This window comes from Pseudoalteromonas simplex (assembly GCF_015278155.1).
GTDB classification, from domain to species: Bacteria; Pseudomonadota; Gammaproteobacteria; order Enterobacterales; family Alteromonadaceae; genus Pseudoalteromonas; species Pseudoalteromonas simplex.
Map to the genome: position 1 here is coordinate 346,029 of NZ_JADILN010000001.1, position 115,343 is coordinate 461,371.

86 protein-coding genes and 1 pseudogene (2 of these 87 cut by a window edge) are annotated in these 115,343 nt (G+C 40.9%); 53 read left to right on the forward strand and 34 right to left on the reverse strand.

Going from position 1 to position 115,343, the window contains the following annotated elements; all coding sequences use genetic code 11:
• A protein-coding gene (locus IRQ78_RS01565; RefSeq protein ID WP_194441166.1) for an FAD-binding and (Fe-S)-binding domain-containing protein crosses the window boundary here: on the forward strand, positions 1 to 1,566 show its 3' portion. 1,308 nt of this gene lie to the left of the window's left edge; only the last 1,566 of its 2,874 coding nucleotides appear in the window; the start codon falls outside the window, past its left edge; the stop codon is at positions 1,564 to 1,566.
• 50 nt (positions 1,567 to 1,616) lie between these two features.
• On the opposite strand, the gene IRQ78_RS01570 is transcribed toward IRQ78_RS01565, so the two are convergent.
• A complete protein-coding gene (locus tag IRQ78_RS01570) occupies positions 1,617 to 2,804 on the reverse strand; it encodes an acyltransferase family protein (protein WP_194441167.1) in 1,188 nt (395 codons plus the stop codon).
• A gap of 195 nt (positions 2,805 to 2,999) precedes the next feature.
• On the opposite strand from IRQ78_RS01570, the gene IRQ78_RS01575 reads away from it, so the two are divergent.
• Positions 3,000 to 4,625: a sensor domain-containing diguanylate cyclase gene (locus tag IRQ78_RS01575; RefSeq protein WP_235373207.1), complete on the forward strand. Its 1,626-nt coding sequence runs from the start codon at positions 3,000 to 3,002 to the stop codon at positions 4,623 to 4,625.
• A gap of 52 nt (positions 4,626 to 4,677) precedes the next feature.
• On the forward strand, positions 4,678 to 5,379 hold the full coding sequence (locus IRQ78_RS01580) for a M15 family metallopeptidase (protein WP_138600131.1): 702 nt from the start codon (positions 4,678 to 4,680) through the stop codon (positions 5,377 to 5,379).
• Positions 5,380 to 5,635: 256 nt separating this feature from the next.
• On the opposite strand, the gene IRQ78_RS01585 is transcribed toward IRQ78_RS01580, so the two are convergent.
• On the reverse strand, positions 5,636 to 6,130 hold the full coding sequence (locus tag IRQ78_RS01585; protein ID WP_194441168.1) for a hypothetical protein: 495 nt from the start codon (positions 6,128 to 6,130) through the stop codon (positions 5,636 to 5,638).
• Positions 6,131 to 6,257: 127 nt separating this feature from the next.
• Between IRQ78_RS01585 and IRQ78_RS01590 the strand changes: the two genes are divergently transcribed.
• A complete protein-coding gene (locus IRQ78_RS01590) occupies positions 6,258 to 10,262 on the forward strand; it encodes a rhombosortase-dependent M36 family metallopeptidase (protein WP_194441169.1) in 4,005 nt (1,334 codons plus the stop codon).
• Positions 10,263 to 10,586: 324 nt separating this feature from the next.
• Here the strand turns inward: IRQ78_RS01590 and IRQ78_RS01595 are convergent, their stop codons facing one another.
• A complete protein-coding gene (locus IRQ78_RS01595) occupies positions 10,587 to 12,752 on the reverse strand; it encodes a M3 family metallopeptidase (RefSeq protein WP_194441170.1) in 2,166 nt (721 codons plus the stop codon).
• Positions 12,753 to 13,184: 432 nt separating this feature from the next.
• Between IRQ78_RS01595 and IRQ78_RS01600 the strand changes: the two genes are divergently transcribed.
• The 15 genes and pseudogenes from IRQ78_RS01600 to IRQ78_RS01665 all read left to right on the forward strand — a co-directional run bounded on the left by IRQ78_RS01600 (position 13,185) and on the right by IRQ78_RS01665 (position 27,219).
• Entirely contained in the window at positions 13,185 to 14,516 is a 1,332-nt protein-coding gene (locus IRQ78_RS01600) for a dihydroorotase (RefSeq protein WP_194441171.1), read from the forward strand.
• An 11-nt stretch (positions 14,517 to 14,527) separates the two neighbouring features.
• Positions 14,528 to 15,412, forward strand: coding sequence for a GTP cyclohydrolase FolE2 (gene folE2 / locus IRQ78_RS01605; RefSeq protein ID WP_194441172.1), 885 nt, complete (start codon positions 14,528 to 14,530; stop codon positions 15,410 to 15,412).
• Positions 15,413 to 15,558: 146 nt separating this feature from the next.
• On the forward strand, positions 15,559 to 17,718 hold the full coding sequence (locus IRQ78_RS01610) for a S46 family peptidase (protein ID WP_194441173.1): 2,160 nt from the start codon (positions 15,559 to 15,561) through the stop codon (positions 17,716 to 17,718).
• A 186-nt stretch (positions 17,719 to 17,904) separates the two neighbouring features.
• A complete protein-coding gene (locus IRQ78_RS01615; RefSeq protein ID WP_194441174.1) occupies positions 17,905 to 18,546 on the forward strand; it encodes a thermostable hemolysin in 642 nt (213 codons plus the stop codon).
• Positions 18,543 to 20,000: pseudogene (locus tag IRQ78_RS20545) on the forward strand (AMP-binding protein); the annotation flags it as partial. The gene IRQ78_RS01615 and the pseudogene IRQ78_RS20545, both read left to right, overlap by 4 nt.
• Before the next feature lie 12 nt (positions 20,001 to 20,012).
• Positions 20,013 to 20,702 carry a TenA family transcriptional regulator gene (locus tag IRQ78_RS20550; protein WP_199528887.1) on the forward strand — a complete coding sequence of 230 codons (690 nt, stop codon included), beginning with the start codon at positions 20,013 to 20,015 and terminating at the stop codon, positions 20,700 to 20,702.
• A complete protein-coding gene (locus tag IRQ78_RS01625) occupies positions 20,699 to 21,475 on the forward strand; it encodes an SDR family oxidoreductase (protein WP_054563176.1) in 777 nt (258 codons plus the stop codon). Before IRQ78_RS20550 ends, IRQ78_RS01625 begins: the two co-directional genes overlap by 4 nt.
• 20 nt (positions 21,476 to 21,495) lie before the next feature.
• On the forward strand, positions 21,496 to 22,143 hold the full coding sequence (locus IRQ78_RS01630; RefSeq protein ID WP_194441176.1) for a tetratricopeptide repeat protein: 648 nt from the start codon (positions 21,496 to 21,498) through the stop codon (positions 22,141 to 22,143).
• A gap of 3 nt (positions 22,144 to 22,146) precedes the next feature.
• A complete protein-coding gene (locus IRQ78_RS01635; RefSeq protein ID WP_138600140.1) occupies positions 22,147 to 22,806 on the forward strand; it encodes a response regulator transcription factor in 660 nt (219 codons plus the stop codon).
• Entirely contained in the window at positions 22,806 to 24,116 is a 1,311-nt protein-coding gene (locus IRQ78_RS01640) for an ATP-binding protein (protein WP_194441177.1), read from the forward strand. The genes IRQ78_RS01635 and IRQ78_RS01640 overlap by 1 nt, the downstream gene beginning before the upstream one ends.
• Before the next feature lie 19 nt (positions 24,117 to 24,135).
• A complete protein-coding gene (locus tag IRQ78_RS01645) occupies positions 24,136 to 24,456 on the forward strand; it encodes a cupredoxin domain-containing protein (protein ID WP_171041562.1) in 321 nt (106 codons plus the stop codon).
• Positions 24,440 to 25,189 carry an iron transporter gene (locus tag IRQ78_RS01650; protein WP_228482471.1) on the forward strand — a complete coding sequence of 250 codons (750 nt, stop codon included), beginning with the start codon at positions 24,440 to 24,442 and terminating at the stop codon, positions 25,187 to 25,189. Before IRQ78_RS01645 ends, IRQ78_RS01650 begins: the two co-directional genes overlap by 17 nt.
• Positions 25,177 to 25,881: a hypothetical protein gene (locus IRQ78_RS01655; RefSeq protein WP_138600143.1), complete on the forward strand. Its 705-nt coding sequence runs from the start codon at positions 25,177 to 25,179 to the stop codon at positions 25,879 to 25,881. The genes IRQ78_RS01650 and IRQ78_RS01655 overlap by 13 nt, the downstream gene beginning before the upstream one ends.
• Before the next feature lie 252 nt (positions 25,882 to 26,133).
• Entirely contained in the window at positions 26,134 to 26,343 is a 210-nt protein-coding gene (locus IRQ78_RS01660; protein ID WP_119852743.1) for a cold-shock protein, read from the forward strand.
• Between the two features lie 168 nt (positions 26,344 to 26,511).
• Entirely contained in the window at positions 26,512 to 27,219 is a 708-nt protein-coding gene (locus tag IRQ78_RS01665) for a substrate-binding periplasmic protein (RefSeq protein WP_082389280.1), read from the forward strand.
• A gap of 121 nt (positions 27,220 to 27,340) precedes the next feature.
• Here the strand turns inward: IRQ78_RS01665 and IRQ78_RS01670 are convergent, their stop codons facing one another.
• From IRQ78_RS01670 to udk, 3 genes are all read right to left on the reverse strand, one after another.
• Complete coding sequence (locus IRQ78_RS01670) at positions 27,341 to 28,069, reverse strand: substrate-binding periplasmic protein (protein WP_082389269.1); 729 nt, start codon at positions 28,067 to 28,069, stop codon at positions 27,341 to 27,343.
• Between the two features lie 157 nt (positions 28,070 to 28,226).
• Positions 28,227 to 29,450, reverse strand: a complete 1,224-nt coding sequence (locus IRQ78_RS01675; RefSeq protein ID WP_054553401.1) for a NupC/NupG family nucleoside CNT transporter — start codon at positions 29,448 to 29,450, stop codon at positions 28,227 to 28,229.
• An 18-nt stretch (positions 29,451 to 29,468) separates the two neighbouring features.
• On the reverse strand, positions 29,469 to 30,098 hold the full coding sequence (gene udk / locus IRQ78_RS01680) for a uridine kinase (RefSeq protein WP_138618998.1): 630 nt from the start codon (positions 30,096 to 30,098) through the stop codon (positions 29,469 to 29,471).
• 191 nt (positions 30,099 to 30,289) lie between these two features.
• On the opposite strand from udk, the gene IRQ78_RS01685 reads away from it, so the two are divergent.
• From IRQ78_RS01685 to IRQ78_RS01700, 4 genes are all read left to right on the forward strand, one after another.
• On the forward strand, positions 30,290 to 31,519 hold the full coding sequence (locus IRQ78_RS01685; protein WP_194441178.1) for a phosphopentomutase: 1,230 nt from the start codon (positions 30,290 to 30,292) through the stop codon (positions 31,517 to 31,519).
• On the forward strand, positions 31,519 to 32,220 hold the full coding sequence (gene deoD, locus IRQ78_RS01690) for a purine-nucleoside phosphorylase (protein ID WP_036972525.1): 702 nt from the start codon (positions 31,519 to 31,521) through the stop codon (positions 32,218 to 32,220). Before IRQ78_RS01685 ends, deoD begins: the two co-directional genes overlap by 1 nt.
• Positions 32,221 to 32,409: 189 nt before the next feature.
• Positions 32,410 to 33,150, forward strand: coding sequence for a ferredoxin--NADP reductase (locus IRQ78_RS01695; RefSeq protein ID WP_054553403.1), 741 nt, complete (start codon positions 32,410 to 32,412; stop codon positions 33,148 to 33,150).
• Positions 33,151 to 33,221: 71 nt separating this feature from the next.
• Positions 33,222 to 33,929 (forward strand): nuclear transport factor 2 family protein, encoded by a 708-nt coding sequence (locus IRQ78_RS01700; protein WP_054553404.1) that lies wholly within the window; start codon positions 33,222 to 33,224, stop codon positions 33,927 to 33,929.
• Between the two features lie 177 nt (positions 33,930 to 34,106).
• On the opposite strand, the gene IRQ78_RS01705 is transcribed toward IRQ78_RS01700, so the two are convergent.
• From IRQ78_RS01705 to IRQ78_RS01715, 3 genes are all read right to left on the reverse strand, one after another.
• On the reverse strand, positions 34,107 to 35,318 hold the full coding sequence (locus IRQ78_RS01705) for a type II toxin-antitoxin system HipA family toxin (protein ID WP_194441401.1): 1,212 nt from the start codon (positions 35,316 to 35,318) through the stop codon (positions 34,107 to 34,109).
• Entirely contained in the window at positions 35,308 to 35,607 is a 300-nt protein-coding gene (locus tag IRQ78_RS01710; RefSeq protein WP_054553620.1) for a helix-turn-helix transcriptional regulator, read from the reverse strand. Before IRQ78_RS01710 ends, IRQ78_RS01705 begins: the two co-directional genes overlap by 11 nt.
• Positions 35,608 to 36,071: 464 nt before the next feature.
• Entirely contained in the window at positions 36,072 to 36,962 is an 891-nt protein-coding gene (locus IRQ78_RS01715) for a tetratricopeptide repeat protein (RefSeq protein WP_054553406.1), read from the reverse strand.
• 270 nt (positions 36,963 to 37,232) lie between these two features.
• Here IRQ78_RS01715 and IRQ78_RS01720 point away from each other — a divergent pair, with 270 nt between their 5' ends.
• Both IRQ78_RS01720 and katG read left to right on the forward strand, forming a co-directional pair.
• Entirely contained in the window at positions 37,233 to 38,606 is a 1,374-nt protein-coding gene (locus IRQ78_RS01720; protein ID WP_138600148.1) for a GAF domain-containing sensor histidine kinase, read from the forward strand.
• Between the two features lie 573 nt (positions 38,607 to 39,179).
• Positions 39,180 to 41,357 carry a catalase/peroxidase HPI gene (katG, locus tag IRQ78_RS01725; protein WP_138600149.1) on the forward strand — a complete coding sequence of 726 codons (2,178 nt, stop codon included), beginning with the start codon at positions 39,180 to 39,182 and terminating at the stop codon, positions 41,355 to 41,357.
• Positions 41,358 to 41,592: 235 nt separating this feature from the next.
• Here the strand turns inward: katG and IRQ78_RS01730 are convergent, their stop codons facing one another.
• Positions 41,593 to 43,518 (reverse strand): hypothetical protein, encoded by a 1,926-nt coding sequence (locus IRQ78_RS01730; protein WP_138600150.1) that lies wholly within the window; start codon positions 43,516 to 43,518, stop codon positions 41,593 to 41,595.
• A gap of 135 nt (positions 43,519 to 43,653) precedes the next feature.
• Positions 43,654 to 45,252, reverse strand: coding sequence for an ABC-F family ATPase (locus IRQ78_RS01735; protein ID WP_138600151.1), 1,599 nt, complete (start codon positions 45,250 to 45,252; stop codon positions 43,654 to 43,656).
• Positions 45,253 to 45,855: 603 nt separating this feature from the next.
• Between IRQ78_RS01735 and IRQ78_RS01740 the strand changes: the two genes are divergently transcribed.
• Positions 45,856 to 47,481 carry a methyl-accepting chemotaxis protein gene (locus IRQ78_RS01740; protein ID WP_054553411.1) on the forward strand — a complete coding sequence of 542 codons (1,626 nt, stop codon included), beginning with the start codon at positions 45,856 to 45,858 and terminating at the stop codon, positions 47,479 to 47,481.
• 55 nt (positions 47,482 to 47,536) lie between these two features.
• Here IRQ78_RS01740 and IRQ78_RS01745 read toward each other — a convergent pair whose 3' ends face one another.
• From IRQ78_RS01745 to IRQ78_RS01760, 4 genes are all read right to left on the reverse strand, one after another.
• Positions 47,537 to 47,944 carry a type 2 periplasmic-binding domain-containing protein gene (locus IRQ78_RS01745; protein WP_054553412.1) on the reverse strand — a complete coding sequence of 136 codons (408 nt, stop codon included), beginning with the start codon at positions 47,942 to 47,944 and terminating at the stop codon, positions 47,537 to 47,539.
• A 12-nt stretch (positions 47,945 to 47,956) separates the two neighbouring features.
• Entirely contained in the window at positions 47,957 to 49,102 is a 1,146-nt protein-coding gene (locus IRQ78_RS01750) for a porin (protein ID WP_054553413.1), read from the reverse strand.
• Between the two features lie 310 nt (positions 49,103 to 49,412).
• Complete coding sequence (locus tag IRQ78_RS01755) at positions 49,413 to 50,414, reverse strand: alpha/beta fold hydrolase (protein ID WP_138600152.1); 1,002 nt, start codon at positions 50,412 to 50,414, stop codon at positions 49,413 to 49,415.
• Positions 50,415 to 50,761: 347 nt separating this feature from the next.
• Positions 50,762 to 51,532, reverse strand: coding sequence for an EAL domain-containing protein (locus tag IRQ78_RS01760; RefSeq protein WP_166338277.1), 771 nt, complete (start codon positions 51,530 to 51,532; stop codon positions 50,762 to 50,764).
• 861 nt (positions 51,533 to 52,393) lie between these two features.
• Between IRQ78_RS01760 and IRQ78_RS01765 the strand changes: the two genes are divergently transcribed.
• The 4 genes from IRQ78_RS01765 (at position 52,394) to IRQ78_RS01780 (ending at position 54,640) form a co-directional block, all read left to right on the forward strand.
• On the forward strand, positions 52,394 to 53,413 hold the full coding sequence (locus IRQ78_RS01765; RefSeq protein WP_054553416.1) for a hypothetical protein: 1,020 nt from the start codon (positions 52,394 to 52,396) through the stop codon (positions 53,411 to 53,413).
• Positions 53,414 to 53,472: 59 nt separating this feature from the next.
• Positions 53,473 to 53,763, forward strand: a complete 291-nt coding sequence (locus IRQ78_RS01770; RefSeq protein WP_138618980.1) for a hypothetical protein — start codon at positions 53,473 to 53,475, stop codon at positions 53,761 to 53,763.
• A gap of 165 nt (positions 53,764 to 53,928) precedes the next feature.
• Positions 53,929 to 54,276 (forward strand): hypothetical protein, encoded by a 348-nt coding sequence (locus IRQ78_RS01775; RefSeq protein WP_194441179.1) that lies wholly within the window; start codon positions 53,929 to 53,931, stop codon positions 54,274 to 54,276.
• 19 nt (positions 54,277 to 54,295) lie between these two features.
• Positions 54,296 to 54,640: a hypothetical protein gene (locus IRQ78_RS01780; RefSeq protein WP_166338281.1), complete on the forward strand. Its 345-nt coding sequence runs from the start codon at positions 54,296 to 54,298 to the stop codon at positions 54,638 to 54,640.
• Positions 54,641 to 55,137: 497 nt separating this feature from the next.
• Here the strand turns inward: IRQ78_RS01780 and IRQ78_RS01785 are convergent, their stop codons facing one another.
• Positions 55,138 to 55,638, reverse strand: coding sequence for a lactoylglutathione lyase family protein (locus tag IRQ78_RS01785; RefSeq protein WP_054553420.1), 501 nt, complete (start codon positions 55,636 to 55,638; stop codon positions 55,138 to 55,140).
• A 95-nt stretch (positions 55,639 to 55,733) separates the two neighbouring features.
• Between IRQ78_RS01785 and IRQ78_RS01790 the strand changes: the two genes are divergently transcribed.
• The 4 genes from IRQ78_RS01790 (at position 55,734) to IRQ78_RS01805 (ending at position 63,651) form a co-directional block, all read left to right on the forward strand.
• Positions 55,734 to 56,600, forward strand: coding sequence for a LysR family transcriptional regulator (locus IRQ78_RS01790; protein WP_194441180.1), 867 nt, complete (start codon positions 55,734 to 55,736; stop codon positions 56,598 to 56,600).
• A gap of 198 nt (positions 56,601 to 56,798) precedes the next feature.
• On the forward strand, positions 56,799 to 57,392 hold the full coding sequence (locus tag IRQ78_RS01795) for a class I SAM-dependent methyltransferase (RefSeq protein ID WP_194441181.1): 594 nt from the start codon (positions 56,799 to 56,801) through the stop codon (positions 57,390 to 57,392).
• 242 nt (positions 57,393 to 57,634) lie between these two features.
• On the forward strand, positions 57,635 to 58,714 hold the full coding sequence (locus IRQ78_RS01800; protein ID WP_194441182.1) for an HNH endonuclease: 1,080 nt from the start codon (positions 57,635 to 57,637) through the stop codon (positions 58,712 to 58,714).
• Positions 58,715 to 58,752: 38 nt separating this feature from the next.
• Positions 58,753 to 63,651, forward strand: coding sequence for a hypothetical protein (locus IRQ78_RS01805; protein ID WP_194441183.1), 4,899 nt, complete (start codon positions 58,753 to 58,755; stop codon positions 63,649 to 63,651).
• 230 nt (positions 63,652 to 63,881) lie between these two features.
• Here the strand turns inward: IRQ78_RS01805 and IRQ78_RS01810 are convergent, their stop codons facing one another.
• On the reverse strand, positions 63,882 to 64,907 hold the full coding sequence (locus tag IRQ78_RS01810) for a nuclease-related domain-containing protein (protein WP_194441184.1): 1,026 nt from the start codon (positions 64,905 to 64,907) through the stop codon (positions 63,882 to 63,884).
• A gap of 232 nt (positions 64,908 to 65,139) precedes the next feature.
• Between IRQ78_RS01810 and IRQ78_RS01815 the strand changes: the two genes are divergently transcribed.
• Entirely contained in the window at positions 65,140 to 65,865 is a 726-nt protein-coding gene (locus IRQ78_RS01815; RefSeq protein ID WP_194441186.1) for a hypothetical protein, read from the forward strand.
• Positions 65,866 to 66,029: 164 nt separating this feature from the next.
• Here IRQ78_RS01815 and IRQ78_RS01820 read toward each other — a convergent pair whose 3' ends face one another.
• On the reverse strand, positions 66,030 to 66,884 hold the full coding sequence (locus IRQ78_RS01820) for a LysR family transcriptional regulator (protein WP_194441187.1): 855 nt from the start codon (positions 66,882 to 66,884) through the stop codon (positions 66,030 to 66,032).
• Positions 66,885 to 66,965: 81 nt separating this feature from the next.
• Here IRQ78_RS01820 and IRQ78_RS01825 point away from each other — a divergent pair, with 81 nt between their 5' ends.
• From IRQ78_RS01825 to IRQ78_RS01835, 3 genes are all read left to right on the forward strand, one after another.
• Positions 66,966 to 67,187: a DUF2798 domain-containing protein gene (locus IRQ78_RS01825; RefSeq protein ID WP_054563225.1), complete on the forward strand. Its 222-nt coding sequence runs from the start codon at positions 66,966 to 66,968 to the stop codon at positions 67,185 to 67,187.
• Positions 67,184 to 67,465 carry a putative quinol monooxygenase gene (locus IRQ78_RS01830; RefSeq protein ID WP_194441188.1) on the forward strand — a complete coding sequence of 94 codons (282 nt, stop codon included), beginning with the start codon at positions 67,184 to 67,186 and terminating at the stop codon, positions 67,463 to 67,465. Before IRQ78_RS01825 ends, IRQ78_RS01830 begins: the two co-directional genes overlap by 4 nt.
• Positions 67,466 to 68,320: 855 nt before the next feature.
• Complete coding sequence (locus tag IRQ78_RS01835) at positions 68,321 to 69,016, forward strand: hypothetical protein (protein ID WP_138618960.1); 696 nt, start codon at positions 68,321 to 68,323, stop codon at positions 69,014 to 69,016.
• 238 nt (positions 69,017 to 69,254) lie between these two features.
• Here IRQ78_RS01835 and IRQ78_RS01840 read toward each other — a convergent pair whose 3' ends face one another.
• On the reverse strand, positions 69,255 to 71,654 hold the full coding sequence (locus IRQ78_RS01840) for a hypothetical protein (RefSeq protein ID WP_194441419.1): 2,400 nt from the start codon (positions 71,652 to 71,654) through the stop codon (positions 69,255 to 69,257).
• A gap of 109 nt (positions 71,655 to 71,763) precedes the next feature.
• Complete coding sequence (gene dgt, locus IRQ78_RS01845) at positions 71,764 to 73,221, reverse strand: dGTPase (protein WP_194441189.1); 1,458 nt, start codon at positions 73,219 to 73,221, stop codon at positions 71,764 to 71,766.
• A gap of 219 nt (positions 73,222 to 73,440) precedes the next feature.
• Here dgt and IRQ78_RS01850 point away from each other — a divergent pair, with 219 nt between their 5' ends.
• The 4 genes from IRQ78_RS01850 to IRQ78_RS01865 are packed head-to-tail and all read left to right on the forward strand — an operon-like array spanning position 73,441 to position 80,158.
• Entirely contained in the window at positions 73,441 to 74,853 is a 1,413-nt protein-coding gene (locus IRQ78_RS01850) for a glycerophosphodiester phosphodiesterase (protein ID WP_228482473.1), read from the forward strand.
• 10 nt (positions 74,854 to 74,863) lie between these two features.
• Positions 74,864 to 77,179, forward strand: a complete 2,316-nt coding sequence (locus tag IRQ78_RS01855) for a carboxypeptidase-like regulatory domain-containing protein (protein WP_138599373.1) — start codon at positions 74,864 to 74,866, stop codon at positions 77,177 to 77,179.
• A gap of 16 nt (positions 77,180 to 77,195) precedes the next feature.
• A complete protein-coding gene (locus IRQ78_RS01860) occupies positions 77,196 to 78,953 on the forward strand; it encodes a hypothetical protein (RefSeq protein ID WP_194441190.1) in 1,758 nt (585 codons plus the stop codon).
• An 11-nt stretch (positions 78,954 to 78,964) separates the two neighbouring features.
• Entirely contained in the window at positions 78,965 to 80,158 is a 1,194-nt protein-coding gene (locus tag IRQ78_RS01865) for an alkaline phosphatase family protein (RefSeq protein ID WP_194441191.1), read from the forward strand.
• Positions 80,159 to 80,435: 277 nt separating this feature from the next.
• Here IRQ78_RS01865 and IRQ78_RS01870 read toward each other — a convergent pair whose 3' ends face one another.
• The gene (locus IRQ78_RS01870; protein ID WP_194441192.1) at positions 80,436 to 80,972 is read right to left on the reverse strand and encodes a hypothetical protein; all 537 of its coding nucleotides are present in this window, start codon (positions 80,970 to 80,972) and stop codon (positions 80,436 to 80,438) included.
• 195 nt (positions 80,973 to 81,167) lie between these two features.
• On the opposite strand from IRQ78_RS01870, the gene IRQ78_RS01875 reads away from it, so the two are divergent.
• Positions 81,168 to 82,124, forward strand: coding sequence for an ATP-grasp domain-containing protein (locus IRQ78_RS01875; protein ID WP_194441193.1), 957 nt, complete (start codon positions 81,168 to 81,170; stop codon positions 82,122 to 82,124).
• Here IRQ78_RS01875 and IRQ78_RS01880 read toward each other — a convergent pair.
• The 4 genes from IRQ78_RS01880 to IRQ78_RS01895 are packed head-to-tail and all read right to left on the reverse strand — an operon-like array spanning position 82,121 to position 86,021.
• Complete coding sequence (locus IRQ78_RS01880; RefSeq protein WP_138599368.1) at positions 82,121 to 83,443, reverse strand: ATP-binding protein; 1,323 nt, start codon at positions 83,441 to 83,443, stop codon at positions 82,121 to 82,123. The two genes, IRQ78_RS01875 and IRQ78_RS01880, sit on opposite strands and share 4 nt — an antisense overlap.
• Positions 83,443 to 84,126, reverse strand: a complete 684-nt coding sequence (locus IRQ78_RS01885) for a response regulator transcription factor (protein ID WP_138599367.1) — start codon at positions 84,124 to 84,126, stop codon at positions 83,443 to 83,445. Before IRQ78_RS01885 ends, IRQ78_RS01880 begins: the two co-directional genes overlap by 1 nt.
• The gene (locus IRQ78_RS01890) at positions 84,126 to 84,659 is read right to left on the reverse strand and encodes a hypothetical protein (protein ID WP_054553439.1); all 534 of its coding nucleotides are present in this window, start codon (positions 84,657 to 84,659) and stop codon (positions 84,126 to 84,128) included. Before IRQ78_RS01890 ends, IRQ78_RS01885 begins: the two co-directional genes overlap by 1 nt.
• Before the next feature lie 57 nt (positions 84,660 to 84,716).
• Positions 84,717 to 86,021 carry a DUF5666 domain-containing protein gene (locus IRQ78_RS01895; RefSeq protein WP_138619794.1) on the reverse strand — a complete coding sequence of 435 codons (1,305 nt, stop codon included), beginning with the start codon at positions 86,019 to 86,021 and terminating at the stop codon, positions 84,717 to 84,719.
• 209 nt (positions 86,022 to 86,230) lie between these two features.
• Here IRQ78_RS01895 and IRQ78_RS01900 point away from each other — a divergent pair, with 209 nt between their 5' ends.
• The gene (locus tag IRQ78_RS01900) at positions 86,231 to 87,379 is read left to right on the forward strand and encodes a benzoate/H(+) symporter BenE family transporter (protein WP_138599365.1); all 1,149 of its coding nucleotides are present in this window, start codon (positions 86,231 to 86,233) and stop codon (positions 87,377 to 87,379) included.
• 59 nt (positions 87,380 to 87,438) lie between these two features.
• On the opposite strand, the gene hemH is transcribed toward IRQ78_RS01900, so the two are convergent.
• On the reverse strand, positions 87,439 to 88,461 hold the full coding sequence (hemH, locus tag IRQ78_RS01905; protein ID WP_194441194.1) for a ferrochelatase: 1,023 nt from the start codon (positions 88,459 to 88,461) through the stop codon (positions 87,439 to 87,441).
• A gap of 78 nt (positions 88,462 to 88,539) precedes the next feature.
• Positions 88,540 to 89,847 (reverse strand): HD domain-containing phosphohydrolase, encoded by a 1,308-nt coding sequence (locus IRQ78_RS01910; protein WP_194441195.1) that lies wholly within the window; start codon positions 89,845 to 89,847, stop codon positions 88,540 to 88,542.
• 95 nt (positions 89,848 to 89,942) lie between these two features.
• Here IRQ78_RS01910 and IRQ78_RS01915 point away from each other — a divergent pair, with 95 nt between their 5' ends.
• From IRQ78_RS01915 to IRQ78_RS01925, 3 genes are all read left to right on the forward strand, one after another.
• Positions 89,943 to 90,890: a sensor histidine kinase gene (locus tag IRQ78_RS01915; protein ID WP_194441196.1), complete on the forward strand. Its 948-nt coding sequence runs from the start codon at positions 89,943 to 89,945 to the stop codon at positions 90,888 to 90,890.
• Between the two features lie 80 nt (positions 90,891 to 90,970).
• Positions 90,971 to 91,621, forward strand: coding sequence for a UPF0149 family protein (locus IRQ78_RS01920; RefSeq protein WP_054553445.1), 651 nt, complete (start codon positions 90,971 to 90,973; stop codon positions 91,619 to 91,621).
• A 313-nt stretch (positions 91,622 to 91,934) separates the two neighbouring features.
• Positions 91,935 to 94,478 (forward strand): TonB-dependent receptor plug domain-containing protein, encoded by a 2,544-nt coding sequence (locus IRQ78_RS01925; RefSeq protein ID WP_194441197.1) that lies wholly within the window; start codon positions 91,935 to 91,937, stop codon positions 94,476 to 94,478.
• A 226-nt stretch (positions 94,479 to 94,704) separates the two neighbouring features.
• Here IRQ78_RS01925 and IRQ78_RS01930 read toward each other — a convergent pair whose 3' ends face one another.
• Positions 94,705 to 95,025 (reverse strand): hypothetical protein, encoded by a 321-nt coding sequence (locus IRQ78_RS01930; protein ID WP_194441198.1) that lies wholly within the window; start codon positions 95,023 to 95,025, stop codon positions 94,705 to 94,707.
• Positions 95,026 to 95,469: 444 nt separating this feature from the next.
• Complete coding sequence (locus IRQ78_RS01935; RefSeq protein ID WP_194441199.1) at positions 95,470 to 97,347, reverse strand: monovalent cation:proton antiporter-2 (CPA2) family protein; 1,878 nt, start codon at positions 97,345 to 97,347, stop codon at positions 95,470 to 95,472.
• 234 nt (positions 97,348 to 97,581) lie between these two features.
• Between IRQ78_RS01935 and arfA the strand changes: the two genes are divergently transcribed.
• The 5 genes from arfA (at position 97,582) to IRQ78_RS01960 (ending at position 106,982) form a co-directional block, all read left to right on the forward strand.
• A complete protein-coding gene (arfA, locus tag IRQ78_RS01940; RefSeq protein WP_054553449.1) occupies positions 97,582 to 97,773 on the forward strand; it encodes an alternative ribosome rescue factor ArfA in 192 nt (63 codons plus the stop codon).
• 464 nt (positions 97,774 to 98,237) lie between these two features.
• The gene (locus tag IRQ78_RS01945) at positions 98,238 to 101,402 is read left to right on the forward strand and encodes a glycosyl hydrolase family 18 protein (RefSeq protein ID WP_194441200.1); all 3,165 of its coding nucleotides are present in this window, start codon (positions 98,238 to 98,240) and stop codon (positions 101,400 to 101,402) included.
• Between the two features lie 52 nt (positions 101,403 to 101,454).
• Positions 101,455 to 103,062, forward strand: coding sequence for a lytic polysaccharide monooxygenase (locus IRQ78_RS01950; protein WP_054553451.1), 1,608 nt, complete (start codon positions 101,455 to 101,457; stop codon positions 103,060 to 103,062).
• A 65-nt stretch (positions 103,063 to 103,127) separates the two neighbouring features.
• On the forward strand, positions 103,128 to 105,761 hold the full coding sequence (locus IRQ78_RS01955; RefSeq protein WP_194441201.1) for a glycosyl hydrolase family 18 protein: 2,634 nt from the start codon (positions 103,128 to 103,130) through the stop codon (positions 105,759 to 105,761).
• A 468-nt stretch (positions 105,762 to 106,229) separates the two neighbouring features.
• Positions 106,230 to 106,982 carry a substrate-binding periplasmic protein gene (locus IRQ78_RS01960; protein ID WP_138599357.1) on the forward strand — a complete coding sequence of 251 codons (753 nt, stop codon included), beginning with the start codon at positions 106,230 to 106,232 and terminating at the stop codon, positions 106,980 to 106,982.
• An 18-nt stretch (positions 106,983 to 107,000) separates the two neighbouring features.
• Here the strand turns inward: IRQ78_RS01960 and IRQ78_RS01965 are convergent, their stop codons facing one another.
• The 3 genes from IRQ78_RS01965 to IRQ78_RS01975 form a co-directional block, all read right to left on the reverse strand.
• A complete protein-coding gene (locus IRQ78_RS01965) occupies positions 107,001 to 108,506 on the reverse strand; it encodes a phospholipase effector Tle1 domain-containing protein (protein ID WP_194441202.1) in 1,506 nt (501 codons plus the stop codon).
• A gap of 129 nt (positions 108,507 to 108,635) precedes the next feature.
• Positions 108,636 to 109,037 (reverse strand): Hpt domain-containing protein, encoded by a 402-nt coding sequence (locus IRQ78_RS01970; protein ID WP_054553455.1) that lies wholly within the window; start codon positions 109,035 to 109,037, stop codon positions 108,636 to 108,638.
• Positions 109,038 to 109,091: 54 nt separating this feature from the next.
• Entirely contained in the window at positions 109,092 to 110,033 is a 942-nt protein-coding gene (locus IRQ78_RS01975) for a GGDEF domain-containing response regulator (protein ID WP_194441203.1), read from the reverse strand.
• 145 nt (positions 110,034 to 110,178) lie between these two features.
• Between IRQ78_RS01975 and IRQ78_RS01980 the strand changes: the two genes are divergently transcribed.
• Complete coding sequence (locus IRQ78_RS01980; RefSeq protein ID WP_228482474.1) at positions 110,179 to 112,626, forward strand: EAL domain-containing protein; 2,448 nt, start codon at positions 110,179 to 110,181, stop codon at positions 112,624 to 112,626.
• Here IRQ78_RS01980 and IRQ78_RS01985 read toward each other — a convergent pair.
• Positions 112,623 to 113,195, reverse strand: a complete 573-nt coding sequence (locus tag IRQ78_RS01985) for a manganese efflux pump MntP (protein ID WP_138619787.1) — start codon at positions 113,193 to 113,195, stop codon at positions 112,623 to 112,625. The two genes, IRQ78_RS01980 and IRQ78_RS01985, sit on opposite strands and share 4 nt — an antisense overlap.
• Positions 113,196 to 113,280: 85 nt before the next feature.
• Positions 113,281 to 115,343 carry the 3' portion of a hypothetical protein gene (locus tag IRQ78_RS01990; protein WP_194441204.1) on the reverse strand. The gene runs 67 nt beyond the window's last position, so the window shows 2,063 of its 2,130 coding nt (coding positions 68–2,130); the start codon falls outside the window, past its right edge; its stop codon occupies positions 113,281 to 113,283.

The following is a 115,343-nucleotide window of genomic DNA, read 5'->3' on the forward strand; positions in this document are numbered from 1 at the left end:
GGAAATCTGCATTTTGTATTCACCCAAGCTTTCGATACACCAGAGCAAGTAAGCCGATACGAACAATTTATGGCTGATGTGGCGAACTTAGTGGCGGTTGAACTAAAAGGGTCATTAAAAGCTGAGCATGGTACTGGGCGTAACATGGCACCGTTTGTTGCCACCGAATGGGGAGACGATGGCTTTGCGGTGATGGTTGCGCTTAAAGCATTATTCGATAAACAAAATATTCTTAACCCTGGGGTTATTATAAATCACGACAAAAATGCTCACACTCAGCATTTAAAAGTCATGCCAAAAAGTGATGATATTATCGATACCTGTATTGAATGTGGTTTTTGCGAAGTTGTTTGCCCGTCAAAAGGGCTTAGCTTAACACCGAGGCAGCGTATTACTTTATGGCGACACCGCACCGAGTTACACAATCAATTGCTAACAACCGAAGATTTAGCAAGCAAGCAGAAGTTAAATCAAAAGCTCAGTGTTATCGAGGCCGACTTTAAATACTTAGGTATTGATTCATGCGCGGCAACGGGCCTTTGTGGCCTTAAATGCCCGGTGGGAATAAACACGGGCGAATTTATAAAATCGCTCAGAGCAGAGCAAGCCTCATCAAACAAAGTTGCGCGATCATTATCACGTTTTGCTAGCAAGCATTTTGCGGTTGTTGCTAAGGGTGCACGGTTTGGTTTAACTGTGATGCAGGTGCTCGAAAAAGCAATCGGCAGCAGTAAGCTAAGAAGCCTAAGCAAGCCTGCCAATAAGTTGCTTGGTACACCGCTTTATTACTCGGCATGGCCAAGAGCTGAGCAACCAATTAATAAGCAATTCAAGCAGCTCCAACAAACGAAAAAGTTGGTGTATATGCCAAGCTGCGCCAGCCGGATTTTTGCCCCCGATAAGTTTGCGGATGATAAGCGCCCACTGCTAGATGTTATCTATTCACTCGCAGCTAAAGCAGGCTATGAAGTGCTACTTCCGCAACAAGTAGATTCACTTTGTTGCGGTATGCCATTTGCTAGCCAAGGCTTTAATGAAGAGTCTAAAAATAAAAGTGAGCAGTTACTTACTGAGCTCGAGACGCTTTCAAATAATGGCCAATATCCCATTGTTTTTGATGCCAGCCCTTGTGCACTTACTACTTTTAATGCCGCGCAAAATACAGCACTCAAAATTTATGAAAGTGCTGACTTTGCAGCCCAGCATTTACTGCCTAATTTGCAGGTAACCCCCGTAAATGAGCCCGTGATGCTCCATGTTACTTGTAGTTCTAAGCGATTAGGTAAAGAGCAAAACCTAGTATCACTTGCCAAGGCATGTAGTAATGAGGTGATTATTCCAGCTGATATTGAGTGTTGTGGTTTTGCAGGTGATAAGGGCTTTAACTTGCCAGAACTCAATGGCAATGCGTTAAAAACCCTTAAACAACAAGTACCAAAAAATTGTAATCGCGGCGTGTCTAATAGCCGTAGTTGCGAAATTGGTTTAACTGAACACAGTGGCATTAGTTATCAATCAATTTTGTATCTACTCGATCAGCAAAGCCATGCAATAAAACAGGCTTAATTGCTAATTTGATGAGCCAGTTGCTGACTGGCTCATCTATTTTTTAAAGCTTACACTTTCCAAAAAATGCCTTTGCGGTAGCAGCCGTACATCACACCATAAGACACCATTAAAAACAGCAGTGAAAAGCTAAATGAAGCGAGGTGATCATTGCTGATCACTAATTGTATTAAGCCATAAATACTGCCTTTTAAACTGCTATCGCCGAGCGGGATCATAATTAATAGCCGTGCAAACACGCCCGCAAACATAAAAAATAATATCGCATTCGCACCAAATACAATAAACGGAGCGCCCCAACTACGCAGCTTATAAATATCTAAAATAGCACTGCACAGTGCATAGAAAATCGCTGCAAGCCCTGAGCTGAGTAGCACATAGCTCGGCGTCCATAAGGCTTTATTGATAGGTGTTATTGGTGCAATCGCATAGCCAGCAATAACGGCTAATGTGCCCAGTAAGATAAGTGTACGGGCTTGTTTTTTAAGGTCGGGTTGCTTAGTTAAATAAACCGCAGCCAATATGCCGCTTAGCGCACTTGCAATGGCAGGCAGTGTTGAGAACAGTCCTTCAGGGTCAAATGGCAGTGGCTTAGCATTGGCATAATACAGGTGATGACTACCAAGTACGGTATTGTCTATGAAGGCACTTAAGTTATTGCCATGTAACCATAAACCACTCACTACCTCGCCGTTTGGCAAGGTATACGGGATATAAAGCATGGCAGCGCCGTAAAACAATAAAAGAGTGATGCAAGTTATGGCTATTTTCTTAGGTGATAAATAAAGATAACAACACAGAGCTACTAAATAGACCAAACCGATACGTTGCAGCACGCCTAACACGCGCAGTTGCAATAACTTGTCATCAACCCAGCTAAAAGAAGGGTCTCGAAAGTTGTAATAAAACAAGGCTAAAAACCAACCGAGGGCAATGAGTTTAATGGTACGAATAACCCCTGCTTTTAGTATGTGTTGATCACTGATCCCTTTAGCACGCAAGCTATTTACTGATAGCGTGATAGACATGCCGACAATAAAAATAAAAAACGGAAAAATTAAATCGGTAGGTGTCCAACCATGCCAGTCAGCATGCTTTAAAGGCCAATACATCGCTCCCCAGCTGCCAGGGTTATTCACTAATATCATTGCGGTAATAGTCAAACCGCGCATTACATCTAACGCCATCAGGCGATGTGAAGGGAGTTTATTGATGATCGCAGAACTATGTTTAAACATGAAAAATTTCTATATTTTTTCTTTATTGTAATAAATTATTCCTTTTGGGCAAGTTTATTTGTCAATATAAATTTTGATTTTATTGCATCATCATTGAGCTAAATCAAATTATGACGAAAGTTTTATAGAGGCTGTAGTGATAAATTGCTAGTATAAATGTATTAGATGTACCCGATATGGACATTGGGCTTTGATGTGAGAATTACAGTGCTTAATGGTCTTAAGGCAGGTTTAAATCTGCGCCGCTTAATTTTATTATTAGCGTTTTCGGCAACGCTAATCACCTTTCTAAACAGTTATTACTCGAGCTATCAAGTTCAAAAGCAACAACTAATAGATAAAACGCTTGAAAATCACAAAGCTTACGCAGCTAAACTGGTATCGGCCACCGATAATTTTTTATTGGCGGCGCAGCAGCAACTGGCTTATGTAGGTAAAATTCTTGAAAATGACTTTAATAATCAAGGGTTGATAAATGCTGAAGCAGAACGATTGAGATTACAAACTAACAGTTTTAACTCGACCATTATTGTTAATAAACAAGGCGATATCTTAGGGGTATCACCGCAATCCTTAAAACTTAAAAATCGCAAAGTTGATAGTTTTGGGACTAAAGCTGCGCTTTCTTATCGAACCCCGATGATCAGCGAACCGTATATTTCGATGGCGGGAAATTTGCTGATTTTTATTTCTCAGCCTTTATTTGATAAGCAAGGTGAATTCATTGGCTATGTCGGCGGTACATTATATTTGAAGCGCACAAGCATTCTAAACCAGCTTTTACAAGTTCACTATTATCGCGATGGTTCATATTTATATGTTGTTGATGAGAATCATCGCTTGCTTTATCACCCTGATACAAAAAGGATAGGGGAGCAAGTTTTTGAAAACCCTGTGATCAAGGCTGTTTTGAAAGGGCAAGCCGGAACTGAACTATTAAGTAATAGCAAAGGGGTTGAAATGTTGGCTGGCTTTGCTCCTTTAACCGTTGCTCCTTGGGGAGTCATTGCACAACGACCCCTTGAAGACACATTAGCACCGCTTGATAATTTAATGTGGCAAGTCTTCATAAAAACGGCGCCTGTGGGTGTCATCACTTTAATATTAATTTGGGTATTAGCTAGAAAAATAGCGAGCCCATTGAGGCAACTTGCTGAAACCGCAAATACGTTGGATAGGCCAACCACAACACGCGAGTTAATGCTAATTCGTTCATGGTATTTTGAAAGTAATGAGCTTAGAAAAGCAATGTTAAAGGGAGTTGGTTTATTACACAGTAAAATTGGTTTGTTACGTCAAGAAGCACAGACAGACTCACTAACAGGGTTACACAACCGTAGAAGCTTTGATGCGCAGTTAAGTCATTTTATTGCACAGCGCTGCCCGTTTGCAGTTTTGGCAATCGATATTGATCACTTTAAGCGGGTAAACGACGAATTTGGGCATGATATTGGTGATGTGGTATTGCAGTCGCTTGCTAAAATTTTGTTAGATGTAACTCGTGATAGCGACGTTGTTGCTCGTACTGGTGGAGAAGAATTTATTGTGATCATGCCAAGAGTTGAGGTCAAACGGGCGTATCAGCTTGCAGAACGCTTGCGGATGCGGATATCTGAAAGCTACATTGACCCTGTTGGCTGCATTAATGTATCTATTGGTATATCTGGTTGGCCGATTGAGCAACTGAACATTGATGAAGTACTTAAGCTCGCTGACCAAGCCTTATATCAGGCTAAAAAAACGGGCCGCAATCGTTCTGTAGTTAATGCAAGTTATGGGCAAGATTTCGCAACTATTTCTGAGTCTCCAATCTTGGAATAAGTTATTTAATGTGCAATAGTGAACGTTATTAAGTTATTTATGGAAAACCAAAATGGCATTCACTTTTTTGACTCGTTTAACTAAATCCATTTCCTTGTTAAGTATTGCTGTTATTTTAACAGGCAATGTTTATGCAGACTCAAGCGATGATAAACGTAGCGAATTTGTGGATGTTGGTGCTTTGCTACCTAATGCTGTGTTAGATATTCGTTATTTTGGCCATCACAACTTTGTTGGCAAACCAGTTGATGGTTACAACGCGCCAAAATGTTTATTGCACAACAGTGCTGCTACAGCCCTTAAAAAAGTGCAAGTAGCAGCGCAAACCCAAGGCCTGAGCTTGAAAATATATGATTGTTATCGCCCGCAGCGCGCTGTTGATCACTTTGTACGTTGGGTTAACGATTTAGAAGATACCCGCACTAAAGCTGAGTTTTATCCAAACTTAGGCAAAGACAAACTGCTTGGTGATTACATCGCTGCTAAATCGGGTCACAGCCGTGGTTCAACGATTGATTTAACGTTAGTTGATGCAAAAGGCGAAGAGCTCGATATGGGCTCACCATTTGATATGTTCGACACTCTTTCTAACACCGACGACCCACGCATTAGTGCAGAGCAAAAAGCCAATCGATACAAATTAAAAAGCCTGATGACTGAGGCCGGCTTTGCGCCTTATTCAATGGAATGGTGGCATTTTACTTACAAACCGCAAGCATACCCCGCAACCTATTTTGATTTTGTGGTGGAGTAGGTAAAACAGCTTAAAGCTTTCAGCTGTAAGTTTTAAGCCGAAAGTGTTGTTTTTGAATGTTGAGTTAGCTTGATTAAATGGCGTTGAATGTTAGACACGCCATGCAAGCATGACGCCTACGGTTTGATGTAGGCGTGAAACTTGTTTCACGCGTCTGACAGCTCCTTCTAGAACCTAGCGCATCATGACGCGGGCTAAACCCGCTGCTACAGGCTGACAGCTTCTTCACGTTGGGTTTCGCTGCGCTCTACCCAACCTACATCACCTCTTTTACCGGTGAATAATCAACTTTAATTTCAACAATATCGACATTGGCATTTTGTTTAAAAGCGTTTTGCACTTGCAGTAAATCAGTGTCTTTTTCTGCAAGGTAACGGTAGCTTTTGTTGGTCATTTTTTTCAGCGCATATTGACTGCTAAGCTCTACCGGTAAGCTATTTTCTTTTAGCGTTAAGTAAATTGCACCCGTTGCAATGCCGCGCTCTTGCATTGCGTGATTAAAGACTTCTGTGCCCTTGGTTAAAGTAGGTGCATCAAAGGTAATTTTTTCGCCATTATTACTAAAAGCGTTCGTAAATTTTTGCTTGTTGATTTCGACTGATTTTTTAACATCTTTAACTGAGATTTGTTCTTTTTGTGAACTGGTTGTTGGTTGTTGTACTGTATCTTGCTCGCTTATTTCATTTTTTTGACAGCCAGTCATTAGAGCTAAAGTCAATATAATGAATTGTATTGTAAGTGTTTTTTTCATACCTCACCTGTTTTTTTGTTACTTTTTTTTACAATTAATTCTGTTTTTTAATTGTTCTATTAGGTACATTGGAATTGGTTATGATTGTTAACCGAAAATAAAAATATAACAATAGGGAACGTAAATAATGTCACAATTTAAAGTAACAGCAGTTGCTACTATGGTAACGGCTATTTTGGCATCATCTCAAGTACAGGCAAGCGAACAAACTCGTTTTTATAATACTTCAAGCGTTAGCTCACAAGTGCAATTCAACCCCCAAGTATCTCAACAACGTGCATTAGCTGAGCGAAGAACTGTTTCGGGTCACAAATCAATTTTCGATGAGCAGTTAGGTAAAGCTACGTTCTTATGGAAAGCAGTTGGTCAAGCTAAACCTGATATGGCGATGGTGCTTCCTGAGCAACGTAATGCCTATGCTGCAGATTTTTATTTAAATGCCTTAACGGGTGTTAGCACTGCGAAAAAAGGTTTTTCAAGTGCTGTATTAACAGATTTATCTGAGCAAAAACTTGGCTCAATCACAGCTAAATACAAGCAAAAAGTACTCGGCGTTGAAGTTTTCAACCGTGAATATAACCTGATTATGGACAAAGAGCATAATTTAGTTGCTGGCTCTGGGTATTTCGCAAATAAAGTGACGAGTTCAGTTGCTCCTCTAGGTGAGTTCACAAGTGCTGAGCAAAGCATTAAACGTGCAATTAAAGAACTTGCTGATATCAATGTGTCGTTAACTAAGTCAACTGAGCAAGGCGACTATGTTAAATATACTGTGTCTAACCAAAGTGGTGACAAAGTTGTATTAGGTCAGCCACGTGCTAAGAAAGTATTCTTTGAAGTAGCGGGTGAGCTGCAATCTGCATACTATGTTGAAGTAGAAGTTGCTGATAAAAACAGCCTAGAAAGCGATTACTTCAGCTACGTTATTGGTGCGCAAAACAGCAAAGTTTATTTCAAGAAAGACTTAAAAGCACACGCGGCAGACTTTAACTACCGTGTATGGGCTGACGAAGATGGTTACCCGTGGGAAGGTCCACACGGTGACGTGATCCCAGCTGATGGCCCAGATCAAATTGATGAAACTGAAATCCTAGATGCACCACTTGTAAGCCTGTCTTACTACAAAAAATTAAGCACGATGGATCCATGGCTTGCTGATGATGCTACAACAACATCAGGTAATAACGTATTTGCTTATGCTGATGTTATCGCACCACAAGGTTTTACAGAAGGTGACTTCACAGCTGAAACCACATCAGATTACACATTTGACTACCCTTATCAAGTTGATCAAGTAGCAAACAGCTACGACAACCGTAAAGCAGCTATCGTTAACTTGTTCTATATGAACAACTTCTTACACGATTTCTTCTATGACCATGGTTTTGACGAAACATCAAATGTTGCGCAAGTATCAAACTACGGCCGTGGTGGTGTAGAAGGCGACCCTATCGAAGCGCAAGCGCAAGATAATAGCGGTTTAAATAACGCTAATATGGCAACCCCTGCTGACGGTGCAAGCCCACGCATGCAAATGTATTTATACAACTCGAAAGATGCGAAAGTGGGTGTAGATTTTGGTGTGGTTGTTACATCTGACGAATCAATTGGTCTTCTAGAGTCTTCTAAAGTATCAGGCTTTGGTCAAATGCAATTTGCTGATATCGCAGGCGAAGTTGTTCGTCTAGTTGATGGCGATGATGCCGATTCTGGTAGCGTAACAGATGGTTGTCAACCAGCAACAAATGCAGCTGAACTTGCTGGCAAAATTGCGCTAGTTGATCGTGGCTCTTGTAACTTCACAGCAAAAGTACTACACGCTCAAGAAGCGGGTGCAATTGGTGCAATCGTTGTAAACAACAACCCTGATACAGATGAACCAGCGCCGATGGGCGGTGAAGATGATGCCGTTATCATTCCTAACATGGGTCTGAACTATGCTGACGGTCACGCACTTTACGATGGTATCGCTGCAGGCGACACTGTTACTGTGAACATGTTCAACAAAGCAACGTTAAAAGACGGTACGCTAGATAACGGTATTATTGCTCACGAATGGGGTCACTACATCAGTAACCGTTTAGTGGGTAACTCATCAGGTCTTATCAACTTCCAAGGCCGTGCGATGGGCGAAGGTTGGGGTGATTTCCACTCACTTATGTTCATTGCTAAAGCTGATGACATTAACATTCCAGGTAACGACAAGTTCCAAAAAGCCTACGGTAGCGGTACTTTCGTAGAAGATTTCTACTACGGTATCCGTCGTGTTCCATATTCAACTAATATGGAAGTAAACCCGCTGTCTTTCCGTCACATTACTGAAAATGAAGGTACTGATGTAGGCATTGCACCAACAAGTGTTGCTTCACCACACGCAGCAGGTGAAATTTGGGCAACTATGCTTTGGGAAAGCTATGTAGCACTTATCAACGAGCACGGCTTTGAAGACGCACAAAACCGCATGGCTAACTACTTAGTTGCTGGTTACAAGCTAACTCCTGTTGCTCCGCTATATACAGAAGCACGTGATGCTATCTTAGCTGCAGCGTACGCAGTAGACCCAGAAGATTACAAACTAATCTTAGGTGCATTTGCTAAGCGTGGTATGGGCTTAGGTGCTGTAGCACCAGAGCGTTTCAGCGAAGATTTAACCGGTGTTGTTGAATCAGACAAAATGAAACTTGCTAGCTTCACATTGAAAGATGTGGCAATGAATGCAAACTACAACGGTGCTGAATTAGGTTATTGTTCAAACGATAACGTGCTAGATAAAGGTGAAACAGGCACATTAACTGTTAGCATCATGAACACAGGTAGTGAAGTACTAACGGGTACACAAGCACAGTTAACAGTTGTTAGTGGTCACGATGTAACGTTCGAAAATGATGGTTTAATTACATTCGACGATACAAACCCGTATGCTTCACAAACAAGCGCGCCTATCACGTTTACGCTAAATGATGCAGGCACTGCTGATACACTTGAAATCGAAGTGTCATTCCCTGAACTGTCTGCTGATGACGAAATTGTTGAAGCAGCAACCGATAAAGTATCTTATCTTGTGAACATGGACTTTGAAGATAAAGCACCAGTTAGTTCACAAACTGCTGACGATATGGAAATTGCAGGTGCATCATTACGTGACTGGAAAGAAAACGTAATGACAGGTGATGACCTAGCCGTTGGCACGCAAAGCATGGCAAAAGGTGGTTACGTTCCATTTTTTGATAGCTTTGGGTTTGGTCTTGGCGAGCAAACCATGTACCTAAATAATAATGACTTCCAGTCTGATGTTGCAATCGAATCAAGAGAGTTTGATATCGGTTTTGCGGGTGACTTTGAAGTTTCATTCTGGCACTTCTACCTAATCGAAAACGAGTGGGATGGTGGTGTTGTAGAAATCAGCGTAAACGGCGGTAACTGGGTTGATGTTACTGAAATGGGCGGTACATTTGATGTTGGTTACGATGGCCCTCTAATCGAAAACGACGCGCAAGCACTACAAGATCGCGATACCTTCACAGGTAACAATGTTGATGAAAACGATGTGTATGGTAACTACGAAACAATTCGTTTCGGAACTGAACTAAACGGTAACCGTGCCAAGCTTCGTTTCCGTATTTCATCTGATAATGCCGTTAGTAGCTTTGGCTGGTGGATTGATAACGTAACTGTGAGCAATGTAACGACACCAATCTTCTCAAACGTGATTGCTGGTGATACATTCGCTTGTGATAATGCACTACCATTACTTTCGGTATCAGGTGATGCGACAGTGTCTGAGTCAGCTTCAGGCACATTAACAGCAACAGCGTCAGACCGTAACAGTGATGACACACTAAGCTATGCATGGACGCAACTAAGCGGCACAACTGCAACACTTACAGGTGCTGATACTGCGACTCTAGGCTTCACGCCTGGTGCTATCTCAAGTGATGACGAGTTAGTATTTGAAGTAACAGTGAGCGATGGTACAGACTCTGTATCTGAGCAGTTCACTGTTGCCGTAACTAACGAAGCTGAACAAGAAGAAAGTAATGAAGAGAAGAAATCTAGTAGCGGTAGCTTTGGTTTCTTAACACTACTACTTGCACCACTAGCGCTTATCGGCCGTCGCCGTAAACGTAAATAAGACTTTTAAATAGTGATAACAAAGCCCTTACAGTTCGCTGTAAGGGCTTTTTTGTTTATAAGTTAGCGAGAGTAAAGTTAGCGAGGGGAAAGTTAGCAGCGACTTTACATCGCGTCCTAGAGCCCAGAACCTAGCACCTTTTCGTAGGCGTGAAACTTGTTTCGCGCGTCTGACCGCTGATAGCTGAAGGCTGACAGCTTCTTAATGTTGGGTTTCGCTGCGCTCTACCCAACCTACGTGGAGAGTCAACAGGTTGAATGCTGTGGGGTTATAAACACTCGATAACCCCACACTTCTGACTTACAGCTTAAAGCTTAAGGTCAGCTATTGAACGGTTGCTTTTAGGCCGCGGCGTTTTAATAATGCTGATGTGTCTGGCTCTTGACCGCGGAATGCTTTGTACGATTCCATTAGGTCACGTGAGTTACCGACTTCTAAAATTTCTTTACGGTATTTATCACCGATTTCACGTTTTAGACCGCCTTGCTCTTGAACAAAGGCAAAGGCGTCTGCCGCTAAGATTTCACTCCACATATAAGCATAGTAACCCGCTGAGTAACCGCCGCCCATTGAGTGTGAGAAGAAGGCTGACTTATAACGAGGTGGTACAAATGCTACATCAACTCCATGTTTTGCAAGCGCTTGTTGCTCAAACTTTTCAATGTCTTGTAAAGGAGCATCAGCTGAGAGTGAATGCCATTCCATATCAAGTAGTGCAGCAGCAACGTATTCTAGGGTATCAAAACCTTGGTTGAAGCTACGTGATTGAATTACTTTTTTCAGTAGCTCATCAGGAATTGGCTCGCCAGTTTTATGGTGTTTTGCATAGTTAGCGATAACTTCAGGGTACATGGCCCAATCTTCTTCAAATGTTGATGGGAACTCAACGAAGTCGCGTGATACTGAGGTGCCAGATAGAGTAGGATACTTCACGTTTGAGAACATGCCGTGTAAGCCATGGCCTAGCTCGTGGAAGATCGTTGTTGCTTCATCATAACTGATAAGCGTAGGTTCGCCATTCGCGCCTTTTTGAATGTTCATTACGTTTACGACAACTGGCTTTTGTTCCTTAAGGCCAGATTGTTTAACGAAAGAAGTCATCCATGCACCACCACGTTTACCTTCACGCGCGAAGTAGTCAGCAAAGAAAATGGCTAAGCTTTTACCATTTTCATCAAATAACTCATAGGCTTTTACATCCGGGTGATAAACCGGAATATCGTTACGTGGTTTAAAGGTGATACCGTATAAACGGTTCATGGTGAAGAATACGCCGTCTTCTAAAACACGGTTGAACTCGAAATATTCTTTCACTGCATTTTCGTCAAGGTTGTATTTATCTTTACGCACTTGCTCTGCGTAGAATAACCAATCCCATGGCTGTAATTTGAATTGCTCACCTGACTCATCAATCTTAGCTTGAATTGCAGCGGCCTCAGCGTTGACGTTCTGCATTAATGCAGGGATCATACTCGCAAACATATCAAATACAGCTTGTGGTTTTTTCGCCATTTGCGACTCTAAACCAAAATCAGCCCAGCTATCGTAACCTAATAGTTTCGCTTTTTGAGCACGTAAGTGAGCAAGTTCTGCCACGATATCACGGTTACTATTTTCGCCCGATAATGCACGCTCAGCTGATGCACGCCATACTTTTTCACGTAAATCGCGGTTTTTCAGTGTTGCCAGAATAGGCTGACGCGTGGTGTTTGTGATCTTAATTAGGTATTTGCCTGGATGGCCAGCTTCTGCAGCGGCATTGGTAAGCTGCTCAATTTGACCTGCTGGTAAGCCCTCAAGCTCTGCTTTGTCATCCACTAAAACAACATTTGTTTTAGTCAGCGCTAATAAGTTTTGTGAGAACTGAGTTGTTAAGCTCGAGTGCTTTGTATTGATATCACGAATTTGTTGTTTTTGCTCTGCACTTAATTTTGCACCAGCACGCACAAAACGTTTGTAGTAAACGTCTAATAAACGCTTTTCTTCAGCAGTTAAGGCAAGGCTGTCAGCTTCGCTGTGAATAGCCGCTACTTTCTCAAAAAGTGCTTTATTTAAGAAAATGTTGTCGCTATGAGCCGCTAGTTTTGGCGCTAACTCTTTTTGTAATTCACGACGTGCCGGGTTTGAATCCGTACCCGCTAAGTTATAAAAAATACTGCGTGTGCGTGTTAATAGCTCACCACTTTTCTCAAGCGCAACAATCGTATTGGCAAAATCAGGCTTTGCTGGATTGTTGATAATAGCTTGCACTTCAGCCATTTGCTCAGACATGCCTTTATTAAATGCCGGCATGAAATGTTCATCTTTAATCGCACTGAAATCAGGCGTTTCGTATTGTAATACGCTTTTCACAAACAGTGGGTTAGCTTGCTCATTTGCAGCAACAGGCGCTGATTGCTCTGATTTAGGCGTTGATGTTGTTGTTTGCGGTTCTGAACAGGCTGTGAGTAACAGCGCAGAACTGATCGCGGTTGCGATTAGGTGTTTCATAGTTTTTCTCTTGTCATTTTTAAAATTAAATTGTGTCGATATAACCTTGCACATACGTTTTATAAGCTCTTGATTTGCATAGCGGTTAAAACGAATTACAAAAAGTGCTACAAAAAAGCACTTATATGAGGCAGGTATCACCATGTGATCAATGAGCCCAGCATACTGTGTCTTATTACAATTGACCTCATACGTTGCGATAAGGTGATTATTGGCTGCGATAAGCCGTTAAAATTCTCTAAGATCGGAAAGCCACTTATAACTTTACAGCTTAAATAGCTCGACCCAATTGATCTTTTTGACTCATAACAGTGTCCAAATAAAAACTTTGTGGTATGTTATATTGTAACAATTTAGTCTGCAATCAATCTTGCCATGGAGTGCATTTTTTTACGATAAGTTGCAAATGTTGCTGAATAAGCAAGGAGTCATATGGCTATCATAATCAAACACGCCTGCGTTGTTAATGAAGGACAGCGCGAATTAAACGATGTACGAATTGTTGGTAATCGAATCGCTGAAATTGCCAAAGATATCAGTGCCAAGGCCAATGATGAGGTAATTGATGCAAGCGGTCTGTTGCTATTACCAGGCATGATCGACGATCAAGTTCATTTTAGAGAGCCAGGCCTTACTCACAAAGGCACGATTGCCAGTGAATCTGCCGCTGCAGTGGCCGGTGGCATTACAAGTTTTATGGAAATGCCCAATGTCTCACCTTCGACTACCACGGCAAAAGCACTTGCAGATAAATACGCGATAGCGGCGCAAACGAGCGCTGCGAATTATGCGTTTTACTTTGGCGCAACCCCAGACAACCTTGATGAAATTAAAGCTCTTGATGCTAAAAATGTATGCGGCGTTAAAGTGTTTATGGGAGCATCAACAGGTGATTTACTGGTTGAACACCCACATGCTCTAGAGGCCATTTTTCGGGAAAGCCCAGTACTCATTGCAACCCATTGCGAGCAAGGGGAGGTTATTCAACAAAACCAGCGCCGAATAGAAAAACGCTATGGTGAGTTACGAATAGAACATCACCCGTTAATTCGTGATGAGTTAGCGTGTTACGCATCATCATCGTACGCCGTATCGCTGGCAAAACGCTATGGCTCGCAGCTGCATGTTTTACACCTTACAACAGCAAAAGAGCTAGAGCTATTTAGTAACGCACCTATAGAGCAAAAACACATAACCGCCGAAGCTTGTGTGCATCATTTGTGGTTTAACCAAGATGATTACACACACTATGGCAATCAAATTAAATGTAACCCTGCCATAAAATCTGAGCAAGATCGCCAAGCGCTACTCGCAGCAGTACGCGATGGTCGCATTGATATTATTGCCACCGATCATGCACCTCATACTTGGCAAGAAAAGCAGCAACAATACAGCGCTGCACCAGCTGGCCTCCCGCTCGTCGAGCATGCATTACTATCGTTACTTGAGCAGGTAAAACGTGGTGCGTTGAGCCTAGAGCAAGTCGTTGAAAAAACAGCGCATAACGTGGCAAAGCGATTTGCTATCGAAGATCGAGGGTTTATCAGAGAAGGTTATTTTGCAGATTTAGTCCTGGTTGACCCAAGCGCAGAAAAGCACGTTGAGCACACAAACACACATTACTTATGCCAATGGACCCCTTTCAATGGCACTACTTTTTCACACCGAATAACACATACCTTTATAAATGGTGAGTGTGTCTTTGATGGACAGCACGTAACCCCGCACAAGCAGGCCGCTAAGGCCTTAACATTCAATCGTTAAAAGAAGTTGATATGCAATTACCCGATATTACCTCGCACTCTAATGTAGATTTTCAGTCGCCTTTAAAATGGGTTGGCATGGAAAAAATAGCATTGCCTTTGAAACTTGCACAACCTCATGTTGATGTGCACCTGAATGCCAAAGCCGATATTTTTGTTAGCCTTGATAGTGATGCTAAAGGCATTCATATGTCGCGTCTTTATTTATTACTTAATCAGCTATTGGCTAATCAAAGCTTATCGACTAAGCGTATTAACGAGTTTATGGAAGCCGTTTTAGCATCACAAAAAGGCTTAAGTAAAGGCGCAAAACTGGTGCTGCATTTTGATTTACCCGAGCTAAAACCAGCACTCCTTAGCGACAATGCCGGATACAATGCTTACCCTGTTGTTTTAACGATAACTAAGAAGCAGTCGATGGCTATCAACTTAAAAGCTGATATAGCCTACAGCAGTACCTGCCCGTGTTCAGCGGCATTATCGAGGCAGCTTTTGAGCGAAGCAGTCGATAAGCAATTTAGTGATGAGCATATAGATAAAGCCTCTTTACTCAATTGGCTTGCAAGTGAACAGGGCTCAATTGCAACTCCTCATAGCCAGCGCTCTTACGCTTATATTGATGTCACTTTTAGTAGTGAGAAGCTACCTGATATTGGCGGCTTTATCACAGTATGTGAGCAAGCCATAGGCACCCCTGTACAAACCGCCGTAAAGCGTGAAGATGAGCAAGCATTTGCCGCCCTTAACGCAAAAAACTTACTGTTTTGCGAAGATGCAGCAAGGCGATTAAAGCAGTGTTTCGAAGCCATGCCGGGTATTGCTGATTACCAATTTAAGGTTGAACACCAAGAAAGCTTACATGGCCATAATGCCGTGGTTCATGAATCTAAATATTAAGACTCATGAGTCTAAGTGTTAGGCTCATGAACCTAAAATGGTTTACAAATTTTGACATTAGCGGTCGCAAAATATTGCTATTCATTTTCACAATGATAATGATACGAGCGCTAAAAATGATAAACATAATAATATAAAGGACGACTATGCGTTTTAAATTTATTGCTGCTGCAGTGGGTCTCGCTGTAGCAAATGTTGCTGTTGCCGACGAAGGCATGTGGCAGCCTCACCAGTTACCAGAGCTTGAATCAGTGTTAAAAGCGAAAGGCTTGAGCATTGATGTAGAGTCAATTTCAAAATTAACTGAGTTCCCGATGAACGCGGTAATTAGCCTTGGTGGATGTACTGCTTCGTTTGTTTCACCAAAAGGCTTAGTTGTAACTAACCATCACTGTGCCTATGGTTCGATTCAATATAACTCGACCACCGAGAATAATATTTTAGAAAATGGCTTTTTAGCTAAAACAACAGGCGAAGAAGTGCCTGCAGCGCCGGGTTCTCGTGTTTATGTAACCGAGGAAGTGGTTGAAGTAACTGATAAAGTAAACCAAGGTACTGAAAAGCTAACCGGTAAAGCACGTTTTGATGCTATTCAAGCAAATGAAAAAGCACTTGTTAGTGAGTGTGAGCAAGACCAAAGCTACCGCTGTAATGTGTATACTTTCCACGGTGGTCTTGAGTATTACCTTATTAAATCGCTAGAAATTAAAGATGTACGTTTAGCGTATGCACCTGCTATGGGCGTCGGTAAATACGGCGGTGATATAGATAACTGGATGTGGCCGCGCCACACAGGTGATTTCTCGTTCTATCGCGCGTATGTTGGCAAAGATGGCAAGCCTGCTGAATATTCAGAAGACAACGTGCCGTACCAAAGTGATGCGTTTTTAAAAGTAAGCGCTAAAGGCGTTCAAGAAGGCGATTTTGTGATGGTGACCGGTTACCCAGGCAGCACAAACCGTTACCGTATTTCGCCTGAAGTTGACTATGTGTTTAACACGGCCTACCCATTAGCGCGTAAGTATAATTCGAAATATGTCTCGTTAATCGAAGAAAATGCACCAGAGGGTTCAGAGGCACGTATCGCTTACGAAAGCACGATTGCGGGTTATAACAACTACATTAAAAACTACGGTTCAATGATTGAGAGCTTTAACAAAGGGTCAATGTATAGCCGTAAGCAACAATTCGAAAAAGATCTCACCGCGTGGATCAATGAAGATAGTAAGCGCAAAGCTAAATACGGACAGGTACTTGCTGATTTATCTGCGCTAGTTGCACAGTCGCAAGAGCATAACCAGCGTGACCGTATGTTAGGTTACGTACACCGCTCACAAATGATTTCAACTGCTCGACGTTTATACCGTTTAGCTTACGAAAAACAAAAGCCAGATGCTGAGCGCGAAAGCGGTTATCAAGAGCGTGATATGCCACGTATCGAGTCTCGTTTAAAAAGCATGAGCCGTCGTTATGATGAAGCCGTAGATAAAGCTATTTTACTGTATTTTATTGAGCAGTATGCAGCATTACCTAAAGACGAGCGAGTTGCAGAGGTTGATAAAGCACTGGGTCTAACAAACGGTTTTGATAAACAAAAACAACAAGCCATGCTTGATGATATGTATGCTAAATCGGTTCTTGCAGATGAAAGCAAACGTTTATGGATGGCAGATCTTGACCTTGCTCAGTTAAAGCAAAGTAGCGATCCATTTATTCAATATGCGCATGCAATTTTTGCGGTCACAAAAGATATTGAAGATGCGAAAAAAGAACTGGCTGGTAAACAGCAAGCTGCTCGCCCTGCATTAATGGAAGCAATCATTGCTTATAACAAGGCACTTAATAAGCCTGTTTATGCAGACGCTAACAGCACCCTGCGTGTAACTTACGGTACGGTAGGCGGCTATTCACCGCAAGATGGCTTAGTGGCAACCCCCTTTACATCGTTAGAAGGACTACTTGCTAAAAACACCGGTGTTGAACCATTCAACTCACCAGAGAAACAAAACGAGTTAATTAAGCAAAAGCTTTATGGCGATTATACCGGCGGTATGAATACTGTTCCGGTTAACTTTTTATCGAACGTAGATACCACAGGTGGTAACTCAGGCTCTCCAACGTTAAACGGTAATGCTGAGCTCGTTGGTTTATTATTTGATGGTGTTTACGAAAGCATTATTGGTGATTGGGATTACGATGAGAACTTAAATCGCTCAATTCACGTTGATTCACGATACATGTTGTGGGTAATGGATAAAGTTGATAATGCTCAAAACCTACTTAAAGAGATGACTATCGTTAAGTAATCTAAGTTTAACGTTAATTTTAGCATTAAAATGCCAGTCTAGCAGACTGGCATTTTTGTTTTTTATAAAAATAAAAGCATTAAATATCATGAGGTTGAAAAAAATTTATAAAAATTAATTTTTCTTAAGTTTTATTTAAGTTTCGCTCGATAAATTTTACACATAATCTAAGTGGAGCGAACAATTATGCTTTCAGTTCAACAATCACATCAAACTCAAGTTCAAGAGACGGCTTTTGTTTGCTCTCGTGAAGGAGGTCAATTCCGTGACCGCCTTGAGAGTAATATCAAGCAAGGTTTTGCTGCAGCTTATGATGCGAAAATTTCGCAGTTCATGCCGCTACTGTGTGAGCTTAATGTTGATGATGAAGTATGTACGTTAGGTCTTCGCTCTGCATCACAACCTTTGTTTATTGAACAATACCTCCCTGCGTCTATTGAGCACTTTGTCGGTGCCAAGCGTGAGCACATTTTTGAGCTAGGTAATTTATGCTCAACGCATCGAAAAGCCACCTTGGCACATTTTGTTTTAATGAACGAAGCACTCTATCAAGCAGGGGCAAAATATTTAGTGTTTTGTGCAACCCGTAAAGTGAGAGCGCTATTAAAAATGCTGGGTGTAAATTGCAAAGAAATCGGTGTTGCAAATGCGCAAGCACTTCAAGATCCAGCAAGCTGGGGTAGCTATTACGACAATCAACCAACCATTTGTGTGGTTGACCTAAACGAAGCTCATCAACGTGTTTTAAATACCCCCGTTTTATTCAATATCAAACAGCAGTGTTTACAGTCATCGCTTGAGCTTGCTGTATTTTTGGAGGCGTTATGAGTTGGTTAACACAGTTATCACATAAAGATAGCGATACCTTAATGATTTGCCACAAAAGCGATGGTGTGCGCTCACTAACTAAACAAGAATTTACTGAGCAAGTAACTCGTTTACTACCTACTTTGGCAGAATTTGATGCCCAAGGTGTGGCTTATCAATTAGATAACACACCTGCTTGGTGTGTATTAGAAGCTGCGCTTAGCGAGCTTAAAAGAGTGGCCATTCCGCTACCAACGTTTTTTACGGCTCAGCAAGTAGCGTTTGGTTTGCAAAATAGCGGAGCAGGGCTATTTGTATGTGACCGTGCTTACGAAGGTGAGCATGCTAAATTAGTGGCGTTAGTAGATGTATGTAAGCATTACCCTTTATATGTTTACCAATTGAGTAATACACAGCCTGTGCCATATTTTTCAAACACGCAAAAGATTACCTTTACGTCAGGCTCAACAGGCACACCGAAAGGCGTGTGTTTATCGCTTGAGAGTCAATTGCAGGTGGCAACATCACTTTATCAAAGCATTGATTTAGAAAAGCCAAACCATTTGTGTTTACTGCCGCTACCGGTTTTGCTTGAGAATTTAGCCGGTGTTTATGCGCCGCTATTAGCTGGTGGCACGGTTAATTTAGTGCCTTTAGCTGAACTTGGTTTTTCTGGTGCACAGTTACTTGAGCCACACAAATTAGTAGCCGCAATTGAGCGCACTGAGCCAAATACCCTTATTTTAGTGCCTGAACTACTGACTTGCTTAGTGGCTTTCGCAAAGCAAGGTTGGCAAGCACCTAAAAGCTTAAAGTTTATTGCAGTAGGTGGTGCTGTTGTAAGCCAAGCGCTTATTAAGCAAGCCCGTGAGTTCGGTTTACCGGTTTATCAAGGCTATGGTTTGTCTGAATCGTCATCGGTAGTGAGCTTAAACACTCGCGATGATGATGACATCGGCACCGCAGGGCGAGTACTTAAGCACATTCAATACAAAATTGAAAATGGCCAGCTTTATATCAAGGGTTCATTGTTTTTGGGGTACTTAGGTCAAGCCGGGCAAAATGCTGACGATTGGTATGCAACCGGCGATCTCGTTACTGAGCAAGCAGGTCGCTTGATTATACAAGGCCGCTTGAAAAATCAGCTGATCACCAGCTTTGGGCGCAATATCAGCGCCGAATGGCCAGAGTCGTTATTACTTAGCCACAGCCAGGTACAACAAGCGGTGGTGATTGGCGAAGGCCAGGCATTTTTAGCTGCGCTTATCTATGCAAACCAAGCGATGAATGACACTGAACTTGCTGCCCATATTACGGCACAAAACGCGCAACTACCCGAATACGCACAAATCAGAAAATGGCATCGAATGGCAGAGCCTATGAGCCACACGCAAGGTTTATTAACCAGCAATAGTCGCCCAAAACGCGATGTTATCAATCAATTTTTTGCTGCAGAGATCTCTGCACTTTATCAAGAGGCGACGAGCATGAGTCAATTTTTCAATACATTACAAGCCGAAACACAAACAGAGCGTGACTACCTTTTAGCTGCGCCGATTATTGGCCGCGTTTTTAAAGGTGAAGTAAGCCTAAGTGAATATGCATCGTTCTTAACGCAAGCTTATCACCATGTTAAGCACACAGTACCACTGTTGATGGCAGTCGGTGCAAAGCTGAGCGATAAACAAGAGTGGCTGCGCGAAGCTGTTGCAGAATACATCGAAGAAGAGTTAGGCCACCAAGAATGGGTGCTAAACGATATTGCAGCCTGTGGTTTTGATAAAGAGCAAGTGCGTCATTCTCGTCCACAGTTTTCGACCGAATTAATGGTGTCGTATGCCTATGATGCAATTAATCGCGGAAACCCATTAGCATTCTTTGGCATGGTTCATGTGCTTGAAGGTACTTCGATTGCATTAGCCGATAATGCAGCAGGGCAAATTCGTGAGGCTGTAGGCTTACCTAAAAAGGCGTTTACCTACCTTACTTCGCACGGTGCACTGGATATTGAGCATGTGAAGTTTTTCGAAAACCTCATGAACAAAATTGATAACGAGGACGACCAGCAAGCCATCATTCACGCCGCAAAATGTTTTTATAAATTGTACGGCAATATTTTCCGTGACCTCGATTCAGAACCTTTCTTTAGCGAGGCTGACTTGGAGCAAAGCGCATGAGTAGCCCAGTATGTGTGCTAACCGGTGCAACAGGGGGGATTGGCCGTGCTATTGCCCTTCGCCTTGCAAAAGAAGGTTGGCGTTTATTACTTGTTGGTCGAAATGTGAAGCAACTTGCTGCACTGCAATTGGAATGTGGCAATGATGCTGAGTATTTTCAGGCTGACCTAAGTAACAGTGAATCTCGCGATGACCTTGCTAAGTTTGCTCAGCAAATTGGCGGGGCAACGTTACTAATCAATAACGCAGGCGTTAATGTAATGCAGGGGTTTAGTGAAATTAGCGAGCAGCAAATTGATCACCTGTTAAATATTAATCTGCATGTGCCTATTAAATTATGTCAGCTGTTTTTACCACAAGTGACCCGCAATAAAGGCACGATTGTCAATATTGGTTCGTCGTTTGGCAGCATTGGTTATCCATATCAAACCTTGTACTGCGCTAGCAAGTTTGGCCTAAGAGGGATGACCGAAGCCCTTGCTAGAGAGCTCAGCCACAGCGATGTCAAAGTATTGTATTTAGCGCCTCGTGCGACTGACACCGCAATTAATTCGCCGCAAGTACGTGCGATGAACAAAGAGCTGGGTAACACAATGGATCCGCCAGAAAAAGTGGCTGATGCATTAATAGATTTAATTAAATCAAAAAAACGACGTCGTTTTATTGGTTTTCCAGAAACATTATTTGCCCGTATTAACGGCGCATTTCCATCACTTGTTGATAACGCAATAGCAAAACAACTTCCTAAAATTAAAAGTTTTTTTGCCAACTAAATTGATTAAGGTGAATGATTATGACTAAACTAAATTTAAAAGCCCTAATGATGTTAGGTGTTATCATGGCTGTGCCTGCAAAAGCCGACTTTAATAGCGATTTAAGTTCGGTGCAAAAGCAGTGGGCAGTGGTTAATTACGAATTAGTTGACGATGCGCAGTTAGATGCATTCGAAAAATTAGCGAGCGAAACCGCAGAGTTTACAAAAGCGAACGACCAGCAAGCAGCCAGCCATATTTGGTACGGTATTGTGCTATCGAGCTATGCGGGGGCGAAAGGAGGTTTAGGCGCGCTAGGTCTTGCAAAAGATGCGAAAGCACAATTTGAAAAAGCGCTAAGCCTAGATCCAAAAGCGCTTGATGGCTCAGCATACACGAGCCTTGCAACCTTATACGGTAAAGTACCTGGTTGGCCAATTGGGTTTGGTGATGACGATGAAGCGAAAAAATTGTTTAAGCAAGCGCTTGAATTAAACCCGCGTGGTATCGATAGCAACTATTTATATGCGTCATTCCTATATGACGAGCGCAAGTATAAATCAGCTAGAGAGTTTTTATTGGTTGCACAGCAAGCGCCAGCACGCCCTGATAGACCAAAAGCAGATCTTTACCGCCAACAAGAAATTACTAAGCTATTGGCTAAGGTAGAGAAAAAAATAAAGAGATAAACTATGCATTTATTGCTCGTTGAAGACGACCACTTAGTGGCAGAAGGCCTGTGTCGTTCTTTACGTCAACAAGGATACAGTGTTGAACATAGTTCGACCGTTAAGTCAGCGATGCAATGGCTGAAAAATGATGAAATTGAGCTGGTAGTCCTTGATTTAGGACTACCAGACGGTGATGGCATCGACATTTTAAAACACATCAAAAAGCATCGTAAAAACTTGCCCGTGGTGATTTTAACGGCTCGGGGCAGTATTGATGATAAAGTCATGGGGCTTGATTTAGGTGCTGATGATTACCTAGCAAAGCCTTTTGATCCCGCAGAATTATTTGCACGTCTTCGGGTTGCCAGCAGGCGTGTGACCCAAGCTCAGACCAGCACTTTAAAAGTCGGTGATGTTGAAATGGACACCGCCGCTTTTACCGTGAGCTTTCAAGGTGAGCCAGTAAACTTGCCGCGCAAAGAGTTTATGCTCCTTAAAGCCTTGCTAGAAAACCAAGGTCGCGTGCAATCAAAACAGCAGTTAGAAAGTAAACTGTACGAATGGGGCGAAGAGGTGGGGTCTAATACCATCGAAGTACACATTCATCACTTGCGTAAAAAATTCCCAAAAGAGTTTATTAAAACCTTGCGCGGCATTGGTTATGTGGTGGGTAAACGCTAGTGTCAATTCGTAAAAGGCTGACTCTACTTATATTGTCTATGGTGATCTTAACCTGCTTTTTGGCATTTACTAAAGGTTACCGTGAAAGTATGAATCAGGCTGAAGCACTGCTCGATAACGAGCTGGTAACGCTGGCACATGTGTTAATCGAGCAGCCACTCAGTAAAGAAACTCCAGCTTATACGAGTGATTTACCGCAGTTATTATTTCAAGTTTGGGTTGATGACAGCTTGGCCTCAAGCTCAAAATCATTGCAGCATAGCCCTAGCAATCAAAGTCAGTGGCAAACCGGGTTTAGTGTTGAGAACTTGGCTGGGCAACGCGTCAAAGTGTATCGCTTATGCGAAGGTAATAAGCGGGTGCTTATTGCTGAGCCTTTGAGTAAACGTGTGGCGCTAACCGAAACCGTGATTCTATCGGCCATGACGCCGCTGTTGTGGAGTGTGCCTATCCTTGCCCTCCTTATTAGTGTGTTTGTAAAACAAGGGCTTGCGCCACTAACTCGGTTATCAAATCAACTTAAACATCGTCAAGCAAATGACTTTACTGCAATCCCTTGGCAAACCCCAGAGCAAGAAATAAAACCCGTAATAAGCCGCTTAAACGATCTATTCAAACGGGTTGAAAGTGCCTATTTACGAGAGCGCTTTTTTGCTTCTGATGCGGCCCATGAACTGCGTACCCCGCTCAGTAGTTTAAAAATCAATGTGCATAATTTAGTGGCTCAAGGTGTTGAGAGTGTTGAGCTTGATGCGATGGAAAAAGGCGTTGATAAACTGAACAATATCGTTGAGCAAATGCTGATTTTGGGGCGTACTTATCCAGAGCAATGGCAAGCGCAATTTAGCCCCGTGTCGGTGTTAGAAATTAGCCAACAAGTTGTTGCACAACTTTATGATCGTATTGACGAAAAAGAGCATACCATAAGCATTGATGGCGATGATTTTATCATTGCCGGTGACGAATTCACCTTAGTTACTTTGTTTGGCAATTTACTGAGTAACGCCATAAAATATACCCCAGCTATGGGAGAAATTTGTATTACGCTGAAAACCGAAAATAATCGTTTTATTTGGCAAATAGATGACTCGGGTCCAGGTATTGATGAAGCTCAAAAACAGCGCATTTTTAACCGCTTTTACCGTGTGGGTGGTGATAAACATCCATCAGGTGAACAAGGAGCCGGGCTTGGTATGGCCATTGTTGAACACATAGTCTCGATTTATAATGCTGATATTGCTTTAGCAGATAGTCACCTTGGTGGCTTGCGAGTGAGTGTCTCTTTTATGCAAGGAGATGTCAGTGAATAAATGGATTTTAGCGCTTTCTATGCTGCTACTATGTATGTCGTCTTGGCTTGCCTATGCCAAAGAGTACAAGCTGATTTTAAAAGATCATTTGTTTTACCCCGCTGAAATAACAGTACCTGCCAATAAAAAGCTGCGATTAGTTATCGAAAACCAAGATGATACCCCAGAAGAGTTCGATAGCTTTGACTTAAACCGTGAAAAAGTGCTCTACCCAGGTCGTAAGAGTGTCATTTATATCGGACCGCTCAGCCCTGGACGTTATGATTTTTTTGGAGAATTTTCGCCTAATACAGCCAGAGGAACTGTCGTGGCTACGGAGGTGAATGATGCTGATAACTAGTTTATTAATGAGCATTAATCAGCTTTTACCTGTGGTTATTTTAGCTGTGCTTTTGAGTTTGATCGTGCCTTTAAGTCAGCGCCAGCTGAGTATTTATGCCGTTATTGGTACCCTGATGAGCTTAGTATTTGTACAAGCCGCTGCTTGGCTGAGTCAGTTATTTGATCACCGAGGCTTAGAGTTCATACAAATGCTGCTGTGTATAATGATTTTTGTCGCTGCACTAATGAGTTGTCAGCATCGAAAAACGGCGGCTGCACTGGCCTTGATTGCAACCATGACCTTGTATTTAAGCCATTACATGATCTATTTGGTCAGCTTTTGGCACAGTAAAGATACCGCTGAGCCATTGATACTCGGTACATGTTTAGGTGTGGGCATTTGTATTAGTTTTGGTGTGTTATTGTTCTTTTTACTGGAAAGTATCGTCAGACGTGCAGGTGTGCAGCCTTTAGTCGTGCTGCTTGCCTTTAATGCAACAGCAAAGTTATTGATATTTCTCGATTTAGCAAGTCAGGTCGACTTACTAGACGTGACCTCAAATTATTTAGATTGGCGTGGATTTTTAGTTGAAAACTCAGAGCTTGGGCGCGTATTAAAAGCCTTAGTGGGCTACGAAGCCACGCCGAGTAAAACTGCGCTCTGGGTGTATGTTATTGCTGCTGTAGTATTTATTGCCTTAGCGCGCGTTTTAAAAATTAAAAAGACAGAGGAGCCAGTATGCGGTTCTTAATAATTAGCTTAAGTTGCTTGTTGTTAGCAAGTGTCAGCCAAGTCGCGCAGGCAGATGGCATGGTGGTTGATAAAGTATATCACCCTTATGTGATGCCGTTTGAACGTGAGGTCGAGTGGCGTTTAGTGTCTCGGCAAACCGATAACGGTAATGTCCTTGCACAGCGTGCAGGCTTTGGTGGCGCAATTAACGACACCATGAGTCTTGAGGGCTACTTAGTTGGCGAACGAGATGATAACGGTGATTTTGGCTTATCTTCGTATGAGCTTGAGTTACGTTGGCAGCTGGTTGAGCAAGGCCGTTTATGGGCCGATTGGGGAGCGTTATTTGAGCTTGAAAAGCAGCATAATATCGATGCATACGAAGCAACAACTGGGTTTTTATGGGAAAAAGAGTTTGGCCGTACAAGCCTGACTATGAACGCATTTTTAGTGTATGAATGGGGCGCTGATATTGCAAACGAGTGGGAAAGCGAGTTTCGCTTACAATACCGTTATCGCTATCGTTCAGCCTTTCAACCATCGATAGAAATCTATGCGGGAGAGGACTTTTTTGGGGTTGGTCCAGGCTTTATTGGGCTACACAGATTTAGCCCTAAACGCCAGTTAAAATGGGAAGCGGGTTTTATTAGTGAACTTAGTCAATCGGGCAAAGATCACAGCTTTCGTTTAGCACTTGAGTTTGAGTTTTAAGGACTGTTTTAGTTACTTTAAAGTAGCTTAAGTGCCCTGTTTATATAGCCTAGCAAACGATAGTATTTGACATATTCTGGCAACTCTATATAGTGAGCGGTAGCTAAAAAGCGTGTAATTAATAAATCTTTATTTCGTTGTTGTATAAGTAATACTTGTAGTACCGTCCTGAAGTTTTTAAGTTCCATCTGATTTTTTGCTACACCCGCCCACTACGGGCAATATTTAATTTTTTATATCAGGAATATGACTATGTCTAACGTTGTTTCAGGTACAGTTAAGTGGTTTAACGAATCTAAAGGTTTTGGTTTCATCGAGCAAGAAAATGGTCCAGACGTTTTCGCTCACTTCAGCGCTATCCAATCTGAAGGTTTCAAAACTTTAGCTGAAGGCCAACGTGTAGAGTTCACTCTATCACAAGGTCAAAAAGGCCCTCAAGCGGACAACATCAAGCCGCTATAATTTTACTGAAAAGTAAAATAGAGAAGAAGCAAGCTACGGCTTGCTTTTTTTATGTCTAAAAATTGACTGGACTAGTTAATATTTCTATATTTAATGCAGCTGTGTCATTAGAGTGTATTAATTATTTTAAAATATTTGTTGTTAGCGTGCCTAAGCTTTGCACCTGTAGTGTTTGCAAAAGAAAGTGTCACCATTTACACCGAGCATTTCCCGCCATATAACTTCTCAAATAAAGGGCATTTAGAGGGTATTAACTTAAAGTTTGTTAAGGCCATGTGCATCGATGCCAAAATTAAGTGCAATTTTGAGCTCTTACCTTGGTCAAGAGCATTCCACTTGGCGCAACAACAGCCCTTGTCAGGGTTAGTCTCTACAGCCCGAATTACGCAAAGAGAAAAGCTATTTAACTGGGTAGGGCCGTTGGCCTCATCGCGAAATTTCTTTTATAGATTAAAATCAAATGAGCGTATTAATCCACTTGATCTACCCCAGGTAAAAGAACATAGCCTATGTGTTGTGCGTAATAGTATCTATGAGCAATTTGTAGAAACAATTGGTTTTAGTGATGGTAAAAATTTGCTGAAAGTGAGTCATAGTTATGAGTGTCTTAATTTATTTTTCAAAAATAAAATCGAGCTAATTATTGGTTCAGATCTATCATTTGATTATCAGCTAACTCAATACGGGCACCCTGGACGAGAAGTCGTTAAGCTAGTTGAGCTTCCTCTTAACGATACATTAGGGAATTATTTAGCATTAAATAAAAACATACCCATCGATGTAGTTGAACGTTTGCAATCAAGTTACGAAAAGCTAATTGCTCAGGGTAAGTTAGACTTTTTTATTGAGCAATATAGTAATACCAATACAAAATAATTTTTATTAGTCATCGTTAGCCGTTGAAGCTATCGGTAGCTGAGTACTACTATCATGGTGCAGTGTAAAAGGCACTGGGGGTTGTTCAGAGTAGCAAATAACGAATTTTTCTTGCTCTTACTTAAGGCCTATTTGTTCGCATGACCTGACTATATAGCGTTGATGCCTGAATCTCAGCAAACGCATTTTTTAATGCATTGATATGGTGTGGGTTAGTATTTTTGTTTGCAGCTAGGAACCCTTTCATCGCTAAAAAATCAATTGCAAAGGCAAAGTGTAAGCGCGATTCATCAAGGCCTAATTCATTAGCCATAGCGGCGATATAGTTTTTATCGTCAATGATTAAATCAACCTTCCCCGACATCAACAACTGATATGACTTATTGATGTCTGAAGTATACACAACAGTGTAACCGCGCTCAGTTAAGCGTTGTGCTGCTAAGTCATGACGCTGAACTGCTATCTTGTATTGTTTGGCTTGCTCATTAGAGGTGATGTTTATATCGCGGCGTTCGCTTAATTTCACAAAGCCCATTTCATAGGTGGCTACTTCACCAATCCAATAGAAATGATGTTCACGCTCTGGAGTTTTAGCCATGCTGTAAATGAAAGTATTCGGCTTTTTTAGTGCCATATTATAAGCACGGGCCCAAGGGTAGAGCTCTATATTGGCATTTAAGTTTGCTTTGGCAAAAATAGCTCTTACTAATTCAGTGCTTTTACCAGCAACTTGGTTATTGATCAAGGTTTGATTGGGCGGTGATAGTTCGGTAACAACGGTTAGGGTCGGCTTGCAAAGGGCTGGCCAACTTAAGAAAAAGGTTAGTATATAAATTCTAAAATAGTTCATTTATGCACTTAAAAGGATTTAGTAAATAAATCTTAGCACATAAAACGATAAAAGGGCCTTGCGGCCCTTGGTGAAGTATCGTTCAAGTCAGATAGACCTTTAACCCCTTAAAGTCCTATCCTATTGTTTTGCAACTACGGCTCATCTCATTAAGTTTCTAAGCTAGCGAGAGGAAAAAACCTGCAATTGCTGCACTCATGAGGTTAGCCATAGATCCTGCTAACACTGCTCTGAGCCCTAAGCGTGCGATATCCTTTCGCCGACTAGGCGCCATACCGCCTAATCCACCTAGTAAAATTGCTATCGATGATAAGTTAGCAAACCCACATAACGCGAATGTGACAATCGCTTGTGTGTGCGCACTTAACGTATCGCGATAATTAATAAAGTCGAGGTAAGCAACAAATTCGTTAACTACAACCTTCTGACCTATAAAACTGCCTGCGATTACTGCTTCGTCCCAAGGTACACCTAATAACCATGCAACTGGAGCGAATACGTAACCTAAAATTTCTTGTAGCGTTAATGTTGGATGATCAAACCAACCACCAATACCGCCTAATAACCCATTTAGAAGTGCAATAAGTGCTACGAAAGCAAGTAACATCGCACCTACGTTCAGTGCTAGTTGCATACCGTTTGCGGCACCTGATGCGGCAGCATCAATTACGTTTACCGGTTTTTCTTCTTGTACGTCTAAATCAGCTAAATCTTCTTTTGGTGTTTCGGTCTCTGGCACAATCATTTTTGCCATTAAGAAACCACCTGGTGCCGCCATAAAGCTGGCTGCAATTAAGTATTTAAGCTCTACACCAATTGTTACGTAACCTGCCATAACAGAACCTGCTACGGTAGCAAGGCCACCTACCATTACCGCAAATAGCTCTGACTTAGTCATGCTGGCGATAAATGGCTTAACAATCAATGGTGCTTCTGTTTGACCAACGAAAATATTGGCGGTTGCAGAAAGCGATTCAGGGCGCGAGGTTTTCAATAGCTTTTGTAAGCCACCACCTAGAATCTTGATTATCCAATCCATCACCCCGATGTGATACAACACAGCAACGAGTGCTGAGAAGAACACGATAACGGGCAATACTTGTATCGCAAAAATAAACCCTAGGGTATCTTGCGATGCCAGTGAGCCAAATAAGAAGCTAATTCCGTCATTGGCATAACCAATAACCGATGAGACGCCTCGCGACATACTTGCCAGTACGTTTTTGCCCACTTCGAAGAACAAGACAAAGCCACCAATTAACACTTGAAGTAAAAAGGCGATGCCTACAGTTCTTAAATTAATTGCTTTACGGTTCGTTGAAGCCGCAAAAGCAATGCCTAGTAGCACAACAATGCCTACTAAGCTCATAAATGTTGTCATACTGACTGTTTCCCGTTGTTATTGTTGCAGTAAATATTTTATTTTACTTTTAATTATATCAATGGCAACGCGATTCATACCGCCGCGTGTGACTACGAGATCAGCTTTGTGCTTAGATGGCTCAATAAACTGATAAAACATAGGTCGCACTGTCGCTTGATATTGATCAACAACGGACTGTAATGTTCTGCCACGCTGCTCCATATCTCGTTGCATACGGCGCATAAGGCAGATATCTAACGGTGTATCAATGAACACCTTAATATCAAATTCTTTTCGAAGTGCCGGATCACTCAGTAGCAAAATACCTTCAACGATAAGTACTTTTGCAGGTGCCACTCGACGCGTTTCATCGCTTCGGGTATGCATTGCATAGTCATAAGTTGGTACGTCTACTGATTCTCCAGCGCGCAATTGAAGTAAGTGCTCATGCAAAAGCTCATGCTCGAAAGCATCAGGGTGGTCGTAATTGGTTTGCGTTCGATGGTCAAACGGCAAATGCGACTGGTCTTTGTAATAAGCATCTTCTTCGATCACTGCGATCGCGCCCGGTTCAAGCTCATTGACTAATTCGTTATAAATTGTCTTGCTAAAAAGAGACTTGCCCGACGCAGATGCGCCAGCAATAGCTATAATTGTTCGTGTCACTAAAGTTCTCGCCCACACAGAAGGAAACATTGTTAGGTAGATCACAATAGCAAAAAAGACACGATTAATCTCTTTTGCTTCGCTTAGAAATGCAAATTTATAATGTTTCCGTTTTATGAAACAGGACTTATGTCCTGTACCAAAAATTCAAAGAGCATATAAAGTATTCACATATTGATAACGAGGTACCCATGGCAAGAGCACTCATCTTAATGGCAGATAGCCTAGGAATTGGCGCAGCACCTGACGCAGAAAAGTTTGGTGACGTAGGTGCAAATACCTTCGCTCATTTACTTAAAGCCTATGCAGAAGAAACTGGTGAGCACTTATCGCTTCCTAATCTTACCCGTTTAGGTTTAGCTGATGCATGCGAAGCCGCAGGTAAAGAACCTTGTTTAGTCAGTGACCGCCAAGCACCTATTGGCGCATGGGGTTACGCTAAAGAGTTATCAAGTGGTAAAGACACGCCTTCAGGACACTGGGAAATGGCCGGTGTACCTGTGTTATTTGATTGGGGTTATTTCCCAAACACACAGCCGTGTTTTCCACAAGAATTTGTTGATGAGCTAATTGCTCGCGCAGAGATTCCTGGCATTTTAGGTAACTGTTATGCCTCAGGAACGACCATTTTAGAACAGCTAGGTGAAGAGCATATGCAAACCGGTATGCCGATTTGCTACACCTCAGTTGATAGCGTGTTTCAAATAGCCGCGCACGAAGAATCATTTGGACTGGAGAAACTTTATCAGGTTTGCGAAATCGCACGGGCGCTGCTTGATGAAATGAACATAGGAAGAGTGATTGCGCGGCCATTTTTGGGTTCGAGCCGTGACGATTTTGCCCGTACAGGCAATCGTCGTGACTATTCGGTGTTACCTCCGTCGCCAACCTTGCTTGATAAATTATCGCAAGACGGCGGTGAAGTGATCAGTATTGGTAAAATTGCCGATATCTATGCGCACCAAGGCATCACCCAAAAATACAAAGCGCCAGGGCTAATGAACTTGCTTGAGAAAACCTCAGAAGTAATCGCAAGCGCACCTGACCATAGTTTGATTTTTACAAACTTAGTTGATTTTGATGAAAAGTACGGTCATCGCCGTAATGCAGTTGGCTATGCTAAAGCATTAAAAGAGTTTGATGATTACCTACCGACCATCTTAAATCAGCTAAATAGTGATGATGTGTTAATTATCACGGCCGATCACGGATGTGATCCAACAGCAGCAGGCACTGACCATACACGTGAATACGTGCCAGTACTTGCATACCAACCGGGAATGACAAACACCCCGCTTGGAGAACGAGCTAGTTTTGCAGACATAGGTCAAACCCTTGCCCAGTGGTTTAATCTTCCTGCACTTGAATACGGTGATAGCTTTAACGACAAGCTATTAGCGAACAAAAAAGGAAACCAATAATGAGTACTCCTCATATCAGCGCCAATGTAGGCGAATTTGCAGAAACGGTATTAATGCCGGGTGATCCGCTTCGCGCTCAATACATTGCTGAAAACTTTTTAGATGACGCAAAACAAGTAACAGGCGTTCGTAATATGTATGGTTTTACCGGTACCTACAAAGGTAAGCCAGTGAGTATTATGGGTTCTGGGATGGGTATTCCATCAATGTCAATTTATGCCCGTGAATTGATCGTTAGTTACGGCGTTAAAAATCTAATTCGTATTGGTACCTGTGGCGGTATTGGTAGCGATATCAAAATCCGTGACGTTATCTTTGCACAAGGTGCAAGCACAGATTCAAACGTAAACCGTGCGCGCGTACGTGGTTACGACTTTGCCGCAATTGCTGATTTCGGTTTACTACTTAACGGCGTAAACGCAGCAAAAGAATTAGGCATTGAAGCAAAAGTAGGTAATGTATTTACAACAGATACATTCTACCAAGCAGATAACACATTCTATCAAGAATTAGACAAGCTAGGCGTACTTGCTGTTGATATGGAAACAGCTGGCATGTACGGCGTAGCCGCTGAATACGGCGCAAAAGCGATGGCACTATTTACTGTAAGTGACCACGTAATCACTGGTGAAGCAACACCAAGTGAAGAGCGTCAAAGCACCTTTAACGAAATGGTTAAAATTGCTTTGGAATCAATTTAAATAAGTTCCTTGGTAACGTATTCACTGAAATTTGGAAACACGCCCAAAGTGAAGTGAGACTAACCTCAAAGCCGCATTTATGCGGCTTTTTTTATGACTATGTATTTATGCTCGCAACCGCCCCTTAAAACTTGAAAATTCAAGCAATTGTTGCCACTTTTAGTAGAGGAACAACAATTAAGGATGTGTATGTCTAATTGGGTTGAAGCTAAAGTTAAAGATGTTAAATGGTGGACCGACTCACTATTTAGCTTAATTGTTAATGCCGATGTTGAACCATTTGTAGCAGGGCAGTTTACAAAGCTTGCTATGCAAGTGGGTGATAAACGGGTTGCACGTGCATATTCTTATGTTAATGCGCCGAATAATCCCGACCTCGAATTTTATCTGATTAATGTTAAAGACGGTCAACTTTCTCAACAACTTGCGCAATTAAAGCCGGGTGACTCAGTGACTATAGAGCGCCGCGCGACAGGCTTTTTTACCCTTGATGAAGTGCCAAGCAGTGAGCAGCTTTATATGCTGAGTACAGGTACTGCGCTTGGGCCTTTTATATCAATATTAGAGCAGGGCGAAGTGTGGCAAAAGTTTGAGCATGTTCACTTAGTGCATGGAGTTCGTTTTAATGAGGACTTAAGTTATCAAGCGCGCATTAAAGCACTACAGCAGCAGTACCCAAATCTTTACTACTCACCTGTAGTCAGCAGAGAGTCAGCCACAATCGGTTTTAATGGCCGGATCACTGACGTAATAAAAGACCGTCGCTTATTTGATGTAGTAGAGCTTCCTGTTAAACCTGACTCGACACAGTTCATGATTTGCGGTAATCCAGAAATGGTAAAAGATACCACGGCCATTTTGTTAGAGCTTGGTTTTAGCCGCAACAGACGTCGTGAGCCTGGGCAGATCACCGTTGAGCAATATTGGTAAAAAACTATGCCAAACTGTGAGAATTTGCTACCTTAACGCCTTAAATCAGGCATGATGTATTTAGGAAAAGTATGAAACCGTTATTTTTGGCAATTAGTTTATTATTCTCTTGGCAGTCATTTGCTAGTGAAGAAACCACTGAACAAGCCGAGCCTCAAACTAGCCATGAACAAAAAGCCGAAAAGAAAGACGTACCTAGTTTAGAGTTTATTGAAGAAAAGCCAGTAACAGAGCAAAAAGTAATTTCTGAATCTAAGAAAGAGGTCGCAGAAGTTGATGATAGTAAAGTACTCGGTACTCAAACGCCTACACCTGCCGAGCAACCAAAAACAGTTGAAGAAAAGCAGCAAGCAGTTGATGAGGCTGAAAAGGCCGTAAAGCAAGCAAAAGAGGCGCTAACAGCCAAGCAACAAGAAAAAGCGCGTCAGTCACGAGAATCAATCGCTGTAATTGAGCAATTAATAGCAGCATATAATGCTCGTAATATTGATGCATTTATTAAAATGTATGATGAAAACGTCGAGTTTTACACATTCCCAAATGAGTTAATGTTCACAGGGAAAGAAAAGCTTATAGCTCGTTATGGCATCATGTTTAAAAAGCTTAAATGTATAAAATCGTCTCCAATTAAACGAATTGTGCATGGAAATATTGTGATTGACCATGAGCTATCAGAGACTTGTTCACAAGACCCTAAGGTGGTTGATAAGCGAGCTGAATTTGTCACTAGTTATAAAATAGAAAATGGTAAAATAACCAAAGTGTTATTCTTCCGCTAGAAAAAGAGCAGCCCAGCTGCTCTTTTTTTATGGGTGAAAGTTAGTGGGTTCAAGCTAGCGAGTTTCGAGATATGAGGTAGCAGCGATTTTACATCGCGTCCTAGAACCTAAATCCCAGCGCCTATGACGCGGGATAAACCTGCTGCTACATGTGGGCGTGAAACTTGTTTCGCGCTATTAATCTTCATTAATTTCAGGAATTACACCTTTTAAACGGGTGATATCTTCATCACTAACGTCTGCAAAATGTTTAAAGTGAGTCGGCCAATCTTTGCAATATTCTTCAATCTCTTTAATGATGTTTTTTGCTGCTGAATTTGCTAACCCAAATCGCTTAGCCTGAGATAAAAAATTGCTTTTACTTGCATAACGGCCATCATCACCAAAGCCAAGACCATGTTGTTTTGAGTTGTTTATTGGAGTGATGTCATAGGCTGGACTTAATCGCCAATTTTTTTGTGAAAATGAATATAGGAATGCATGATTGCGAGTGTGATCATCTGTATTACCAATATACGCATTGAACACCATTCGCTTAAACAACTCTTCAGCATCACCTGCATTTTGCATTGTTTGATGCCTTATAAATTCAGCTAATTGACCATATGAGTAGTCACTTGAAAGATCACTCATAGCAACTTTGGGTTTTTGCAGTAAGCTATTCGCACTTAAAAAGTGGTGTGTTGGTAACCCATTACTAACATCAAACCGCTCAACAAGTAGCACATCACCGGTATGTGTTTTATGAATAAAGGTAGGAGCCGTTCGAATACCAAGCTGTTCCGCCATTTTCATTGCAGCATGTTCAGCTCTGACTAGATTGAATAAATCATCTTGGCGATTGAATTTTGCTAAGTAGAGTTTGTTGTCAATTTGTATAGAAGTTTTTGGTCTAGCTCCCCCCATGCTTTGGCCAAACTCAAATGCTTTCTTAGCTTCATCAGAAATTGTTTTATTCGCCAGCAAGTCATCTTTAGCTTGGTCTAGCAAGGCTAAATCAGACAAGGTGTTTTTGTTAGTTTTATGCTTTGAGGCACTTCGCGAGAGGCTAAAAACAAGCGCTCCTACGCCATATCCAGACCCAGCTAATAAAAATTCTAACTCGTTTTTGGGTTTTGTAGTATGAAGCGAAAGAATTAACTTGCGCCCCCACGAGTCAGCTCCTGCATCACTCAATACGCCAAATACACCTCTGTTTGCGCTGTAACTGAAAATCCCCGATTTTAATGGCAGATGTATTGGATCTAGAGCAAAGGCATCGCTTCGGGCTAAATAGCTCTTACCATAGTTGAACTCACCGCGACCTGATTGATTATCTAATTTAAAGTAACCACAGATAACGGGTTTTTCTTCTAAACCATCTATAAAAACATAGCACTCAGAAGTCATCATTGATTTCCTGTGGTGAATTTCGTTTGCGTTGGCGAGCATTGTATCCACCTACGTCGGCCGCTAATTCATTTATTTCATCGAGAAGCGATCCCTGTAAGTTAAGTACAACCAGCGCTTCAAAAAGAATGTCACTTTTCACAACATCACCTTGCTCCAACTTTTGTACAGTTGAACGTGATACCCCAATCATTTTCGCAAATGTACTTTGCGTATAATGAAGTGTTCGGTGCTGGCGTATCAAATCGCCCAGCTTTTGTGCCATTTTTGCAGCCTGTTCAGAACGCATATTGATTACTTTTTTAATCATTAGATACTTAATGATTAGTTTAGCGGTATTTGGTTTTTTTGCAATAGAGGGGGATTAAGTTAGTGGGTTCAAGTTAGCGAGAGTAAAGTTAGCGAGTTTCGAGGTACGAGGTAGCAGCGATTTTACATCGCGTCCTGGCGCCTAGGACCTAGAACTCGCCTATGACGCGGGATAAACCCGCGGCTACATGTAGGCGTGAAACTTGTTTCGCGCGTCTGATCGTCTCTATATGTTGGGTGTCGCTCCGCTCGACCCAACCTACCTGGAAAGTGAATAGGTCGAATGCTGAGAAGAACAATCGACCTTAATAATCCCACATTTCGGCTGATATCTAATATCTGACCTCTAAAGACTAGAAACCAGCGATTTACATCTCCCAGCGCCTAAAACCTAAACCCTAGTACCTATGACGCGGGATAAACCCGCTGCTACATGGGGTTCGGCTATGCCGATTCATTTAACAACGAATTAAAGCTGTCGTTGTCGTGTAGGCTGGCAAACGCGCTTTCGTGTAATAGCTCGTTACGTAGGTTAGGAGAATATTCAAGAGCCATACGAATATCAGCCATTGCATCGGCGTGTTTGTGTAGTAATGCATAGGCACAAGCACGTTGCCAGTATGCGTAGCCGTAGTCGCTATCAATTTCTAATGCTTGATTACAAAGCTCGATAGCCTCACCTGTTTCGTTAATTTCTAACAGAGCATCTGCTTTATAGGCAATGGCTTCTACGTCTTCTGGTTTACGTTTTAAGATCTCGTCAAAAATCTCAATCTTATTCGCAACATCGCTTTCTAAATTGGCACGCATCCATAAAGAATGAACTTCATTGGTGATTGAGATCTTTTGTTGGTTTAATAAGATCTCTTCAGATCGCTCACGTAGTTTTTCTTCGAGTACTTTTAGGCGCTCTTCATATTCTTTTGTAATCGCACTCACGCGTGTATTAACAATATCTTCTACTTTATTTTTCACATCACGTAGGGAATTCCAACCGACTAAGACCAAGATTGAAGCGGTAATGGTAATAATGAAAAACACATTATTAATGGTGTCGGTTGTATAAGTTAATGCACGGTCGGCAGTATCAAGTTGTGTATGAGCAACTTGTTTTGTCACATCTTCGCGTAGTTTTTGTTGGTCTTGGCGCACCGCTTTTAATTCATCAAGAATATAGCGCTCTAACAATGGTTTATACATAGGTTCTTGAAGCTTATCGAGTCCTTGCTGTTGCTCTGCTTCAGTTAATGCTGGGCGGTTTTGTGGCTCATTTTGAGCTGCTACAAATGGGCTAAAGCTCATTAAAAAAGTGATTAAAATTAGGGTATAACGCATAACATATTAATTTTTGGTGATTACTGAGGTAACTGTAACATGCGTGAGCACTAGGGACTAGGCAAAAAAAACCAGCTCGGGGGAGAGCTGGCCAAACTGCTTAAACAACATAAAGTCGTAAGGGGTATCAACAGGAGTTAGGTACAATATACTCATTTTTATCTGAACAACTACTTAATACTTAAAGAGTTTCTAAAAAAAATTAATCTATATGCGATATTGAGTTTGTTCGTCTAAACTTAAAGGATACTAAAACTAAAAGGTGAGAATATGCGCCAGCAACTAGTACAACTGCTTTATGGTGTATCAATTTCGTCTGATCTCGATAGTGGAAATGTTGAATTAGCTGAACGGCTAATCCTTAATGCTGTACTCGATGGACTCGAAATCGGGCGTGCCGGCATTTGGTTACTTAATAAAGAAAATACAGCAATAGAGTGCCGTTTATTACTCGACAGAGAAAATGGTAAAGAAATTCAAATGCTAGTGCTTCCCCGGGACGCATACCCTGACTATTTCAAAGCACTTGATACGCAACGCACAATAACAGCGGTTGATGCGCATACTGATCCTGCTACCTACGAATTTAGCGAAAGCTACCTAACACCACTTAATATTGGCGCTATGCTCGATGCACCAATTCGCTATAAAGGAAAAATGATCGGTATATTTTGTTGTGAGCACATTGGTAGTGAGCGACATTGGACAGAAGATGAATGCTCATTTATAGGCGCATTAGCAGATCTATACGGCAGAGCGCTATCAGCACAAGAAAATGAACGTATAAACGCAGAGCTTGAACGCGCTAATCAGCACCTAGAGGAGCGTGTTGTTGAACGCACTCGAACGCTCGAGAAAACCTTATCTGAACTTACCGAGATGCAAGAAAAACTAATTGAAGCAGAAAAAATGGCTTCATTGGGTAATCTGGTTGCTGGAATTGCACATGAAGTTAATACGCCAATAGGTATCGCGGTGACTGCAAACAGTTCGGCAAAAGACAAACTCTCTGAAGTTGATAAGCTTATACAGTCAAATACGTTAACTAAGGCTGCGCTGATAGAGAGTATTAATCATTTAAACGAATGTTTTAAAATATCATTCACTAATTTAGAGCGAGCAGCAAAATTAATCAGCGACTTTAAACAAACGGCAGTAGATCAATCTTCACTCGATTTATTAGAAACCAACATTAAAGACTACTTAGAAAACATTCTACACAGCTTAATGCCTTTAACCCGTAGCCATAACGTCAGTGTAAATGTGAATTGTGTCGATGACTTTGAGTTGATCACAGTCCCAGGAGCTTTGAGTCAAATCATAATGAATTTGGTTAATAATAGTTGCGTTCATGGTTTTGTTGGACGCCAAGACAACCAAATAAACATATCGGTTAATATTGACGAAGCACAAGGTGTTTATTTGCTTTGCTACAAAGATAATGGCCATGGCATGGATACAGAAACTTTGCATAAAGTGTTTGAGCCCTTTTTTACTACGAAGCGCGGCTCAGGTGGAAGTGGATTAGGAATGTCAATCGTTTATAACCTTGCAACGCAAGCATTACAAGGTGAAGTGAGTGCTGCGAGTTCACCTTCTAATGGCATGACAGTTAATTTTAAACTGCCTATAAAACTCGCATAACTAATTAATATTTATACAAGTTGAGGGCTAAATAATCTGGTGACTGGGTAATAAAATTAAAAATTAATCAGTTTGCTTAGCGAGACATGATATATCGGTGCACTTGTTGTTTTTGCAAAACTGCTTTATGCGTTTTTTCGAGTATAAATAATTAATGCTTAAAGGTGTAACCAATAGCGTCAGCCAAAACAATAATGAGCTTCTAAACGTTAACCCCACAAGCGAAGCAACTACCAGCCCTGTTAACATTAAAATAGGTAAATTGGCGATAAAAAAGTTAATGCTTAATTGTCTAGCAACATCAGGATTAATTGTTTTCATAAGGGCTACTCGCAGTAAAAAGACCTTTATAAAATGGACTGTTTTGTAAAATGAATCAAATCGTATTTTTCTATCGAATCAATCGATTTAAAACCATGTTCAAGATCTAGCTTTATTTATGTAGTGCTCCTATAGTTTTAAACAACAGGAACTTTTGAGTTATTAGTTATTCAAAACCAATAGAAATCTTTATTTATGATGATGCTAAGTAAACTAGCTTTCGTCGTATTTTAAGCTTATGAGGAGCAAGCAATGAGTAATGGAAAAACGGGCCAATGCCCAGTAATGCATGGTAGTAACACTGTCACCGCTCAATCAAATACTGACTGGTGGCCAAACGCACTCAATTTCGACATTCTTCACCAACACGACAGCAAAACGAACCCTTACGGCAAAGATTTTAATTACGCTAAAGCATTCAAATCTCTTGATCTTGAAGCCGTTAAAACCGACTTAAAAAACTTAATGACCGAAAGCCAAGAATGGTGGCCAGCTGATTGGGGCCATTACGGTGGTTTAATGATCCGTATGGCGTGGCACTCAGCGGGTTCATACCGTTTAGAGGATGGACGCGGTGGCGGCGGTACAGGTAACCAACGCTTTGCACCATTAAATTCATGGCCAGACAACGCAAACTTAGACAAAGCACGTCGTTTACTTTGGCCAATTAAAAAGAAATACGGTAACAAGCTTTCTTGGGCCGATTTAATGATCCTAGCCGGTAATATGGCTTATGAGTCTATGGGTTTAAAAACCTTTGGTTTCGCGGGGGGCCGTGAAGATATCTGGCATCCTGAAAAAGACGTTTACTGGGGCGCTGAAAAAGAATGGCTAGCACCAAGTGACGAGCGTTACTCGAATATTGAAAAACCAGATACCATGGAAAACCCATTAGCAGCGGTACAAATGGGCTTAATTTACGTAAACCCAGAAGGGGTGAATGGTAACCCTGATCCACTTAAAACAGCAGAACAAGTTCGCGAAACTTTTGCCCGTATGGCAATGGATGACGAAGAAACTGCCGCACTTACAGTTGGTGGTCATACCGTGGGTAAAACCCATGGTAATGGTAGCGAAGAAAACGTTGGCCCTGAGCCAGAAGCCGCGGATGTGTTTGAACAAGGTCTTGGTTGGAACAACCACAACTCACGCGGTATTGGCCGCGATACCATGACCTCGGGCATCGAAGGCGCGTGGACTACTCATCCAACTAAGTGGGATAACGGTTATTGCTACTTATTGCTTAACTACGAATGGGAACTTAAGAAGAGCCCTGCAGGTGCGTGGCAGTGGGAACCAATCGATATTAAAGAAGAAGACAAACCAGTTGATGTTGAAGATCCATCAATTCGTTTAAACCCCATCATGACCGACGCCGATATGGCGATGAAGATGGACCCAACCTATCGTAAAATTATCGAGCGATTTAACGATGATTTTGAATACTTTAGTGATGTGTTTGCACGCGCATGGTTCAAACTGACGCACCGTGACCTAGGCCCTAAATCACGTTATTTGGGTGCCGATGTACCAAGCGAAGATCTGATCTGGCAAGATCCGATCCCTGCGGTTGATTACACATTATCTGACAGCGAAATTAGCGAACTTAAAACCAAGCTACTTAACTGTGGTGTAAGCCAAGCAGATTTAATCGCAACAGCATGGGATAGTGCGCGTACTTACCGTGGCTCAGACCATCGCGGTGGTGCAAACGGTGCTCGTATTCGTTTAGCACCGCAAAAAGATTGGCAAGGTAACGAGCCAGAGCGTTTAGCTAAAGTATTAAGCGCACTGGAATCAGTGAAAGCGGGTTTAAGCAAACCAGTAAGCCTCGCCGATTTAATTGTACTTGGTGGGTCAGCAGCGGTTGAACAAGCAGCAAAAGCAGCGGGCGTTGACATCACCGTGCCATTTGCGCCGGGTCGTGGTGATGCCACAGACGAGATGACAGATGCAGACTCGTTCGACGTACTTGAGCCAATTCATGATGGTTTCCGTAACTGGTTGAAGAAAGATTACGCGGTATCAGCAGAAGAGCTAATGTTAGAGCGTACGCAATTAATGGGCTTAACAGCACCAGAAATGACCGCTCTTGTTGGTGGCATGCGTGTACTTGGCACTAACCACGGCGGCTCTAAGCATGGCGTGTTTACAGATAATGTAGGCAAACTTAGCACCGACTTTTTCGTAAACCTAACCGATATGGCTTACACATGGAAGCCAACAAGTAAGGGTCTTTATGATATTGTTGAGCGCAGCACAGGTGCAACTAAATGGACAGCAACACGCGTTGATTTAGTGTTTGGTTCAAACTCAATCCTTCGCTCTTATGCAGAGTTTTACGCACAAGATGACAACAATGAACGTTTTGTAAAAGACTTTGTCGACGCATGGGTGAAAGTAATGAACGCCGACCGCTTCGACATTTAATTTAAAATTCCGTTAAGTACAAAGGCCACACAGTTTAACTGTGTGGCCTTTTTTATTTAGAGAAGTTAGCGAGTTACAAGGGGAAAGTGACGAGATGTAGGTGGCGTTTTAACGCCGAACAAGTAGCAGCGATTTCACATCGCGTCCTAGCGCCCAGAACTCGCTGATGACGCGGGATAAACCCGCTGCTACAAAGTAGGCGTGAAACTTGTTTCGCGCACCGCTGTAAGCTACTTTATTTCTCAATCCCAAACCAATAGCTATTTTGAAAAATACTCTCTTTTAATTCTCTTTCGCTGTAAGCATACGTACTTTGCCAAAACAGGCGGTCAAAAAGGTATTTATTACCGTCTTTAGCAAGAATTTTGAAATTAAATAATGATGAATAGGCAACTTCTTGATTTGCTAATACTTCATCTTTACAGCTAGCGTAATCAACTGCATTTGGGCACTGCGACATCATTGCAAAGCTAATGCTGTTGTCAGCTTCTAATTGCCAATAGCTACTTGGTGTAAAGTCAGCTCTATTTTCAAGGCCATATTGGTCAGCATAATAGAAGCTGCCTTTACCATCATCATTTATATACCAGTATATTTTCTGGCTACTGCTGGTATAATTTTGACGTAAGTAGCTAAATAGATGCTTATAGTCATCGAGTGTGATGCTTGAATCATCAACTACTTCTATGAACTCATACCCTAAGCGAGCTTGGCGCTGCTCTTTATTACGCTCGCGTGCCATGATCATTTTGCCATCAGGCTGAGTGAAAAATTGTAAGCTCGTTTCTAGGCCATTACCCATTACTTTAACGGTTTCGCCGTTATTGTCTAAGTTGTAATGCCATTTAAATGAGTCAGTACTTTTAGGTGTATTGAATGTGACCGTTGCTGTGTCGGCTGCAGTGATTGTAAAAAATGTGGGTACATAACGGAACGTTAAACCTTCGCCCGTATCTGAATTTTTATTATTTAAACGACCAGTATATGATTTACCTACTGTCAGCTCAGGAACTGTAACAGGGGTAAGTTTTCGAAGTGCGCTAATCGATGTTTTTTCTAGCAGAGCTTCAGCCAGTTCGGTTGATTCATTAATAATATTCTGTGCACTTTCATCTTTATAAGTTAAAACATGACGTAGTTTTAGCACTAAAAAGTCATCAAACTGAGCAATAACTTCTGCATCAATTAGATTAAGATCAAATGCGACATCTACTTCATGACCAAGGTTACTAAATTGCTTTGTGTTTTGAGTCGTAACTAATGTATCACTGTTAATTTTTAATGCTTTACCCTCTAACGTTGCCGAAAAGTCAGCATAAGTATACGACGTAGTGCTTCCTGAAGCCGTTGGAATATAGCTTGCTAGCGATACTTCAAAGTAACTTTCCTCGCCCGTTGTACTTAAATAATTAACAGAGTGGAACGAGCTTTGATCCACATCAGCGTAGTACTCAGAGCTAAACTCTGCATTTGATTTATAAAGGGTGACAACTTCGCCTTTATCGGTTGAAACATTAAATAGCTCAACACGAATAGCATCATCGCGCTTAGCCAACACTTCCATTTCAAGTAAGGCTTGTTGATTACACTCATGCAAGCAATCAATCGCTTGGGTATTTAACGCAATGACATCAGGGTTCGACCATTCAAAACGACTTAACTCACCATTTTGAGCGATTACACCTGCATCTTCGCTAGCAAATACCAACTGTACACTGCCATCGCTTGATTGCCAGTTACCTATCACTTCGTTATTGCTAAGCTCAATAGGTTGCCATGCTGCACGGTTTTCAGCGACATTTACGGTTAAAGTGTATTGATTACTTGCCTTACCGTCAGACACTTCTACAGTAAAAGAATGGTTAGCTACTTCAAATAGGCTCGGCTCAGCATTAAAAGTCACTTGATTGCTGCTGGTCGTGACACTTAGCCACTGTGGCTTATCAATAATCGTGGTTGTCACACTGTCGTTTTGCTCATCTTTAATATCAACAACTAAGTTGGCTGATTCAAGTGCTTTGGTAGAGAGTGTGAGTGATCCAGATAGAGTAGGGGCGGTATTTTTTGTCGCTTCTGCATCTGGCTTTTTGTCTGTTGATGACCCGCCACCACAGGCTGTTAGAGCCAGAGTCAGTGCCGATACGCTAAGTAGCTTATTCATTTACATCCTTTAAAATGTTGTTTTCTGTGTAAAAGAAATGCAAATTACCCAAATAAGGTAAGTCAGTCAAAGGTATTATGTAACTGAACGTAAACAAATAGGTGAGCAAACTTGCTCACCTATTTGAAGAGGGGGTTATTGCGCTTGTTGCGCGACATGATCCATATATTCGTCAAACGTTCCCTGAAAATCGATAAGCTGTTGATCTTTAATATCGATGATGCGAGTAGCTAATGACGATACAAACTCACGGTCGTGGCTCACAAAAATAAGTGTGCCTTGGTAATCTTTTAATGCGTTATTGAGTGCTTCAATGGCTTCCATATCCATATGGTTGGTTGGCTCGTCCATAATGAGCACGTTGATGTCTTGCATCATTAACTTACCAAACAATAGGCGGTTCTTTTCACCACCCGAGCAGTTACGTGCTTTTTTGTTAGCGTCGTCTGCGGTAAATAATAAACGGCCTAACATAGCACGAACCATTAAATCGTTGTGTTTAGCGGTGCGCCACTGCGACATCCAATCAAATAAAGTTAAGTCGTTATCAAAGTCTTTGCTGCTATCTTGTGGGCAATAACCAATGCTGGCATTTTCAGACCACTTAACCACACCTTCGTTACTTTGTAATTCATTCACTAGGCAGCGTAATAGGGTGGTTTTACCAACACCGTTTTCACCAATAACCGCAAGCTTAGCGCCGGCTTCTAGTAATAAGTCACCACCGCTGAACAGAGTTTCGCCATCAAAACCATGACCTAGCTTAGTAAGCTCTAATGCTTGGCGATACATCTTTTTGCCTTCGTCAAAACGAAGTGACGGGCTAATACGGCTTGATGCTTTTACTTCATCAAGCTTAATTTTATCCATGCGCTTAGCACGAGAGCTGGCTAATTTTGCTTTTGATGCATTGGCACCAAAGCGATTTACGAACTCTTGTAGCTCGTCTATTTCAGCGCTCTTCTTTGCGTTTTCAGCAAGTAGTTGTTCGCGTTGCAAGCTTGAAGCTTCGATCCACTTTTCGTAGTTACCAGGGTAAATTCGTAGCTCACCGTAATCGATATCGGCCATATGTGTACATACCGAGTTTAAGAAGTGACGGTCGTGCGAGATAATAATCATCGTACACTTACGCTGGTTAAGCTCGTTAGCTAGCCAAGTAATGGTATGAATATCAAGGTTATTGGTTGGCTCATCAAGAAGTAAAATATCAGGGTTTGCAAACAGCGCTTGTGCTAAAAGCACACGAAGCTTCCAGCCCGGCGCAACGTTTGCCATTAAGCCGTAATGAAACCCTTGCTCAATACCCGCTTGGATCAAAATTTCTTCCGCGCGGCTTTCTGCTGTGTAGCCATCCATTTCGGCAAAAATGCTTTCAAGCTCAGCGACTTTCATACCGTCTTCTTCACTCATTTCTGGTAGTGAGTAGATACGGTCGCGCTCTTGTTTAACTTTCCAAAGTTCTGCATCACCCATGATCACCGCATCAACCACAGTGTATTGCTCAAACGCAAACTGATCTTGGCTTAGCGTACCTAGCTTTAAACCCGGCGCAATCGACACATTGCCAGACGTTGGCACAAGAGCACCACTTAGAATTTTCATAAAGGTCGATTTGCCGCAGCCATTCGCGCCAATTAGGCCATAGCGGTTACCGTTACCAAATTTAGCTGAAATGTTCTCAAACAGAGGCTCTGCACCAAATTGCATGGTGATATTTGCGGTTGAAATCAACGAATTATTCCTAGAAAAATACTGACAGGGTTATGGGCGCAGCAACTGCGAAAATAAACAAGCAATAGGGTAAATAATAGGCCGCGGATTATACAGTTCAGCCCTTAATAACGCTATTAAAAAAGAGAAAGTTGCAAGGGAAAGGGTAAAGTTACGACAATGTTTGGCCAGGAATGGTTTAAGTTAGCGAATCTCAAGTTACTAGATGCGAGGTAGCAGTGATTTCACATCGCGCCCTAAAACCTAATGTTTCCCCGTAGGACTGGCTTTAGCCGGGAAATGACTAAGTTAGCGAGTTTCAAGTTACGAGGGGAAAGGTGCGAGTAACGAGATGTGAGGTAGCAGCGATTTCACATCGCGTCCTAGCGCCTAGAACTCAGATCCTAGCGCCCATGTTTCATTCGTAGGCGTGAAACTTGTTTCGCGCGTCTGAGAGTTGAAGGTTGAAAGCTCATTATTTTTGGTTCGGCACTGAAGTACCTTCTACAAGACTTCCACAAACTGAACGAATTACGAAAAAAACCTGAAAATATATAAATATAGTTAATACTTTAGGGAAATCGGGCGATAATACTAAGTAATATGACAGCAAAGGTGGATTCAATGTCTGCAGGTATTTCTTTCAATAACTTGAGCATCACAAAAAAAATACACGCCATAACATGTATTGCCATTACGGCATTCGTGATCATAGTAGTAACCAATTTTATAGCCATGAATGACAACAAGATCTCGCTCGACGAGCTGGAAAAGTCATCATATCAGGTCGTTAAACTCACTTCAGCAAACGTTGCGCTACTCGAAAAACTAGATGAGTTATACACTCAAGCGGTAACATTTGGTGAGTCAGATTTAGTTGATAGTGCAGCGCAAACGTATAAAACGATTAATGAAAATCTACAAAATATCATCAGTATCAACGACAGCTACGTGCATGCCGATACCAAAAAACAATTAGAGCTTTATGCACAAACCTCGTCAAGCATAGCAACTTCAATGATCGACGGCACCGCTGACTTTAGTAAAATTCAGCAACAAGCACAGCAAAAAACGCAGCAGTATGAGGCCGTTCTAGCTGGCTTTAAACGAGCACAAACCCGCGCAGATGATCGCTTTTTTGAACTTGTACAAGCAACCAAAGCGCGTTCAGACAACGCACTAAATTTAATGCTTGTAGTGTCTGTAGTATCACTTATTTTATTGGTTGTTACCTCAATTTGGATTGCCCGTGGAATCGGTTCATCGGCCAGCGCAGCGGCAGATAACTTACGCCTATTAGCAGACGGCAAAGGCTCTCTAAGCACACAACTTGAAGTACACGCTAAAGATGAAATCGGTCAAGTTTCGATTAACTTCAACGCGTTTATACAGCTGTTAAAAGCTGCGGTACTTGAGGTTATAGCGGTTTGTGAGCCATTAATGGAGAACTCAACACGACTTGTACAAGGCATGGAGCGTGCCGAGCGTGCCACAACTAAACAAACATCAGATGCTGAAATAGTTAAGCAATCAATGGAAGAAATGCGCCAGAGTGTCGCTGATATTTCTCATTCAGCAGCAAATGCATCACAAGCTGCGCAAACAGCCGAGCGAGAAGTTGAGCAAAGTCGAACGCAAATACAGCGTTCTGTGACAGAATCAAAAACACTAAGTGAAGAGATAAATCAAGCAGCATCAACTATTAATCAACTGGCCACTGACACCAAGAATGTGACGCAAATTTTAAACGTTATTACCTCGATTGCAGAACAAACTAACTTACTCGCGTTAAATGCTGCGATTGAAGCTGCACGTGCAGGTGAACAAGGCCGAGGCTTTGCGGTTGTAGCTGACGAAGTGCGTGAGCTTGCTTCAAGAACATCGCAGTCGACGAATGAAATCAGAGAGCTGCTTTCTACATTAACCACAGCAGCAAGCCATGCAGTAAATGCAATGAACTCAGCCCGAGATATGGCTACAAATAATGCAGAGGCCGCTGAAAATACAGGGCAATCGATTGATAAAATCTCTGAACAGATATTAGAAATTAACGGTATGAATTCGCAAATTGCCGCAGCTACCGAAGAGCAAACATCTGTTGCTAGTATGGTAGTTGATAACGTGACGAATATGCATATGTCGTTTGAAGAAACAATGGATTCATTATCGGCAGTACGTGATGTAGCGAAGAACCTTCATTACCTCTCTGATTCGTTACTCGACGCCACAGCTAAATTTAAAGTCGAGTAATTTTAGCGCATAAAAAACCAGGCATCGCCTGGTTTTTTATTAACCGTAGTCGAACTTAAAAAGTACCAACCACTTTAACTTTATCAGTTACTTTTGCTGCATCGATATAACCAATACCATCAGCATTACCTGCAACAAAGTCAATCACAGCTTGATCATTAGCTAGTTTCTCAGGTGGAGTACCTTTACCTGTAAATACCAGTTTTGACCAATAAGCATTTAGCTGGCTGCTCGATTTACCAACCACCTTATCGTTAAACTCATCGCTTACGCTGGTGCCATCTTGGTTTACTGGGTTTACTTTTGTGCCATCATCAAACGACTTTGCCTTACCAAGGTAAATCTTTTTGATCATACCTTCGTCAATAGCACTGCTATTTGCTGGGTTCACAATAACTGCAACATCAGCAAGTACAGCGTGCGAGCATAGCGTTAGTGCTGTCGCGATTAACAATTTTTTCATTATGAACTCCAATTAAAAAACTAAATCAACAGCAACAGCTACAACGTCGGTTTCTGTATCTGAAATGTCATCTTTAAAACGGCTGAAATCTACTTTTAAAGCAGCAGATGGGTGGAAGTCATAACGCGTACCAATGGTATACACGTTGCTTTTTGCTTTCACGCCCTCAAGCACTTGATTAATACCCGCATTTAAAGCTGGTACTGCAGGTAGCGCGTTGTAGCGGTTGCTATCGTGTTTGTCGTCATTATTTTCGTAAGTTAAGTGCACAATCCACTCATCCATACGGTAACCAATAGACGTGTAGTATTGAGTTTGTTTAGCAAGAGCACTGTTTTCTACTTCAAACTCAGTGTATTCAGCATCAAATAGAATGTCGTTGTAATCAATTGAAAAGCCCACAGCGAAGAAAGAGCCATCATCTTCGTTTACAGCAATATCATCGGCTTGATCAACAAAACCGGCTGCTCTAAGAGTCTGCTCAAGGCCATTAAGTGCAACACCTGCATCGGTGTCGTTTTCAATATCAATTGTTGTATCTGCAACAAAGTATGCAGCACGAGCGCTAAACCAGTCATAGCTCATTGTCCAATTGATACCAGCAATATCATTAAGCTCTGTATCGCCATTAACCGATACCACAGCAATGTTGCCATCGAAGCTACCGTAAATAACTTGTACGGTTGAATCCCAATCACCTAATTGTGTGTTGTGTAACAGGCTAAGACCTTCATACGTTGAAAACGGAAGGTTATAAACAGATTGCGGTGGACGAACCCAGCGGTAAGTGTAACCAACGTCTAAGAAGTCTGAATAACGGTAAAAAGGTACACGCATTTTACCAGCACTTACTTGAAGCTCATCGCTGAACTCATAAGTTAGATAAGCCCATTCGAACTCAGCATCAAAATCATCACTACCACGCGCCACAATTTGTGCCGTAGCGCTTAGCTTTTCTTGTAAGTCTGCAGAAAGCTGCAATGCAAACATACTTTCGTTTTTAAATGAAATATCGTCATCGTAGCCGTAAAGCGTTGCGTCGTCGTCAAGGGCTTTACCGCCAACAATAGAAGCAAAGCCGTTTATGCGAACCTCTGCCATTGTGTTTGCAGACACAAAAGCAGCACATAGAGCCAATGCAATAGGAAGTTTTTTCATTGTGTATCCCTAGTATTTAGTATGAAAATGTTGATTTCGCTTAATATTATAGTAGTGCGTAGCGAAATGGGCGACACAAGTTACATATAAATTGTAATTACATCAATGAATAAGTCGTTATTTTTCACAAAAACGGTACTAAAAGTGGATAAAATTGCTAGATAAAAGCGATAAGGGGAAAGGGAAGTTAAAAGATGCGAGTCTGTAGCAGCGATTTCACATCGCGTCCTAGAGCCTAGAACCCTGACTAATGACGCGGGATAAACCCGCTGCTACACGTAGGCGCGAAACTTGTTTCGCGCGAGCAACATTAAAATGATAAAGCTTTGTCTAAAGCGCCTTTGAAGCGATCAAAATCCTCGATGTGAGGTAAGTGGCCAATATCATCTAATTCAATTAATTGCGATTTTGAGATCATACTTGCCGCGGCTTTGCCTAACTTATCGTAACGGCCAAGCTCATAGTCAATATTTGCTTTTTTCCAATTGCGGCCAGGGCCAGTCCTATCGCGTGTGCCTATAATTAATGACACTGGCATGCTTAACTGAGCAAACTCAGTTATTACAGGTTGCGTAAAAATCATATCGTAGGTTTTAGCATTGACCCATGCGACCTGCTTGTGATCAGGGCCTTGAATTTGACCACTGATAAAGTGGGTTAATTGCTCGTAAGTGTCATTCCATTTACCGTCATAATAGTTTTTCTTCTGGTAAGCAATAACCTTATCAGGTGTTTTAGCCAATTCATTTTTATAGAAAAAATCGGTGTCTTTGTATTGCACATAATTTAAATAGTTCTCTAAACCAATTGGGTTTAGCAAAATAAGTTTACTAACTTGGCTAGAAAACATCAGGCTGTAACGACTTGCCAGCATGCCGCCCATTGAATGGCCAAGTACAATAGGGTTTTCAATATTTAAAGATGACACTAGCTGATGAGTGTTATTGGCTAATACAGCAAACGAAAATTGATAATCAGCAGGCTTTGACGATTTACCAAAACCAATTTGATCCGGTATCAATACGCCATAGCCTTTGCTATTAAGGTAGTTGGCAGTATTGGTCCAATAATGGCCATTAAAGTTTTTACCATGCATCAGTATAACGGTTGGCATGTTATTGCTTGGTTTAAGGTAAGAATAAGCCATTTTTAATGGCGTATTTTGTGATGAAAAATTAAAAAATTGAACGGGTAAGTCGTATTGATAATTGCTTAATTCAGCATCAAAACTAAGAGGCTGTTCTTTTGCGATTAAGTTAGCAGAAGAGCATAAAACAAGTGCTGAGACTAACAGTATGCGTAAAAACATCATTATCCTTTCTCAATATGCTTAAAGAATATTCAGCCTAGCATCCTAAATAAAAATTTATAATATAAATACGACTAAATACTAAAAGAAGTTAGCAAGTTTCAAGCATGGAATTCGTAGGACTGGCTTTAGCCGGGAATGGTTTAGGTTAGCAAGAATTCAACGAAAAAGAGTAAAGTTATGAGAAACCAGCGACTTTACATCGCGTCCAAGCGCCTAGAACCTAGCACCTAAAACCTAGATTATGACGCGGGATAAATCCGCTGCTACACGTAGGCGTGAAAATTGTTTCGCGCGTTTGAAGGTTGACAGCTCTTGCCTTGTCTAAATTCGATTCTCGTTATAACCACTTAATCCAACTTACTAAAGTCAACGTCTGGCAAGCTCTCAAACCCAGGGTGGGCGAAAAAATAGCCTTGCATTAAGCTAACACCAGCTTGGCGCAACCACTGGTATTCTTCAACTGTTTCTACGCCTTCTGCAAGAGCAACAATATTGAGCTCTTCAAACATGGCTATACAATGGTTAACAATAATTTGTCTTGCTTTGTGAAGGTGTATATCTCTAATTAAATTCATATCGAGTTTAATTATATTGCTCTGAAAATCAGCCAACAAATTTAACCCAGAATGACCTGACCCAAAGTCATCGGTCGCAGTAATAAACCCCAAAGATTGGTAATAATCAACTACACGTTTGATATGTGTAGTATCTTCAACTTTTTCAACCTCGGTAAACTCGAACATAATTTGTTCTACCGGAAAATCATATTGCTTAGCAGCTTCAAGTGTCGTTTTTATACAACGCTCAGGTTTATAAATTGCATTAGGTAAAATATTAATGCTCACGATTGAATCAATTTTCAGTTGGGCAGCAAGTGAAATAGCTTTAATACGGCAAAGTTGATCGAATGTGTAGCGATTCTCGTCGGTTACTTGCGAAATGACCGAATAAGCCGACTCATTATTAAGGCCTCTAACTAATGCTTCGTAGCCAAAAATATGTTTATCGGTGCAATCAACGATTGGCTGAAAAGCCATTGTAAAATCAAAACCAAGTGCTAAATGGTCTTCGCAATGTTTACAACCTGTTGGCTGACATTGAGTTTGCTCTTTGTGCATTTAGCACCTCTGAATGAAGTCTTAATAACTCAATAGTGCTAGTAAATTATCAATTGTGCAATGTTGTTGAGTCAAAAGTATAAAACTATAGAGAAAATATGTTGCTGCCGTTTTACATAGCGTCAAACAGGCATTTATTTACTGTAGGTTCTTTCTTCACAGAGAGAAGTGAACGAGAAAATAATGAGGTATAAAAACTTACTTCTCTGAAGCGCAGCGTCTCTTATCCTCTTTGTGAGTATCTGTTTTTCTCTGTGAAGCGCGAAGCGCCTCTATGTGCTCTGTGGTTCAAATATTCTTATGCACAATGAGAAGTTAATGAGAAAACAATGAGGGTTTATCGTATTTACTTTACGTATGTTTTCATAGACATATTAGATCTTCTCTAACCATAGAGGACATAGAGGACATAGAGAACACAGAGGAAGACAAGGAGGTATTAAAGTGTACTTCTTTAAAGTGAAGTGTCTTGTGAGTATTTGTCTTTCTCTTTCTCTGCGTAGCGCTTAACACGTAGCGCCTCGGTGCCCTCTGTGGTTCCAATATTTTTATTCACAAAGAGAAGTGAATGAGAAGACAAAGAGTGATCTAAATAGGCTGCTACTCGATATGAAACCTCTAAAGCGCAACGTCTCTTATCCTCTTTGTGAGTATTTGTCTCTCTGTGCAGCGCAAAGCGCCTCGGTGCCCTCAGTGGTTCAAAACGTCACGCACAAAGATAAGTGAACGAGAGAATCATTAACTATTAGCAAAAATCATTTGCCACATAACATGTACCCATTTTATTTATTCTTCATTGACTCATTACAGTGATGAAGATAACCTCTAAATAAGGATGATTAGTTAGTATGGATACTACTTATGGCTTTAGAAATTAGAATTTGTATTGATTCAGTAACCGCTGAATTTGTGAAATGTAAAGAAGATAAAGAAGACAGCTTTACCAAAGACAATAACCATATAAAAAATCAAGTTATCACTTCAGGCACGCCATATATATGGCGAAGAGAATACTCTGACTCTTACACTCCGCCTACAAATGAACAGCAAAGTATAGTTCGTCAATTCGATTTATTGCCTGCGCAATCCCGCAGAAACATTGCATATATGCTTCGCGATTTTGGCAGTGAAACGCTTATGGCAATCTCTGATTTTCAAAACCAAGTTATGCCATTTTTGTCTGAAAATACACATGGAATAGTTGGGTCTGGAGCAACATCAATTCAGGCTCGTAGCTCAAAGTTCGCCACCTATGCCAACAAATATGAAGCCGCTTTAAGAGATATTCGTATGGCTCATAAATCAGGAATGCCCAAGTATCATATGGTTGCATTAGAACAAAAAGCATTCAGTATATTCAAAGAGCTGAACGGTCAGTTTCGTGCAGAATTGCAACGTTTTATGAGTGTAAACCGTGCAAGCCGTCGTGGCACGGTTTGGTCTAATCCGAATCGGGGAATCAATATAGCTAAATCAGCAAGGCATTCTGCCAAGCTCGATATAAATAGCACCGCTGAATTCAATAAAATTAAGCGGATTGAAAATACCGGACGCTGGCTTGGCAATGGCATGATTTTACTTGATGGTGCATTTAGAGCGAACAAAGTTTACAACGACTATAAAAACAATAAGGACTGGCAGCGAAGTTTATCTACAGAGTTAGCTAGTTTTGGGGCTTCAACATTTGCAGGTATCATAACAGCATCATCAGTCACCACGGCCCTATCTTCATTTCTAATGTTAACCCCATATGGATGGGTGGTTGCTTTAGGGGTTGGGTTAGGTGCTGGTTTTTTAATGAGCCTAGCGGTTAATACAAAAAGCAAAAAGCTAACAGAAAACATATATGATAGGCAGCCTTTGATGAAAGATTTGTTTTAATGTTGATACTCAACTCAATTCTATACTGCACCATTTTCTTCTTTTTCCTAATGATGATAATGACTGTTATATTCCCGAGAATATCAGTAAGGCATATTAATAATAGGATGCTAGAAAATGGGGCTTCCCCACCTAGTTGGGATAAAGGGCTTGGAGCAAGCGCTCCATTTTATGCACTTGCTATTTTTTTAAAAAGAGCTCGTAAGCCTACACCACTATTTGATGGTAGGTTTGTCGCCAAACATGCAAGGCCAATTGATAAGTTTCTCGCTTTTTTACATCTTCTTTCTACATTTGGCTTTATTCTTAGTATTTCAATTATGGTCTTATTAGAATATGTTTTGTTATAACTAACACCACAAGTTAGCAGCAAGCACACTTCTCATGCTAACGCCTGATGTTTGGGTTGTAGCTATAGGAACTGGCTTATATACAGAATTTAAATCATCGTTTTTTGTGAACGAAAAAGTGAAGTCGCTAACTGAAAAAATTTATGACAGAGAGCCGTTATTATAATGCCTAGTATAGATAAGTTTGCTCTGGCAAGTATGTTCATTTTTATGGCTTTAGCGTTTATTTTTGTGGTCTTACTTGCACGCATTTCTATCAAACACATAAATAAAAAAATGCTAAAAGATAATATTACCCCTCCGCTTTGGGACAAAGGTGTTGGCGCTAGCGCCCCTTTTTACGCTATGGCAATATTTTTTAAACGCTCGCGATTACCCACACCTCTTTTTGATGGCCGTTTTATAGCAAAACATGCAAGGCCGGTAGATAAAGTTTTAGCATTCTTGCACCTTTTCACAATGGCAGGGCTTACAATTAGTGTGTTTACAGCCATGTATTTAGATACAGTCTAAATAAAATAGAACTAGCGAAATGGACTTTAAAATCTTTATTTTCTACTTCCTACTCGTATTTACAGTAGTTACTTTTGCTTCAGGAGTGCTGTTTTATAGAGTATCAGTTAAGTATATAGATAAGCATATGGAAAAAGATGGAGTATCTCCGCCTGGTTGGGATAAAGGAATTGGTGCAAGTGTTTCATTTTATATATTCGCAATGTTTTTCGAACGTTCTCGTATACCGACGCCTATGTTTGACGGCCGTTTTGTCGCAAAGTACACAAGAACATTAGATAAAATTATTGGTGCAATCCATTTGGTTTCTATTATCGGAGCTGTACTCAGCCTATGTATAATAACTTTTTTAAAGCATAGCTAGATCTACGCGTTTATTTACTAAAATATAAGTAACCGAGTGAAGTATATTAAAAAATGTTTATACTCAACTCAATTCTATACTGCACCATTTTCTTCTTTTTCCTAATGATGATAATGACTATATTCTCGAGAATATCAGTAAGGCATATTAATAATAAAATGCCAGAAAATGGGGCTACCCACCTAGTTGGGATAAAGGTTTGGAACAAGCACTCCTTTTTATGCGCTTGCTATTTTTTTAAAATAGCTCGTCAGCCTACACTACTGTTTGATGGTAGGTTTGTCTCCAAATATGTAAGGGCAATTGATAAATATCTCGTTTTTTGCATCATCTCTCAACATTTGGCTTTATCGCAATGTTAAGTGGAATAAAAAGACTCAAGTACATCGAAGTTTAACTTTTCATCATTTTGGTAAATCCAAATGATAAGTAACGATCTACTTTCGTAAATCGTTACTTACTATAATGGCTAGCTAATTACTAATTGATGGGCTTAATTAATAAGCGCCTTCACTGTAAGTTAATTCGTAGCTGTGGCTATAAATTTCTAAAATATTGCCAAACGGGTCTTCCATATAAATCATGCGGTATGGTTTTTCACCTGGGTAATAATAACGTGGTTTTTCCATACGTTTCTTACCACCTGCAGCAACAATGCGTTCTGCAAGCTCTTCAACATTAGGATCTTGAACACAAAAGTGGAAAATACCTGTTTTCCAATACTCAAAGTTATCTTCTGGATTTTGTTGGTTTTTAAACTCAAAAATCTCAACCCCAATTCTATCACCCGTTGATAAGTGAGCAATTCGGAACTTATCCCAGTTAGCACCAAAAACATCAGTACACATCTGGCCAATAGGGCTATCATCTTCGGTTATTTCCGTTGGCTCCATAATAAGATACCAGCCTAATACTTCGGTATAAAACTTAACGGCCGCATCAAGATCTGGAACAGAAATACCAATATGCGAAAAAGTACGTGGGTATGTATTACTCATAATTAACTCTCCTAAATAAGAATGAGTTTATAGTTTACGAGCGCCTAGGTATTAAGTTAAATTATCATTTAACATTCAAATAAGTATACTTTGTTATGATAAATCCGGTTTGGTTAAAAACATTTTGTGAACTAGTCGAAGTCAATCACTTTACAAAAACAGCTGAGCGACTGTTTATGACCCAATCAGGCGTGAGCCAGCATATTAAAAAGCTAGAACAGCAAGTTGGAGCTTTATTGCTAGAGCGACACGGTAAACAATTTACACTTACTCCACAGGGCCAAAGCTTATACAACAGAGGTAGCCAGTTACTAAAAGAATGGCAATTTTTGGAGCAACAAATAAAAAATGATTCACCTTTTGAAGGCCGAGTAAAAATACAATCGCCGGGAAGTTGTGGGCTTAAGTTTTATAACGAATTGTTAAGCTTGCAATCAAAGCACCCAAAACTTTATATAGAATATGCATTTGCGCCTAATTCGGGGGTCGAAAAGGCCATAGCGAGTCATCAAATAGACATTGGTTTTATGAGCCAAGCACCTACAATGCTTGAGGTTATAGGGCACAAAATCGCTAATGAACCCTTGTTATTGATAACGCCTGCCCAGTTCAAAACTATAGATTGGCAGCAACTTTGCCAATTAGGTTTTATTAATCACCCTGATGGAAAACATCATGCACAACAGTTATTAAGTGCGAACTTTGCAGAGTTTGAATCAATAGCTCAGTTTGAGTGCAGTGGTTTTTCGAATCAAATCAACTTAATTTTAGAGCCAGTAAGTTTAGGGCTTGGCTTCACTGTACTCCCTGCTCATGCTGTTAGTGCGTTTCATAATCAAGAAAAAATACACGTGCACACACTAACGCACCCCGTTTGTGAAGATATATATGCATGCCATCATCGCAATAGGCCATTAGCCAAGCGAATGAAAACAGTTATAAATGAAATAAAAAGCCTTTAATCAAGCGATACTAAAATTGATCATCTTTTTTATTCTCACACCTCGTAACTATGATCTCCTATTTCTCTCCAACTAACTTCTAATGCCTACCCTAAAACCCTTGATTTTTAGCATTTAAAATCACATTTCATCCTTTGCGTTACCTTGCATTAATGGTATTTTAGCGCCAAGCAATCTTGCCCCTATAAAGGAAGTAAAATGGCATCCAAAACCGTCGAATACTACAACCAAAATGCGCAAGCATTTGTCGATGCCACACTCGATGTAGACCTCAACGAACTTTACGACGAATTCTTACCGCTGATCCCAAAAAAAGGCGCTTTACTCGATGCCGGTTGTGGTTCTGGCCGCGACGCTTTCATCTTTAAAGAACGTGGTTATAACGTAGATGCATTCGATATCAGCCCAGCTATGGCAAAGCTGGCGTCAGAATACTTAAACCAAGACGTAGCAGTAAGCAGCTTTCTAGAGCTAAACGAGGTTGCCAAATACGATGGCATTTGGTGCTGCGCAAGCCTTATTCACGTAGCAAAAAACGACTTAACCGACGCATTTAATAACCTTGCCCGAGCATTAAAGCCACAAGGCATCGTGTATGTATCGTTTAAATACGGCGACGGCGAGCGCGAACACAACGGTCGCGAATTTACCGATCTAAACGAACAAGCCCTTGAGAGTATTATTAAAGGCACCGATCTATTTATCCTCAAGTCTTGGCAAAGCGCCGACCAACGCCCAGAGCGCGCCACAGAAACATGGCTAAACGCTATTCTGCATAGAAGAACGATATAGTAGTTTATATGCGGTATAGCAGGCTATACCGCAACCCTCCTAATATTGTATGGGTTTTAGAGTATAGCTCTACCTAAAATCCTATATTTGCAATAGCTTTTCATGCTAGATTGTTCCTAAACTAAATCACCAATATTCAAGCTACAACAATGCGTTATAGGCATAAGTGGCAAATATGAGGCGCAAACAGGGAATAGTTCATGAACTTTAGAGCACTTTTTAAAAGTACACATAAGGCTTGATTGATGATGGCCATGCAGCAGCAACTCGATTTTATTGCTTACATTCAGCGTATGCTGGTGGAAGGCGATTTCAGTGCTACCTATAAGTTTGCACTATTGCATGCGTTGGCTGATGTTTGTGTTGAGCAACCAATGATGTATGAAGCTAGCGAGTTAAACATTGATCTTGCTAAGCTTGCTGAAAAGTTAATAGAGCTTTATTGGCACCATGCTGTACCATTTTCTTCTGCTCATAGTGGTGAAAGTGCTTTACTAAAACAAAACTCGGGTGCGCAATCAAAAGTAATTGCGGTGTTATATGAGTGCCAGCAAAACAATATTCGTAGCTTACGCCAACTCAAATTAAGCCCTTACTGGCACACCACTTACAAAGCAGCTTTAGACACGTTAAAAACAGGCCCGTTGTGGCGCTTACAAATTCTCGCCAAACAAGAAGAGTGCTTTTTATATCCGCACACAAAAGGCAAAAGCTATATCACTCTAAATGCGGGCATAGCCGCTTGCTTTAGACGCTTTTATGATTTAGTTGTCTATTTAGCTAAGAATGCATGGCTACAAAAGATTCAAAGCATTAAGCATAACCAAGCGCTTATTGGCCCTCAAAGCCAACTGCATGACTTTTTATTTGGCTTTGACCGTACAGCACTTAATAAAGCAAAACCAATTTTAGTCGAAATACAAAAAGGCCAGTGTTTTTATTGTCAAAAGCCACTCACAAGCGCGATAGAAGTTGATCACTTTATTCCTTTTGCTCGCTACGCTAACGATTTAGGCCATAACTTTGTTGCCGCCCATCGAAGTTGTAATAACAGTAAGCGTGACTTTTTAGCAGCCCAGCTGCACCGCGAACGTTGGCAAGATCAAAATCTAGATCGTCACAGCCAGCTGCTCACTGATGAACTAACTCGCTATTTTCATTGTGATGTAGACAAATCCCTTGCAGTAAGCAACTGGGCATACCAAGTTGCCAGCAGCAATGGCGCAAAACTTTGGCTTGCAAAAGATAGGTTCGAGTTAGCGGGAAGTAATCTTTCATATAGAGAGAACCTTATGTGGGTTGCTAATTCCAGTGATGAATAGTAAAAGAGATATTACAAAAGATTAATTAAGGATTGATTATGACAAAGCTAGACTTACCTTATCAGCATAGTAACTTCTATAAAGAAAAACCAATTTTTAATATCCAAAGAGAATACGCGCTTAAAGATTGCCTTTATAAAGTTAACAAATTAAATAAATGTATTTTCATAACAGGGGAAGAAGGGATTGGCAAGACAGTTTTTCTTTCACAAATAACAGAATCCCTTGAGCAAGATGTTGTTACGCTATTTTTAAACCCTCTTAATAGCCTTTCTTGTGATCCCGAGCTTATTAAACAGGATATTGTTGAACAAATTTCATGGATAGTAAATGGACATGGCATCGAGCAAAAATCATTTTCATCTGTAAATACTTATAGTAGTTATTGTAATTTCCTATCTAAATACTGCGACTCTAATAGAAAAGAAGTTGTATTTATCATTGATGGTCTTGATGATATTGAAAGTGATTTTATTTTTGATTCTATAATTGATTTTTTACCATTTCATATACGTTATTTTAAATTTCTAATATCATCAAATAATCAAGAACTTTATGATAAATTTTTAAAGGCAGATTATTCAATAGATTACTTTTCCGTTCCTCTAATGAATGATGATGAATGTTATTTGTTTTTCAAAGATGTTGATAAATGTGATGTTGATGATATTTTAAGAGCTTACCCTCCTGTTCCAGAAAAGCTGATGTCGATAAAAAGGTTAGTTGATAAAGGTTATACTGTTAGCGATATATTGGATAAGTACGGCGAGCATAATGACTCATTTATTGAGGGTGAATTTAAGTTTAATAAAGAGTTGATAGATAAAAATGAGTTGGTTATTTCATTTGTTGTTTTCTGTCCTATAAAGGTTTCAATAACTGAGATTTGTGAGGTTTTTGGCGTTGAAAAAAATGTTTTTTTAGATGTTTTAAACTCAATGTCAATAATAAGGGTTAATGGAACGCTGTTAGAAATAGTAAGTTCTGCGATGGCAGATTACCTAAAAATTGAGCTGGCAAAAAATAGAGCTAAATTAGATGGGCTTATAAAAGATTTTATTTCTACAAAAAAGACAAACTCTGAAAATATTTTGTCTATTCTAAATTATAAGAGGGATGTTGAAGATTACGAAGGGGTTATAAAAGAGCTTAGTAGTGAAAGCATTGTTGATATATATAGAGATAAGAATAGTTTAAACTCTTTGCAGCAAATATTGAAAATAGGTGTTGATGCATCCGTTGATGAAGCTTTTTATGTTGATAAAATTAAATTTTCTCATTTATCCTCTCTTTTCAAAGGGGTTTCGGAAATTTCCGTATTAAAAAGTGAAATTGAGTGCTACCTAAAAGAAGGAGATTTTAGTTCTGCAATTAGAATAGCTAATAGCATTAATATTATTGAAGATAAAATTCAAATACTGGCAATGATAGCAACAGGTCAAAAATCTTCAGACTTGGTTACTGATGAAGATATTGTTTCTCAAATACAGTATTTATATTCAGGGATCGATATCGAACATCTAGAAATAGAAACAGCAATGGACATATCTGTAGCTATATTCCCAATTTTTCCTGAGTTATCTTTTAACATTATATCTAAAATTGATGGCTCCAATAAAAGTGGTGGAAACAAGTCGGATTATGCATATGCAAGATTATATTTTGAGGCTGTATTAAAAAATTCTGATGAGTTAGATTCTTTAGATTTAGATAGCTTTAATGTTGATGATAAATTTAAAGATTCGATGAGAAAAATTAAGGATTTAAAAGCAGGGGATAGCCTTAGTAAACTATTTAATAATATTAAGTCTTTAGGGATACAGAACGGAGATAAAATTGGATTGATAGCTGAGTCTTTGAAGTTATTTCCTGATTTTGAAGGAGCTCAAGAATTAGTTAGCTATAGTCTAGATTTAATTACAGAAACTCCTGATTTTTCTTCAAATTGCACAGTTTATCGTGATCTATCTTCATCTTTGACGAATGTAATAAATCAAGAAGTAGCTGAGTCAAACTACAGGAAAATAATAAATCAATTACCAAGGCTGGAAAAAATAGGGCCAACTGTAGATTACGTTGATGTTCTATTAAATCTGGCCGAATATGAGTCAAAATATAAAAATTGCACAGATAGACATAGAGACATTTTTAACTATGTAAAAAATAATATAAATGATTTGTTAGTATCAATGCGTTCGATAATGTCTATACAAGCTTCTTGGCATAAGCTTGAATTTAATAACTATTGGGGAGTTCTACAAGAACATAAAAATTCTGTATTTAATGATTTGTTGAAGGTTACTGCCCAGCACTATACTTTACTAAAAGATGTTATAGTTGAAGAGGCTTTAATAAATTTGTCATCCTCAATGGTTTGGTGTAATAAAATTAATACGCAAGAAAGGCGTGATAGAGCAATATGTAACACAGTGGTTAGTTATATTTTGTCAAATGATCAGTTTGATATTGATGAATGCTCAAAATATATAAAAAGAATAAAAAGTGATTTTGAGTTTACCAGAGCTGCAAGAGTTTTAGCTAGTAAGCTATCAACGAAAGAAATTATAAAGAAATCTAGTTTTGATAAAGTCAGAAAATTGAAAAATAAGATTATCAATAATAACGATAAGTCACATTTTATTGCGTATTTAATTACATCTTATTCTTATGTTGATGGTTCAACAGAAGAAGTTAAAGATAATCTAATAAACGAACTAAAGGAGTCTTTTAGTGCAATAGATGCCGATTGGAATAAAGTTAATGCAGGATTTTCTTTAGCTAATATATTAATCAAGAAAGAAGCCGGACTTGCTAATTATTTTAGAAATTGTATTTCTGAAATTAGAGATGATTCAACAATTGATGTTTCCGAGATCAAGTCCGCTTATAGTCGTTGTGTTGACTTGGCAATCCGATGTAATAACTCAATTCTTAAATTTGACTATAAAGAAGATAATGTAAGCTCAATTATCAAAAGAATTGATATGCTGAGTGGTAATATTGAAAAGTCAAGATTGTATGCAAGGCTTATATCTTCAATTCAGAATAATAATTATAACAACCAAGCGAGAGTTTTAATTGAAAAATATATATGTCCTCTCTTAGATTCTTACTGTGGAAACGAAGGTAAGGAGTACTCATTAGTTTTTTATTCTTTATCTCCTGTTGTCTTTAATTATGATAAGGAAATGTTTAATAAATATCTTGGCTTAGTTTCTGATGAAAATCTAAAGAATGAAATGGTTAGCAATACAATATCCAATATTTTTGAGAAAGTAATGGTATTCGAACCTTTTTACTATACAGATAAGCATAGTTATAAAATGTCTTTTATAGAAGTGAAAGATGTTTTTAACTTGGCTAGTTTTATTACTTTTGATTGGCTGGTTTATAGTAATGTTAAAAGGCTTACACTTAGTTTAAAAATGTCATGTAAAAATGATAGCTTTACGCAGACTCAAAAGTTGGAGATCCCTAGTTTTTATGATGCATTAATTAATATGATGCCAATGGATGGGGGAGTTGCACATGAAGGGTACAAGATTTGCCTTGAAGCTTTGAAGCTAAATTTTAAGAATGAAAAAAGTATGGATTCATGGTTTGGGCTAATTGAGAGAGCTAGAAAAATATCAAATCTAGCTGATTCTGTTTACACAGAAAGTTGTGTTTTAGAGTTGGCTACAAACTTGAAAACAACAAAGAGAAAGGAACTTTTAATTGAATTAATTCAAAAAGTTAATAAGGTTGAAGTTTCAATTGAAAAAATAGACTTAATTGAAACTATTTACTCGTCATGTAAAGAAATTGACAGAGCTTTAGTAAAGAAATCTCTTAGAGATGCTCTTTTGTTAACAACAGATGAAAATACTTTTGAGTTTGAAAGGAAGAGGAAAGAATTAATAGATTCATTTTTTGAAGTAGACTCAAAACTTTCTAGTACCTTAACTTCATTAACGGATTTAGATCCACATCGGAGGAAGTTAATTGCTGACAACGTAGAGCAAAAGAAAAAAATCGAAAAACTAAACGATAGTTTTTCAGATTTTGGCTCTTCTAAGCTTGAGGCATTTCAGCAAGATGATTTCTCAAAATTTTGTCATGATCAATTGGCTAAAATAAATGCAAATAAAGCAGTAAAAAGAAAATCTAGTCAGCTATTAGGTTTTTTAAAAAATATACAATGCCTTGACTCAAATAATTTGCATGTTGTATTAAGCTTTTTTGTACAAGCATATGCGGACAATTTCAAAAAAAAGAACCTATTAATCTCTCACATACAACCTATTTTTGATTCTTTTATTTCTAACTCTACTTTGTTTTGTGAAGTTTATAAAATTAAAACTACATTTACAGATGTTAATGTTGATACAGAAGATTCATTAGTTCTAGATTTAGGTAGCGAGCAAGTTTCAAAAGCTAGTGATTTTATAAAAAGGTGGTTTAATAAAAGTAAAGTTGAGGAAATATTTATTTCAGAACCATACTTCTCCCTTGAAGATTTAAGCTTTATTAATGAATGTATTGATAGAGATTATTCAACTGATGTTAAAGTGGTTACGAGCCTTGCTGTTTATGAGAAGTTTAATAAGGAGATGCAGGAGACTGGTGGTTTTACGGATTTAGATGAATATCTAGAATATTTTTGGTCTCAGAATATTTGCCCTGACAGCAACCCTAGAATAGAGATTTTCTTTGCTGGTACAAAGTCTACAAGAGAGCCCCTTTTACATGATCGATGGTGGCTAAATGGTAAGGGAGTTGGTGGTGTTAAGCTAGGTACATCTATAAATGGCATAGGAAGCAAAGTGAGTGGAATTAATATTTTAAGTCCTGATGATGCTTCTAATGTATATAATAGAATGAATGGTATTACAAAGAAACTTGTTAAAGAATCTAAAGGTGAAAAGGTTGTTTATAAGTCCGCTATGATAATATAGTTTTTAGTTTTTTACATTGAGATATTTAGCTTTGAAGAGTAATGCTGATTTTCCCCGTGTTCCCACCCGAAATTAAATTAATTATGAGTAATTAACAGCATGGATGCTGTAAAAAGCGTAGCTTGGCCACGGATGGCCTATCTACGCTGTTTACGTTCATTTAATAAATTCAAATTGAGGGAACAGTGTGAACCTCGGGGCGCCGAGAGATTCCAAAGAGAAGTCGGCGTTTACTTCTCTTTGGTTGCCGTCGCCAACGCGACATTACTATCAAATTTTATTAGCGCTTTATTACCACAACCATTACAAATCATTGAGTAAGTATCTTTACGCTTACTAACTTTCGTATTCTGATCCTTACATTTAATACACGGTGCTTTCATCGGAGTATTCGTATTACAGTTTGAGCAATTGACATAGTACCCATATCGTCCTGAACGAGCTTCAAGAGTGTGTTCATTACTACAATTTTTACACTTTAAGCTTATGACGCTAGGTTCCTCAGCACTTAATAAAACTTCTTCTTTAACTTCACTTTTGTAAATTGATTCGGGTTCATTAAGGGTTACTGGTGACTCCTCGTTTACTGGTTGCTCGGTTGATTTAATATTCTGAGCTAAAAGAAACTGACAAATCTTAGATAGGCTTTCCTCACTAAACCATGGGCGTATGTTAGTTGAAAAAAAGTGCAGTGGGTTAGGGGGGGATGCAGGCAACTTCATTATTTCTAAAAGCTTATCAGCTAAAAATTCAGATTTAATTAATCGATCTTCAAGTGACTTTGGCATGCTATCTCGATTGATTATGGCATTACTCGAAATTGCGCAGATACTATGCCATTCTCGTCCCCCGAAGTTCTGCTGTAGTTTACCGAACATTTTGGGAAGTAACTGCTCTGCATTACTCGTCACTAAACTTTTTAATAAGGCTTGTTGGAGTTCAACTTGTTTTATTGGTGATGGCATTCCTTGCCATTTTCCTCGATAACTACGGCTCCATTCTTGATGCCCATTTATGGCAACTTCGCCTGTTATGCTTTTTGATTCGATTAAAATAAACCCATATGTATAAACAATTAAGTGGTCTATCTGCGCTGATTCGTTATTGTGCTTAAATTTAACATCATTAAATACGAATACTTGTGGGTGATCTTTGAATGCTCGGCGCAAATAAAATGCGACATCTAGCTCTTGCTTGTCCCCAGCTTTAATCTTGATTGATAGTGAGGTTGAAGGTGCTTTATCTTTTAAAATCATGAGAAATCCATTCTGCCATGTATGCGTATAGGGTACCATCGAAATGCAAAATTAAAATATTAAACTTAATGATGGATTTTAGATAATTAAATGCATCTCAGAGATTGGCGGTTACTTTTCTTTGGTTGCCGTCGCCAACGCGACATAACTTAAATAAATCGTTAAAAGGTCACTTTTTCCTAGCCCTAATTTTGGTACAATGTGGCTTACCAAATTACACAGATGTAATGTTATGAATAAATGGATTTTATTACTCGCTACTTTGCTAGCGTGTTTCAACACGGTTGCTGAAGAGCAATATTCAAAAAGTCGCTGCGATAACATTGAGGCTGAGCGCGAGGGCATTCGTAAAAGAATGAATCGTAGCTACACGGCTAAGCAAGGTGAACGGTGGAATCAACGTTTAGATGAGCTTTTTACGCTGCTGGCGAGACACTGTAAACACCCAAAAAGAAGTTCTGGTAATGGCGGTAATTATACGTATCGCTCGAACCCTACCGCACTTTTAAACACCAAAGTACATAACTCTACGGTGTATTCAAATTCATATAATGACGATAAAAAGCGCCAAGCTTGGGGGCAATTTTATCAATTACCAAAACGTTGTAGAGCGAAGAAAATTCAGCAAGCTGATTTTGTATGGTGTAGCGAAAATAAAGCTGAGCAAAAGGCGCTATTTGAATCTGCTTGGAGCGGTAATTCAAAAGCAAGCCATAAAGATATTGTTATTACAGTAAAGCCAACTATTACAGAAATTAATGCAAATAAAACCACAAGCCAAGTTGCAATAAAAAGCCCGATAATCGAAGCACCCGTTAAACAAGCTTCAATTCCTTTAAATGAGAGTGTTGGTCCGCAAGTGACAAAGTTGAATGACCTTAAAATTTGGCAATTAGCCTTGGCTGGCATTGCGGCCATGTTGTTTGTGTTTGGTCTTTATCGTTGGTTTAAAGATTGAGTTATTTGACGGGCTAAAGCCCGACCTACGATGTAGGTCTTAATATGTGACGACAGGGTGGTAGGGTTTTGAAACGCGATATGAAATCGCTGCTACAAGTTTATTTATAAACCTTATTATTGAGTTATTTGACGGGCTAAAGCCCGACCTACGATGCCTCGCAACTACAGTTTCAACACCTCTCCTTGTAAACTCGGTGAGTTTGCAATACTGGTTTGGAGTTGTTCTATCAACAACTGGGCATTTGTTGATGGCGTGCGTGAATGTGGCCAGAGGGCGTAAATTGGCCTTGCGGGAATGTTGTGGGGGGAGTCGATATAACTAAAGTTGCTGGTTTCGTCTATACAGCAAATTTCGCTCATCGGCAGTAAGCCAATGCCATAGCCTGCTTCAACCATTTTTCTGGCGATTGTAATGTCAAAACAAAAGCTTGTATGTTCATACTCGGTTTTTAATTTGTTAAGCAAACCGCTGGGGAGTTGTGATTCTGAATAGGGCAGTATCAGCCTTGATGTTGGGGCATCTTTCTTTTTAATCAGCTTTATAGCGATCATGCCTAGGCGCTTTTGAAAATAGCTTGAGTCTTGTTGTTCGCCGATGCGAATAGCTAAGTCAAAACGTTTTTGGCTTAGTTGGCTGTTGGCATTACTTGGGTAAATGTGGAGGTTTAGCGCAGGGTTTGCCATCGCAAACTGATTAACGGCCCCCATCAGTGGGCCCGCAATGATGTTTTGTGGGCACAAAAGGTAAAACTCTTTTGCGGCGGGTGAGTCATTTAGTTGCTCAAGCTGGCTGTTAAGAGCAAGCACCTGCTCGCCTAATTCGTTATAAAGAGATTCGCCTTTGGCGGTTAACACAATGCCTCGGGCTGTGCGTTGCAGTAATGGCTCGGCGAGTTTTTCTTCTAATGCCTGAATGCGCCTTGATAGGGTTGATAGATTCAGTCCTAAATCTTTTGCTGTTTGGCTCATGCTTTTACGGCGCGCTATTTCAATAAATAAATGCAGATCATCCAGCATACGACTCCCTCAATCTTAGTTTGCATTTTCGTGACTGTTGCCACTTGGCCTGTGCAAATATAGTAACGCCAAGGAGGACATATGAAAATTCATTTTACTTTTACTGCGGCATTTTCGTTTTTAATGTCGTTTTTACTTTCGGCATGGGTCACTTATGTCAACTTAGGGCTGAGCGATACATTTTTTCTAAGTTGGATGAAGGCGTTTGCTAATGCATGGCCTGCTGCGTTTGTGGTGGCTTTTACGGTTGCCCCGCCAATTAGGGCATTGGTTTTAAAGTTATATAGTAAGGAGTCAGTATGATTAATATCGTGGCAAAAATTACCCCAAAGGCAGCATTATTTGACGACTGTAAAGGGCGTTTACAGGGCATATTAGCAGCCAGTCGTGCAGAGCCTGGTTGTAATCGTTTTGAGTTGTTTGCGAGCAAAGAGCAGCGTTGTTTGTTTTTAGTTGAGCAGTTTGAATCGCAAGCCGCCCTTGATGAGCATTATGCTCAGCCTTATACCAAAGCTGTGTTCGCGTTTTATGAAAATGCCTTGGCAGAGCCGGTTGAGGTAGAGAAAGTGGAGGAGCTTTAGATTTTATTTGCACAAAGAGGATTAAGAGGCGCTGCGCTTTAGAGGAAAATAGCTAATTGGTTGTATCTCATTGTCTTCTCGTTCAGTTTTCTTTGTGAATAAATATATTTGAACCACAGAGGGCACAGAGGCGCTTCGCACTACACAGAGAAACTTAATGCACAAAGAGATTATGAGGCGCTGTGCTTTAAAGGTACTTAATTATTTGGCTTAATTAGTATCTCATTGTCTTCTCATTCACTTCTCATTGTGAATAAAGATAATTGAACCACAGAGCTTACCGAGGCGCTTTGCGCTACACAGAGAAACTTAATGCACAAAGAGGATAAGAGACGCTTTGCTATAGAGAGCTCCTTGTCTTCCTCTGTGCTCTCTATGTTCTCTGTGGTTCGAAAAAAGATCTAGCAAAGGGTTCGTTTCTTCATTTAAACGCACGGAACACGTTTCACTTTGATAGGAAAAAACTAGGCTACTGGGGAAGTACTGCTATTCGTAGCCTAGTTTACAAGGTTGAAATGGTTACAGCATATGCAGAATTTGTTTAGCTTTTTCGCGGGTTAAACACGCGGCCATTGGGCGTTTTGCAAACAGTTTGGCTGAGACTGTTTGTTCTTTGCCTATGTATTGGTTATGCAGCTGTTTAAAGTGTGGTTATTTGAGCAATTTGCATTGGATGATAAACAGTTTTACTTTGGTAAGAATTAATATTCAGATTTGTTATTGCTCTTTCACTTTGTGAGAACATAAATCGAACTAGCAATTTATCAGTCTTTCAGGTGAATTTAGCGCAGATTTGTTGCAGTTTTATTTGAAGCTGTTAGTCTGTACCTCTAAATTTTACAGTGACGTAAATTCATGTTTAAACGGACTTTAATGCTTACAGTGCTATTGCTAGTAGCTGTATCTACACGGGCGAAAGAGCCAATCCTTTCTAATGAGTGCAAAAGTATTCAAACTGAGCGCGCTGAATTGCAATCTGCGTTAAGAAAGTCTCATGTACTTGATAAAATAGAAATTTATAAACAGCAAATTCAGAACTTATCAGCTCGATTTGCTGAAACATGTTTTACCAATGAACAAATAGCTGACCGTAAAGCTGCGCTTTTTAATCCTGATATTAGTTTACTTGAAAACCAACTAGCTAAACCGTTGTCTCAAAAAGCTTATTTAGAAAAACAAGCTGCGTGGCAACGTTTTTACGTGATGCCAACACGCTGCTTTAATCAGCCACTTGAGCTTAAATATCTAGATTGGTGTATTGACAATAAACAGTTTCAATTTCAGAAATTTGATACGCTCTGGCAGCAAAAGAATACACAAATCGCGCGTTCTGAAGCTAAGCTGACAGATTCGTTTCATGAGTTTGTGCTGCCAAGTAAAACAGAACGAGCAAAACTGAGTGCGCAACAGCAATTAAAGCGCTACAGCAACACAACAGATTCCTTCTTACCGACCAATATAATTGTATTATGTGTTTTAGCGGTATCAGTGTTTTTTGGGCTGATTTTTATATTTCATTGGTTGATGCGCCCACGTCCTGTGGTGAAGTGAGTATTTAGTAGGCGTGAAATTTATTTCGCGCGCCATGCAAGCATAAGCACTGGGCTTTAGGCGCTAGGACGCGATATGAAATCGCTGCTCCAGGCTCGTCTCTCGAAACTCACTTCTCGTTATTTACTCAAACCATTCCCGGCTAAAGCCAGTCCTACGGGGGGAAACAATAGGCACTGGGCTTTAGGCGCTAGGACGCGATGTAAAATCTGCTACAGACTTGTTTCTCGTTACTTAATCACTCATCTGTTTTAAGCTTTTTAGCGCGTTCTTCTGCATCAATAAGAGCTTGTGATTTTGGCTGTTTGGTTTTACTTTTTATCACAGGCTTTTCGTCAGAATTTGGATCCCACGTAGGATCAAGTGATAAGTTTGCAAATGGATTATACGGCTTATCATCTTGTTGCTCGGTCTCTAAATTTGTTTCTTTATCAGCTTCATCAGAGTCACTAGCCATCTCTTCTAGCATATCGTCGTTACTCAGTTCGACAGACAAATCAACCGTATCTTCAGCAGGTTTTGTTGGTTCTTCAGGGCTAAATGACGCAGGTTCGTCCTGTAGCTCTTGTTCAAGCGCTTGTAAGGCTTTTGCTAAATCATCATCGCTGATGTCGTCGTGATCGTCTGTTGTGCTTGGAGCCGTGACTGTTTGTTTATCTTCAGCAAAATGATCAGCAAACGATAAATCATCACCCATCAATGACGATAAGTCATATTCAGGCACGTCATCTTTAGACGGCTCGTCGTCGGCAATAGGCTCTTTTGTTGAATACTCATCAAAACCAAATGATGACGAACTCGTAAAGCTTGGCTCGTCAAACTCTGGTTTCTCAAGTTCATCAATTTCAGGTTTTTCTAGCGCTTCGATTTCAGCTAAAACAGGTTCATCGTCAGCAATAGGCTCTTTTGTTGAATACTCATCAAAACCAAATGATGACGAACTCGTAAAGCTAGGCTCATCAATTTCTGGCTTCTCAAGCTCATCGATTTCCGGCTTTTCGAGTTCTTCTATCTCGGCTAACACTGGTTCATCGTCAGCAATAGGTTCTTTTGTTGAATACTCATCAAAACCAAACGATGAAGAACTCGTAAAGCTAGGCTCGTCAAACTCTGGTTTCTCAAGTTCATCGATTTCCGGCTTTTCGAGTTCTTCTATCTCGGCTAACACTGGTTCATCGTCAGCAATAGGTTCTTTTGTTGAATACTCATCAAAACCGAATGATGACGAACTCGTAAAGCTTGGCTCGTCAAACTCTGGTTTCTCAAGTTCATCAATTTCAGGTTTTTCTAGCGCTTCTATCTCAGTTAAAACTGGCTCGTCCTCGGCAATTGGTTCTTTAGTTGTGTACTCATCAAAGCCGAATGATGACGAAGCGGAATCTCTCGGTTCTTCTAGTTCAGGTTCATCTTGTTTAGATCCCTCTGCTTTTGGAGCTGTTTCTTCATTGATGCTGTAAGATGAAGCAAGGCTCGATAATTTTAGCTCTTGCTCTAGGCCTCGTTGCTCATCTAAGAAGTCATCATCAGAGTCGTTTACGTCTTTATCGTCGTAACCAAGTTCAAGGTCATTAAATTGCTTGGCGTCAGCAAAATCATCAGCTGTTTGTGTAGATGGGGTTTGTGGCTTTTCACTATCATGCTGTGCACTAAAGTGCATTAGTTCAGAGAGAGCGTCGTTATCATTTTTCTCGGTTAATTCGTTTGTGAAGTCAGGAAATGAATCAGAGTCTTGCTGTGACTGCTCTGAGTTTTCATTTAGTACGGCAGCCGTTGCTGCTTGAAGTTCTTCGGCTTCTTTTTCTGCTGAAGCTTGCGCTTGGGCCGCTGCTTTTAGAGCTTTAGCTTGCATTAAGCTTTGTTCAAGCTCTGAGTCTGCATCAGTATTTTTATTTTGACGAATACGAACAATCACTAAGCCTGCAACAAGTAGTACTAGCAAGACAATTAAACTTGGCATTAATAATGAGCTTGAAGAACTATTTTCACTTTCATAAGGAGCAGCAGGCTCCGGTGTAAATGCTGGCTCAACAGGTTCTGCCTCGACAGCTTTTCTTACATCTGTAGTTTCACTGTTTTGCGAACTGTCAGGCGCTGGGTTATCAAGCTGTTGTTCCATCACAGGAGAGGTTACAGGCTCGGCCACAGTTTCTGTCGGAGTATCAGAGATTATAATGCGATCAACGTCAGCGGGCTCTTCTGTTTGCTGAACTGATGGTGTTAGCTGTGTATTTTGCGTTTCTAGTGGTTCTGGCTCTATTTGTAATTGTTCTGCAGGCTGTTGCGGCTCAATAATCTCTGATGCTTGCTCAACTGTAGGCTGTGTTGGTTCTTCAGGCGTACCTAGTATTGCTCCTGAATGTTGAGTTGAGCGGGTGCTTTTACCCTGAATTACTGGTTCAACGGGTTGTGTTGGCTGTTGCTGAACTTTAAGGTTTGAACCATTATTGAGTGGGGTAGGATTTTGGCAATTTTTTTCGTAATTTCTGGCAGCTGAACGATAATTTTTGTTGCTAGTGTTGTTACGATACTCATGCATTTGTTGCTTTAACAAAATACACATAGCTTCGTTGTACTGTGCTTTTGATGTAAAGCTCAGACTTGCAAGTAATAGTAATAAAGTTGTTTTTATAATTGGCATAGTTTCCTGACCAGTAAGGTTTATCTGGTTACCCAAACAATGAGTTAATTCTAAGCCCAGTAGGGCAATTTATCCACATTCATTAAATAATTTCAGCGAAATAGCAAAGTCAATCGATCACCATGAGCGCTCGGTATTCGTCATAAGCAAATTGGTCGGTCATTCCGCTGATGTAATCTTGAATTAAACGGCAGCGAAAATAGAACTCGTAGGCGGTAAAATGATCCGGTTCGGCTTTTAGAGCATCAATGGCTTTTTGATAGCTATTTAAATGTTTGTTAGATAGTTTTTTCACCAGACGAGTTTCAATTAAGTAGTGTTGATCGCCTTTTAAAACCCGTTTAAAAGCATCGGCGTCAAGGGCAAGTAAGGGCTTGTAGCAATCAAGTAAACCGCTAATGATTCGATAACCTTGCAGCTCTAAGCGCTCTACCTCTTTGTGGCAAAAAACGTACTTTAATGCCACTTGTTTTAAGGTGAGCGTGACGGCGTGCAAGTGACTTCGATCTTCTAATAAAGCCTGATTAAAATCACCATGGTAAATGGCTTCAATATTATTAATAAACCTCTCTGCTGCGTAGCTTACTAATGGGTGTAGCAAGGTCACGCGCAGGTAGATAAAAAATTCGCTGTTAAAATTGTACGGCTGCTCTTGCGCTTTACTTAACGCATAATCAATGGCTTTTTCGGCAAAGTCACTGTGTTTGGTATCGTCAATGGTTAGGTTTGTAAGTGTGCGGGTGTATTGCTCTTTTAGCTTGTCGCAAAGCGACTCAACACTAATAATGCCTTTTTCTACCGCATCTTCTATATCGGCCAAACAATACGAAATATCATCAGCGGCTTCCATTATGTAGCTTGCTGGGTGGCGGCAGTATTGTTCAATTTCGAGTTCAGTTTGCAGTGCTTCTACAAAGGGTTTTTCGCTAAAGTAGTAGCCCACTTTTTTCATTAAGTAGTTTTTATCTTGCGGGCTGTCTTTTTTCGCCATGCTGGCTGGGCGAGTATATTTTAAAATTCCGGCACTTTGGCTGTAGGTTAAGTTTAGTGATAACAATGAATGAATTATGCGAATACCTTGGGCATTACCTTCAAAGCTTTTTATATCTTGGGCTAAGTGTTTAAAAATCACGCTGATGCCAATGCCTTTACAGCGCTCTGGGGTTAGTGAGTCTAAGTGTTTCTCGAACCACTGATTAATGGCTGCTTCGCCAAAGTGACCAAACGGTGGGTTGCCAATATCGTGCATTAGGCAGGCCATTTCAACGAGGCTTTCTAGTGGCCGCTCAAGTCCAGCTAGGCCATATTCTTTTTGCTTTGCATCACTGAGCTTATTAAAAATGGTTTGCACAATAAAGCGGCCTACCTGTTGCACTTCAAGCGAGTGAGTCAGCCGTGAACGCACTGCGGCATTGCGCTCAAGTGGAAATACTTGGGTTTTTTGTTGTAAGCGGCGAATTGCTGCACTGTTAATAATACGACCCCGATCACTTTCAAGCGCAGTGTGTAAATTATTGGTAGAACGCATTTCGCGTGCTGGGGTAATTTTTTTACCAAAATCGATCATTTTTCGTTCCCACAAAGCGGTAAAAATCGGGCTTTTATATGTTGTTAGCAAAACTTTGCTAGTTATTAAATTTAATCTAACAGCTTGTATCTTAAATTAAAATATTCATTTTTATTAAAGTTATTACTTTAAATTAAGTCCTTTATTCATATATTATTCAGTTTCACGCACTTCTTCATTATCTTGAATTAGAAAGGAAAGCCTTTTGGCTGTATAGCAATGATGCAAACTCTGTCTAAAAAAACATGGCTGCTTGCCAGTATTCTTTTGTATTGTATTGGTTTAACTGCTTGTAAAAGTACCCCTGAAACAAGTACTGAAAACACCTTAACAGTAGTCGAAAAAAATGCCATTAAGGCCAAACAGGATGCACTTCGCGCCCGTGGTTTTTACGAAAGTCAGCTAGGTAATATCAATTACGCTACAACGAGGCAATGCAGTAACTTTAATTTACAAAGTCACCGTGGCTCAATTCGCTACGCCGAAAACTCGCTTAACGCAGTAATTGATGCTATCGACAACAACTTTGATGTTGTTGAAATTGACGTGCGTATTACCCGTGACGATGTGTGGGTTGTGCATCATGATGCTCGCACCGGCCGCGAAACAGGCACGGTTGATAATAAGCGTCGTAAAATTGAGTCGATGAACTACAAAAAAGAGTGGGGCTATTTACGTCATCGTAATCAAGATACTGGGCTACTTACCGACAAAATGCCGCCATCATTTAGAGAGCTAGCAGCTACGTTTGCACGCTATCGTAAACCCCATCAAAAACTGAATATCGAAATAAAATCAAAGGCCTCAGTTAACGATTTAAAAATGCTTGATTACTTGGCATATGAGTTTGTTGGCGGCGGAAACTACTTTTTTAGTAGCTTAGAAATGCGCAACCTTACTCGTATGCGCGACATTAACCCAGACATTTATTTGGCATTTATTCAATCACCGGCAAAAGCCTCAATGAATAAGCTAGCAAGTGATCTAAAACGCGGTGCTGGGAGCGATCCTATTTATGAGCGTAACAAAGAAGAACTTGAAAGCTTGCAAGCACTTGGAAATCGTTACCATCGTGAAAAGCGTTACGACAGCCCTGTTAAGCTTGATAAATTGGTAAAGCAACTAAAACGTAACTTTGGCTATGTGCTTGATATTCGTCATTACAAGCAAAGTGCAGCTCGCTTGAAACCAGTTGCTAAAGCGCGCGGCATTATGATTGCTACATATTCAATTAATGGTCACGACTATCATGAGCGCAGCTTATTAGCGCAGTCACGTTCGCTGCGTCCAGACTCGGTGATCATGGACGACACCGTATATGGTTTTTGTTCTGTGTTCGAGTTGCCAAAAATGCAGCCGTTTTTTAGTGATGACCCAGAAGCTAAGTTAATTGCTAGTATGCCTGCAGACCTTGATTTAGAACGCTTAGATGAGCTGTATGCTTATAAAGCTAATCAGCTTTATCCTGCGGTGGGCGGCACGCTTAAATCAACGCAAGCACAAACTTATATTCCCAAAGTAACATCGACTCCTTCAGCGCCTAATTTAGAAATAGGGACTCGCCAAGCCGATGAAGACTTTAGCCTAGAAACAGATCCTGCTGTTGAACTAGAACTACGTAAAAAACAATAAGAACAATACTATGACTGATTTAATAAAGCCGTTTTGGTGGCGCTGCTTGCTACTTGTTTTAGCTACTTTATATTTATTACCCGAAGCAATTTTTAATGCCCAATTAGTGTCATTAGTGGGGTTAGGCACTCCTTCAGCAGAAGATCTTGAACACCTTGAAATTTATGGCCGAGCAGTGTCTGGAGTAGGTGTTGCGCTGCTGTTAGCTGACTTTTTACCTAAAGCCATGGTTGCTAAAGTTGGCCGCGGACTTATCTCGTTTATCGCTTTACTGTGTTTAGTTTGGCCAGTGGTGTTTTTTGGCCAGAAGTATGTAATTGAAAAGACCTTGATTGAGCCCTCTACAGCAGAGCAACGTCAGTTTGCTACGTACAGTGCAGCACTGCGTGATGCTCTAGCAATTAACTCGATTAAAGTGAATGATCTCGATTATAACCCTGAGCAATTACATAGTTCAGAGAACTTAACCTTTTTGGCGCTATTTGGTGGCTTACTGTATAGCGACGCCGCACTTTCAGATAATTTAGAGCAAGATAAACGTAAGATCATCGCTGCTTTTGTGCAGAAGAAAGCGTATCAAGATTTTGATAAACATTATAAAAACTACAGCCAGCTATATGATGAGCTGGTGGTTAAATACAAAGCCTATGCTGATGGCAGTAAAAAGTATAACAACACTTTGGCTGGAATAGGTGAACGTGAACAAGGTTATTGGCAGCAAGTTGAGCAAGAGATCAACAGTGGCTGGAGCAAGTATCAGCAAGCACAAAAAGCCCACATTGCCAAAGCATCGGCACGAGCGCAAAAGTATGGCCCTAAGATTTATGATTACCATCACAGTATAGCTAAATGCCGTGAGCGTTATGATAAGAGCAGCGAAAAAGATCGCCGTAATCGCTGCTATGAGCGCGAAGCAGCAGACTACCGAAGCACTATTTTAAAAGCGGGTATTGGCTATATAGAGCCTGATTACTGGCTTATCGAAGAAGAAATCTCGGCTGCAGAAAATGCCGCAGGCACTATTTTGATGGGAGTGCTCACTGGCGGTGTTTATACAGCTCTGCAAGCGGCAAGTTTAGCAACCGGTGGCGATGGTGGTCTTAAGGATAAACGCTACAAATACACCGATGATCCCGATCATTATCAACTGCGTTTTTTACAGCATCCGAACTTTCATAAGATGTTTGTTAGCGAGACAGGTTACCCGTTTACGGTTGAAAACTTAGTGGCGTTTCGTACTCACGAAACAACGCAAAACAAGCTTAGAGCACACTTTGCTAGTAAAGGTTTACAACTTGAAAGCAATTGGAATGTAAATCAACGCCAAGCGTTTGCTAATGCAGTCGCAACCAAAGTTACCAACGAAGCGAATGCACAATGGCAAAGCGAAATGCGTAAACGTGGCATGAGCTTAGAGCCAAACTTAAGCTGGGTTGCGTTTCAGTTACACCCGCAAATTCAAGCTAAAATTGCCGACAGAATGGGCGATTTATATGTGAAAAACATTCGCGCCGATTGGAATAAAAAGAACTTTAAAGACAAGGTGCTTGATCCAAACATTGCAAAACGCACCGACAAATACCTAGCTATGCTTAATAGTTCAGAAGGTAAATTTGCAGATGGTGGCGAGTATGCTGAGTACGGTAAACAAGCACTCCGTTCGGTGATTATTCCGCCTATTTCGATGTCGTTGTCACTGTTTTTGATTTGCTTAACCTTTAGCAAGCTGCCGTTAAAACTATGGCAATTGATTAAACCTCAGCAAGAAAAGCAACCAACCACTGCTGTATCTGTTTTGCAAAAGCTGATTATGCCAGCGCTGATTTTGATAGTGCCAGTAATGTTTGTGCATAACACCTTTACTGAAGACGACCAAAGCCCTGTTAACTACTTTTTAGACAAGGTCGATGAATCGAGCAATCCGGTGTTTAGTTATGCGATTCGTTGGACTTTGCATGCCCAGCCTTTGCTGCATCCTCTAGGCTTAGAATTTGAAGAAAAACTGCATATTTACGAGAGTTTTAGTCCAGTGAGCCATGCTTTAGCTAAGGTTGATATTTTGCGTCATGGCGATGCCAACTTAAGTGCAGAACAGCAGCAGCGCAGACAATACATGGTTGAGCAAAAAACTAAGTTAACAATCTCCACGAATGCGGCGAATGCCACAATTCGTATCATGAATATCGGCCCGAAGTATCGTCCTGGCATGACGTTAAAAACGGGTGCTTATGATATTCAAGTATCGGCGCCTGGATATAAAACGTATCGACGTTGGCACCAAGTTGATGCTGGTGAACAAACATTAACCATTGATTTAAGCAAGTAATTAGCAAGGAATGAAAATGCAACATTGCCAAAATACGGTGTATGCCACCGACCTCCACTGTTGTGATTGTGGAGAAGCACTTGAGCAAAAAAGACAAATGCACACGGTTGAGGAACTCAACCCTGATTTACTGGTTGATGTAAAAAACTATGCGCCACAAGCGGGTACGATCACAGGTGTTGTGAAGTCAATGTATTACTATAAGCGCCGCTATAAAACCAATAACGACAACATGTTATATGGTTATTGGTGGCTAGAAGTAGAAGACAAAGACGGCATTATTCATGAGTTTAGTGTTGATGCAGAAAAAGATGTAATTGCTAACCTACAAAAGGGTAATGTGATCACTGCTTTTCAGGAAACACCGTTAACGCTTAATTATCGCATTGCTGATGGCAATGCTAGGCGGGTAGTTAAAAATGACCGCTTTATGCCAGTTGTGATTGTGCATTTTGCCGATCAACAATATCGCAGCTGGGACAAAACCATTAGCCGAAACTACACTGGTGGAACGATATTGTGGCTGGTGCTAAGTGTTATTACATTCTTAATCATGTTGTTCGCTGCAAAGCTTGAGTTTTTGCCTGCGCTACTTGCGTCATTGCCTGTGGCAATTGGGGTGTTTATGGCAGAGCAAAACTACCATAAAAAAGCTAAAGCCAAACAAGAAGCAAAGTATGATGCGATTTTAGCGGCAACAGATGTGATGCTATCGACCACCCTAAATCAATTGGGTTATAACATGCTGGCAAGAACGCCGAGTAAGTCAGATGTTATTTGTATCTCGTGTCAGCAGCGTATCAGTCAAGATGCGGCACATTGCTATTGCTGTGGTGCTAAGCAACATGTTGAAGCGATTGCTGCAAACGAACAGTCGCTTGCAAAAGATGATGAGCAAGCTATTAGCATTCAAAAAGCGTTAGAGCCAACTATAACCAAACCAACTAGTATCGCTGAGCTTGAGCATGCCATTATGGATGAATATAGTCTTGCGTATGAAAACGATTACGTGCATAAAAATGTTTGGGCACGCAACGAAAAAGGCACTATTCGTCATCGTGCTGTGCTTGGTAAAGTATTAGAAAAAGAGCAAAGCGCACATGCCAATGAAACACGTGAAACAGTAACCACCACTGAAACAACAACCACCTATCGAGGTGGCATGTATGTGGGTAGCGATGTAAAAGAGCGCGTAGAGGTATATCGCAATCGTAGCACGACTTTAAAAGGCGAAATTATGCTTGAAACGGCCACAGGTGAGCCGTTTGTTTTTAAAGCCGGTGAAGATTTATTGGGCTCAGTTGATATCGGCGATTGGGTGTATTACGCCTACAGCAGTGTAGACACAAAGCGTTATTATAAGTATTACCGAGAGTATGCGGTTAATGTGAGTAAAGACATTGCCTATGGCAACTCATCAGTACGTAGCTTTGGTATGGTACATGGTTTTAACCGTATGGTACTGCTTGGCCTTACGTCAATAGGGCTAGCGTGGTACTTTGATGCTCAAGATTTTTACCCGTTGATAAATACACTCGTACCAGATGCCGGGATTGATTTACTCAATAATTACCCGCAAGTGGTCGAACATTTAGATGGGCTTCCGGTTGTTGTGTTTATTGTATTAAGTGTGGTTACAGGCGTTTGGGGCTTTATTTATAGCCTAATAAACGGCTCACGTTTAAAGCGTAGTGTGAAAAAGCTTGAGAGCATGATCACAAAATTTTCAAAACAGTTTGGTAACGTTTCTGAGCAAATTAAAAAATTGAACTAAAAGGGTTTCGCATGCGTATTTGGCAATTAGTTTTAGCGGGTATATTAATGTTTAGCTCGGCTGTAAAAGCGGAGCAAGAGCAATCTGTGGTCCTTATTTCGATAGATGGCTTTCGTTGGGATTATATTGAAAAACACCATGCAAAACACTTAAAAGCAATCAGTGAGCAGGGCGTACGAGCTAGCAAAATGCGTCCTGTTTACCCGACCAAAACCTTCCCGAATCATTTGTCGATTATTACCGGCTTGTTGCCGGTTAATCATGGCATTGTCGAGAACCGCTTTTGTGATACTGAGCGCAACGACTGTTACAAAATGGGGAAAGGGAAAGATGATAGCACTTGGGTGAGTGGTATTCCGCTTTGGAACCTAGCGCAAATGCAGGGTTTAAAAGCCGCAACCTATTTTTGGCCTGAATCAGATGCGCGCTTTAACGGTATGTTGCCTGATTACTTTTATCATTATTCAAAACACAGTGATTACCAAAAGCGTGTTGATCAAATTATTCAGTGGTTGAGCTTACCAAAAGCGCAGCGTCCACGTTTGGTTATAAGCTACTTTTCGCTGGTGGATAGCATGGGGCATGAGTTTGGCCCAGATGCCAAAGAGACTTATGACGCAGTGCAAAAGCTCGATAGTTTAATGGCTGATTTATCGAGCCGTTTAAAAGCGCTTGATGAAAACATTAACTTGGTGATTGTGTCTGATCACGGAATGACCTCTGTTGATCCAAGCCTTAGCATTAAAATTGATAGCTTGCCGCAAGATGAAAACTTCATAGTGCAAAACACTGGCCCTCGGGTTTTATATTATGCAAAACCAGATAGCAAAGCAGACATCAAGGAGTTCAGCAAAAAGCTTGCTAAAGCCGCAGATGGTCGTTACGTCGTGCTAAGCGAGCAGCAAAAGCGTGATTATCACTATAATAAAGGCCCGCGCGTTGGCGATATTATTTTACAAACCGACGCACCTCGTGTGTTTACCGACAGTAAAACGGCTGGTTACCTAGGCACTCATGGTTACGCTTACAGCGAAGATATGGCCGCAACCTTTATCGCCACCGGCCCCGCCTTTAAACAAGGCCTTCGTTTAGACGAAGTAAGTAATTTAGATGTGTACCCGCTGATCGCTAAAATACTTGGCCTTGAGATTTTAAGCCCAATCGACAGCGACGGTGAAAGTTTGTGGCCGGCTATGAAGCAGTAAGCTTTGAGTTAGTTTGTGCCAGCACATTACTAAGGCTAAATACGATACCGTAGGCGTGAAATTTATTTCGCGCGAAACAAGTTTCACGCCTACGAATTAAGACATTCGGTTCTAGGAGCAGGGCGCTAGGATTAAGGCGCTAGGACGCGGTGTAAAATGGCTGCTACAGATTCGTATCTCGTTCCTCGTATCTCGAAACTCGCTAACTTTCCCCTTTCCCCTTTCCCCTTTCCCCTTTCCCCTTTCCCCTTGTAGCTAGCAACTCGTACCTCGTTACCTACAACTTCGTTACCCACCCGTACTCACCATGGCTTTGAAACTTGTAGCTTTGATTACCGGCATCAAATTGGCCTTGTAGGGTGTTTTCTGTGAGGGTCATCACGGCTTGATGGCCTGCTTTAGTTTGATCATTGACTTTGCCAAACACACTTCTATCGCCATTGCTGGCTTCAATAATGTTACTAATTTCGACGGTGTAACTAAGGTATTCATCGATCACTAAAATAAAGTGATCGCCGGGTTGTAAGGTTTTTAGGGTGTCTAAATCAAATTCGCTGAATGCGGTGTTTGCTAATTGGTCAGGCAAACGGCCTTGTTTATATAGATAATCGTGCGCATGATTAGATAGCTGATTAAGCGGCGCAGTTAAGTTCACAATGGGCTGTGGGGCTATTTGGTCGGCCTGCGCTTTGTAAGAGGCAACAAACTGCTGTGTGCTTGGTTTTGTTTTAAAACCATCACTTTGAATGTGCCATTCATTCAGTGCAAATGCTGTAAGTGGCAGAATGAAGATTAATGCAAGCGTCCTGTTCACATGTTTCTCTTACGGGTTTTTATGTTAACTCATTGTTAGTTTTTACCTTAAGTTAACAACCCGGTCAATAGTTAATCACTAAGTAGTGGTTTTTATTATCGTGTCGATAAAATTAATTTGTTTTACTCGGCTTTGAATGCTCAGCATAATCCGCGTTTTTTTGTCACCGAAACTCAAAGACCAGAGGTACCAAGCATGCGCGGGTGGATCATTTATAAATATAGCCAAGGCTTGTTAAAGCAAGAAACCTATGAAGTAGAACGTTTACTTGCTGCAGCCAAAGAAGAGGGTATAGATTTACAAGTTTACTCGCCAGATCAATTTGACCTGACTATTACCCGTGAAGACGGTAAAAGTATTTTAATTGATGGTAAGTCAGTTGAGCTCCCCGATTTTGTTATCCCTCGCATGGGGGCAAGTACAACTTATTTTGCGCTAGCGATTATTCGCCACCTTGAACGTTTAGGTGTGTACTGTGTTAACAGTTCGCAATCCATCGAAACAGTAAAAGACAAATTATTTGCACAGCAAATTCTTGCAGAGTGTAATTTACCAACGCCAAATACCATGTTGGTTAAATTTCCGGTGAATATTGATTTGGTTGAAAAGCAAATTGGCTTTCCTGTGGTTATTAAAACCTTATCGGGCTCGCAGGGGAGTGGTGTATTTTTATCAAAATCAAAAGAAGAGTTTGATGACTTAATGCAGCTGATTGAGGCTGCAAATCCACAAGCAAACATCATTTTACAGCAGTTTGTTAAGTCCAGTCATGGCCGTGATTTGCGAGTACTTACTATCGGTGGTCGTGCTGTTGCATGTATGGAACGTAACTCACAGGGTAAAAACTTTAAAGCCAATGTTAGTGCAGGTGGCACAGGTAAGTCATTTCCTATTACGCCAGAAATCGAATGGCTTGCAACCCAAACAGCGAACGTACTCAACCTTGATGTAGCAGGCATCGATTTATTGTTTGATGAGCAGCACTTTAAAATTTGTGAAGCAAACTCAAGCCCTGGCTTTGAAGGCTTAGAAGGTGCGTTGGGCATTGATGTCGCTAAAGAGATTTTGCACTTTATTCGCATTCGTTTAGGTATTTTTGATAAGCCCACAAAACCAGAAGCGCAAGAAAAAGCAGCTGAGAGCGCAGCTTAATCTTCGGTTATTTTTGCACAAAAGCCATTTTCTGAACTTAGAAATAAGTTGAGTGAATGGCGGTTGCAAATTGCTTGTACGGTTGCAAGGCCTAAACCAAACCCTTCTTTTTGACGCGCCGGATCGCTGCGATAAAAGCGTTTTGTGAGCTGTTGTAAATCATGTTCGTTGACACCCTTACCATTGTCGACAACTGATATACTTTTTTCAGCAATTATTATTTTAATCGTTGCGCCCTTGCCAGCGTACTTTATAGCATTTTCGACTAGGTTAAAAATTGCTTGAAACAACAGGTTTCGATCACCGCTTAATTGCCAAGGTGAAGAAATAGCGACATCAATTGATTGACCGTTTTGTTCGGCACTGGGTTGTAGAATTTCACTAATATCATTGGCAAGTTGACTACTATCAATTGTTTCGAGCTGTAGCGGAAACTGTCCATGTTCTAAACGTGTGAGCTTTAGCATGGCGTCAAAGGTGTTAATGATACTATTGAGCTGTTCAAGCTCGTAGCCCATTTCTGGCAGCTTTTGTAAACGCTGCTCTAAATTAAGTTTTAATCGTGTCAGTGGGGTTTTTAGATCATGAGCGATATTATCGGTAATTCCCTGTACCAAAGCGAAATTTTCCTCTACTGCATCGAGCATTGTATTGATGTGAGCTGCTAAACGATCAAATTCATCACCTTTATCTTTATGGGATAAACGCGCGCTTAAGTTGCCATTTTGAACTTGTTCGGCTGTTGCATTGAAGTAGTTTACACGACGCAAGTGTCGACGAGAAAATAGGTAACCAAACAAGCCTGTTAACGCTATTGCTAAGATAAAAGTCCAACTAGCGATTGATTTGAAATCGATGATTAAACGTTGTAAATGCTCTGTGGCAGTGGCGAGCACGATATTGCCATAAACGGTTTTAACTTTGCCTGTTGTGAGTAGGCGTATTTGACCTCGTCCGGTATCAAGAACAGGAAAAACAACTGTTTCGGGGAGTGAGGGGATATTATCGGGTAAAAAGCTTAGCTGCTGGCTTTGTTCATAATCACTCTGCCAAAAAATTAAAATATCACCTTCGCTTCTGAAAACATCCAGCTGTTGAAAAAAGCTTTGCTTGTCAAATTCGGAGGCGAGCGCTTCGATACGTGTTTTTTCGGCATCAAGGCGCCGTTCAACTTGACGGCTTTGCTCGCCAAGTAACAGTTGGTAGATTAAAGTAATCGCAAGTAATAAAGTAACAGCGGTAATTGCTGCAAAGGCCAATGTTAAACGCCAAACTGAGCTTTTTCTTGGGTCGAACAAACGTAGGTTATTTTCGTACATTAACTCTCACTAGCTTTTAAGCGGTAGCCGACACCGCGAACTGTTTCGATTTCTAATTGCGCGGACGCTTCTGTGAGCTTTTTACGAAGCCTTGCAATATGCACGTCAATAACGTTGGTGCCAGGATCAAAATGATATTCCCATACCGATTCAAACAATAAGGTACGGGTGACTAATTTGTCTTGGTGATCTAATAAATACCTAAGCAATTTAAATTCTTTGGGCTGTAAATTAACAGTTTTAGTGTTTACTTCAACTCGTTGATTACTGTAGTCGAGCGTTAAATTGGCAAGACTAATTTTAGTGCTCAGTGGGGCATGAAAGGTATGCCGTTTTATTAAGTTTTCGACTCGAATAGCTAATTCAGAAAAAGAGAAGGGTTTTGTTAGATAATCATCACCGCCGGCTTTTAAACCTGTCACTCTGTCGTCTACTTTATCTAGCGCAGATAGTATCAATACAGGCGTTGTTTTGCCGGTTGCTCTTAATGCTAACAATACCTGTAAACCATCAAGCTTAGGAAGCATACGATCTAGAATAATCGCGTCGTAATGTTCACACGTCGCTAGCATAAGCCCTTGTTGACCATCTTCTGCGCAATCTAATGTGTAGCCTTGCTCAATAAAAGCCTTGTATAAAAACTCGCGATTTTGCTGGTCGTCTTCAACTAATAATAGTTTCATTAATTGCCCCAACGAAGCAAAGGTAAGTTCTTACCCGTCTCAAGATCAATCGCTTTTTTGTGACGCCCTTTGCTGGTTACGAATGTGGCGACCATGTATGTGATACCCATGTCTTGCTCTAATTGGGCTTCAATTAGGTAGTGTGTTGGCTCACTATCTAGTTGAGTTACTAAACCATGTAATGTGTAACCTTTACGGCTCATCAAATTAGCAGCTGCTATTTCTTCTTGTTCATCAAGCTCCGGAGCTTCATATTCAAGCTCTATTACCTTTCCCGCACTGTCTAAAAGTAATTCGATAAATCGTTGTTTTTTAGCTTCATATAAAGTGACTTCGAATACGCTTTGACCATTTTCAATTTCCAGCTCAAACTCAACAATAACGGCATTCTTCGCATAGTGTTGTTCTATGTTATATAAAACTTCAGTCGGGGCGGGGGCTGTGCTTGAATCTAGCATATTAAAAATGGCTGAACTTGCAGCAAAAGCAAGGCCAGAAATTAAGCACAGGCAAGTTAAAACTAGTTTTTTCATAATATTTCGACATTAGTTTGGCAGCACGTTTACTGCTGCCATTGTTGTATTTTGTTGTTAATCATCAAGCTTACATGCACGTACGATGTTATCTTGTACCCACTGGCATTCTAGATCAACATATTGTTCTGTAAAACTCGCTAAGCTGTTATCTTCACTGATGTAGCCGAATAAACTAGCCTGTTGCGATTCAGTTACTGTTACTATGCCTTTTAATTCAAGAGGTTCATTGCTGTTATCACGTTCGATTTCACTGACAATATAGCTCTGTCCATCAATAAGACCTTCAAGCTCTAACCATTCACCTGAAAGAGTATCTGCTGTTAACCCATCTTCAAAAACGGTTCTATTTGTGATTTTCAAGCTGATGCCATTAATAATAATGTTGCCATTGCTGTAATTGGCAAAGCCAGAAACACTAAAATTACTGCTTAAATTAGGCGAAGTGTGGCTTTTCTCCAGATCTATTTCGTGGGCTAAAAACCAATTATTAGCTTGCTGCCAGATGGCATCTACTTCTATCGTATCTCCTATGGTTAATGTAGCGCGAGTGGTATCTTCAAATTTAGTTTGATCGGTAATACTCACTTGCCATTGATTGTTCAGGGTAACCAAGGAAGCGTCATTGTTGATGAAGGTAATTGTACCAAAAAGCGCTGTATCTAGATCGTCATCAGCTGTAAAGTTATGTTCAGCGTCAACCTCTTGTGCCATTAATAAGTTACCTTCTAAGCGGCCCTCTACTTCAACGAATTGATTGTTTTCTAATGCGCCGTCGATGTCTGCCTGTTGATATTGAACAGTTAAATCACCTAGTTTAAAAGTATAAGAGGCAGTGTTTAGATCTGTTATGAAACCTTCGAGTTCTAATTCTGCGCTGTTAGATAATGGTTGTTGGTAGGTAACCGTGAATTCACTATGGCTATTGTTATAACCGCTTAATTCAACCAGGCTACCATTTGAAAGGTTTTCGGTATTTAAATTATTTAACTTGAAGCCCGCAATTGTAGCGCCTTGTTCATTGATACTAACAGGCCCTTTAAAACTTGGATCATAATCAATCTGAGTTGCTTCTTTACCATTTGTTTCAACTTCAACCATCATACCCACTTTTAGATCGCTGATTAATGCGTGGTTGTCATCCACCTCAATGTCAGCATTATTTGTGGCTATTTGATGTTGGTTAACTGTAATACTGTTACTTGATATCGCACTTACCTCACCGACTAATAAGCTTGGCAAAGTGAGAGTATTTTGTACTGGTTCCTCACTCTTACTACTACTGCCACAGCCTGAAAGTAGTGCACTGATTGTTGCTAACGAAATAATAGATAGGCGATTTTGATTGATTAGTTTTGTCATGATTGGTCCTTAAATTAGTCAGTGTTTGCAGTTTAACTAAGTAAGGATTGCTTGAAGGTGGAGAGAAAATTAAATTTTGTTAATGTTTGGCATTGCAGTAAATGCCTCTTCTGTATAGTAAATTAACCTTAAAATACTACAAAAGTGTACAGTGCCATCTGGCAAATCATAGGATATGGTAGATTTTTAATTGCAAGGAGTGTGTGTACATGAGTCAGCTCATCAGTCGAGCAACTGCGGGGTTAGTGGCCGTTATTATTGGTTTTACTAGCTCAATTGCACTTATTTATCAGGTCGTTATGGTGTTAGGTGGCACACCTGATTTGGTTGCTAGCTGGGTATTAATGCTTGGTCTTGCTATGGGCGTCAGCTCAATTGCGTTGTCTTACTACTACAAGGTGCCTATTCTTATCGCGTGGTCAACAACCGGAGCGGCACTCCTTATTTCAAGTGCCCAAGGGTATAGCTTAAATCAAGCTGTTGGCGCGTTTATGTTCTCCGCTGCGCTGGTGTTTTTGTCTGGCATTACTGGCGTGTTCGAAAAAATGATGAATAAGATCCCAAGTCAACTGGCCTGTGCAATGCTTGCAGGCGTGTTGGTGAATTTTGGTATTGATGTGTTCAACTTTATGAACGAGCTGCCTTTAGTGATTGGGTTAATGGTGGCTGTTTATTTATGTGGAAAACGTTACTTTCCACGCTTTGCTATGCTCGCAGTGGTTGTGGCGGGATTTTTAATAGCAGGTGTAACTGGGCAAATTGATACCTCTAGCTGGCAGTGGAAAATGAGCGAGTTTGCTTACATTGCACCTGAGTTTGATTTAAACGCCATGATAAGTGTTGGTTTACCGCTGTTTATTGTGACTATGACGTCGCAAAACTTACCAGGTATTGCTGTATTAAAAGCGCATCACTATAAAGCCCCTGTGTCGGCAGCGTTAAATGTAACCGGGCTATTAAATGTATTTATTGCACCACTTGGTGGTTATGCCATTAATCTAGCGGCTATCACCGCTGCCATTTGTATGAGCCCTGAGGCTGATAAAGATCCAAGAAAACGTTATTGGGCAAGCATTGCTGGTGGGGTGTTTTACATTATTATGGCGCTCCTCGCGGCAACCTTGGTTGGTTTGGTAGCAAGCTTGCCACAGGCATTGATTTTGGCGTTGGCGGGTATCGCACTATTTGCCACTATTGCCAGTAGCTTACAGCAAGCTTTAACTGAGGCGTATTATACCGAAGCCGCTATCGTGACCTTTTTGGTCACAGCGTCTAATCTAACTTTGTTCTCGGTTGGTTCTGCATTTTGGGGAATTGTTGCAGGTACGGTGACCTTGGTTATGACACGCAAAGATTAGTGACACGCTTCAATATTAAAAAAGCCCTAGTTACTGTATATAATAGCTAGGGCCTTTTGTTATTTAAGTAGTGGTTTTATCACTTCAAACATTGCATTGATATGGTCATCGCGGGTATTCAATGCTGGAATGTAGCGGTACTTTTCACCGCCTGCATGCTCAAAGTTTTCGCGGTTTTCGCCTTCGAGTTCTTCTAGTGTCTCTAAACAGTCGGCACTAAACGCAGGGCTTAAAATTGCAACGTCTTTAATGCCTTCAGCAGGGTAGCTTTCAAGGGTTGCGTCTGTGTATGGCTTCAACCATTCAGCTTTACCAAAACGGCTTTGAAAGGTTGTTACAGCAAAGTCTTTTTCAAAGCCAAGTTTCTTAGCCACTAAACGGGTGGTTTGCATACAAAAACAGTAGTAAGGGTCGCCGTTTTCTAAAAACAGTTTAGGTGTACCATGGTACGAAAACACCAACTTTTGTGGCGTGCCATGGGCATTTAGATCTTCGCTAATGCTAGCGGCTAGAGCATCAATGTAAGTCGGGTTGTCGTGATAACCATTAATAAAATGCAGCTCTGGCACCCAGCGCCACTTGCGAAGCACATTTGATACTGCATCAAATGTTGAGCCAATGGTCGTGCTTGAATATTGTGGGTACATAGGCAGCACAATCACGCGAGTGATACCTTTTTCGCGCAGCTCTTCAAGGCCTGCTTCAATTGAAGGGTTACCGTAGCGCATGGCCATAACTACTTCGGTGTCGTGGTGTCCTTTGTCTTTTAAAAGGGCTGCTAACTTTTTGCTTTGCTCTCGGGTAATATGAGTAAGCGGTGAGCCGTTTTCAGTCCAGATACTTTTATAAAGTGCTGCTGAACGTTTTGGGCGTAACGTAAGTACAAAGCAATAAAGGATGATCATCCAAATGAAACGCGGGATCTCGACAATTCGTGGGTCTGATAAAAACTCGCGTAAATATGTTCTAAGTGCCGCGGTAGTAGGGGCGTCTGGGCTCCCTAAGTTGGTCAGTAAAATGCCCGTTTTTTTGTTGAATCGGCCGTCGTGCGGCTTATCGGTAATGGCGGAAAATCGCGACACTGAGTGCTCCTGTATGAAGTAATCGTAATATAAATCACATTGTAACGAAGTAAGCTGACTATGTGATCACTTTATTCGCTAATTTTTGATCATGATCCTGAAAGGGTTCGGTTTTTTCGATTCTAGTTGTTGCAGTTTATTAATCGATTTAGGGCCAAATACATGCCCTTTTGGCAACAGTAAAATACCGTCGTAATTTCTGAGCGCGTGACCAAGCACCATGCCATTTTTAAGGTTTTGTGCTGAAAGAATTTTCATAGTGCCAACATTTTGAACACTCGCACAGTTAATTTCTAAGCTATTAAATATTTCTAAAATTTTTGGGTGGTAGTATGTTCCGCTATAGAGCTGTAATTGATCGCGAGCCCTTTCAAAATTACTGCTCTCTGAGCTTGAAAGTTGTGCAACGGTTTGCCAAAAATCACGGGCTACAGCTAATATCATCGCGGCTTTTGGAATCTCATTCCCTTTTAACCCTTTCGGTTTTCCTGTCCCATTATAGTGTTCAAATTGGTAATAAATTGCTTCAGATACATCACTTAAGTGAGGCGCAGGCATGAGCATTAATTGTGCTGTACTTGGGTGCGTATAAAATAGTTTTCGTTGTGTTTCAGTGAGCTCTTTAGTTGGTTTTTTATAAAGCTCTGGCTCCATTGCAAGTAGACCTATTTGTGATAAGTATCCTGCCATTTCTGTCATTTCTATAAGTTGATTGTCTAGACCAAGGCGCGTGGCTAGTTGTTTACAGGTAGCAGCAATATTTTGAGCTTGTGTTCCATCTAGGTAAGGGTTGGCATTTATAAAGTTATATAAAATCTCAAAAGTAGCGCGATGCTCATGCTTCTCTCGTTCATTTACTGTTTCAAGTTGTTTTAATACTTTACGGATTTGTTGTGTGCGCTTTTCTACCATTTGCTCAAGGTTGTTGTTTAGCTCTTTTAGTTGGCTGTTTTGCGCTTTAATTTTTTGCTCTAACTGCTGATTCTGGCGTTTCAAAGATGTTTTTTCTATCGCATCATTTATATTGCTTAGTAGTAATTCGTTTTGCCATGGTTTTTGTATGTAAGTATGAATTTTACCGATATTGACTGCAGCAATCGTGTTTTCTATATCTGAGTAACCGGTTAGCAAAATGCGCTGTGGTTCAGGAGCAATGGTAAGTGCCTGCGCGAAAAACTCAGCCCCATTCATGCTTGGCATACGCATGTCGCAGATAATTACATCAAAACTATAATTAGCTAGAGTTTTAAGTCCATCTTTGGGATCTGAGCAGGCTTTTACGGTGATATTGTTAGCTGATAATAACCGCAAAAGAGTTCGCAGCACTATTTCATCATCATCAATGCATAAAACCTGAATATGTTGTTTGCTAATTTGCTCTGCCATGCCATTTTACTATGAATCATCGTTAATCAATAACATAGCCTTAAATTAAGCCTTGTGCTAGGTTTTAAAAGAGACAAACACAGTTTGAGATTAAAATGGATGATTTTAAACAAGCTTATTTATTAGAGAAAGCGGCCAGAGAAGAGGCCGAACAATTGCTTGCCGATAAAAGCCGGATTCTGGTAGCTGTTAATAGTGAGCTTGAACAAAAAGTTGCTGATTTAGAGCATCATCAAGCTATGTTTATTCAAGCTGAAAAAATGGCAACTTTAGGCACATTGTGTGCTGGAGTCGCACATGAAATTAATAACCCGCTTGCTTATAGTATGAGTAACCTTGATAGTTTGAAAAGCTACTGTGGTTTCTTCGGCAAGCTACTGAAATTATGTAGCGAGTTTAGTGAAAATCACATAGACAAAGAGGCTTTTCATCAACAGCTGGTGGATCTAAACCAAGTACACTCTTTTGCGTTTGTTGCTGATGATTTACCTGATTTAATTGATGATACAGAACAAGGTTTGCAACGGATTAGTAAAATAGTGTCGAACTTGTTGAATTTTTCTCGCCCTAAAAGTCAGGATATGCAGTTTGCTGATATGACAGATGCAGTGACAAGTGCGGTGAAACTTCTTACTAATCAATTAAGAAATTGTCATTTGCAATCGCAATATAGCCCAATATCCCAAAGCTGGTGTAATCTAGCTGCTATTAGCCAAGTAATTGTTAATCTTTTAATTAATGCTAAACAAGCTTGCGATAATCAAGACTCTCAAACAAAAATTACTATCAATGTTTATGAGCTAGAGCAACACATATATATCGACATTGAAGATAATGGCATTGGTATGTCAGCAGAGACCATCGCTAAAATATATGATCCTTTTTTCACTACTAAACCAGTAGGAGAAGGTACCGGCATGGGTATGACGATGGTGTATGCTATTGTGCATGAACATAAAGGTCGAATTGATATTCAAAGCTCGCAAGGAATTGGCACAAGAATGAGTTGCGTATTTCCTGTTTTGAGTCAGGTAACTAGTTGACAATATTTCAGTTGTTGCAAAAATTTGTGGATTCGCTAGTGTAGAACTAAACCCATTTAAAATTATTGAAAAGGCACGTTATGCTCAATCAACAAAGTTCAGATGTTTTTAACAACTATCTCGCCAGTCAAAGTACAACGAATCAAGTGAGTTTGGATCAAGTGCTTGGCTATATGTCTGGTTTGTTAGCCTGTTCAGAGTTTTTTGGAGAGTCAGAGCTTGCCAATTACATTGCTGATAATGATGAAGCGGTATTCAACACCTTAATGACGGATTCTGAGCCACGCGATGCAATGATTGAGCTGCTCGATAATGTGACCGAGGCACAAGTTGAACAAAAGAAGATTTTAGCCGAATTATATCCAAATGAAGTAAACAGCAATGAGCCAAGCCAAGCACTGCAAGATTTTTGTAGCGGCTATATTGCAGCTTATATCGTGAATCAAGAAATTTGGCACAGCGATTTACAATTTTTACTGCAAGCGGATGGTCAACAAGAAAATGAAAGCGAAGATGGTCAATTGTTTATTGATAATTTTGAAGCAACTCTCGATTTGCTTACCACCTTTGCAATGTGGGATCAGGCGCTAGCAAACCACCCTGAACCAGATAAACTAGGCGAAGGGTTTGTGACCTTCTTTAACGCACTAGACGAGAGTTTATCTGAAATTGCCACTATGGCGTTAATGCTTGAAGATGAAAAGCTGGCAATGTTGGAACAAGATAAGTAAATACTCCTCACCTCAGTAGAAATAAGCTGATAGTTGCATTATTTTGCTTATTTCTGCTGTAAAGTGAATAATTCCCACCACTGAAACTCTATTAATACTATAAATAGAAATATTTATACCTAAGTCGTACCTCTTTTTTCTTTCATTTTGTGGATTTGTTGATAGGATGTTTTGTAAAGGTTAACTCGCAGGCTTGAGTTAGCTTTCAAACTTGTGATTTTAAAATCAATAATACGTGCTTAGTGCTTTTCTAAATTTCTCCAAAAGGGGCGTCTTTTGTTTTAAGGAAAGCCAGAATATCAACAGGATACACATGACAACACATTCTTTAAGTATGCTGGCCGTTGCGGTCAGTGTGGCTGTTTCTGCGACTTCAGTGCAGGCAGCTGAGCAAGCACCTGCTGCCAAAGCAGATAAAAACATCGAACAAATCTCTGTATTAGGCTCTCGGGTTGCTAACCGTACGGCTACCGAATCAACATCACCCGTTGATTTAATTGATGCAGATGACCTAAACAAAGGTGGTTTTACTGAGCTCGGCCAAAGTCTGCAAGCGACAGCTCCTTCATTTAACTTTTCACGCACGCAAGTATCAGATGGCTCTGACTTATTTAGACCAGCGACTCTTCGTGGTTTACAGCCTGACCAAACGTTAGTGCTTATCAATGGTAAGCGCCGTCATAACCAATCTATTTTTGGCTTAAATGGTACTGTAGGTGCCGGTGCTGCAGGTACCGATATGAACGCGATTCCGCTTACCGCTTTAAAAGGCGTTGAAGTACTTCGTGATGGTGCTGCGGCGCAATATGGCTCAGATGCGATTGCTGGTGTTATCAACTTATCGTTAAACGATTCAACTGGTGTAACAACGGGCTATGTGCAAGCGGGTAGTACAGGTGAAGGCGATGGTGACACTATTTCAATGGGTTTAAACCGGGGCTTTGATTTAGGTGATGAAGGCGGCTTCATTAACTTTTCTTTAGAATACCGTGATGCTGATGGCACCAACCGCGCAGAGCGTGATACTGGTGGCTCAGTTGATGTACCAGCAGGTACGCTGTCTGACGAGGTTCGTTGGAGGCAAGGTAATGCTGATAGCGAATTTACGTCTGTGTTTTATAACATGGCGTTACCATTTGGTGAGACTGAGCTTTACTCATTTGGCGGATACTCAAACCGTACTGCGCTAGGTAATGGTTTTTATCGTAACTTTGACCAAGCAGCGAAGAACGTGGTGCAAGTATATGGCGATGGCTTTTTACCTCGTATCGATAACGAAGCTGAAGATATTTCGTTTTCACTTGGTTTACGCGGTGAGTTAAATCCAGATTGGAGCTATGACGTATCTGCCGTATATGGTGAAAACAGTTATGATTTTACGTCAAAAAACACCCTAAATGCGTCGTATGCAGCTGAATATGTTGCGAGTAACCCTGATGCAAGCGATGCTGATATTGTTGCAAATGCAGGCCCTAATGGTGGCTACTCAGGTGGCTTTAGGTTTGATCAAACAACAGTAAATGCAGACCTGAATGGTATTGTTGATATTGGCCGCAGTGAGCCTTTATATGTATCAGTGGGAGCCGAATACCGTAAAGAGAATTATGAAATCGTGCCGGGCGAAGAAGCGTCTTATGCGTGTGGTTTAGCTAATTCAGATACTTCATTCCCAGCGGTAAACGACAGCAGCGTATTTGCTGAGTGTGGTTTCCAAGCTTATAACGGTTTACGCCCTGAAGCGTCAAATAAAGAGAGTCGTTACAGCTATGCATTTTATGTGAATGCCGAAACGTTGATCACGGATGCATGGCAAGTAAGTACAGCGCTTCGTTATGAAGACTTCTCTGATGCCGGTGATGACATCATTGGTAAGCTAGCAACGCGCTATGAAATTACCGATGACTTTGCCGTGCGTGGTGCGATTTCGTCTGGCTTTAGAGCGCCATCATTGCAACAAAGTGCGTACACTGCTTACACTACAAACCTAGGTGCTGGTGGTGTGTTATTGCAGTCATTCACAGCAACTGCTGGCTCTGATTTCCCATCGGCACTTGGCGTTGATAGTCTAGGCCTTGAAAGCTCTGAAAACTTAAGTGCGGGTTTTGTTTATAACGTAACCAGCGATTTATCATTAACTGTTGATTTTTATCATGTAGAGATCAAAGACAGAATTACCCTTGGCAGCTTAATGTCGGCGGACGATGTGGCATTTAGTGCCGAGGCTGTGGCTGCGCTTAATGCAACAGGGGCACAGCAAGCCAACTACTTCTCAAACTCAGTTGATTCAACCACTAAAGGGGTTGATATTATTGCTTCGTACCGCACCGATTTATACGACGGTAATTTCTCAGCAACCTTCGCGGGTAACATTAACGAAACTGAAATTGATGATGTAAATGCACCAGAGGGTATTCCTGAATCAATCGCCCTTGATGATTTACAACGTAGTTTCTTAACAGACGGTCAACCAGGTGAGCGTGCAACGCTAACGTTTGAATACGATCGTGGCGATTTCAACAGCATGCTACGCTTTAATTACTATGGTGAAACAGACGTTAAATACTTTGGTAATGACCACATTGGTTTGCCTGATGAGCTATCACCTACCGGTGAGTTTAAAGACACAAGCACGGTAGAATCGGCGGTATTAGTGGATGTTAATGTGGGCTATCAGCTAACTGACGAACTCATGCTATCGGCGGGTATTGATAATATCTTTGATGTAACGCCAGACGAACTAGGCGAAGATGAAGCGCTTGATTTTATTACAAATAAAGCATTCAAATACCCTGTTCGTGCACTACCTTATGGTTTTGATGGTATGACCTACTACGCAAAATTAAGTTTTAGTTTTTAATTCCTAAGTTGATATGAAACTTAAATAGCGCCTAACGGCGCTATTTTTTTGCTTAATTGTAGTATCCGACATTTGTCTTTAATTAGAGAGTTGCAAGGGGAAAGTTTGCGAGTTTCGAGTTTCGAGTTTCGAGATACGAGATACGAGATACGAGATACGAGATACGAGTCTGTAGCAGCGATTTCATATCGCGTTTTATTTCGCTTTTTTGAGTTTTCATCTTCATTTAAGCACTCCAAAATCTATTTAGTAGAATGCTTCCAAATAACAAAATCCAACCTGCAACTATAATTGTGTAGTAGAAAGTCGAATTAATTATTGGCTCTAAAGTGAAGCGTGGTGAAAATAATTTTTTTACCGGTTTAAAGAATAGCTTTGGGTTTAAGCTACCCGCTAAAATTATAAGTGAAATTGCTAGACAACTAATGAACTCTAACCAGTCTAGGCCTTGTAATATAAGCGAATAAACACCGACAGTTAAATTAATAATTGCTGCCAATCCGAACAAAGTTGATAGCAGCTTTTCCTTTTTATTAAGCCTTTCCATGCTGTAATACTCCTTATTACATTATTTAATATCTTCACATTCAGGTAAGTTACGAGAAACGAACTTGTAGCTGCGATTTTAATCTCGCACCTTATAATTCGCATCCATCACCAATGTCGCGGCATAAAGCCGCTGCTACGTAGGCGTTATGCTTGCATGGCGCGCGAAATAAATTTCACGCCTACGTCTAGTCGTTTTACATAGGTGTGGTGTTTGAGAGTTCATGGCTGAAGCCATTCCTACGAACGACATCAAATTTGTAGCAGCGATTTCATATCGCGTTTTATCCTATTCAATGCGCAGCCTCTTTGAGAGTTTTTGTTTTCTCTGTGTACCGCGAAGCGCCTCTTTGTTGTCTGTGATTAAAATTATTTTCACAAAGAGAAGTTTATGAGAAGAAAAAGAGGAAGTGAAAACACCTCCTCCATAATTGTAATATTTTTGCTATTTCGAACCATTAACCACTCGGTCGCAAATCTCGCGCATTTGTTGTTTTATTTCGGGTTCTTTTTCATCGAATATTTTGTTGATCCGCTCGATATAGGCATGGTTTTCTTCGAATGGCACGCCGATTTCGTAGACATCGGCGGCTTCGCGTAGCATTTCTTTATCGAACTCACTGAAAATATCGACCATCTCTTGGGCTTTCTCTTGCTCAATACCGAGTGCTTCAAAAGCTGAGCGGCCCATACGCATGGTACTGTCGTATGTTTCCCGAATAATATCTCGACAGCCGTAAGCCCATAAATCGTATACATGGTGGCGATCAACTGCGCGGGCAACTACATGTAAATGCGGGTAATTTTGCATCGCATAACGAACTAATTTAGTGATTTGTTCGGCGTCATCAAGCGCAACAATCAGCAGTTTTGCATCTTCAATACCTGCAGCACTGAGTAAGTCTGGTCGAGTTGCATCACCAAAGAAATTACGAATACCAACACGCTCTAAGGCTTCGAGTTGCTTGTAGTTGTAATCAATCACAGTCGTTTTATAGCCGCCAGCTTGTAAAATACGGTCAACCAGCCCACCCATTCTGCCTGAGCCTGCAATGATCACATGGCTATCATCGGGAAACTCGTCTGTTTCTTTTCCTGGTTGCTCACAAATGAAACGGGGTGCTATCACACGCTGATAAAGGATATATAACCCAGGTGAAAGTAGCATGGATAAAGTAACAACCAATAAAAGTTGGTCGGCGATGTTGTCTGCCAATACATTATTAGAGACACTGTAAGCAAGTAGTACAAAACCAAACTCACCAGCTTGAGCAAGCCCCAGTGCTAGCAACCAGAGTGCGGCGCCTCTAAGACCAAAAATACGACCTAAAATAAGCAGTACAGCTGTTTTTGTTACAATCAATGCACTGGTTAAGAGCACAATGGTAGCTAGGTTATCTGCGAGTAATTGAAAATTGATACTAGCGCCAACGGTGATAAAGAATAATCCTAGCAACAGCCCTTTAAAGGGATCGATATTACTTTCGAGTTCGTGTTTATAAGGTGAATTTGCAAGCACAACACCCGCTAAAAAAGTACCAAGTGCAGGTGATAAGCCTACTAACGACATCATCAAAGCGATACCAATAACAAAGAATAGGGCTGTTGCAGTAAATAATTCGCGAAGCCGTGCTTGTGCTACAAATCTAAAAATGGGTGCGGTTAAGTAGTTACCACCAAAAACAACGAGCGCTATCATACCTAAAGTAACCAGCGCTGCTTGCCAGCTCTCAAGACCCGCCACCAAGCTTAAACTAGCATGAGTGTCTTCACTTGTATGGGCTGTATCTGCAATGGCTGGCGCTAGTTCAGGTAAAGCAAGCAAGGGAATAAACGCAAGCATAGGAATAACGGCTATGTCTTGAGTAAGTAATACGCTAAATGAGGCTTGACCACCATCTGACTTTAATAGCCCGCGCTCTGAAAGCGTTTGCAGCACAATCGCGGTCGATGAAAGTGATAAAATTAAGCCTATTGTAAGTGCTGTTTGCCAAGCATGACCAAATGCTAAACCAATACCCGTAAAGGCGGCAGCTGATAAAACCACCTGTCCGCCACCAAGTCCAATAAGCTGTTTTCGCATTGACCAAAGCGCTTTGGGTTCAAGCTCTAAGCCAACAATGAACAGCATCATTACCACACCAAATTCAGCAAAATGCTGGATGGCAATCACATCAACATTTAAAAATGTCAGTGTTGGCCCAATAACAATACCAGCGAGTAAGTAGCCAAGTACTGAACCTAACCCCAGTTTGCTGGCAATAGGCACGGCAATAATGCCTGCAATAAGGAAAATATAGGCGATTAAGAGAAAGTCAGTCATCGTAATCCTGTTTGTTTTTAATTAACTATGGTTGGTTTCGCTAGTTTTGCCAGTAGTTAGGTAGTGAATGCAATCAAAAAGCGAATTTAGTCAGTAAAATGACAACAAGGAATGGTGTTTAGTCAAAACGAGTAAGACAAAATAAGGGGTAAAAAATCATCGTTTTTTTATTAAAAATACTTGCGTAGCGCTAGGCTAGGTATATACTCGCAGTACGTTTAATAGGAGTAAAAAATGAGCAAAAAGAAACAACGCGCACAAGGCCAAGTTGATACTGGTCGTGGTGTAATCAACGACAATGTGTACGCCGCAATGGTGACATCTAAGCTGTTCACAGCAAAAGTAGAGAAACCTAAAAAAGGTAAAGGTGCATATCAACGTAAGGCTAAACATGCAGGACGAGAGTCCTATTTAATCGCTGCTTAATTAAGTTGTGATCAAATAGGATTTTTGTGAAAAGCAAACACTGAGTGTTTGCTTTTTTTATGACTAAAATTCGTGTTAAGAATAAATTTCACCCAATTTTAATAGAAATTTTTACCTAAAAACTAATTTATTCGTTATATACCCAGAATCGATACGGTAATTATTTTTGTTTTACCCCACATAACCTCTGACTATTTTGTGCGCAAACCAGATAAACCGTACTTTTGTGGTTAAAATATTGTTAATTTTGTGTTCATTTTTACTCTGTAGAATCATCCTCGTTTTTGCTTTTCAATAAAAATAATTAATTCTTTTTTAGTGTCTATATTTAAATTTTGCATCAAAAAGTGTGTTTATTTTACCCTTTATAGGTAAATACAAGCTTGACGTAATAGCGCTTTGTGTTACATTAAAGTTGGATTTGTAAAATAAATGTTATTAAAACTTTTGGGCGGAGGGAGCGAATGAGCTCGCATAAATTAATAAAAAATGCCTTTAAACTGAGTGCGCTGTCACTAGGTTTATACGGCTTTACAGCACAGGCTGCGATTGATTGCAGCAACTTAGAAGTGTGGCAACAAGGGCAAACACATGTTGGTGGTGATCAGGTTCAAGCACAAGGTAGCGCTTATGAAGCCAAGTGGTGGACGCAAACCAACCCTGTGGAGACTTCTGGTGTCGATCAAGAGTGGCGTTTATTGGGTGTTTGTGACAGCGTTGTCAATGAAGATCAAGCACCTCAAATTAGCAGTTTAACACCCGCAGAGGGTTCTTTATTTACCACAAGTGACAGCGTTGTCATAAGTGCAATTGCCGCTGATCCTGATGGTAGCGTGGCAAGTGTAGAGTTTTTTGTTGATGGTACTTCGCTGGGTGTTGTGACAAGCACACCTTACTCTGCGAGCTGGCAAGCAACCCAAGGCAGCCATGTGATCAGTGCGGTCGCAACGGATGATTTAGGGTTAACCTCTACAGCGGTTGCACATTCAGTGAATGTGTCTGATGACGTTGAGCCGGTCAACCAAGCGCCGGTGGCAAGCATTGAATTTAGCTCACTGCCGTCACAAGTAACGGTGGGTGACAGTGTGGTGTTTGCGCTTTCTGGCACTGATAGCGATGGTCAAGTGACTGCGTTATCGTTAACTGAAAACAGCACTGAAGTTCATCAAGCAAGTGCTGCTTCTTCAAGTTACACGTGGCAGGCTCCAGCACTTGGGCAATTTTCATTTACCTTAACGGTGACCGATAACGAAGGCGCGACGGATACACAAAGCAAAGTTGTGAATGTTGTTGAAGCAACAGAGCCAGGCAAAGATTGTAAACCGCAAGGTTTATACCAAACGCCGGGTGTAAATACCCCATACTGTAGCGTGTATGATGCAAATGGCCGCGAGAAAATGGGCCCAGATCATCCACGCCGCGTTATTGGTTATTTTACGAGTTGGCGAAATGGTGCCAATGGTCAGCCAAGCTACTTAGTTAACGATATTCCTTGGGACAAGATCACCCATATCAACTATGCCTTTGCGCATGTTGATGGTAATAACAAGGTCTCGATTGGTGATCCAAATGCAGCTGGCAACCCAGCGACAAACATGACTTGGCCGGGCGTTACAGGCGCTGAAATGGATCCAAGCTTTAGTTACACAGGTCACTTTAACTTACTCAATAAATTCAAAAAACAACACCCAGATGTAAAAACCTTAATCTCTGTAGGTGGCTGGGCTGAAACAGGTGGTTATTTTGGTGAAGACGGTACTCGCGTAAACAGCGGTGGTTTCTACACGATGACAACCAATGCCGATGGCTCAGTGAACCAAGCGGGGATTGATGCCTTTGCGAAAAGTGCCGTTGAGTTTATTGAAACCTACGGTTTTGATGGTGTCGATATTGATTACGAATACCCATCGTCAATGAATGACTCAGGCCACCCTGATGATTTTCCTATTTCTAATGCTCGTCGCGCAGGTCTTAACGCCTCGTATCGTGTATTGATGCAAAAACTACGTGAAGAGCTTGATATTGCAGGTGAAAAGGCAGGTAAACATTACTTACTAACGATTGCTTCGCCATCTTCAGGTTACTTATTACGTGGCATGGAAACATTCCAAAGCGTGAAGTATCTCGACTACGTTAACATTATGTCTTATGACTTACATGGTGCATGGAATTCACATGTAGGCCATAACGCAGCCTTGTTTGATACCGGTCTTGATTCTGAATTAGCGCAATGGGGCGTTTATACCACCGCTGAGTTTGAAGGTATTGGCTACTTAAATACGGATTGGGCTGTGCGTTACTTCCGCGGTGCGGTCTCTGCAGGTCGAATCAATATTGGTATTCCATATTATACCCGTGGCTTTAAAGATGTATCCGGTGGTACTAATGGTTTATGGGGCCAAGCAGCGCTGCCAGATCAATCAAAATGTGCGAAAGGGACTGGCGTTGGTGATAAAAATCAATGCGGTAATGGCGCACTCGGCATTGATAACCTATGGCACGATAAGAACGATGTTGGTGAAGAAATGCCAGCAGGTTCTAACCCACTATGGCATGCGAAAAATCTTGAAAATGGCATTAACCCTTCTTACCTTGAAATCTATGGTCTAACGCCAGAAACCGATGCAGATGATGTATTAACGGGTACTTATACACGTTTTTACGATGATGTAGCGGTTGCTCCATGGCTTTGGAATGCAGAGAAAAAGGTATTCTTATCAATTGAAGATGAGCAATCAATGGCAATTAAAGTTGATTATGTTATCAACAATGGTCTTGGCGGCATCATGTTCTGGGAGCTTGCCGGTGACTATGATTATGACTCAGCGAAAGGTGAGTACTTCATGGGCTCAAGCTTAACCACACTTGCTTACGATAAATTTAACCAAAGTGGTGTGGCTTACAATACTCATCAAGGCAATGTCGATTTCACCCTGCCAAGCGAAGCGGTTGACGTAAGCTTTACAGTGAAAGACTTCCCAATTGGTGATGATAACTACCCAATCGCACCTACATTCGCATTCACCAATAACTCAGATATCGACTTAAGCGGCGCGAAAATCAGCTTTGATGTGCCAGTTTCTACCTCGGCAATTTTCAAATCAAATTGGAATGCACAAGAAAAGCTCGGTATGGCTGTTGAAGCAAATGGCTCTAATGCGGCTGGCGATAATATCGGCGGCTTTGAAAATGAGTTTCATCGTTTTTCAATCACCTTAGTGAATGAGTGGGGCGGTATCGAAAAGTCATTTAACACAGGTGAAACCGTTGAGGCGCAAGTTATGTACTACATGCCAATTACGGGGCCAACTAACTTCACCATTGAGAAAAATGGCAAAACCTATGCCTTCAAATACGAATACCCAATGCTACCAGATGGCACAGCTGGCAGTGGTGATACTGGCGGTGACACCGGTGGTGATACGGGTGGCGAGGGAAGTTGTAATGGTGTTGATGTAGCAAGTATCCCTGTGTATCCAAATTGGCCGCAAACTGATTGGGCTGGTAATCCAAGCCATGCTGTTGGCGGCGACCTAATGAATCACAACAACGTGATTTACGAAGCAAAGTGGTGGACGAGCACAGAGCCAGGCACATCTGCTGACTGGACGGTGAGTTGCACGCTTTAACCAACTAAGCGGAGCAAGCACTTTGCTCCGCATATCTACAGCGAGAACAACAATGAAAGTAATGAAATCAAAGGCATTGTCTTTATCGGCAGTGGCAACCAGTATGCTGCTTGCCTGTGCATCAAGCCATGTGAATGCCCACGGATTTTTAGAAAGCCCGAAGGCTCGTCAAGCGATATGTAATGCTGATGGTGGGTACTGGTGGCCTGCTGATGGCAGTGGTATTCCTAACCTTGCTTGTCGTGCAGCGTTTGTTGAAGCAGGGCATGTGCAGTTTGTGCAAGACATTGAATTTTCAGCTAATACCATTGATTACACAAGCCTTGATGCAGTAAAGCAAAGCGTGCCTGATGGCCGATTATGTGCCGCAGGCGACCCTGAAAAACGCGGTATGGATTTACCTTCAGCGCATTGGCAACGCAGTGAGGTTATTCCTAATGCGAATGGCGATATTTTAGTGCGTTTTTTAGCAAGTACGCCGCATAACCCGAGTTTCTGGCAGTTTTATTTAACAAAACCGGGCTTTGATAGTGCGACTCAAGTGCTTACTTGGGACGACCTAGAGCTTGTTGAAGAGTACGGTAATCTTGATTTTAGCATTGATGCTAACAACGGCCGTTACTATGAAATGAGCGTATCTATTCCACAAGGGCGCAGTGGCGATGCCATTTTATACACGCGTTGGCAACGAGATGATGCCGGTGGCGAAGGCTTCTACAACTGTAGCGATATTAATATTGTCAGCGATGCGACCCCGACAGAGCCAACCGATTGGGCAGCAATTAGCTACTTTGTTCGTCAAGGACAAGACGCTGAGGTTGGCGGTAGAGTGTCAGCGAGGTTATTTGATGAAAATGGCCAAGAGTTACTCACTCAACAAATGCAGATCACAGCTGATAACCAAGCTAATTGGCAGGCTGAATTTGCAGCACTGTTAAACCTTAATTACGCGCACTTAGTTAATATTGGCGTGCAAAATAGCGCTGGAGATATTGCCTTTGATGCGTCTGATTTAATGACTAATCAGGTCTTTACAACGAATGCAAATTACAGCTTTGCACTAAGCGTACAAGCGGCTCCTGACAATACCGCGCCAATTATTCATCAACCAGATGACCTTCAAGTCGAAGAAGAAAGCAGCACCGCGATACACCTACACGCCTTTGATGATCAACAAAGCACATTAACTTATAGCTGGGATGTACCTGCACCACTGAGCTTTACGGGTAGCGATGCCAACATCACGCTAAATGCCCCCTCTGTAGATGCTGATACAAGCTACACCGTAAGAGTATCGGTGTCAGATGGCGAGCTCACAAGCCAAGTAAGTTTTACCGTGACTGTGCTCAATAGCACTGTGGTCGACCCTGATCCAGTTGATCCGAGCGTGCCTGCTTGGAATAGCACAAGCCAATACAACACGGGCGATAAAGTGAGTTTTAACGGCGGAGTTTACAGTGCGAAATGGTGGAACCAAGGCGCACAACCAGACAGTAGTGATGCATGGCAGCTTGAATCAGGCAGTGCATCAATCGAGTGGAACAGCGGCAAAGCCTATCAAGGCGGCGACGAAGTAACCTATCAAGGACAGCGCTATCGAGCGCAGTGGTGGACCCAAGGAGATGTACCGGGTGCCAGCCAAGTATGGACAGAAATCTAAAGTTTTGTAGTTCAAACTTTATCAATAACAGCGTAACGCTATATAAAAACAGATAAGAGAGAATCATGAATATAAAACAATTAAGCGCAGCCATTGGTATTGCACTCTTTGCAAGTGCAGCGAATGCAGCACCTTCAACACCAACCATTATTTGGGAGCCACAAGAGTACTCATTTGTTGAGGTTGATCTTGAAGGTACAGGCTCATACAAGAGCTTAGTGAACCGCGTTGATGAAGTCACTATCAGCATTGAATGGAACGCATGGAGTGGGGATGGCGGCGACAGCTATAAAGTGTACTTCGATGATATGTTGGTTAATGAAGGGTCACTTGCAGCAGGCACTAAAAGTGGTGTTATTAGCTTCCCGTATGATAAAGCAGGTCGTCACACATTATATGTAGAACTATGTGAAGGCGGTACCACCTGTGCTCGCAGTGAAGGTAAGCCAATTGTTATTGCCGATACAGATGGCGGTCACTTAGCGCCATTGCCGATGGATTATGATCCAAACAACCAAGATATTGGCACCAAAGATGGTCTTGTTACCGGTGCCTACTTTGTTGAGTGGGGTATTTATGGTCGCGATTTCGACGTAACCAATATACCAGCACAAAACCTCAGTCATATCTTGTATGGGTTTATTCCAATTTGTGGACCTAATGATTCGTTAACAGGTGGGCCTAAAAACGCGCTAAATACGGCGTGTGCAGGATCGCAAGATTTTGAAGTGGTGATCCACGACCCATGGGCTGCGATTCAAAAAGCGCTACCAGGTGTTGATAGCAATGACCCAATTCGTGGTACGTATTCGCAGTTAATGGCGTTAAAGCAGCGCTATCCTGATCTGAAAATTTTACCATCGGTGGGTGGTTGGACTTTATCAGACCCATTTGCTTATTTTACCGATAAAGCAAATCGCGACACGTTTGTGGCATCAATGGAAGAGTTTTTAAGAACGTGGAAGTTCTACGACGGTGTAGATATTGACTGGGAATACCCTGGTGGTCAGGGTGCTAATCCAAATTTAGGCGACCCAGTTGCTGACGGCCCTGCATACGTTGCGTTAATGCAAGAGCTGCGAGCGATGCTTGATAAGCTTGAAGCCGAGACAGGTCGTGAGTATGAATTAACATCAGCGATTGGTGCGGGTTACGACAAAATTGAAGATGTCGACTACTCACAAGCTCAACAATATATGGATTACATTTTCTTAATGAGCTATGACTACTATGGTGCATGGAGCAATGTAACGGGCCATCAGGCTGCACTTTATTGTTCATCGCATTTCCGTGTTGGTCAGTGTGATGGCACAGGTGTCGATGAAGAAGGCGTTCCATATAAAGGCCCTGCTTACACAACTGATAACGCAGTGCAAAATCTACTTGCGCAAAACGTACCATCGAAGAAAATCGTGGTAGGTGCCGCTATGTATGGCCGTGGCTGGGAAGGCGTTTATCCAGAAAATGCCACTATCGCTGATAACCCTATGACAGCACCGGGCAACGGCAAACTTAAAGGCACTACAGCGCAAGGCGTATGGGAAGATGGTGTAATTGATTATAAAGGCATCAAAACTTACATGCTGGGCGCTGCAGAAAATGGCATCAATGGGTTTGAAACAGGTTATGACGAACAAGCCGAAGCCGCTTATGTATGGAACCGCAGTAACGGTAAATTAATTACATACGATAACCGTCGTTCTGTTTTGGCAAAAGGTGCTTATGTTAATCAATATAATCTAGGTGGTCTGTTTGCATGGGAAATTGACGCTGATAATGGCGATATTCTTAACGCTATGCACGAAGCGCTTGGTGGCACAGTAACTGAGCCTAGCAATAGAGCGCCAGTGCTATCTGTATCAAGTACCGTATCTGTGAATGCGGGCGAAAGTGTATCTATTAGTGCATCGGCAACAGATGCTGATAACGATCCGCTAAGCTTTAGCTGGACAGCTGACAGCGCGTTAACAGTAAGCGGTGAAAATTCAAATACCCTTGTTATCACAGCGCCATCAGTGACTGCTGATACGCAATACACGGTTGCTGTGAGTGTGAGCGATGGTGAGGCAAGTGTAAGCCGTAACGTCACTGTTAATGTTGTAGCACCAACAACAGGTGAGAACCAAGCACCAGTGGTTGCGGCAATTGCTGATAAAACAGTGGCAGAAGAGGCGAGTGTGGACGTGGCTGTTTCGGCATCTGATGCTGATGGCGATACGCTTTCATACAGCTGGAGTGTGCCAGCAGGCTTAACGTTAGTGGGTTCAGGTGCTGATGTGAGCTTACAAGCGGGCAGCGTTGATGCAGATACAAGTTATGTTGTGTCGGTTTCAGTAAGCGATGGTCAAACTGCTACAGCAGTGAGCTTTAATATTACTGTGACAGATTCTGGTACAACAACTCCGCCAGATGGTGAAACCACATGGGATGCAGCGGCGACTTATGTTGGTGGTGATACGGTGATTTATAACGGCGTAGAGTACACCGCTAAGTGGTGGACACAAGGTGACCGCCCTGATTTAGGCGGCCCATGGGAGGCAACTTCACAACCAACAGATGGGAACGGTGATGTTGTGTGGCAAGCTGCAGGTATCTACAACGGTGGTGACCAAGTCACTCACCAAGGTAATAAATACGAAGCGAAATGGTGGACTCAAGGAGACGAGCCAGGCGTAGCGGATGTATGGAAAGCACTTTAAGTGTAACAACCACATTTAATGCCCATCATTAAAATGTGATTTCCCTTTAAAGCAGCCGCATGGCTGCTTTTTTGTGGGGGAAGTAGGTTGGGTAGAACGGAGTGAAACCCAACATAATCCATGTAAACCTTTTCAAATTTCTTATCTTCAGACGCGCGAAACAAGTTTCACGCCTACGGGGGAAAACATAGGTGCTGGGGTTTAGGCGCTAGGGCGTGATGTAAAAACTCTGCTACAGACTCGTATCTCGCACCTCGAATCTCTTAACTTTACTCTTTCCCCTTGAAACTCGCTAACTTAAGACATTTCCCGGCTAAAGCCAGTCCTACGGGCTGCCACCTCGCATTTCGGAACTTTCCCCTTAAAACTTACTAACTTTCTGTTTCTCATTTCATACACTGATCTTTCAGGCATTATCAACCATACTTGAATAATATGATCTGTAAGTATTTAAGCTAAGGTGGATAAATGAGGTTAAGTGCGTTGTTTTTACTTACCGTTTTTGTATTTAGTAACTCGGTATTTAGCTGCGATAAAACCTTAAAAGTGGGAATTAGTCAGCAGTGGGCGCCTTATGTCTTTACGCAAAACGGTGAACTCACCGGCATAGATATCGATGTGGTCAACTTAGTACTAAATGAGGCAGGGTTTTGTGCAACATACGTCGTCATGCCTTCATCTAAACGCGGGTTTACAGAGCTTAAACACGGTAAAGTCGATTTACTACCTGCCGCAAGTTATAGCACAGAGCGTGACTCTTTTAGTTTTTTTTCAGAGCCTTACCGTAATGAAGTGATGCGCTTGTTTTGGTATCCTCATGGCCGGTTAGAGTCTTTAGACTTGCAAGGTTTGCTCGAACATCAGCAAGTTATTTTAACTAACAGCGGGAGCTACTTTGGATCTGACTTTACTCATTTAAAAGAAGAACCAAAGTATAAAGAGCTACTCGTTACTGTACCCTCTTTGCGCCAGCGGCTAGCTATGCTGGTTGCTAAGCGGGTCGATTTTTTTGTTGATGATGAATTAGCCGGTTTATATTTAATTCAAAAAAATAACCAGCAGGGGATCGAGTTGCATCCGTATATTGTCAATAATGACAGCGTCCATTTTATGCTGAGTGAAACAACCCTTTTAGCAGAAGACAGAGCAGCTATTAACTCAGCAATTATAAACAACCAGCAAGCGATAACCGAGATTATCGCTCGCTATGTTAAGCACTAAGCTAGCCTAATCACTAAATTATCCTAAACGAGTCACACGCAATTTAATTCGCCCCGCATTCGCCCCATAAAAGCGGTTTAGGTCGTTGGCAAAAGGACAAAACTCACCTGATTTAGCAATACGAATATCAGCACCCTCAGCAATTTCAAATAAATGATCGTCGTTGTTATCGATAGCACCAATTAGCGCAAACCATTGTGCGTGGGGTAAACGTCTAAACGGTTCAAGCACGGCCATTGGGATTTCTTTCACCCCAAGTTGGATATTGTCGCGGTGCCAACCTGCAGGTCCGCAACTAATGCCGTCGTCATACCAAGTTTGCTCTGGGTAAGGCGTAAATCGGTACGTGCCACCTTGCTCTAACATTAAGCCTGTGTGATTGTACTTTTCAGCGCCATACACAAACACATCTTTACTTTCGTCTATGCCCAACACCGTCATATTTTGTTTATCAAGCGCAATATGTGGGCTTAAGCCTTTAAATTTCAAGCGGGTTTCATCGCTATAAAGTACATCGTAATGAAGGCTTTTTAACGACTCCGGACGATAGCTCGTTAGGCGATTAATGCGCTCTGCTACTGTGTAATGAATGGTTGGTGCGAGCGTGCTTTGTTCGTTATCAACCAATACACAGCATTCGCGATCTACCAGTTTGAACAACGGGTTAAACCAAAAATAGTTTTGCTGATGACTAAGAGCCAGCGGATCTGGGGTAACGGTTACATCATCTTGTGCAATGAGGTTACGATGCTCTTCTGGGAGCAGAGTGTTGTAATTGATATCCGCGCTGGTAAGTAAGTTTAATGCAACGGTTTGTTCAATCAGCCACTCAATCGCATAGCGCAGACAAATGTCTGCTAAGCCATCACGATAATAGCCGCCACCCACATCAGAATGGGCGCCTGCAAACCAGATCTCTTGCACATGCGGTGCACTGTTTATAAGTGTGGGTTCAAATGCACGGCGTTTTTCATCAAGTGCCACGCAATGAAGGGCAGCTTTTATATTGCTTGCTAGTGTGTAGTTTTCAAAAATGACATGCTCAGCACCGCGGGTTGCTTTTGTTACTTTCGAAAAGCCTATTGATGCAACGGTATCGAATACACATAAGTACACATCATCACTGATAAGTGGCTCTAAACATTTGGCAAAGCGCCTAGCAAGAGCAGCACCGCGGCTAAAACCAGTTAGAAGTATCTTGTCGCCTACATTGTAATAGCTTTTAAAGTCGCCCATAGCCCGGTTTAAAATGCTGGCAACATCATCACCTCTTGGCGCAAGGGCTTGATTGAATAAACGTCGAAAGCGACTACCTTGGGTGCCTATACCTTGATAATAAAAGCTAAGTTGAGTTGGAAATGGTGTTGCGGGTTCGCTATTGAGTGCGCCGCCAAACAATAAATGAAGTTTAAGAATATTAGAAATACTGGCGTCTTCTTTGAAATGTGCGGTGCTGAATTGTTCAGCATCACGAGGCTCACTGCCTGTGCCATCAAAGTTGAAAATCAGCGTTTTAGCGGTCATAGCGTCATTCCTTTAGTGGTTTGTATAAACATACTCCCACTTTATGAAAATTTGAAGACAAAGATTCACCTAGACAAGCATTTTTGATGCTACGCTAACGTGGTTGCTAAATTAAAACTAAGTGGTTTATCAAGAGGTGTATTTTTGTAAGATTGTCAGTAATACTTGGTAGTCTTTTTTTATTTCAAATAATTTCGATTGTATCTCCTCAAAAGGGTGACGCTCATTGGCGATTAATACAATTAATTCGCTTAGGTGTTGATCTAATCTTGTAGCACCTAAATCGCCGCAGGCTCCTTTAAGTGAATAACTGGCTGATGTAGTTGTTTTAAAGTCTCTGTTCTGTATGGACTGAGATAGTGACGCTAATTTGACATGAGAACTATCTAAAAACATTTTGCTTACTCTAATGAGCAAGACCTCATTGTTCATGAGTCGGTAAAGTGCCGCTTTTTTATTCCAATGGTTCAATTCTAAACTTTCGCTTTTCGAGTTTGTTGTTTGCTGCTTCCCTGACATCTCACTGTTCATTTTTTATTTGCCTGTATAGTTATGTCATTTTGAAAAAATCTACAAAAATTTAAATTATTCACTGGTTGCGATAATACAAACGCAGCGATTTCTTCCTTGTTGTTTAGCCTGATATAGCGCTGTATCTGCACTGTTGATTAAATTTTCTGGAGTAAAATTTTTATGATCTGACAGTGTTGCGCTTCCCACACTTATCGAGACTATTCCTGACTCTGTAGTTGGGTGTTTAATAGCTAGATTTTTAATGTTGGCCAATAGCTTATGAGCAATAAACTGTGCTCCTTGAATATCGGTATCAGGTAAAATACAGAGGAACTCTTCACCACCGTAGCGAATAGTTGTGTCTGTTGGTCGGTTAATACTATTTTTGATTTCTGTAGCTACTTTTATTAAGCAGTTGTCGCCTTGTTGATGTCCAAGCTGATCGTTGTATTGTTTAAACCAGTCTATATCAATCATCAGCACAGATAGTGCCTGACTATGACGTTTCGCAAGTAATAGATTTTGCGTCAGAGTCGTATTTAAAGAACGGCGGTTTTTTAATCCCGTTAGGCTGTCTTGCTGTGTCTGTTGTTTTAAAAGATCTGCTTGTTTCTTTAATGTCAGGTGTGCAGTCACTCTGTTTAGAAGGGTTACACCATAGACTGGCTTAGCTACAAAATCCACAGCGCCGGCTTGCCAGCATTGGTTTTGATCTTCTTGATCCATAATTGCAGTGATGAATATAACCGGAATATCTTTATAAGAAGGGTGAGCTTTTAGCTCTTTACACACATCAAGACCACTCATAGACCCTAACATGACATCTAACAATATTAGATCGGGTTTAATAGAGTCACAAACAGACATCACTTCTTCACCACAATTAATCGTGTGGGTTTTAAAATGTGATGCTAGTAGGCCTTCAATGACAGTCGCATTGATTGGCTCGTCATCGACTATCAAAATGATGGAATCATCAATCAGTTTGTTGTTATTTACTTCATTAGATTGCAAATTATCTTCTCCCTGAGTGTTGATTAAGCATAGACTGAATTTTTAGAATTTCTACAACTAAAGAATGGAAAATTATATTTTTTATTGGCGCTACTGATGAGATAGGACTAGAGTTTTTTTAGTTACATTAATTGAGGTCATAGTCTTGCTTTTTTCTCATCTAAATAATCGGCAGAGTAAAATACTCGTTGTTGATGATGAACCTACAAGTCTATTGGTGATGACTGAGGCTCTTGGTGATTTAGGTGAAGTTATTGGATGTGCGTCAGGAGTTGAAGCCTTAGGCGTAGCATTTTCATTCAGGCCCGATATTATTTTACTTGATATTGAAATGCCAAATATGAATGGCTTCGAAGTATGCAAAGCAATTAAACAAAACCCACTAACAGCCCTATCAATCGTTATTTTTGTTACCTCGCATAATGAACAAATATTTGAGTATCAGAGTTTTGAGAATGGTGGAGTTGATTTAATTCATAAGCCTGTAGACTTAAATCTATGTCGGTTGAGAATAGTAAATCATCTAAAAATGAAGCAACAGGAAGCGCAAATAAGTACTGCAAAAGATGACGTTGCGGCACTAATAGCTCAAGTTCCGGTATTTATTTCTTATTGGTCAGTGCAAGAGCTAAACCTTTTTAATAATGACATGACTTGTCAGTGGTTTGCCATAAGTGGCAATGAGATGATTGGTCACAGAGCTAAAGATATTCTTCCTGATGATTTATACCTTGCTTTGCATAATTGTTTAGAAGAGCAAAAGCCGCAGGAAGTGTTAAATGTACCGTTTGTCGATCCGAGCGATAATATTGAGCATGTTAGGGCACAAATTAATTTACAATTTCATGAAGGACAAGCGGTAGGCGTTATATTGACGCTTACGGATATTACATCAATTAAGCGCACTAAAAAGTTATTAGCTGCTGAGTCTGAGCGATTGCGAGTAATGCTCAACTCGATTGGTGATGCGGTTATCGCAACAGATAACGAAGCCCATATTACGTTTATGAATCCCATTGCTGAAAAACTAACGGGTTATTCAGCACAGCAGGCTCAGGCAAAACATATTGATGACGTGATGAAGTTGACTGATGCGTATTCAGGACAAAACCTAGTTAATCCTATCCTACTTGCTTTGCGAGAAAATCGTATTGTTGCTATGTCGTTAAATACCCAATTAACAGCATTAGATAACCGTGTTTATCGAGTCGAAGATTCTGCTGCGCCAATTCGTGATGATGATGGTCGTGTCAGTGGTGGGATCATCGTTTTTCACGATGTTAGTGAGTCAGTGGCAATGGCAGTTAAAATGAGTCACCTTGCTAATCATGACTTACTAACCGACTTGCCTAATCGAGTCTTGCTTTATGATAGAGTCTCCCATGCTTGCAAAGTAGCCAAGAGCAAGGAGCAACAAGTTGCTTTAATTTTAATTGATATTGATCATTTTAAATACTTGAATGACACACTTGGCCATCAACAAGGTGATTTAATAATTAAACTTGTTGCGAAGCGATTAGAATCTTTAATTGATTTAAACTACACATTAGCGCGGATCGGCGGTGATGAATTTGCGATATTAATCCCTGAAATAAAGCTAACATCAATTATTGATGTGATTGCTACTGACATCATTAATACAATGAGTGAACCATTCAAAATTGATGAACAACCTTATATTTTGTCAGTGAGTGTAGGTATTAGCATTTATCCTAGAGAATCAGTGACAGCAGAAGATATGATGACTCATGCTGATGCCGCTATGTATAAAGCGAAAGAGCAAGGACGTAATCGCTTTTGTTATTACTCAGATGATTTAGAGCATCAGTTTAAACAGCGCCAAAGTGTTGAAAAACTGATTCGTACTTCGATAGAAAACGACAAGATAGAAGTTTATTATCAACCCAAGGTCGCACTTGGTTCACAAAAAATAGTCGGTGTTGAAGCACTTGTTCGGTTACGAGATACTAATAATCAAATTATATTGCCAGTTGAATTTATTCCTTTAGCTGAAGAGACTGGACTTATTAACGCTCTTGGTGAGTCAGTTTTAAAGCAAAGTTGTTACGCAGCAAAGGAGTGGTTAGATAAAGGCTTTCGTATCAAGGTTGCTGTCAATATTTCAGCAAAGCAGTTTACGGATAAAAACTTTTGCAACTTTGTGGCGCAAACTCTCCAAATGTCGGGCTTACCGAGTGAATTGCTCGAATTAGAAGTTACAGAAAGTGCGTTAATGGAAGATTTTGAAGTAACTAAGAGCATGCTGAATGATTTAGCGGTGCTTGGCCTGACTATTGCGATTGATGATTTTGGAACGGGTTATTCCAGTCTTTCATATTTAAAGCTTTTTCCGGTCGATGTTTTAAAAGTAGATCAATCATTTGTTAGAGACATGATGGTTGATTCGCAGAGTATGGATATAGTCAAGACAATAATAAGCTTAGCTCATTCATTAAGTCTATTAATTGTTGCCGAGGGAGTAGAAGAAAAACAGCACCTAAATAAGTTGATCGATTTAGGCTGTGAACTTGGGCAGGGGTACTATTTTTATAAGCCCATGCCCAAAGAAGAGTTTGATAAGCTATTAGTTTAAGTCACGGTATGGCTGTATAGGATGCCACAGCCGATAAAAATAAGTGCAACACCGCCAATTGCTTCGGCTTTTTTGCCTACCCAGCCACTCATTACGTTACCAAGTAGCGCGCCGATGGTAACCATAATTGTGGTTGCTAGGCCTATCATGGCGGCAGCTAGGTAAATATTCACTTTCATGAAAGCAAGGCTGATACCTACTGTCATCGCATCTATACTGGTGCCAACGGCAGTTAGTAGTGTGGCAATGAAAGAGCGCTTGGTATTCGGTGCAAGTTCCTCTTCATCGTCGTCATCTTCTTTACGACTCTCAAGCAACATATGAATGCCTAAACCCACTAACAACACAAAAGCAATCCAGTGATCAAAGGCTTCAACGTAATCTGCACCGGCACTGCCAATCAGCCAGCCAACAATCGGTGCGATAGCTTCGATACAGCCAAACAATAAACCAAGCTTGATTGCACTCAGAACACGAGGGTTTTTAAGTGTACTGCCTTTGGTGATTGAAGCTGCAAAAGCATCAGTCGACATTGCAAGCGACAAAACGCTTAGCGTAATAATATTCAATTTTTGCGCCCCACAAAAAGTGGGCATTATACGCGGCTAAGCCGTAAACAGATAGGTTAATTTACAGCTCAAATTAGTAAGGGGCTTAATAAGCGCTGTACAGATAGTTATTCATTACAGTGCCATCTTTGGGTGCAAGTTTTGGCTCAAGTTTAATAAGCTCTTCATAAACATCAGGAACAAAAATTTTTAGACGCTCGGCACGACGAAAGTGGTTAGGCTCATATTGGTCAACAAGTTTTAATGCGCTTGGCATATAGTCAGCGAGGGTTTGTGTGTTATAGCTTTGCTCCAGTGCTTGGTCGAGAATATCAAGCCCAGGTTTAGAAAAGTCATGCGCAACTGCAAGGCTCATTAAAAACTTAACGGCTTCTTTTGAATGCATGCTTGCATAAAAATACATGTCGTTGTTTTGCATGTCTTTTAATGAAAAATCAAAGCCGTTATCAGCTAATGTTTGCCATTGTGCTAATGGTAACTTAGTAAATAGATAAAGGTTTTCAGGTGCAGTTGGAGCGACTCTGTTTTGCCAAATAGACGTCAATTGTTGAGCGTTTTCTATTGTTGCTGCAAGCAACATATTTGTCTGGTGGGTACTGAGCTTTGCTGTTTGGGTAATCGTTGCAACAGTATTAAAGTCTTTTTCGACAATTGCTTCTTTATAGGTTTGATACTGCGTTGAGGTTTGATATTTATACTCATTTGAATGCAAGAATTGCCAATTATGAACTTGTACAGGGTCGATTTCTTGAAGGGTGTCCAGGGTAAGTAAGCCTTGTTGCGCTTCGAGTGTTTCTAATTCTTTGAGTGCTTGAGAGCGTGTTTTTATCGCTTCTAGTGAATTGATCCGCTGATCTATCGTTTCACACTCAGGAGGTATTTTTTTCGCTTGCTGTTTTTGTAGTTCATAGGCGCTGAGTGCTTTTGATATTACAGAGTTATCTTTTTCTTTACGTTTAAATGCTAGGTTATTTGGGATTAGCTTTAAACCTATAAACTGAGAAAAAGCATCATTAGCAACTTGGTCGCCAACAAATAAAAGGCTACTCGGTAAGAATGAAGATTTAAGCATCAGTAGTCTATCGTTCGGTGTGTCGCGCACAAGCTCGCCGTGAGCTCGATAACCTTTCTTTTTTAGATAATTTAGTGTTTCTATGTGTTTGCTCTCTAGTGGCTGGACTTCGCTATTTGAGCTGCCTTTTAGGTTTATAATGGCAATATCCATCGCCGTAAATACATTTGGCTGATTAGTGGGCTCAATACCTCGCTCACTTAATAACTTTAAAATTGGTACGTTAAATTCACTCACAGCGACATCTGCAAGGTTTAAATACAGTTGTTCATCCATAAAGTCATCACTCATTGCTGTAGGCGAGCCGTTTAGCTGTGCTGTTTGAGAGATGAGCGCTGTTAGGTAATCATTAGGTAAGTTGCTTTTTAAAGCCACAGCAATGTCGTTAACAGTAAACTCTTTGCTAGATATTGCGTTTTCAAACTCAGTTAAACTAAGCGCATGAGCATTAACAAGAAACAAAATAGATGGTGAAATGAGCCTTGATGGGCCGATTTTAAACGGCGTTTTTAAATAGGTATTAAAATCATCGTTGTTATCCAATAGTTTGTACAATGCTGTTTTGTTTACTTGCTCAGGTAATGGCACATTAAACATCATTGAGCCAGTATTTTGACTAAGGGGTCCATCAATTGCCGTTAGTTGATTGATTGTATCTATTTCAAAATAATCAATGACCTCAATCCCTTGCCAGCTTTTTAATATGTTTACTGATGAGGCATATTGAAATTGCTGTTCTGCATTCTCTTTGATTGCGTTAATAACTAAGGTATTAAATGAACGGTAAGATATTTTCACAAGTTCCGAATAACTTAAAATATCTTCAAGGGAGTCGCCGTCTTTTAGTGCTTGTTTAATCGCTGCTTCTATTTGACTGTGATCAGCTGCAGCTTGAGTGGCTTTTAAACTTTGTTGCTTACACTGGCGTTTGGCTAGCTTGAGTTTAGCCAGCTCTGTTGCTTTGCTATTAGGCTGATTTGATGGTTTAAAGAGGCTCGTAGCCTTTTTTTGTTCAGCGACAGCAGCAGAAGATGTCGAGACTTCATTGCTTATCGCTTCGATGGGTGTGGGTTTAT

Excerpts from the sequence above, each read along its gene's own strand:
- IRQ78_RS01570 (WP_194441167.1), bottom strand. The coding sequence starts at position 2,804 with ATGTTTAAACATAGTTCTGCGATCATCAATAAACTCCCTTCACATCGC.
- IRQ78_RS01580 (WP_138600131.1), top strand. The coding sequence starts at position 4,678 with ATGGCATTCACTTTTTTGACTCGTTTAACTAAATCCATTTCCTTGTTA.
- IRQ78_RS01585 (WP_194441168.1), bottom strand. The coding sequence starts at position 6,130 with ATGAAAAAAACACTTACAATACAATTCATTATATTGACTTTAGCTCTA.
- IRQ78_RS01590 (WP_194441169.1), top strand. The coding sequence starts at position 6,258 with ATGTCACAATTTAAAGTAACAGCAGTTGCTACTATGGTAACGGCTATT.
- IRQ78_RS01595 (WP_194441170.1), bottom strand. The coding sequence starts at position 12,752 with ATGAAACACCTAATCGCAACCGCGATCAGTTCTGCGCTGTTACTCACA.
- IRQ78_RS01600 (WP_194441171.1), top strand. The coding sequence starts at position 13,185 with ATGGCTATCATAATCAAACACGCCTGCGTTGTTAATGAAGGACAGCGC.
- folE2 (WP_194441172.1), top strand. The coding sequence starts at position 14,528 with ATGCAATTACCCGATATTACCTCGCACTCTAATGTAGATTTTCAGTCG.
- IRQ78_RS01610 (WP_194441173.1), top strand. The coding sequence starts at position 15,559 with ATGCGTTTTAAATTTATTGCTGCTGCAGTGGGTCTCGCTGTAGCAAAT.
- IRQ78_RS01615 (WP_194441174.1), top strand. The coding sequence starts at position 17,905 with ATGCTTTCAGTTCAACAATCACATCAAACTCAAGTTCAAGAGACGGCT.
- IRQ78_RS20550 (WP_199528887.1), top strand. The coding sequence starts at position 20,013 with ATGAGTCAATTTTTCAATACATTACAAGCCGAAACACAAACAGAGCGT.
- IRQ78_RS01625 (WP_054563176.1), top strand. The coding sequence starts at position 20,699 with ATGAGTAGCCCAGTATGTGTGCTAACCGGTGCAACAGGGGGGATTGGC.
- IRQ78_RS01630 (WP_194441176.1), top strand. The coding sequence starts at position 21,496 with ATGACTAAACTAAATTTAAAAGCCCTAATGATGTTAGGTGTTATCATG.
- IRQ78_RS01635 (WP_138600140.1), top strand. The coding sequence starts at position 22,147 with ATGCATTTATTGCTCGTTGAAGACGACCACTTAGTGGCAGAAGGCCTG.
- IRQ78_RS01645 (WP_171041562.1), top strand. The coding sequence starts at position 24,136 with ATGCTGCTACTATGTATGTCGTCTTGGCTTGCCTATGCCAAAGAGTAC.
- IRQ78_RS01650 (WP_228482471.1), top strand. The coding sequence starts at position 24,440 with ATGATGCTGATAACTAGTTTATTAATGAGCATTAATCAGCTTTTACCT.
- IRQ78_RS01655 (WP_138600143.1), top strand. The coding sequence starts at position 25,177 with ATGCGGTTCTTAATAATTAGCTTAAGTTGCTTGTTGTTAGCAAGTGTC.
- IRQ78_RS01660 (WP_119852743.1), top strand. The coding sequence starts at position 26,134 with ATGTCTAACGTTGTTTCAGGTACAGTTAAGTGGTTTAACGAATCTAAA.
- IRQ78_RS01670 (WP_082389269.1), bottom strand. The coding sequence starts at position 28,069 with ATGAACTATTTTAGAATTTATATACTAACCTTTTTCTTAAGTTGGCCA.
- IRQ78_RS01675 (WP_054553401.1), bottom strand. The coding sequence starts at position 29,450 with ATGACAACATTTATGAGCTTAGTAGGCATTGTTGTGCTACTAGGCATT.
- IRQ78_RS01685 (WP_194441178.1), top strand. The coding sequence starts at position 30,290 with ATGGCAAGAGCACTCATCTTAATGGCAGATAGCCTAGGAATTGGCGCA.
- deoD (WP_036972525.1), top strand. The coding sequence starts at position 31,519 with ATGAGTACTCCTCATATCAGCGCCAATGTAGGCGAATTTGCAGAAACG.
- IRQ78_RS01695 (WP_054553403.1), top strand. The coding sequence starts at position 32,410 with ATGTCTAATTGGGTTGAAGCTAAAGTTAAAGATGTTAAATGGTGGACC.
- IRQ78_RS01700 (WP_054553404.1), top strand. The coding sequence starts at position 33,222 with ATGAAACCGTTATTTTTGGCAATTAGTTTATTATTCTCTTGGCAGTCA.
- IRQ78_RS01705 (WP_194441401.1), bottom strand. The coding sequence starts at position 35,318 with ATGACTTCTGAGTGCTATGTTTTTATAGATGGTTTAGAAGAAAAACCC.
- IRQ78_RS01710 (WP_054553620.1), bottom strand. The coding sequence starts at position 35,607 with ATGCGTTCTGAACAGGCTGCAAAAATGGCACAAAAGCTGGGCGATTTG.
- IRQ78_RS01715 (WP_054553406.1), bottom strand. The coding sequence starts at position 36,962 with ATGCGTTATACCCTAATTTTAATCACTTTTTTAATGAGCTTTAGCCCA.
- IRQ78_RS01720 (WP_138600148.1), top strand. The coding sequence starts at position 37,233 with ATGCGCCAGCAACTAGTACAACTGCTTTATGGTGTATCAATTTCGTCT.
- katG (WP_138600149.1), top strand. The coding sequence starts at position 39,180 with ATGAGTAATGGAAAAACGGGCCAATGCCCAGTAATGCATGGTAGTAAC.
- IRQ78_RS01730 (WP_138600150.1), bottom strand. The coding sequence starts at position 43,518 with ATGAATAAGCTACTTAGCGTATCGGCACTGACTCTGGCTCTAACAGCC.
- IRQ78_RS01740 (WP_054553411.1), top strand. The coding sequence starts at position 45,856 with ATGTCTGCAGGTATTTCTTTCAATAACTTGAGCATCACAAAAAAAATA.
- IRQ78_RS01745 (WP_054553412.1), bottom strand. The coding sequence starts at position 47,944 with ATGAAAAAATTGTTAATCGCGACAGCACTAACGCTATGCTCGCACGCT.
- IRQ78_RS01750 (WP_054553413.1), bottom strand. The coding sequence starts at position 49,102 with ATGAAAAAACTTCCTATTGCATTGGCTCTATGTGCTGCTTTTGTGTCT.
- IRQ78_RS01755 (WP_138600152.1), bottom strand. The coding sequence starts at position 50,414 with ATGATGTTTTTACGCATACTGTTAGTCTCAGCACTTGTTTTATGCTCT.
- IRQ78_RS01760 (WP_166338277.1), bottom strand. The coding sequence starts at position 51,532 with ATGCACAAAGAGCAAACTCAATGTCAGCCAACAGGTTGTAAACATTGC.
- IRQ78_RS01765 (WP_054553416.1), top strand. The coding sequence starts at position 52,394 with ATGGCTTTAGAAATTAGAATTTGTATTGATTCAGTAACCGCTGAATTT.
- IRQ78_RS01770 (WP_138618980.1), top strand. The coding sequence starts at position 53,473 with ATGACTGTTATATTCCCGAGAATATCAGTAAGGCATATTAATAATAGG.
- IRQ78_RS01775 (WP_194441179.1), top strand. The coding sequence starts at position 53,929 with ATGCCTAGTATAGATAAGTTTGCTCTGGCAAGTATGTTCATTTTTATG.
- IRQ78_RS01780 (WP_166338281.1), top strand. The coding sequence starts at position 54,296 with ATGGACTTTAAAATCTTTATTTTCTACTTCCTACTCGTATTTACAGTA.
- IRQ78_RS01785 (WP_054553420.1), bottom strand. The coding sequence starts at position 55,638 with ATGAGTAATACATACCCACGTACTTTTTCGCATATTGGTATTTCTGTT.
- IRQ78_RS01790 (WP_194441180.1), top strand. The coding sequence starts at position 55,734 with ATGATAAATCCGGTTTGGTTAAAAACATTTTGTGAACTAGTCGAAGTC.
- IRQ78_RS01795 (WP_194441181.1), top strand. The coding sequence starts at position 56,799 with ATGGCATCCAAAACCGTCGAATACTACAACCAAAATGCGCAAGCATTT.
- IRQ78_RS01805 (WP_194441183.1), top strand. The coding sequence starts at position 58,753 with ATGACAAAGCTAGACTTACCTTATCAGCATAGTAACTTCTATAAAGAA.
- IRQ78_RS01810 (WP_194441184.1), bottom strand. The coding sequence starts at position 64,907 with ATGATTTTAAAAGATAAAGCACCTTCAACCTCACTATCAATCAAGATT.
- IRQ78_RS01815 (WP_194441186.1), top strand. The coding sequence starts at position 65,140 with ATGAATAAATGGATTTTATTACTCGCTACTTTGCTAGCGTGTTTCAAC.
- IRQ78_RS01820 (WP_194441187.1), bottom strand. The coding sequence starts at position 66,884 with ATGCTGGATGATCTGCATTTATTTATTGAAATAGCGCGCCGTAAAAGC.
- IRQ78_RS01825 (WP_054563225.1), top strand. The coding sequence starts at position 66,966 with ATGAAAATTCATTTTACTTTTACTGCGGCATTTTCGTTTTTAATGTCG.
- IRQ78_RS01830 (WP_194441188.1), top strand. The coding sequence starts at position 67,184 with ATGATTAATATCGTGGCAAAAATTACCCCAAAGGCAGCATTATTTGAC.
- IRQ78_RS01835 (WP_138618960.1), top strand. The coding sequence starts at position 68,321 with ATGTTTAAACGGACTTTAATGCTTACAGTGCTATTGCTAGTAGCTGTA.
- IRQ78_RS01840 (WP_194441419.1), bottom strand. The coding sequence starts at position 71,654 with ATGCCAATTATAAAAACAACTTTATTACTATTACTTGCAAGTCTGAGC.
- dgt (WP_194441189.1), bottom strand. The coding sequence starts at position 73,221 with ATGATCGATTTTGGTAAAAAAATTACCCCAGCACGCGAAATGCGTTCT.
- IRQ78_RS01850 (WP_228482473.1), top strand. The coding sequence starts at position 73,441 with ATGATGCAAACTCTGTCTAAAAAAACATGGCTGCTTGCCAGTATTCTT.
- IRQ78_RS01855 (WP_138599373.1), top strand. The coding sequence starts at position 74,864 with ATGACTGATTTAATAAAGCCGTTTTGGTGGCGCTGCTTGCTACTTGTT.
- IRQ78_RS01860 (WP_194441190.1), top strand. The coding sequence starts at position 77,196 with ATGCAACATTGCCAAAATACGGTGTATGCCACCGACCTCCACTGTTGT.
- IRQ78_RS01865 (WP_194441191.1), top strand. The coding sequence starts at position 78,965 with ATGCGTATTTGGCAATTAGTTTTAGCGGGTATATTAATGTTTAGCTCG.
- IRQ78_RS01875 (WP_194441193.1), top strand. The coding sequence starts at position 81,168 with ATGCGCGGGTGGATCATTTATAAATATAGCCAAGGCTTGTTAAAGCAA.
- IRQ78_RS01880 (WP_138599368.1), bottom strand. The coding sequence starts at position 83,443 with ATGTACGAAAATAACCTACGTTTGTTCGACCCAAGAAAAAGCTCAGTT.
- IRQ78_RS01885 (WP_138599367.1), bottom strand. The coding sequence starts at position 84,126 with ATGAAACTATTATTAGTTGAAGACGACCAGCAAAATCGCGAGTTTTTA.
- IRQ78_RS01890 (WP_054553439.1), bottom strand. The coding sequence starts at position 84,659 with ATGAAAAAACTAGTTTTAACTTGCCTGTGCTTAATTTCTGGCCTTGCT.
- IRQ78_RS01895 (WP_138619794.1), bottom strand. The coding sequence starts at position 86,021 with ATGACAAAACTAATCAATCAAAATCGCCTATCTATTATTTCGTTAGCA.
- IRQ78_RS01900 (WP_138599365.1), top strand. The coding sequence starts at position 86,231 with ATGAGTCAGCTCATCAGTCGAGCAACTGCGGGGTTAGTGGCCGTTATT.
- IRQ78_RS01910 (WP_194441195.1), bottom strand. The coding sequence starts at position 89,847 with ATGGCAGAGCAAATTAGCAAACAACATATTCAGGTTTTATGCATTGAT.
- IRQ78_RS01915 (WP_194441196.1), top strand. The coding sequence starts at position 89,943 with ATGGATGATTTTAAACAAGCTTATTTATTAGAGAAAGCGGCCAGAGAA.
- IRQ78_RS01920 (WP_054553445.1), top strand. The coding sequence starts at position 90,971 with ATGCTCAATCAACAAAGTTCAGATGTTTTTAACAACTATCTCGCCAGT.
- IRQ78_RS01925 (WP_194441197.1), top strand. The coding sequence starts at position 91,935 with ATGACAACACATTCTTTAAGTATGCTGGCCGTTGCGGTCAGTGTGGCT.
- IRQ78_RS01930 (WP_194441198.1), bottom strand. The coding sequence starts at position 95,025 with ATGGAAAGGCTTAATAAAAAGGAAAAGCTGCTATCAACTTTGTTCGGA.
- IRQ78_RS01935 (WP_194441199.1), bottom strand. The coding sequence starts at position 97,347 with ATGACTGACTTTCTCTTAATCGCCTATATTTTCCTTATTGCAGGCATT.
- arfA (WP_054553449.1), top strand. The coding sequence starts at position 97,582 with ATGAGCAAAAAGAAACAACGCGCACAAGGCCAAGTTGATACTGGTCGT.
- IRQ78_RS01945 (WP_194441200.1), top strand. The coding sequence starts at position 98,238 with ATGAGCTCGCATAAATTAATAAAAAATGCCTTTAAACTGAGTGCGCTG.
- IRQ78_RS01950 (WP_054553451.1), top strand. The coding sequence starts at position 101,455 with ATGAAAGTAATGAAATCAAAGGCATTGTCTTTATCGGCAGTGGCAACC.
- IRQ78_RS01955 (WP_194441201.1), top strand. The coding sequence starts at position 103,128 with ATGAATATAAAACAATTAAGCGCAGCCATTGGTATTGCACTCTTTGCA.
- IRQ78_RS01960 (WP_138599357.1), top strand. The coding sequence starts at position 106,230 with ATGAGGTTAAGTGCGTTGTTTTTACTTACCGTTTTTGTATTTAGTAAC.
- IRQ78_RS01965 (WP_194441202.1), bottom strand. The coding sequence starts at position 108,506 with ATGACCGCTAAAACGCTGATTTTCAACTTTGATGGCACAGGCAGTGAG.
- IRQ78_RS01970 (WP_054553455.1), bottom strand. The coding sequence starts at position 109,037 with ATGAACAGTGAGATGTCAGGGAAGCAGCAAACAACAAACTCGAAAAGC.